The sequence below is a fragment of the Streptomyces canus genome, assembly GCF_030815415.1.
Lineage (GTDB): Bacteria > Actinomycetota > Actinomycetes > Streptomycetales > Streptomycetaceae > Streptomyces > Streptomyces canus_F.
Genome location: NZ_JAUSWW010000003.1, coordinates 1 through 91,428 on the forward strand (window position 1 = coordinate 1; position 91,428 = coordinate 91,428).

The following is a 91,428-nucleotide window of genomic DNA, read 5'->3' on the forward strand; positions in this document are numbered from 1 at the left end:
GCGCGCGGTCTGCTCCGCAGACACGACGCGCCGCCGCTACGCGGCGGGTCCCCGGGCTTCGCCCGGGAGGGGCGGAACTCCGTTCCGCCTGCCGGATCACTCCGTGATCCGGGCATCTGGCCTCCGGTCAGATGCGTCTCGTACCGGCCTGCTCCGCAGTCCTAGTACGAGACCTCGGCAGTGCCCTCCGGGCCTGCCAGAAAGAGCGGCTGGCTACAAGAGGGGGCGCCTCCTGGGGAGTTGGGGAGAGGGGCACAGTCCTCGCGGCATCGGACTGTGCGTCAAAGTTGGGACTAGATGAGTTCTGGGACTAAGCGGTACCCCCCTCTCCCTCCTGCTTCAGGGTCTGGTATTTGACGTTGACTCAGCCTCCTTGTGCGGTGCGTCATTTCACGTATCGGCTGCATTCTGGGTTTACTTCGGATGCCCTCCGAACCCGCTTGAGAGTCACGAACAGTAACTGTCCTAATTCCGCCCCTGCTTGTTCCGCTCGCTCTATTCCGATGGGCCTGGGGCCGTAATAGAATTACTGCGTTCGGTGAGGCGGCAACCTCACCGGGCGGGAATTCTCTCCAAGTAAGTGAAGGGGTAGTGCAATGGCGAAGCTGAAGCCGATTTCTCCGACCCGGATTGCGGAGGCCCGTGAGGAGGCCTACGCGGTGCTGGCCCGTCTGATGGGCCAGTTGGCGCCGGGCGAGCATGTGGTGCGGCTGGGCGTGACCATGGACGGCCAGGAGAAGCCGCTGTGCGCGGCGCTCCCGCTGAGCGTGGAGGGTGAGGGCGGCCCGGAGGATCTGGTGGGCGCCGAGGAGAAGTACCTGGAGAACATGGCGTTTCTGCTGATGGTCGGGCTGGCGCAGCCGCTGTCGTACGGCACGCTGTTTCTGCGGTCGCCCGCGCAGGGCGCGGAGGGCGCGCCCGTCATCCGGGCCTGGCATCTGGCCTACTGCACGCTCAGCGAGTGCACCGCGTCCGAGGCGGCCGAGCTGATCGGCGACCGTGAACCGGCCGTGTTCGTGGACGCTTTCGGGCTGCACGGCAGCGACGAGGACGAGGGTGAGGGTGAGGCGGTCTACCCGCCCATCGCCTACACCGTTCTGTAGCTGCCCCTGGGGCGGGCTGGGATGGCGACCTGGCCCGCACCCTGCCCCGTGCACCCGCCGGGCGGGGCAGGGCGGGTGGGGTGCTGGCCAAGGGACCCCGGCACCCCCACCCGCGACGCGGAGCGTCGTAGACAGACGACGGAGGGGCGGCCCGCATCAGCGGGCCGCCCCTCCGTCGTGCATCGCGTAGCGATGCCACCGCTGCTCTCGTCCGGGCGCGGAGCGGCCCGGGGTGTCCGCCGCGTAGCGGCGGCGCGTCGCGTCTGCGGAGCAGACCGCGCGCAAAAGAATTCCGAAGAGCAGGGCAGAAATGGGCGGCGCTTTTAGAGTGACCGCATTTCGCTGCGCCCCATTATGTTGCTGCGATTTGCCTGCTGGCGGGGAACGGCAGATCCGGCGGGTCGGCAAAACCATACCGGAACTCCCCGCCAGCAGCGCTTCTCTCCAAGAAGCTCTTCTATCGTAGGTGATGTCTTCGCGGCGCAGGGTTGGTGCGTGCCTTTTGATCGCGCTGGGTGCCGGCCGCGCGCTGCGCCCCGCTCCCCGCACTCGTCTGCTGCGTCGGCTGTGTCCGGCACCCGAGCGCGGAGGCCCCGCCGACGCGCAAGCAGAGGAGGACGGCGCCCCGATCCTCCGATGTGCTCCCGTACCCGTCCCCGCCCTTCCCTTTCCCTTCTCCTTGTCTCGTCTGGGGTGCGTGGGGGTGTGCAGAGGGGGATGTCAGCAGGCGTACCAAGCCTGATTGTTGGGGTGACCAGGGGTGACGCGGAGATGTTCCAGGAGGCTGCGCAACCTCCAGCGCAACACCCTGGCGCAACCTCCAGCGCAACACCCTGGCGCAACCTCCAGCGCAACTCCCAGCGCAACAGGGGTTCCATCCGAACGGTACACACACTATTATTTGAAGTCCTGGGGGAGGCGACCCCCGGGAACCGCAAGGACCGACGAAGGGGAAAGACGTGGAACTGACGATCAGTGACGGGATCGTGCGCGGGGTGCGCGGCGCGGACGCTCCCATGACCGAGCGTGCGATTCGTGCCCGCACGATCGCGAACCTGTTGCCGCTGCTGTGCGCGCGGGCAGGGGTGAAGGTCGTGCACAACTCCGACCGGAATTACACCGGAATTCGGTTCGAGACCAAGGCCGCTGGTCCGGTCGTCCTGGAAATGCCGACGGGTGAGGAGCCTTACCGTCTGGTTCAGGAGTTCATCGACCCGGACAAGGCGGGGCGCATGGAAGTTGAGTTACGGCGATTCCCGCAGATCTACAAGCCCCATGGAGTTGCGTACATGGCGGCCGATTTCCTCCGGTCGAACGGGTTCCTGAAGTAGTCCGCACGGGGGCACCCCGGTTGAGGAGCCCCCTCCCCGGCATCACCGAAAAGGAGAAGGGACGCCATGGAGAACACGCGGATTCCAGAGCAGGCCCGGGAAATCGGAGCGCCGCTCACGGACGCCGAAAAGGAGCAGGCTCGTTACGCGCTGCGGGAGTTGGCGTGCAGCGAACGGGACCCGGACGCCATGCGGGTGTCACACGAGCAGCTGGATGTAGTCCGGTCGTTCTTCGAGTTGGGTTGGGCGATGGGTGTGCGCACCGGTCACACCGGCCCGGCCATGGCTGACGTGCCGGTCGACCGGGAGACGGTTGACCGCGCGTTCGTCGACCTGCTGTTGTCCGAGCGGCTGGCGAATCAGTGCGGGCCGGTGCTGTGGCAGAAGGTCAGGTATCACGGCAGCGTGACGCGGCGTCACGGCGTCTACTAAGTGCAGGCGATCACGGCGCAGGCCGGACCGGTCGGGGCGGCTCACAGCGTCCGCTACGACCTGTGCGAGGTGATCGGCGGCGTTCCGGTGTCCGCTGTCACGCGCGTACGGCGGCAGAGTCTGACGCCGCTTCCGGATTTCCGCGCGCCGCTGGTGTAAGTGTGCAGGTCAGGGGTGGGTTTACTCACCCCTGACAAACACTATTATTGACGTTGTTCGGGGGTGGTGGCTCCGTCCCCCGGCCCGCAGAGACCAACAGCGAAGGGGAAACCGCATGACTCAGCAGTTCGCCGAGCGCGCTACGAACGTAGCCCCCACCGGTGCCCGCAACGCCGACCTGTCCGATCTGGTCCGCATCCTGGAGGACGGGCAGCGCCGGAAGCTGGACGTCATCGCCCCCGCGTCCGCGCTACGGATGCACGAGGGAACGTGCACGTCGAAGGAGTCGAGTCCCAGATCACGACCAGCGGTGTGACGGTCGTCGACGGCATCTACCGCCCCACCGTCGTGGCCGACGAGGGAATCTCGGACAAGCTCCGCATCCGCTGGCCTACCTGCGCCGCATGCGCGCGGAAAACGTCCCGCTGCTGGACGAGAACGTCAACGCGTGGATGCGGCAGGAGCCGGAGCGCCGTTTCATGCTCCGTGCGTTCCGGGGCGAGAACGGCCCCGGCATGCCCGGCGAGGGCGTGGCCCGCGCGCTGCTGTCCGACAGCTACAAGCTGATGGACAACCTCGACATGCTGCTCGCCGCCCTCGACGGGGTGGAGCAGTCCGGGCACCCCACCCGGATCACGGGGTGCGACCTCACCGACCGGCGCATGTACGTGCGCGTCGAGTCCGAAGCGGTAGCGATCCAGGCCCGCAACCTGCTGCGCGGCTACCGCTCCCCGTTCGACGGCCGCAGCGGTGACGAACTCCCGATGATCTCGGCCGGGTTCGTCATCACCAACAGCGAGGTCGGCGCGGGGGCGTACACCATCACCCCGCGCGCGGTCATCCAGGTCTGCCGCAACGGTCTGACCGAGACGAAGGACGTCATGCGCGCCGTGCACCTCGGAGGCAGGCAGGACGAGGGCGTTGTGTCCTGGTCCGGCCAGACCCAGCGCAAGACGCTGGAGCTGATCACTTCCAAGACCACCGACGCCGTGCGCACCTTCCTGTCACGGGAGTACGTCGAGGCGAAGGTGCACGCGATGGAGGCTGCCGCCGGGAAGACGCTGGACGAGCCGACGAAGACCATCGAGCACGTCACCAAGTCGCTCAGCATCGGCAACGAGACGAAGGACCGCATCCTTTCCCACTTCATCCGGGGCGGTCAGATGACGGCCGGGGGCGTGATGCAGGCCGTCACGTCGACCGCGCAGACCCTCACCGACGCCGACGAGGCTGCCGCCCTGGAAGCGCTCGCGATTCCGGCCCTCACGGCCGCCGCCGCGCACGGCTGACAGACCCCCGTGCGGGCCGGGCAACTCCCCCAGCCGGGCCCGCACGGGCCCGACCAATCCGAGAGCGCGGAGCACGCGACCAAGCCCCGCAGGGAGCGCGGAGCGCTCCCGCCCCGCCCCCTGCCGCGGAGCAGCCCGCGCGACGCGTCGGCGGAGCCGACCGCGCGCCAGAACATCCGTTGCGCCCTGGGCGCAGCGCGGCCGCCGGCCTTTGAGGCCCACCACCCACCGCCCCGCCCCGTGAGGAGTTCTCATGTTTGCACGCCCGGAGCTCGCCCACCCCGGAGACAACGCCATCGCGGCCGCCATGAGCCGCACGCTCACCGCCCTGTCCGCCGTCTTCCAGGCACTCGGAGACGGTGAGCACACCCTGAACCTCGTGGCCCAGCGGACCGACCACACGTTCGTCACCGGCCGTACCGATCTCTCCATCGGCATGGAGCCGCTGCGCCTGGCCGTCCTGGACGAAGACGCGTTCTGCGCCCTGCGCATGCTGCTCGTCTTCGCGCTGGAGGGCAGCACCATGCGCAGCGCAGTCCTGATCGCCACCACGGCCGCCGAGCCCAACCCCCGCGCGTGCGGCTGGTCCGTGCGTGACGGATGGCTGCACCCCCTGGACACAGACGCCCTCCAGGCCGCCGTCATTCCGTGCCCCGACGTGGCCGCCGTAGAGCGCGCGGTCTACCCCGCCCCCGCTCTCCCCCAGCTCCCCGACTCCGACGAGGAGGCCCCGCATGCCTGAGCTCCCACAGCCCGACAACGCCGCCACGGCGTTGGCCATGGGCCGCGCCCTGCACGCGCTGACCGCGTTGTTCCCAGCCCTCGGCGAAGGAAGCCACGAATTGCACATCAACGCCGAGCGGACGGACGGCACCGAGATGAACGCCGACCTGTACGTGACCGTCGAGCCAGGTACCTCGCGCGTGGAGCACTCCGCCGACGAGTACGTGCAGTTCTTCGTACTCCTGACGTTCGCCCTGGAGAACAGCACCGTGCATGACGCCGTCCTGGTCGCCACGACCACCGACGCAGGCATACGCACGTGCGGGTGGGAGGTACGGGCCGGACGGCTGCACCCCATGGACACAGCCGAACTCCACCAGACCGTCACGTCCCTGCCCGCAGACGACGCCGCCCCCGTCGTGGTCTGTCACGCCCCCGTACTGCACCGCCCCCACGGAACCGCGAAGGACCACTCATGAGCGACAAGCCCGCCATCACGCCGGACGGCTACTGCACCAACACCAAGCCGGTACCCGGCACCTGGGAAGTTCGTCACGATGCACGGCCGCCGCTACGCGAACTGTCCCTGTGGCCGCCGTCCCAGCCTGACCGACCGGGGCAACCTCCGCCGACACAAGCCGCCCAAGGAGTAGCCCCGCAGACGCGTCCACGCCCCTCCCCCGGTGCGGGGCGTGGACGGCCCCGCCCCGGCCAGCGCACCACTGGCCGACTGCCGCCCCGCGCCCGCACCTCCCCCTTCGGCGAGCGCGGGGCGGCACACCCCCCAGCCCATCCAGTCGAGTCCCGAGGAGTCGCAGCCCATGACCAGCCCGAGCCTGACCATCGACACGCCCGCCGGCCCCGTGCACGCCACCGCCGGCCCCCGCCAGGACGACGCCGTCGTGTTCGAGCTTGGCGGGGCGATGCGCGGCAGCGTGCACGTCACCGGCAGCACCGACCCCCACCACTGGGACCAGTTCACCGCCGTACGCGCCTGCCTCGGACCCGTGAACGCCTACACGACCACCGCCCCCGACCAGGACCTCCCCAGGCTCGCCCGCAGCCGCACCGGCTACCGCGGCAGCCTCACCCTCTACCGCTACGCCGCCCGCCCCGCAGAGTCGCTGTCCCCGATGACGTCCGCCGCTGCCCACCCGCCATCGCAGAAGACGGCCGCGGTACTCACCGCCGTCCTGCGCGGCTGCGCGGAGCACGTCGCGCAGCGTGCCGACCTGCCCGCGATCCTCGAGGCCTCCCGCCTGGCTGTGCCGGCTTCTTCGGGAGTCGTTTGTTGGTGACGTCGGGAGTCACCCAGGGAGGTGCCGGCTTGATCAATGTCAGTGCCTCTTGATGTCACTCAGCACGCTCACGTATCGCAATGCGAGGTATTTGAGCCGTTGTGTCCTCTCGCAGTGCGTGCGCCGCGTGGACGGTCGAGCGGCATCGGGCCTCCTCCCTCGGCGGTACTGCGTAGTGTTGGGATCCGGACGGATCTTGGGGGGCTTGTGAGTCTGAGGAACGCTTACTTGGGGACCGCCGCGCAGGCCGTAGCGTTGCTGGACGCACCGGAAGTGGCGGCCTCGTGGGAGAAGCCCAGCGCGTTGGCGCAGTGGACTGTCGGTGGTCTGGCAGGCCACCTCGCGTATCAGATCTTCAGCGTGGATCCGGCGCTGGAGGAGCCTGCCTCTGAGCACGAACCCATCCCTGTGTCGGAACACTATGCGCGGGCAGTGTGGATCGACGCGCCGCTCGACGACGAGATCAGCTCCGGGATTCGAGCCAAGGGTGAAGACATCTCGTCCGAAGGCGTGCGGCGGCTGGTCGAGCGGGCCCATGCCGTGCTCGACCAGCAGCGAACCGGCCTTGAGAAGGTGCATGGCGACTGGGTGGTGTTCATGCCGCAGACAGGGTGGGCGCTGAGCCTGGACGATTTCCTCGTGACCCGGATGGTCGAGCTCGCTGTGCATATGGACGACCTGGCGGTCAGTGTGGGCCTCGGCGCTCCGGAACTTCCAGGCTCTGCCCTCGATCCCGTTGTTGCGCTGTTGACCGGGCTTGCCGTCCGGCGTCACGGCCAAGTGGCGGTGCTGCGCGCCTTGACTCGCGCGGAACGGGCACCGGCTGCGATCAACGTGTTCTGAACGTTGCGTCAGCTCGCTTCGACCCGTTCGGCCCGGGCTTTGGTGTGGGCAAGGCGGTAGGACTCGGTGCCGGTCTGGATGATGGCGCCGTTGAAGGTCAGGCGGTCGCCGATGACCGCGCAAACTCGGTCAGATGGTGACTCCCACAATCACATCGAAACGGCTCCCACAGCCACGCACATAACCACCCGCCAGCGCGACACCCCCGCTCTGCTGCACTTCCTGACCTGGTCCGTCTCCTACCACCAAGCCGAGGCCGTCCGCCTAGAGCGCGAAGCCCGTACCACCCTCACCGCGCGGAAGGCCGCCGAAGCCGCATGACAGACCGCCCTACAGTGGCTCACCCTCTGCCCGCATCCGGTCCTGCTGCTGGCCGACCGCCCCGACTCGCTGACCCAGACGATCAGGGGCTTGCAGTGGTGGGCCCCCTACTGCGTTAACGCGGCCGCCGAGAAGCGCGAGCGCGCCAACCACGCCCAGGCGCGTTCCGATGGACCAAGCCCCGTCTACGGCTCCGCTCGAACCCCGCTGGACCAAGAACTTGCACCCAGCACGCGGTACATGCCGATCGAGTCGTGCGTGGCCGTGTCGGCGAAGCCGAACTTCTCGTAGAGGAAGCGGGCTGGGCCGTCCGCGATCAGGGAGACGTAGGCGGTGGCGGGCGCCCGGCGTTCCAGTTCCTCGGTGAGCGCGGCCATGATGCGCTTGCCGAGGCCGCGGCCCTGATGTGCGGGGTGAACGCAGATGTCGACGATCTGGAACGCGGTACCGCCGTCGCCGATGATCCGGCCCATGCCTATAGGCTCGCCTGCGTGGTGGAGCACCACGCCGTGCCAGGTGTTGGGCAGGGCGAGCGCCACCGCTTCCGGGTCCTTGTCCGAGAGGCCGGCATCGGTGCGCAGGCGGCGGAAGTCCTCGACTGAGGGCACTCCCGCGCTCAACTCGTACGGGTCGCTCAAGCCGTCCACTTCCCATCATGCGCTCGGCTCACTGGTCAGTGACCGGATTCCGCGTGGTCGCCGTGGTCGCTGAGCTGTGCTTCGAACCAATCGTGCAGGGCGTCGACCAGGACGGGCTCTTCGGTGGTGTAGGTCAGCGTGGCGCCGTCGGCACGTTCCCGGTAGCGCACCTCGATGCGTTTGTAGCCGTCTTCCAGTTCCGCCAGACCCGGCATGCTGTCGCCGTGGATCTGGGCGGGGTCGCCGAAGTCTCCCTGGCTGAACGCTTTGGCCTCCTGCTGGAGGTGGGTGCGTATGAGGTTGACCTGCGTGGCGTCGTCGGGTTGGTCGGCGACAACGTCCTGGACGCCGCCCGTCTTAGTCGGGGTGAAGTGGTGGGTGGTCGCTTCGAGGTCGAAGGGCATCACGGTCCGGCCGCGTTCGGCGACCGTTTCCTGTCGGCTGGTTTGCCCGTTGCCGTCCTCTTGCTGCGTGCTGCTGATCAGGAGGGCTATGCCCAGTGCCGCGCCAACGCCTACCGCGGTGATACCGGCCGTGAGTAGCCGGCGCTTGCGGTGATTCATGCATTGCCTCCGTGGGTGCTTCGCAGGCGTGAGGGACGCCCGCGCTGTTGTGGGTGGGTTCGCGCTGTGATGCGTCGGCCGGCAGAGCGCATAGGCCGAGTGGTCGGCTGCGGCGGCGCACCTGGGCTCACTGGCGCGTGGCGGGAATCAGCCACAGGACGATGACGGCGGAGACCGCGGCCGTGCCGGTGGCGACGAGGAACGCGTCATCGAAGCCGGAGGCGCTCTGGACTCCGGTGTGGGCGGCGATGCTCGTGGCGGCGGCGCTGGAGACTGCCGCGGCGCCGACCGAGGCGCCAAACTCGTGGAAGGTGCTGACGATGCCTGAGGTCACTCCGGCCTCGTGGGCAGCGACGGTGGCGAGCGCGGTGGCGGAGGCGACGACGAACAAGGCGCCCAGTCCTGCCGCGGCAACGCTCACACCGGTGACCATCGCGGTGGTGCCGGACCAGAGCACCGGAACGAGGAACCCGGCGGCCGCGACAGCGAGCGAGACCACAGCCAGCAGCCGTGCTCCCAGTCGGCCGATCACCCGGCCTGCGGCCGCGGCGGCGGCCATGGTCAGCAGCGCCACCGGCAGGAACAGCGCTCCGGTCATCAAGGCCCCGTGGCCCTGCAGGTTCTGCAGGTAGAAGGAGCCGAGGAAGAAGGCCCCCACCATCAGCGCCGTCGTCACAGCGATCACGAAGGTACCCGCCACGACCGGCCGCCGACCCAGCAGACCCAGGTCCATCAGCGGTGCCGCCGCCCGGCGTTGCCAGAGAGCGAAAGCCGCGTAGCCGACTACCGAGCCGAGGACCAGAGCCACCGTGACGAAGTTCAGCCAGCCGTGGTCACCGACACGAATCAGGGCGTAAATGAGGGCACCGGTCGCAGCGGCGACCAGAGCGGCGCCGGGTATGTCGAGGGAGCCGGTGCCCGCTCGGGGCAGACTCGGCAGGATCCGGGCGAGCGAGACGAGGACGCCCAGGCCGACGGGAACGTTGACGAAGAAGACCCAGGCCCAGCCCGGACCTGCCGTTATCAGCCCGCCCAGCAGTACGCCGAGTGCGGCGCCCCCGCCGCCGAGCGCCGACCAGACGCCCAGCGCACGGTTCCGCTCGTCGCCGTCGAACAGCCGCACCACCACCGACAAGGCGGCGGGCGAGAGCAGCGCGGCACCCGCCCCCTGAGCAATGCGTGCCGCGAGCAGCAGCGGGGCGCCGGTAGCGAGTCCGGCGGCCAAAGAGGCAGCGGTGAACACGGCGAGCCCGGTCAGGACGACCCGCTTGGGACCGAACAGGTCCGCGGCCCGGCCACCGAGCAGCATGAGGCTTCCGAACGTGAGGGCGTATCCGCTGACCACCCACGTCAACGCCGCGCGACCCAGGTCCAGTTCGGCGCCCATCTCAGGCAGCGCGATCGCGACCACGGTGATGTCGAGGATCAGCATCAGCTGAGCCAGCCCCAGTAGTCCCAGGATCGGCCAGCGCAGCGGATGCGGTGCATCCAGTGCGCGGGTGGTGGTGGTTTCCGTGTCGCTCATGACGCTCACCCCTCATCACTAAGTCGTACAGCAGTGTTCAGGTTATACGTCCCGGGGGGTATAAGCCAAACAGCCCTGTACGACTTACTGCGGTAGTGTGGGCGCATGGGCAGCAAGAACTCCTCGGCCACCAAACGTGCCGACGCTCTGCGCAGCATCGAGGCGATCGTGCAGGCCGCGACCGAATGCCTCGGACAGAACCCGGAGGCGAGCCTGAGCGAGATCGCCCGGGCCGCGGGCGTGGGCAGAGTGACGATGTATGCGCACTTCACCTCCCGCGCGGAGGTCGTCGATGCCGCGATGAGCCGCGCCATCGACCGGGGCAACGAGGTGCTGGACACCGTCGATTTGACCGGTGATCCGCTGCTCGCCCTGTCCCGCTACATCGAGGCCGGCTGGCACCTCGTGGACCAGGCCCGGGCGTTGCTCACCGCCGCCCAACGGGAACTCTCCGCCGGACGCATCCGCGAACTGCACGCCGGCCCCGCCGCCCGCGTCGAGGCACTCGTCGCCCACGGCCGCGCCGAGGGAGCCTTCCGTACGGACCTGTCGAACGCCTGGATGGTCAGCGTCCTGCACGCGGTCATGCACAGCGCGGCGGAGGAGATCCGCGCCGGCCGCCTCACCTCCGACCGCGCCGCCGACCACATCACCGCCACCGTGATCGCCGCCTTCACACCCCCCGGCACACCGGTACCCGAGATGGGCGGCGGAGTCGGCCCGTAACCCGTGCCGAAGAAGCCACGGTCCGGAGTGGTGCTGGTGAAGCCAGTTCGGCCCGTACGGTGATCTGCCCCGTCTACGCCGCCACGACGACGGCAGCAGGTCGGCCGAGGAGGTCATCGATCGCCCCGCGTCCCTTGCCGCCGGCCTCGGGCATGAAGTGGGCGTAGTAGTCCAAGGCAATGGTCGGGCTCGAGTGGCCCAGCCAGCGAGCCAGGGTGACGACGGACTCCCCCGCTTCGAGGATGACCGAGGCGTATGTGTGCCGGAGCACGTGGAAGCCGTCCTTGCGAGACGCCTTCCACCGCTCGCCCTTCTTCCGCTCGGGGATGACGCCGGCGGCAGGGCGTTGCCGTACGTCGTGGTGATGACGAGCGGAAACTTCTTCGTCTCTCGGCCGGTCTCGGGGCCGCCCCACGGCAGCTCGACCTCCACCGCGGGGTAGTCCATGAAGTACACGGACAGTGCCGCCGCGACCGAGGGAGGCATGCCGACGACGCGAGTCTTGCCGCCCTTCGGCAGGGTGAAGTACAAGCGCCCGTTGAGAAGTTGTACCTGCCGGCGGATACGCAGGACCCTACGGGCGAAGTCGACGTCCTCCGGCGACAGTGCGAAGATCTCTCCCTGCCTCAGCCCGCAGCCCAGCGCGAGCACGACCACGATCTGGTACCGCGCGTTGAGCGCGTCCCGTACGCGTTGTGCGGTCTCCAGCGGCCGGCGCCGCCACCGCTGCACGGACGTTTCATCTCCGCGGGAGCTACGACGCGCAGGCCACAGGTCGCGGTGTTCGCGGAGGCTCCGCCGGGCTTCTCCGAGTAACAGTCACCAGCACCGATTTTGAGGCAGGACCGTTGAATCTGACGCACTCGATTCAGGGTCAAGGCCCGCTCGCGTGGCACGGCCCAGCAGCAGATGCAGCAGAAGTCGAGCGGTGGACAAGCGTGCCCCGTCCCTAATGTGTGAGGTTCTCGTCATCTTCCGAATCGGGTGGCAAGGCGGCATTCAGAGTTTCGGTGACAACAACGTGGATGAGGCGTTCGAGGTCGCTCGGGCTCAGGAAGTTAATTGTCCCGTCGGTGCGGTCCAACACGCCCACGACGTTGCGTTCCACGGCATCGGGCGGGGGCGCGGATTCACGAGTCTTCAGGTCGTTGTAGGCGGTCCAGGCCAGGGTCGCGACGGCAACGATGAGCGAGGCGATCGCAACAGGGTCGCTGTATTGTTCCGGCCTGTTAGTGGGGCGCTGGCGCAGTTCTATCTCCACCTCGTACGGCAGGCCGGGGTAGTGGTCCCTTAGCTGCCTCGCGGCGGCTCGGGCACCTCGTCGCACGGGATCGTTCATGGTCGGTCCTCTTCAGGCGGTAGCGGCTCAAGGAGACAGCGGAGCACATCGGGTGGCAGGCGGTGCCCGGTTATTGATCGCCAGGCCTCCTCCACGGCAGTGACGCCCAGAGCCTCGGTGAGACGCCGCAGGTGCACGGGGCCACCTCTGGTTACCAGGTGGGGATTTCCGTCGGACAGGCACAGGGCCACGCATGCGACCGTCCATTGCAGGGACTCCTGGATTCGCTTTTGTTCCCAGGTAATAAGTCCCAGCGTATGGTAAGCGGCACTCATGCCGGGCCGGTCGCGGAGTTTCTCGGCGATCTCGCGAGACCGTTCAATCCACTGTTCAGCGTCGTCCAGTCGTTTCTGCAGTCCGGTGACTATGCAGAGCTGGTGGTATGTCCTAGCCAGACGAGGCCCGTCCTCGAGGGCTTCGCTGATTTTCGCCGATAGCAGGTACCACGCCTCGGCGTCGGCCCACTGCTCACGCTTCTGCGAGACCAGCCCGAGCTGGTGGTAGACGGTGGCCTTGCCGGCCTGGTCGGCGAGGTCCTCAGCGGTCTGCAGTGCATCGTGGTACCACCGTTCCGCCTCGTCCAGCAGCCCCTGTTCCAGAGCGAGAGTGCCCCGCTGGACGGTGAGGCTGGCCCTTCTGCCCTTGTCACCAAACTTCTCTTCGATGTCGATGGCCTCATCCAAGAGGTCCTCGGCTTCTTTCCACAGACTGCGCCGTTGGGCGATCGTGCTCAGACGCGCCTGGACGCGAGCGATCCCCACCCAAACGCCGAGTTTCTCGTAGATCGAGTGGGCCAGCCGGTAGTGTTCTTCGGCGGCGTCGAGCCAATCTCGCTGCTGAGCGACGATGCCACGATCATGATGGATCTGGGCCGACGCCTGCTGGTCGCCGATCCTCTGCTGAATCTCGAGGGCCTTCTCGTAATGCTTGTCGGCTTCGTCCAGCTGCCCTTGCAGTAGGGCGACACCCCCCAACTCGCTGTGGCAGTCTGCGTGACGGGAGTCGGGCGGGGTGGGTAACTGCTCCAGAGCCTTTAGAATGTCGCCGAAACCGCTACGGGCCTCATCGAGGCGACGGGCCCTGATCTGGTCGTGGGCTACGGCCCCTGTCATGAACAGCCACAGAGCTCCCGCCGGAGTGTCCAGGTCGGGCGGACCGCCCTGGGGACCTGAGACAAGGCGGCGAACGCGGTCGGCCCATGCTCGCGTCTCCTCAGCCAGCCCGTTGCGCTGCCAGTACTCGTTCAGGGGCTGGGCCACCAGCTGAGCCTCCTGCCACTGACCGTGGTCAAGAGCATGGCCGAAGGCTGTGCTCATCGTCCGCACGTGGTGGCGGAGCAGACGCAGAGCGCGGGACGCGTCCGCGCTCTCCAGCTGCTGGCTCAGCCAGGCTCCGAACGTTACGCAGGCCGACAGGAACGCGGGGCCGGCAGAGCTGCCCCATCCGGGCGCGTTGGCGGGTGCCTGCGGGGATGTCTGGGCGGCGAGATGAGCGGGCAGAGCGGGGTGGATTCGGTACAGGTCATCGCCCGTCCTCGTCAGCAGTCCCACCTGGGTCGCCCGCCCGAGCAGTTCATCCCATGCCTGCGCGGTGCGCCCGCGGAACAGCTCCGGGCAGTGCGGCGCCTGTGAGAACGCCGCCAACAGGTCGCTGTCGGCGATCCCGCGGAACAGCGTGAGGACGGTGAGGGTTCGCTGATCGTCAGCCGAGAGGTGGGTGAAGGAGTACGCGATGCTGGCGGCCAGCGAGGTTGTCCTGCCGTCGTCCTCGGGTTCGGGCAGGGCAGCATTTCCTTGCAGAGCGGCGAGCAGTTCCGCCGGCTCGGTGGTATTCAGGTGGGGAAGAATCAGGCGCATGCTGAGCGGGTGGCCGTCGAGCCACTGCAGGAGCTCTCCGAAGGCCGGTGACTGCCGGCGTTGCCGGGCGTGGGCAAAAGGAGCGAGGAGCAGGTCGGCGTACTGGTGCGTCTCCTCTGTCTCCAGGCTGGACACGGCGATTCGGCACACGTCTCCGAGCCACGTTTCGTGAGTGCGGCTGGTGAGGATGACAGCGCTGCGGCCGCCCGCGGCCACACGGTGGAGGAACTCACGTAACTCGTCGCGTTCAGGTTGCGTGAGAGGCGGCGTGGCTTGGGCGGGATCGGGCATCGAGTGAACCGTCTCGACATTGTCCCAGATCAGCAGCATCCGCCGGGTGCGGAGCGCCTCCTCGACGTGCATGCGCCGTCCAGCGTCGTCCAGCTGCGTGAAGTAGTCGCCGCCGGGCAGCCGTTGCCCAACGGCGTTGATCACCCCGTCGAGGCCGAAGGTGGCAACACCGGGTTCGAAGGAGTGCCAGATCACCGAGGACGGGTCGTCGACGGCGCCGGTGTCGCGGCACCACCGTCCGAATGCTTTGACCAGTTCGCTTTTCCCGGTGCCGGCAGGCCCGTGCAGGACCGCGACGCGTTGCCGACGAATGACGGATTCGAGGGTATGGAAGAGGGTGTCACGTCCGACGAACTCTCCGTCGGCGGTCAGGCTGTCATCCGTGGGTTCCGCCGCCTGTGCGCCATGTTGCGAGGATCCGCCACCCCGGGGCCGAGCCCGGAGCTGCGGAAAGCAGACCTCGCCGCGCGCGTACAGGACGGGAACCATCCAGTCCGCCAGCGGCAGACTCCCCTTCGGGGAGGGCCGGCCGTTGTCGCTCGCCAGTCGCGCACGCCCCGCCGCTACGGCCTCCGCGACCCGCCCGCCGGTGAACAGGTGCTCGTAGAACGCCGTCATGAACTCTGCTGCTGCCCTCACATAGACCTGATAGGCCATGGCGACAACGGCGGTGGTTCCTTCCTGAAGCAACCGGGTGGCGACCGCGGCTTCCACATGGGAGCCGATCGCCGCGGAATGACAGGCATTCAGCACGACCACCGGCACCTTCGCATGCGTAAGCACGCGGGCAATGTGAGCTGCGGGCACCTGGTGTCTGCTCCCGGCGGCGTGCTCGAACGCGAGCGTGCCTTGAGGTTCCGGCCCGGCCGCGGGGCTGGTCCCGCCCGCGCCCGCTGCGTGCGGGACTGGGCCGAAGCTACCGTGTCCGTCGAAGTGCACGATCTGAAAGGGCTGCCCCTCTGCCTGGGCCTCCGCCAGGACCTCCTCGAGACGCTGCAGGGTGGGCGGACGCAACACGGCCAGGTCGACCTGGCCGTCGATGTTCTCCAGGCAGCGCAGCAGCGGCCGGGCAATCATCCGGTACGCCACGTCCTTGGTCCCCCTGGGCCGGGAGATCACCATCAGGACCCGTAAGCGGGAACCGGGCACCATGGACACGTGCCGCATCCGCGCCGTGGTCAGGGTGCGAGAGATCGCCACCTGGTCCAGCGCGATCGGAGCGGGCCGTGCTGGGTCCGCCATGAGTTCCCAAGGCAGAGCAAGCGGTTCGGCTGCCGGCGAGACAATAGCGATCTCAAGGAGGCCACCGCGGGACCGCGCCCGCAGATAGGCGTCACGGGGCGGACCAGAGCCGAACACGGACTCGAAGATAGCGGTCCCCCACGTCGGCAGCCGGTCCTGCACTCGGCTCCCGCGGTCGCTGTACACGCCGAAGGGCGTGGTCAGGTAATGCTCGAGGTACCAGCGCAGTTCTTCCAGGTCGTCCGCGTCCAAGGGCCAGATCAACGGTGTCGGCGGAGCGACTCTCGTTGGATGTTGCTCGCCCGACGGCCATTCCTGCACCGTCACGAGTCCGTCGGCCGCCACTTCGATCAGCAAACGCTCTGTCACAACCCCGCCCCGAAGGAAGATCGGGGCGCCCTCGCCGAGCCCCCACTGCCGCCTGAACTTAGGCACCCGCACACCCACCCGTCCGACGAAAGCCTCAGAACGGTCTGAAATGTCGGATCGCAGTACACCTCTAATAAGAGGGGTTTCACTTCATCAACGAGCATGTCCGAATATGTCGACAATCCCGGTGGTCGCGGGTTCCGTTCTTCTTTGGAGTATTTACGCGGCGTAGTGGGCTGCAGGCCTCGTCGCTCGTGGCAGCCGAACGGCCGCAAGGCGTAGGAAGGTTCCCATTTCACTGAGCGGGTGACGTCGCGGGCGGGTACAGCGTGTTTCCGCGCCGATGACGGCGTGGCCAGCGTTTCACAGCCTGTGGCCCAGGCTCAGCGGTTGCGCGTCTCCCGCACGTCGGCGGCGACTTCGTCGGTGTCGCGGTGCCCCACCTTGCCGCTGGAGACCGCAGTCTCTCTGAACTGTACGTACTGTCTTGCATCTTGCGCTTCTCGGTGTAGGTCATACATCTTCGATCTGCTGACCTTCATCACGGAGCGGGGCGACTGGCCCTGGCTGGGACGGGCCCGCACCTGCACCGGCCCGTGGAAGACCAAGATGGTGTACCAGGGGTTCACCCCGCAGGTCCGCGCGCTCAGGAAGGAGACGGACGGGCCGCTGATGTTCGCCAACGTGCTCGGGATACGGGCCGAGGAGAGCGCGGAGCGCCGTAACCGGGAGGTGTGGCGCCGTAGATCCGACGACTCGGCCCGGGTCGTCGACGAGTGGCTGCCCGCCCACCAGGTGAGCACCAAGGAGGCTGGGCACGCACGGTCAGTGCGGGGCTGCCCTATCACTGGTGCTACGACTCGTACCCCGGCGCCCAGGACCGGGCTGGTTCGAGTCGCTGTTCGTGCTCGGCCTGCACCCTGGCCAACCACCGTGCTCTGCTGCTGGCCGCCGGGCGCCGGCTGCGGCTGGCCGAGCTGTGCGCGCTGGTCGAGCGGGTCCGTCAGGTGCCGTTCAATCCGAACATCACCATGGCCGAGCTCATCGCGCTGTCCCGTCGGCGCGACGCCCCGGACCCTGGCCTCGAGGTGGAGGAGACCGAGGACTTCGAGCGGATGGAACGCGACGTCCACGCCGCTTTGCGCAAGCCGCCCACGTGGGACTCCAAAGCCCGTACCGGGCCGGGCGAGCTCCTGCACCGTGCCGCCGGATGCGATGGCTGCAGCTGACCACCACACCGCCGCGCACCGCTATCCGGGAGCGATACTCGATGACGACGACCCAGCGCATCCTCGACCTCGCTGCGGCGGCACCGGCCAGCCACGTCGAGGATCTGGTGCTGCTCCTGGGCGAGGCGAACGAGCTGTACCAGCAGGGCCTGCAGGATCTGCACCAGGAGACGGCAGAACGCCTCGGTCAACTGGCCACCGCAGACCTGCTGGCCGCTGCACAGACCGCCGGCATGCCCTGCGATGCCGCGCAGGACCGTGCCGAGGTGATCCTGCTCCTGGCCCTGGCCAAGTGGGAAAGGACACCGGCCGCCATGGCCTTCATAGAAATGGCCGAGGCCGCCGCCCGCCGCGGAGTCTGCCTGATCCCCGAAGAGTAGGCCTCGAGCCGTCAGCACGGCCGCCGTCGAGAAAACGCTGTGCCGCGGGCTGGACCTCCCATGGCCCTCAACCGGTCCCATGCAAAGGTCGGGGCGCTGGTCAAAGCATCACTGTGCTCAAGTCCTACAGCACGGCGCCTCAGACGCGAGTGCAGGCATGGAGTGCATCTACGGATCTGTGGGCGTGCTGGCCTGAGAAGCACACCACATCACACGCCGACGCACCCAGGTTTGAGGACGTGACCGCTGCCCGTGGCCTTGGGTGTCGGAGGCAGAATCTACGTCGTGTCCAACTCGTACGCACAACCGATTCTGAGAACAGCGGACCTCTCCGAGAGTTTGCGCATTGTCGAACGGTTGCTCGGAATCGCCGATCTCCAGGGCCTCGAAGTCGATTTCGAGGTACGGGTCTCCTCGGAGCAGGTCCTTTCGGCACTGCTGGAACTGATTCCGGACGCCGAATGGTGGGCCGAAGGGGACCCGGACGGCTCGTCGGAGGAAGGGGACGATCCTGCGGCGCATCTCCCCATCCGGCTGCGGGGCTGGGCCATGCCTCCCGAAGCGGTGGAGCCGTTCTTCAAAGCGATGGGAGACAGCCCTGCGTCAGCCCGATGGGATTTCAACGCCTGGCCCGAGGCTCCTGAAGTGGGTCTGGGTGTCGGCGGTACAAGGGGTGCGTTCGTGACACTGTGCGTGAATGTCCGCGATGTCAATCTGTGGGAGCCCTCGGCGGATCACACAGTCTTCGTCCACGTCAAGCAGGTCGAGGCAGAACGCGCGCCGTGGCTCGCAGCTCAGGTCGGTCTGACAGTGATCGGCGACCTGGTGATGGCCCCGTACTGAACAAAGAACCTGGTGCTGCTCCTGGGCGAGGCGAATGAGCTGTACCAGCAGGGCCTGCAGGATCTGCACCAGGAGGTGGCAGAACGCCTCGGTCAACTGGCCACCGCGGACCTGCTGGCCGCTGCACAGACGGCCGGCATGCCCTGCGATGCCGCGCAAGACCGCGCCGAGGTGATCCTGCTGCTGGCCCTGGCCTAATGGGGCAGGACGCCGGCCGCCATGGCCTTCATCGACATGGCCGAGGCCGCCGCGCGCCGCGGAGTCTGTTTGGTCCCCGAGGAGGCCGGGAGCTGTCAGCGCGGCCCGTCGAAAAAGCGATGTGCCGCGGGCTGGACCTCCCACCGGAACTTCTGCCATTATTTTCTTTACATGCCGGGTTGGCCGGCGCACTGCTGAACAGAAGGGGACAGTTCTGCCATGACCTCGCACCGTGAACCTCGTCTGGCCGACGCTGCCGAGATCGCGGCTGAACACGGTCTGACGCCAGCGCGGATCAGCCAGTTCTACACCGAGCGCACCGAAAACACCGCCGGCACGGCGTTTCCCGAGCCTGTCGACAAGCGCGGCCGGGCGCGTCTGTGGGACCACGCGGAGGTCACCGAGTGGTTTTCGCATCGCTCCTCGGCGCGGCTCACCCAGCACAGGCCGCCTTCCCTCGATCCGGAGACGTTGCTGAACGCCTCGGACGCCTCGAGGTACCTCGGCTACAAGAACGCCAACCAGGTCAACACCTTCGTGCGGGACCACCCCGGCTACTTCCCCGAACCGGACGTCGTCGAAGAGATGGGCACGGCCGAGAACCCCTACCGCCGCCAGCTGTGGAAGGTGGCGACCCTGCAGGAGTGGATGGCCAGCCGGCCCGGCCGTGGACGGCGAGCCGGAGCCAAGCCCGCGCCGCCGCTGCCCGAGGTCTCCGCCGACGGTGATCTTGAGGAGCTGCTGGGGGCGAGCCAGGCGGCCGCGCTGCTGGGATACAAGAGTGTCGGTTCCTTCTCCAGCGCCTTGTCCCAGGGCAACCTTCCGCTGCTGAAGTCCGTCGACGGTGTCGCCGACTCAGGGCGCCAGAAGGGGCGCCGGCGGTGGACACGCCGGCGCATCCTGGACCAGGCCGCCCAGCGGTCCAGGAAGTAGCACCTGGCGGTGAGCAGACCTGCGCGCACCGCCCCTATGAACGCGGCTCCCGGTATGGGGAGTTGGTCCCTTGCGGACCGGGAGTCGCACGATGGCCGGCACGGCGTGGATCGCCACCACGCCCCGCAGCAGCACCTGCTGCTGCGGATCGGCCATCGCTCATGTTCCGACGGCGCGCGCGGATGGCTCTACCGCGTCATCCGCCAGTGCCGTGGTCTGCCCAGACCACGGCACAGACCATGAGGTTGTTCTGGGATCGTGACCGTGGTCGGGGTCTCGTGGTCGGGGCCATGGTCTGGGCAGACCGGTTGTGTGTCTTTCATGACCCGTTCTTCTTCAGGTGTTCCGGCCGCCGAACTGGCCCCCAGCCCTTGTGAACCGTTGCGCTTGCAGGTCCTGACCGCGCTCGCCCTGCACCGGATGGCCACGACCGGCCAGCTGCTCCAGATGCTGCGGCCAACCGGCTCTCGCCAACTGGTTTCCCGGGCGCTGAACAAGTTGCGCTCCGCGGGCTTGGTCGACCTCACGCCGCTGCCGGACGTGGACCGGCCGCGGACGCATGCCTGGTACCTCACCCCGGACGGGGTGCTTCTGGCCCGCGATCATCCCCTCCTGCGGGGGCGCCCGCCGTACCCCATCACCTCGGCAACGGCAGCGTCGCTGAAGACGCCGCACACGCTGACCGTCGTACGGTCCCACCTGCCGTTCGCGGCCGACGCACGCCGGCTCGGGCATGAGCACGGCCCGTGGGACTGGACTCCTGAGGTGGCGCATTCCATCGGTGAGGGCGAGCGGCTCGTGGCTGACGCCGTCCTGCACTACACCGTCGTCGACGGCGAACACCGGCGAAAGCTGCGCGCGTTCGTGGAGGTCGATCGCACGACCATGAGCAGCGAGCGCCTGGCCGTGAAGTTGATCGAGTACGCCAGACTGTTCCACTACGAAGCCCAGCCCGTCGGACGCCGCCGACCCCTCTCCACCGGCCCGGCGTGGCTGCGCTGGTATCCGGTCTTCCCCCGCATTCTCTTTGTCCTCACCGGTGCCTCCCGGGCCCGGCTGGAGGACCGCATCAGCGACTTGCAGGCGATGGTCGCCCACCACCCGCTCGTCGCAGCCCTCGCCCGCGAGGTGCAGCTGGGAGCCGCCGTCCTCGAGGACATCGAGGAGCACACTCCCTCCGGGCCGGTGTGGGTGCCGCTGACCGGGGGCGAGCCCCGCCCGTGGACCGATCTGTGACCACGTCGACCGTGCGCGTGTACCAAGGGGATCGGAAGTCGGAACCCGGGCAGCAAGAGAATGAACTCGGCGCATTCCCTACGACTTGAGAACCCGTTGTTCACCGCATGAGGACGGTGACGTCGCGGTCGGCGAAGGTCTCAAGGAGAACCTGGAATTCGGCGGCGGTGCCACTGCCAGTCTCCGGATGACCGGTCAGGTCTGTAATCACCGTGTTCGAGTGCAGCCATTCCAGGGTGAACGGTGGCTTGGCGCCAAAGCCCCCGCGCAGGCAGTCGTCCACGGCAGCGAGGTTCCATCCGAAGTACCCGCCGGGGCCGTTGATAGCTTCTCCCAGCGCGCAGTAGAAGCTGTTGATATCGGCGACCTGCCGACCATCCAGGGGGAACACCTGCCCTGGTGCAGCATCTTCGGGGTGTCCGCGACGCTGGTCCATGCGGGACCACAGCGCGACGGACAACCACGCCTTGCGGCCTACCGCGTCGAGGTCCTCCCACATGCCCTTGCGGTCGAGGTTCCCTGTTCGGAGCAGGTCCCAGATTTCCGCGGCCCCAGGGAGTAGTTCATCGCACCATAGGCGTACTTCGACATCGAACAGGCCGTCGCCGTGCACGGACGGCCTCGAAGCCGTCGCGGTCACCCCGTTGACGAAGTAGGAACCCATTTCGATGCCTTCAACATCGAGGAACGCCAGATGGGCCCCGCCTGCCGTCGCTCTTCGGCTCCCCAGATGCTCGAGGCTGGTCAGGAACTTTCCCTGCGGCGAGCACCCCAGCAGTTCAACCTGGCGAAGACTGTCTTCTCGAGGGTCGAACAACCCGTTGGCGTCCTGCACGAACCCCCAGAACTCGTCATCGTCCTCGTCACTGGTCAAGGCGTATTTACGTCCCTTGCCAGCCCCACCCGCTGGGTCCATGACACCTCCTGCGCGGGGAGCCTACCGACGGCTCCACCCAGGGGCAGCTGGATTCAGGGCAGCCAGCCTACGAAGACGATCAAGTCAACGCTCCACCGCCACAGTAGGTCGGCGGGATGGAAGGCAGGTTCTGAGCCTGGCGAAACTCCATCAGGGGTGGGAGAGCGGAGGAAGCAGACCGTCGCCCGGCCAGAACTCCGGTTCGGCGACGAGGCTGGTGAGGAACATGTCGACCTCGGCCAGGACGGCGGCGCGCTCCTGCAGTCCGTGGGTGATGCACTGGTCGGCGGCGGCGTCGAAGGCCCGCACCTGGCTGTTGGGGCAGACGCAGACAAGGGCGCGCCCGATCTCGGTCTATCCGAGCCATCTGGCTGCCTGTCTCAGTCAACCTTGGCCATCTGCTGTTCTGTCTCGCTTTTTCTGAGCCGCTGCCGCGCTTGACTGCCTACGGTTGTGCGACTGATGACAAGCGACGGGGGCAACGATGCGCATCGCGGTGACGGGGGCGGCGGGCAGCCTGGGCCGGCGGGTGGTGCAGTTGCTCGCGGACCGGGCCGACGTGGACGTCGTAGCGATGACCAGGCGGAAGCTGCCTGCCGAGGCGGTACCGCCGCAGGTGGAGGTCGCCGTTGCCGACTACGCCGATCCGCCCGCTCTGCGTGCGGCGCTGAAGGGCGTGGATACTCTGGTCTTCGTCTCCAGCGACGGGCCCGATGCACGAGTGCTGCTGCACCACCGCAACGTTGTCGCCGCCGTGGCGGCCGAGCGCGTCGGCCATGTCGCGGCGCTGAGCAGCGTTGACGCCGACATGGCGTCCCCGTTCTGCTACGCCGTCGTCAACCGGCTCACCGAAGATCTACTTCTGGCCTCCGGCGTCCCGTGCTCGTTCGCCAGGGCTTCGCTGTACATCGAGTTCTTCCAAGCCTGGCTCACCGAGGCGCGAGCGACCGGGCAGCTGAGGCTCCCGGCAGCGGATGGCCGGATCTCCCTGGTGGCGCGCGAGGACGTGGCCCGCGCCCTCGCCGCACTCGCGGTGGGTGAGCCGACCGGCCGTCACCACGACATCACGGGAGCCGAATCGGTGGACCTGGCAGGCATCGCCTCGATCGCGGCGGAGGTGTGGGAGACGCCTGTCGCCTACGTGGACATCCCGGCTGACACGTACTGTGCCGAGACGGCGGCGACTGGTCTGGATCCCTGGTGGCTCTACGCCTTTTCGTCCATGTTCGCCTCGGTACGCGAGCAGCGCTGGGATCGAGTCAGAAACGACTACACTCAGCTAACCAGCCGCTCCCCCATCGCTCTCCGCGACGTCCTATCAGCATACGGGTGAGAGAGCCGGACACCGCGGAGCGGGCAACGACGACGCTCAGCGGGGGCAACTCCCGTGACATCCGGCATGCGCATCACGTGGATGCTGGGGGCACACGGGTGGGCCGACTGCACCCTTGAGGATCGGCACGCCAAGGCCGAGTTCACCGCGTCCTACATCACCAGTGCGCCCGAGGAGTTCCTGACCGCAGTGGCCCGGCTCGTCGCAGGGGAGACGGAAACCCGTGTCCAGTTCGAGGCCGAACCGACCGCCTACCGGTGGATCTTCTATCGCGAATCCGACGATAGCTGGATCCGCGTGCTGGAACTGCGTGACGGCAGCGATCACGACAACAGGGGAACCGAGATCTGGTCGAGTCAGCTCGACATCAACCAACTCGCCCGCGCCGTGATCCGCTGCTTCGACGAGGTCGCAAAGACCCATGGCGAGAGCGGCTACCGAGGCAAGTGGGGCGAGCACTTCCCCCGAACCGAACTCGAAGCCCTCAGACGCCTTTGGAACGACCATCGGCATCCGCACGGTGCCTAGCCGGATCCGCGCCAGACCTGCGAAGGAGACCGATGAGCCAGATCAGGGAAATGAGCGAGCGCGAGTACTTCGCCTGCGTCGGCCGGCGTCCCGGCATGTTCGTCGGCACCGCCTCGTCGTTCCACCAGCTGACCGCCTTCCTCACCGGCTACGACCAGCACGCGATACGCCATGGCGGACAGGGGCTCACGGGCTGGCACGAGTGGCTCGTCGCCCGCCGCGGCCGCAGTTGCAACCACGCGTGGCCCGGACAGGTCCTGCATATCGCGCTCCCAGAGGGCTGGAACAACATCGCCGACCTGCCCTCCAAGGACGAGAAGCACGCGATCAAGGTCCTGTTCCAGCTCCTCGACGAATTCGCCGCCGGACGCGAGGCAAGTCCTGGTCCTCAGAACTCAGATTGAGCAAGACGCCGACCGCACCTGCGTCTCGCTCAATCCGAACCACCGCTGGTCACAGCTCCGACGTGGTCCACCTTCAGCGAGACGGGTCAGTACGCCTCCGGCGCGATGAGCCTGCGGCAGCCCGGCTGACGCTGTTTCCCGTGCCCGTGGGGAAGTTCTCCCGGCGGGCGGCGCAGCACTGCCCTGGCTCGCCAACCGGCGGCGGGCATGGGCAGGGAAGCCTCGGCAGTCACGCGCGGGTTCGAAGGGGGTGTGCCTCGCGCTGGGCAACCAGTTCGTTCGCCAGGTCACCGGGACCGGTCGCGCTCAGGGCCCAGAGGCTGCTGACGCGGCGAGCCAGCAGCCAGAGCGGGCCATTCATAGGGCTGTGGAAGGGCTGTACAGGAATGCCGTAAGCATCGAAGGGATCGGCGTCGAGATAGCGCAGACCGCCGCTGCCGCACAGACAGTGGGTGCTGCCGGTGGCTTCCGCGAGATCCGCCAGGCGCTCGGAGCGGCCTGGGCGGGTCGGGATCTCACTGCCGGCTAACACGTTCCCTGGCCAGCCGAGGACGGCGAGCAGGGCAGTCGTCGACGTCCTGGCGATGTCGGCCACGCGGTGCGAGGTGTCGAGCGTGTCCAGGACCTGGTCGAGGACATCGGACACGGCTTGCCAATGGGGGCTTCGGCCGTAGTACTGCCGCACGAGCAACTGGACCGTCCTGCGCGAGCGGCGGGGGTCAACGAGCCGAGCCTGGCTGATCAACGTCGGACGCACCTGGGGAAGGTGCGTGGGGAGCGTGAGCCACTGCTGGCGTGCGGGCTCATCCCGATCGGCGAGACGGGCCCGGTGCTGGTAGTCGCGGCGCGTGAACTGGACGTCGTCCAGGATGATCCACCGGTCGGCTGCGAACAGCTTGGCCAGCGTGGACAACCTCGGGAAGAGGTTCGGCTGGTGGATCGCGCACACCCCGCCCCGTGGTGGGTCAGGTGCCGATGAGGCGGCTGTCGAAGCCGGCCCGAAGAAGGCGCTCGTAAGCGTCATGCACCTCCCCCGGTACATCCTGCTCGACGGCGAAGCCGAGCTTCGGGTACTCGATCACCCTCTGCAGGTCGCCCACGAGCATGTCGACGACGAACTTGTCGTCGCCGATCGACTTGATGTAGTCGTCCAAATCCAGTGGCTCGGAGGCGCACACGACCTCGGCCTCGGGCCACAGCTTGCGGCAGGTCGCATACGAGCGGCGCTCCATGTACGGCTTGGAGACCAGCAGCAGCGAGTCCACCTGGACGCCGGCCTCGGCCAGCAACTCCCAGGAGAACGTGATGTTCTGGCCGGTGTTCGCGGCCTTCGGCTCCACGAGGATCGCCTCGTCCGGCACACCTAGGCCGAGGGCATGCTCCCGGTAGTGCACGGCCTCGCCGCGCGGAAAACGGGCCCGGGTGGTGGGCTGTTGCCGCCGCTGAACACCACGACTGGAAAGAAGCCGACGCGGTAGAGGTCGGCGGCCGCACTCGCCACGCCGAGGTCGTGGCTGCCCAGGCCGATCGCCGCCGAGCAGGGGCGCAGTTCGTGTCCCATCTGGTGGTAGTTCCAGATCAGCGTCGCGTCGTGGAACTGCTCGTCGGTGATCTGGCGCTGCTGGTGCTGCGGCACTGGCACTCCCTGGCTCATCCTTGCCGACCGTTTCGGATGCCCTCGATGTTGCGCAGCTGGTGGGCTCAGCCCGAACTGCCGGGTGCCTCCTGTGCGCCTGGTCGAGGACGGACGCCCATCATTGCGGGCCGGTGCATCCGACAGGTGGAGAGTTTCGGCGAGCAGGTCTGTTCCCTGGGCGAGGAAGGGGTGTTTCCCTGGCTGGGCCCGCGGCGGCGGGGAGGGACTCAGGGGCGTCCGAGGGCGCGGAAGGTCCAGCCGGCTTCGTGCCAGGCGGCGGGGTCGAGGGTGCCGCGGCCGTCGATGACCTTCGGGGTGGCGGTGCGGGCGGCGAGGCGGTGTGGGTCGATGCGCGGAAACTGCGGCCACTCGGTCAGGTGCAGGAGCAGGTCGGCGTCTTGGACGGCGGCGGTGGGGTCGTCGACGTAGTCGAGTTCGGGGTGGAGCTTGCGGGCGTTGTCGAGGGCCTGGGGGTCGGTGACGGTGACGTGGGCGCCGAGCTCGTGGAGTTGGTGGGCGAGGGCGGGTGAGTCGCGGATGTCGTCGGTCTCGGGCTTGAAGGCGGCGCCCCAGACGGTGATCCGCTGGCCGGCGAGGGTGCCGCCGGCCTGTTCGCGGGCACAGTCGACCATGCGTTCACGGCGCCGGTTGTTGATCGCGTCGACCTCGCCAAGGATCGTCAGGGCCTGCTCGACGCCGAGTTCTGCGGCGCGTGCCATGAACCCGCGGATGTCCTTGGGCAGGCAGCCGCCGCCGAAGCCGAGGCCGGGCCGCATACCGCGGCGGCCGATGCGTACGTCGTGGCCGAGGATGTCGGCGAGCTGTTCGACGTCGGCGCCGGATGCCTCGCAGACCTCGGCCATCGCATTGATGAAGGAGATCTTCGTGGCGAGGAAGGCGTTCGCGGACGCCTTGGCGAGTTCGGCCGTGGCCCAGTCAGTGACGATCGTCGGCGTCCCCGCCGTGATGATGTTCTCAAAGCACCGCCGCAGTACCGCCTCGGCCCAGGAGTGCTCAGTGTCGAAGCCGAGGACGAGGCGGTCGGGACGCAGGGTGTCCTCAATGGCGAAGGACTCGCGCAGGAACTCCGGGTTCCAGGCGACCTCGACCGCATCGCCGGCCGGCGCGAACTCATGGAGCAGGTCGCGGACCCGGGGGGCGGTGCCGACCGGGACGGTCGACTTCACCGCGATGACGGCAGCGCGCGTGAGCCGGGGTGCGAGCTGGCGGACAGCGGAGAACAGGTGGCTGAGGTCGTAGGCGTGCTCGCCGGGCAGCTGAGGGGTGCCGACCCCGATGAAGTGCAGGTCGGCGAAGGCGGCGGCCTCGGCGTAGGAGGCGGTGAAGGTGAGCCGGCCGCTGCGGGTGTGCTGGGCGAGGAGGTCATCGAGGTCGCGTTCGAAGAACGGGGCCTTGTCCGAGTTCAGAACGGCGACCTTGTCCATGTCGCAGTCCATGCCGAGGACCTCGTGGCCGAGTTCGGCCATGCAGGCCGCGTGGGTGGCGCCGAGGTAGCCGCAGCCGACGACGGTGAGTTTCATGAACGGGTGTCCCTTCGGGGTGGGGCCGCCGCCCGGCGGCCCCACCAGGACAAGGTCAGGCGGGCCGGGCGGCCAGATGGCGGTGGATCCCGTCCCGGATGAACGGCGGGATCGTGAGGGTGGCGAGGTGTTCGGGGGCGAAGAACTGGAGCTTGACGCCCTCCGCGAGGGGCAGCGTGGTCTCGTCGCCGTCCCAGGAGGCGGCGAAGAACGTGATCAGCTGCCCGGAGCCGTGCTCGTCACGGATCTCGAAGAGCTCGGTCAGGCCGTCGACGCTCAGGCCGGCTTCCTCGTCGAGCTCGCGGACGATCGTCTCGCACGGTTTTTCCCCGGGGTCGCAGCCGCCGCCCAGCACGCTCCAGTGATCTGGCCAGGCGATGCCGGGCAGGTCGTCACGCAGGTGGAGGAGGAGTTCGCCGCGGCGGTTGGCGATGATCGCGACTGCTCCGCGGGCGGTGGCCGGGCTGTCGGCGGTGGTGTTCTGGTGCATCGGGACACCGTAGTAAGGCCGTTGGGGCTCATGCGGCAGCCCTCACCGTCTGGTCATGAAACCAGGCGGCCGCCATGAGGGCCTGCATCCTCGTGCGGTCGAACCGCCCGCCCGGCTTGAGCCCGCCCTCCAGCAGCGGCCTCAAAGACCCGGGGGCCTCGGTCAGGGCGGTGTGGATCTGGGCGTTGGCCCAGCCTGCCAGGGGCCCGTTCAGCCACGACGGGACCGGGCTGGCGAAGCCGAGCTTGTCCCGGCCCGCGCAGGGTTCGGGAGCAAGACGTGTCCCTTCTGTATTCCCGACGGGAGTGAGCAGCAGAGTTCGCCAGCCCGTTTATATCAATCTCCAGTTGCAATTAAGGGACAGTGGAGTGCACACTCTCCTCATGAGCGACACTCCACGCGTCCGCGCCCGGCAGGCCGAGCTCACCCCGGCCCAGCGCCTGGAGCTCGATGAGCTGCAAGCAGCCATCGCTCAGGCGAAGGAAGCGTTCGCGCACGCCGCGGGGCGTATCGCCGTGGAGCTGGGCAGAGGAGGTAACTCCGCCGTCGCCCGGCACCTGGATGTCACCCCTCAGCACATTTCCACCCTTGCCCTCGCCTACAAGGCCCAGCAGGCAGACACAGCCAGCGAGGAGGAGGTGGCGGCATGACGAGTGCACCCAAGCCATCGGGCGTCCCGCCGATGCCCGAGCGAAACACCAAAGCGCTGCGCGCCGCGATCGCTCAACACACTCCGCAGCTGCTCGCCGACTACGACCGGCACTGGGACGCCGCAATCGGACAGCCCCGCTACACCGCTCCGGTACCGGCCTTTCTCGCCCGCTGGTGGACCGAGTTCGCCCTTGCCCGCGACCCTGACCTCGACCGCCACGTTCGTGAGCTGGAAGAGCGCGCCGCTGACGCCGCCACCAACGACCAGGCCCTGCAGTTGCTGACCCAGGCCGCCCATCTGCGCCGTGAAGCCGCAAAGGTGGAGCCCGGTCAGTGAACTTCGCCTTCATGGGCCCGCCGTGGCAGATGGACTGGGTCCGCTCGGCGCGCGCCGATCACGATGCGCTGCCCCCGCCTGTGCGCGCCCTGGTAGAAGACGTCCGTGCCGAACTCGTCACGGTCAAAGACCCCTACTTCCGCGGCATCGACAACCTGCCCGATCTACCCGAGGGCTGTTGGGTGGAACCCGGACGCTCAACCGTGCCCGACGGCCCGCACATCGCCTACTTCGACCACGGCCGCGGATGGCTGCGCTACGTCTTCATCCGCCGCACGACCGACCCGCAGATCATCGTCGAAGAAGTCTTCTGGCAGTAACCACTCCTGGTGGGGGCGGATGCCGGGGCCCTCAAGCTGTGGGACGTAGGCGACGGTCGCAGCGGGGCAGCCTACGCAGAGACGGACAAAGCACTGGCGTCCTTTGATGTCTGCAGTCGCCCATCGGGGGGGTGTGATGTTGGTACGGGTTCAAAGGATGGGTGCGCACTGCCAGTCGCGTGAACAACCCGGCCGAGAACCCGAAAGCGCCAAGACGCCAGGTCAGCAGCACGGCTGCAGGCGGATCACGTGAATCGACCCCGCCAGAGCCGCGACGCTTGCCCTCAGGGACGCCATCGCGCCGATCAGGAAGCCCCGCGTCCCTGTGCGCGTGTCCGTTCGAAGCGGGGCCCGGGGCGAGCGGAATCTGTCAGGCCGCTCTGACATCGGCAGCAGAATCTGCCGGGACAGCGGTGGTTGCGGTCTGTGGGCTTGGTAGGCAGCCAGCGGAGCTCCGCCCAGACTTCGTACGCTTCGTAGCCGAACATCAGCTGACATCCCCGGAGATGCTCGGGGAAAGCAGGCCTTCGCCCGGCCAGAACGGCCGCTCGGTGATGAGGCTGGTGAGGAACCTGTCGACCTCGGCCAGGACAGCGGCGCGCTCCTGCGGCCCATAGGTGATGACCTGGCCGGCGGCGTCGAAGACCCGCACCTGGCTGGTGGGGCCGACGCAGACAAGGGCGCGCCCGATCTCGGGTAGCCCGAGGCTGAGGGCGTCACACTCTCCCGTACGGACGAGCTGGACGAGGTCGGTGGTGACCGTCTCCCAGTCGCCGACCGCAGGCCAGCCTGTACCGCCGTTCAGCTCATGGGTGAGCGTGGACAGCGGAATGATCTCGCCCGGCTGGCGTCCCCGGGTGAGGCGGTCATGTATCCGGGCGCCGTCGGGCTGGCGCACCTGGGGGTGGAGCAGGGAGTCGGCGGCGACCACGGTGGTGTTGATCTCCTGGGTGCCAGAGTCGGGGTAGTACGCCTCGTGCGCGAAGAGCAGATAGGTGTCCGTGGCGCAGGCTGAGTCGTCGGCCTGGCTATGCATGGGCTGGGGTCCCTTCACCAGTAGTGACGTGCCGGGCGCGGATGCTGGGGTTGGCCGGGCTGCTCGCTCGAAGCCGGGCGGGAGCGGGCCCAACGGGCCTTCACCGCCAGGGGGCTGGTCCGCTGGTCCGGACGTTGATGCGGCGCGGGTGCGCTCGAGGGTCTGGGTGACGTGGTCGGCGAGCTGGACCATCAGCCGCTCCCGGTCGATGAGGTGCGCCGAGGCCGCCAGGGTGTCCTGGCCCTGGAGCAAACCGGCGGCATCCCACAGCAGGTGGTGGCCGAGTGCGGCCGAGCGGCGCAGTTCGGGGCGGTCGCTGTGGGCGGCCGCGTGAACGAGGACGGTGTGCAGGGTGGCGAGGCGCTGCAGGTAGCGGCATGAAGGGTCGCCCTCGACGAGGTGGACGTGTGCGCGGGCCCACGCGTCCAGCCGGCCGGGCAGGTGCTGGGCGAGCAGCGGGGCGAGCAGCATCGCCGGCACCGTGGCATTCGTGGGGGCACCGCGGCTGAGGGCGAACAGGCCGACCAGCGCGCCGATGAGGGCGACGACGGCAGCGGAGAACCGAAGGGATCCGGGGACGGTGTCCAGGACGAGGTGCCTGGCGGGGCGTCGGGTCAGCCAGCGCCGGGCGATGCGCTGCCTGCGGCTGGCCCGCGGGGCGAGCACCCCGATCTGATGGGGGATCTCGGGCTGGCTGCCGTCGCCGGGGACGGTCCAGGCCAGCCACCCCCAGGGGGTGCGTTCGTGGACGAGGACGAGTTCGCACGCGGGCGAGCAAGTGTGGTCGCGGATGTGGCCGGTGAACAGGGCGCGGGACCGTTCCCTGTCCCACCGCCCCGGGTCGCGGGCGAAGGGCCGCTGGTGATGCGCGGCCGCGGTCGGCGGCGGAGTGTGGACGGTGTCCGTCACAGGATGCTGCCTTCCATCGGGTCGGCCGCAACGGAGCCGCACGTCGTGCAGCGGCCGTCGCTGTCGGGGTGGGCGCGCCGAGGCGTGGGCCCCGGGCAGGTGCGGCACGGCGGCCAGCCGAGGCAGGTGGGGCAGAGGTCCTCGCCGGGGGCGGTGGCGGGCACGCCGCAGCCGGTGCATTCGACGAGGGCGCGATAGGTGAGGGCCTCGCCCACCGTGCGCGCGGCCGCGGAGCTGGCCGCAGGCGGCTGCGGGTCGTCCCAGACGGGCTCGTCGTGGTGGTCGGCCGCGAGGGCAGGCGGGGGGTAGGCCTGGGCGGCTCGCAGGCGGGCGGCGATGATCGCGCCGACCGTGGTGCGAACCGGGTGGGGCAGGGGCCGGGCGGCGATGACGTGGAGGAGCTGCTCGCGGCTCCAGCCGGATTCCAGCATCACCGTGACGACGCGGCCTTGGTCGGTCAGCGCCTGCCCGGTCAGCAGCAGTTCGGGCCGTGCCGCTGCGAGTTCGAGCAGCAGGTGGATCCCGGGGTGCATCTCATCCGCGGCAGGGACGGCCGGCGGGGAGGTCGGCGTGCGGGGCTGGTCCGTCCGTTCACGTGCCGGCGGCGCTTGGTCGCACGGACGGAAGGGGCTGGTGTTCTGCTGGTTGGTCTTCTTAACGATGGTGTTCTTAGTGCCGGGGTCAGCCAACGTAGGCTCAGCCAGTCCTGGAAAACCCGACTCTGGTGGTGAGCTGGGGTTTTCCAGGTCGGGCAGGTCGGTGATGACGTAGAGCGCCGGGCCGAGCGTGCCGTCGGGGTTGCGCTCGCGGGTGCGGTAGAGGAATCCGTACCGTTCCAGCTGGTGGAGCCCTGTGGTGATGGCGTCGACGCCTTCGCGGCCGCGGCGCACCAGTTCGGCGCCGGTGACCTGCCAGCCGTCGCGGTGCGTGCTGACGTACCCGAAGATCCCCTTCGCCTTGAACGACAACCGGGAGTCCCGGAACAAGCCGTTGGCGATCTGCGTGAACTGATCGCCCGCCATCACCCCGCGACGGATGCCCGCCGCAGAGCCAGCGTCGTGTTCGCCTTGGACTGCGAGGGTGGCGGTGGCGTCCAGGAGCGGGACGTCGAGTGGGGCGGCAGGGCGGTCGGTGATCGAGTAGGTGACCTCGCCGAGCGTTCCGTCCGCTCGCCGCAGGCGTTCGCGGATGAGGTAGCCGTGCTGTTGGAGTTCCTTCAGGCCGGCGCGGATCGCCTCGCGTCCGTCGGGGCCGACGGCGACGAGGTGGGCGAGGGTGACCTGCCAGCCGTCCCGGTGGGTGCTGACGTACCCGAAGATCCCCTTCGCCTTGAACGACAACCGGGAGTCCCGGAACAAGCCGTTGGCGATCTGCGTGAACTGATCGCCCGCCATCACGCCCCGGCGGACCCCCGCCCCGAAGCGGCTCACCGGACTGTCTCCATGGCGGGCCGTACGCGGTGTCCAGGGCAGCGCGTACGGCCCGCCGCGTGGGGGCGGGCTGCGGGCCTGGATGCGCGATCGTGGGTGACTTCCATACCGTCAGCTCACCCGGCACCCCAGACCAGAAGGCCGACCACCAGCCCCGACCAACGGTCACGATCCGACAACTTGCGCTCTGCACAAGCCTGGTACGGCCCATGGTCGGGCCGTACCACGCATCCCGGCACTGCTGCGCAATCGGTGCGCAAGACCGACTGCGCAGCCCTTCCGGCGTCCTGCGCAATCGACTTGTGCAGGCGACTGCGCAGCCCTTGTCGGCGTCCTGCGCACCGGTGCGCGGATCCTGCGCAATCGACTTGTGCGGGTGACTGCGCAGCCCGGCCGACATGGGGACGCGCCACTGCTTGCCCGACCGCTTCAGATGGCTGCGCAGCGCGCATCTGACGTCCCGGCAACCGCTGGGAGTTCCCCCTGGAGACAGGGCGTCGCGGAGTGTCGAAATGTCGTGGTGCGGTTCGTGGTCTGGCCGTACCACAGGCCGTACCAGGGGTTTGTGTCCCTTTCGTAATCGTGGTCGGGCCTTCGTGGTCTGCCGTGTGGTCTGGGGCGGCGGGTTGTCTCGGGTCAGAAGCAACGACTGGTTCTGACCTGGGAGTTCGGAATGTCTCGTGCCAAGCAGATGGCGGAGGAGCAGGCTGTTCCTGCGACCGCTGCGGGGGCCCGGCTGCAGCAGATGCGGCGCCGGGTCCGCCTGACCCGGCTGAGCGTGTGGGCGGTGATGGCGGCCGGGCCCGTCGCGCTGGCCGTCGCCGTGGCCAGCCCGGCGACCGTGGTCCGTGCGGCCCCCGCGACGAAGCCGGCCACCGTGAAGACGGCCGTGCCGGGCAACCCGTCCGGCTACGCCTCGGTGTTCCTCACCGCGTGGCTGCGCAGCCGCGCAGGCGACGAGCGCAGTGCGCAGGCCCGGCTTGCGCAGTCGATGGCCCCGGGCGTTGATCTTCCCGAGGTGTCGGCTGCGCAGCCCGGGCCCGAGGCGGTCGTGGCGGTGCGCAGTGCGCAGCAGGCCGGCCAGGCGTGGTCCGTGACGCTGGCTGCGCAGTACGGCGACGGAGCGGTGTGCTACTTCGCGGTGCCGGTCCTCGCCGATCGCGCAGGGGCCTCGTTCACGGTGTCCGCTGCCCCTGCGGTGGTGGCGTCCCCGTCGCGCATTGAGGGGCCGCCGTCGCCGTACACAGTGACGGTGCCGGCCAACGGTGATCTACCGTCCGACGTCGGGGAGTTCCTGGCCGCCTATCTGACCGGCGCCGGGGAGGTCGACCGCTACCTCGCTCCCGGGGTGCGCCTGGCACCGGTCTCCCCCGCCCCCTACAAGACCGTCACGGTCGATCAACTGCTGGCCGCCGATGAGGCGGCGGCCGCCGCATCCGTCCCCACGGACGGGACACGGGTTGGGGTGATGGTCCAGGCAGAGGCCCGGGACGCGGACGGGCGGTGGCCACTGGCGTACGAGCTCACGCTCACTGCCCGCTCCGGCCGGTGGGAAGTGTCCGCGCTTCAGTCGGGCACCGCTCAGGGCGGGGGCACCCGATGACAACCACCGTGCCCGGCCAGATGCTCGCGGGGAAGCTGGACGATCTCGGCGACGCGTGGATCACCATGTTCCAGGACTGGGCGACCAAAGGTCTGCAGGCCGGTCTGCTCGTCCTGGTCGTCGTCATCATGATCCAGAAATTCAGTCTGAAGGCCGGGATCGGCGCCCTGCTGCTGATGATCGTCGCGCTGGGGCTGTACAACTCACGCGACTCGCTCGCGGACATGTTCGAGGACGAGGTCAACAACCCCTCCCAGGGCGCACCCCCCGTCCCCGGCACGGCCCGCTCCGAGCTCCCGGTCTCCCGCGTGCACGCGCCCGGCGCCGGAGGCTGGCTGTGACCGCCGCCAGCGGCGGTCGGGTGGGCCGCTTCTACACTGCCGCGCGGCGCCACCCGTGGGTGCTGGGCAAGGTCGCCGACTGGAAGATCCCGCTGGGTCCGTACACGCCCGCGCAGATCGCGGTCGCCGTCGTCGGCGGCTTCCTGCTCATCAAGACCATCGGCTGGTGGTCGTGGATGGGGCCCCTCCCGCTGGTGGCCTGGCTGCTGACGATCTGGGTGGTCCGCCGCCCGAGGATCCGGGGGCGTGCCCCGATGCAGGCGGCGCTGGGCTGGGTGCTGTTGGGGTGGCAGCCACAGGGCGGCCGCATCGGTGGGCGGGCCGCCCGCGATCGTGCTGCCCGCCCCTTGGTCGGGGGTTTCACGATCGAGGACGTGCCCCGCCCTGTTCTGTCCACCCCGCCGCTTCGTCTGGCAGCGGGGGTAGGGCCGGTGTCGGGGGTCCAGCAACTGCTCAGCCGTGCCGGGCAGGGCGGGGGTGTGCGGTGAGGGTGCCGTTCCGTCACATCGCTGGGCACCTGGTCTGGTCGACGCACGGCAGCGTGTGGGCGATCTACCGCCTGCACCCGGGCCCGGATGCCCAAGGCCAGGTCGAGGAGAGCGTCCAGGGCACCTATGTGCCTGCCGCGGTCCGCGACGAACAACTCGCCAAGATCACACACATGGTGCGTTCCCTGTCCGGGGCACCACGGTTGTTCGGGCTAGCCGCCCAGGTCGATCCCGGCGAGATCGCCCTGAAGATGATCGACGGCATCGAGCCCGCCGACACCGCGCCGGGCACGGATCACCCGTGGGTGGAGAACGTCGAGGCCACCCTGGATCTGCTGGACGACCAGGAGATGCACCGCCGCACCCTGTGGCTGGCCGTGCCGCTGGAGACCGAGACCTCCGGGCTCCAGATGGCGGCGTCGCTCGGCTCGGCCTGGGCAGAGCTGGCTCCCCTGCTCGGCATGCGCCCCGACCCCATCGCTCGCCGTGAGGTGAGTGCCTATCGCGAGCAGGCCGCCCGGGTCGAGGCCGCGCTCGCCGGCGGGATCGCGTTCCGTCCGGCCCGCCCGGCGGAGGTCGTATGGATGATCCAGCACACCCTGCACCGCGGCGTTGCCGAACCCCTGCTGGCCGAGGCAGAGAACAGCGACCTGTACGGCGGGCAGCTGCGGGACGGGGTGCTGCGCTCCCCCAGCTACGCCGACCTCGGACAGGTACGTCTACATGAGGGCGGCATCGACCCCGACCTGGACGACGTCGGTGACCTCAAGAGCGCGGGCCCGATCACCCGCTCTGGCCGCACGGCCTGGTGGCGGATCAACGGTGGTTCGCCGCTGGGGCGGCGGTGGCTGCAGGTCGAATCCGACGCCGGGACCGGCTACCAGGCCCACCTGGCGCTGGCCGAGTGCCCGCCCGCGGTCAGCCAGGACGCCGCGGATCTGTTGGCCCAGCTGGAATCCCTGGACTTTCCCGTCGACTACACCATCGACCTCACCCTGGTGCCTGCGGAGAAGGCGCGGGCGCAGGTGCAGCGCAAGAAGAACGAACTCATCGACCAGGCCGACCAGTACGACGCCCGCCCCACCGGCATGCCCGCATCCCTCAGCGAAGCCGCCCGCGACCTGGGCGAGTTGGATGCGCGGCTGTCGCGTACCTCGGTGGAGGTCGAGGTGCAGTCGGTGACCGTGCTGACGGTGTGGGGGCCGACCGCCGCCATCTGCGACTCCCGCGCCCGCGCCCTGGCCGCCCTCCTCAGCGGGGCCGATTACCGAGCCGTGCGCCCGGCCGGCCTGCAGGAAGCCCTGTTCACGCTGGGGCTGCCCGGGACGGTGCGGCCGGGTGTGGTGCGGGAGTTCACTCAGCATCAGGTCAGTGAGGACTGGGCGCTGTCCGGGGCCTTCACGCTCGCGGAGGTCGGCGACCCGAACGGGATGTTCCTCGGGATCGACTTGGACTGCGGCACCACCCGCCCCGTCATGATCAACGTGGCGGATGCGCCAAAGCAGGATGCCTCCGCCTCGATGGGCATCGTCGGCGACCTGGGGGCGGGCAAGAGTGTCCTGCAGAAGCTGATCGCGGAGGCGGTGTGGGCGCGCGGAGGCTGCGCGATCTGCATCGACCGCACCCCGGTCAGGGAGTGGGCGACCTTCGCCCGCACCGCCGCCCGGGGCCGGGTGCAGATCATCGACGCCGCGCAGGCCGAGGTGTCCATCGACCCGCTACGTATGTTTCCCGGCCCGGAGGGCCGCCACTACGCCCTGTCCTACCTCACCCTGCAGCTCGGCATCGGCCCGATGAGCACCAACGGCGAAGTCCTGCACCACGCCGTCGAACACGCCGCCGCGAGCGAGAACCCGTCCATGCATCGGGTGCTTCAGGTCCTGGAGGAGATGGCCACGGGTGAAGCGGGCAGGCGGCAGGACGCGGCCGCCACCCTGGCCGGTCTCATCCGCGTGGTTGCCACCAACTCGCTTGCGGCGATGGTGTTCGACCCGGCGCTGCCGCCGGTACGGCTGGACGCTTCCACGGCGCACGACATGATCGTCATCACGACGGCCGGGCTGAAGCTGCCGCCGAAGGCTGCGTTCGTCAATCCGGAGGTGCTGCACCAGCAGCCTTTGGAAGCGCTGATCGGCCGGGCGGTCCTCTACCTGATCGCAGCCCTCGCCCGGCAGACCGCGTTCGAAGACCCCGCACGCTTCACGTCTGTGGTCCTGGACGAGCTGTACTGGCTCACCTCCTCCGCGGAGGGCACCGCGCTGGTCCACGAGATCCTCCACGACGGCCGCAAGCACGGTGCCGGACTGCTGGCCGGCTCACACGACGCAGCCGAACTGGGCCCGGACCGCGGGCTGATGGCCTACCGGGCCCTGGCCCGCACCGCGGACCGTGAACGCGCCCGCCGCGGCCTGGACTTCATCGGCCTCGACCCCGACGACCCAGAACTACTCCGTCTGGTGACCACCGGCCTGTCCCCGATCGGCCAAAAGGGCCGCGAGGGCGAGTTCCTGCTGACCTGCCCCCGCCAGAACACCGGCCGGATCAAGGCTGTCATCCCCCGCATCGCGCGCATCGCCACGTCCATCACGACCACCCCGGGACGCCGCATAACCACGCCTGCTCCTGCTGCGGTCGAAAAGCCCTGCGGCGAGAGCGTCGGTGCATACCCGAAGGGATACGCCTGATGCCCACCACTGCGTCGTCGTCCTTCCCCTCCGCCCGCTCCAGACGGCTGGCCGCCGTGGCGAGCGTGCTGACCGTGATCACCGTCGCGGCCGCCGTCGTCGCCCTGGTGGTGGGGGCGAGCCTGCGGGAGTCGTGGTGGCCGCGCACCGGAGCCGCGTTCGCCGCCGAGACCTCTTCACCTCGCCAGGATCCCTGCGAGGTGATCGTGGGACCGGCCAAGGAGTACTGCGAGCGCGGGGTGTCCGCCTCGATCTCGTCTCCTGCCGCTGCTCGGCAGGATCTTGGTGATGCGGTGTGGCGGCTGGTGCCCGCCGGAGCAGGCCTGGCGGCCCTGGTGATCTGGCGGCGCCGCAGCGCCACGGCGCGAGGGCGGGCCTGAATGTTGCGCCCCGACCGCGCCACGCTCCGCTCGGCCGGCCTTCTGGCGGTCCTCACCGGTGTGTTCGTCATGGTCAACAGCCAGGTCGTGTACGCGGCGAGCAGCGCCAGCGAGACCGGTGACCTGCTGTCCCCGCTGAACGTCACCAGCAGCGAGGGCGTGCCGATCAACGGCTACGAGCTCAATGCCCAGGGCGGTTCTATCTTCAGTTTCCAGGCGCAGTCGCTCTCGTTCGCCTTGTCTGGGCTGTTCACCGTGATCCGGTTGCTGGTCGGGTTGGCCGGGTGGGCGATCGAGCTCGCGTTCCGGTTCCCGCTGCTGAAGATCCTCATCAAGCCGGCGCAGCGGGTCGCTGACGCGTACGAGACGGTCGTGGTCGACACCCTGGGGCTGAAGGGGCTGTTGCTGGCCTGGGCGTTCGTGTTCGCCGCCTTCATGATCGTGCGGGGGCGGGTCGGCCGCGGTCTGGGCGAGATCTTCCTGACGCTGACGATCGCGGCGTTCGCCGCGTCGACGTTTGTGCGCCCCGATTACCTGCTCGCCCAGGACGGTCCGCTCGGGCAGACCCAGCAGGTAGCCGCTGAGGTCGCGCAGGAGAGCGTGAGTTCGTACGACTGGGGCGGCAAGCTCGCGAGTCTGGGTCCGTGCGACCGGATGGCCGGGGTGCAGGAGGCCAAGTGCCTTGAGCAGGAGGCTCAAGCGCCGGTTGCCGCCACTGACGTGGCCCGTCCGCTGCAGGACTCGATCAGCAACGCGCTGATCGTCAAGCCCTACATGCTGCTGCAGTACGGCCGCATCCTGGACCCGGCCAAGACGTCCGACCGCAAGGCCTATGCCGTCCATCTGAAATGGATCACCGGCGGCTACAAGGCAGGAGCCCAGGACCAGCAGGGCGAAAAGGAGGGGGACAAGGACACCTGTGACCTGATCAAGGGGCCGGCCAAGGAGTACTGCGAACGATCCATCAACCCCGGTGCTGCCGTCGATGACCCGACAGAGGATCTGCCCGCTGTGGGGTGGGTGCCGGGGCAGTCGCTGGGGGACATCGACAGTGCCGCCTTCAGTGAGGAAGGCCAGCAGTTCGCCGCGTTCCTCGAGGACCTCGAAGACGCCGGGCCCGTCGGCAAGGCCTGTGCCGCTTATGCGCAGAAGCCCACCTGGTGGCGGGTCGGCGGCGCCGCACTGCTGCTCGTCGCGGCGTTCTTCATCTGCGGCATGCTGCTGTCCAGCGCGATCGTGCTGCTGGGCACCCAGGGCATCGGCGCGGCTGCCGCGGCCGCCGGAGGGCTGGCCTTCATCGCCGGGATGCTTCCCGGCCCGGCGCGGCAGTCGGTGTGGAAGTGGCTGTCGATCTGGGGCATCGCGATCCTGGCCATGGTCGGGATCTGCGCGTTCGTGCCGTTCTTCGGGATCGCTGTGGATGCCACCATCACCAACGGCCCCGACCTGATGGTCGAACGCATCCTCCTGATCGACGTGCTGGCGATCGCCGGCGCGGCCGGGCACCGCCGCCTGCTGACCGGCATCACCTCCTTCGGGCGGCGCATGGCCATGCGGATGCGGTACGCCAAGGTCGGCGGCACCCACCTGCCCGGCGACAGCTCCGAACTCGGCGCCGCCCTGGCCATGAACTCCCCCGCCGCGCTCGGCGGATACGGCGGCGGTCTGCGCGCCTTCTCCGGCGGCGGGGGCCGGTTCGCCATCCTCGGCACCCGGCAGCGGCTGATGGGTGCGCTCACCTCGGTGTTCGACGGGGCGGGCATGCCGGTGGACACCGGAAGGGTGTTCGCCGACGCGAGGGCCGAAGCCGGGCGGGGTCTGGCCCCGGTCACTGCGGCGGCGGCCGCGGGCGGGCTGGGCGCACGGCTCGGCCTGACCGGCGCCCGCCTGGGCGCCAAGGGTGCGCACTGGCTGCTGATCGGCCGCCGCCCGGATGCGGAGAAGTTGGACCGCTGGCGCAAGCCCACCGCCGACGGAGACCCACACGCCGGTGGCTCGCCGGGCAGCGCAGGCGGCGGCTCGGGCGGCACCGGGCCGCGCCGGCCCGGCGGGCCGCCGGACCGCTACCGCAACGAGGACGGCCAGGTCGTCGACCACGCGACCGGCCGGGTGCTGCACGACCAGCACTCGGATCGCACCCTGCTGTCGACGCGGGCTCACAACCGGCTGGTCCGCTACCGCGGTTACCGCATCCTCAACCGCGGCGGCCGGCTCGTCTACGGGGCAACACACGGTCTGCCCGACAACGTCCGCCGAGCCCGGACAGGAGGCTCGCGCTACTCCCAGGATGCCCGTCAGCAGGCACGGGTGTGGGGCAACACGGTTCGCGAGGACGGCCGCGCCTGGGCGGACACGGGCCGTCACGTCGCCCAGGTGTTGCGCGATCACACTGATGACAGGGGCGGAACCGGTCCCTTCACCGGCCGCCGCCTCTCCACCACCGCGCCGGCCACCACCTCCGCTCGCCCCGCATCCACCAGCCCAGCCTCCAACAGCCGGGCCTCCAGCGGCGCGGCGCATGCGCCCCCGGGGGCGGCGCCGACGGCCGGTGGGCCTCAGTCGGCGTCGGCCCCGGTTCCCCGCAGGCTGCCCGGCGCCACCGGCGGTGGTCGGCGGGCAGCGCCCAACTGGCCTCCCCTTGGCGGCTCTTCGTCCGGACCGCCCGCTCCCTCCGAGCCACCTCCGCCCAGACGGGCACGGCCAGGTGGACCGTCCCTACAGCCGGACCGCACCAGCGGCCGGTCGCGCCAGGAGGCGCGGGACATGATCCAGCGGCTCATGCGGCGCAACGAAGAGCGGGCACGCCGCCCCCAGCCCGGTCCGGACGAGGGCGGTGAGCAGGAGTGAGGCCGGCCCGACGGCGCGTCAGGCGCTGGGTGTGTGGGGTGGCGCTGCTGATGTTCACCGCCGTGTGCTGCGCCGCCCCGGTGGGAAACGCGATCAGCGCGTACGTCGCCCTGCAGAGTGCGCAGGACGACAGCGGAATCGCCGAGGGCGGCAGTTCAGCGGATATCCCGGCCCGGATGCTGATGGCGTACAAGAAGGCCGTGCAGCTGGTCGGCACGCATGTCCCGAAGTGCCGGGGTATGCGCTGGCCGGTCCTGGCCGGGATCGCCAAGGTCGAGTCCAACCACGCGACCGGCCATGGCATCGCCGCCAGCGGCGACATCCGCCCCCGGATTTACGGGTTGCTCCTCAACGGTTCCGGGGCGGGCGGCAACACCACGGCTTTCCCCGACACCGACGGCGGCCGGTGGGACGGTACCGCCAGCGGGGAGCGTGCTGTTGGCCCGTTCCAGTTCCTGCCCTCCACCTGGCACGGCGTCGGCAAGGACGCCAACGGCGACCAGGTCGCCGATCCGCACAATGCCGACGATGCCGCGCTCGGCGCCGCGATCTACCTGTGCGGGAACGGACGCGACCTGACCAAGCGGGCCCAGCTCAAGGCCGCGATCTTCCAGTACAACCACTCCAGCGCGTACGTAGCGAACGTGCTCGGGTGGATCGACCAGTACACGGCAGCAGCCACCGGCCCGGACCTGGGGGGCGTCTCGGGGACGGTCCGTACCGTCATCAACGCGGCGCTCGCCCAGCGGGGCGTGCCGTATTCGTGGGGCGGCGGCAACGCCCAGGGCCCGTCGTACGGGATCTGCTGCTCGCCCAGCGGGAAGAGCGGCACACGTATCAAGGGCTTCGACTGCTCAGGGTTGACGACCTACGCCTACGCCAAGGTGGGCATTCGGCTGCCGCGTACCGCGGCTGCACAAGCCGGCGTCGGCCGGCGCATCCCGGCGAGCCTCGGCGCTGGCGCGCTCAAGCCCGGCGATCTCGTCTTCTACGCGTACGCCCCCGGCCGCGATTCGACGATCTATCACGTCGGGATCTATCTGGGCGGCGGTCAGATGGTCAACGCCGCCCGCCCCGGCACGATGGTCCGCCTCGACGCGGTCGACGCCATGTCCGGCTATGCGGGAGGAGCACGGCTGCTGTGACCACTCCCCCGCGCTCACCGCGCCTGCTGGTGCTGAGCACCGTCGTCCTCGTTGTTTGTGGCGTCGCTCTGCTGGCCGTGCCACACGGTCAGGAGCAGCCGGCCCCGGGCTCGTCGCCGGTCTCCGTGACCAGGGTTCCGTCATCGGCGGCCGCCGCGCCTTCGGTCATCGCGGCGCCGTCCATGCCGCGCGCTGCCTCGCCATCGCCGGTCGTTCCGCCGGCTCCGCCGCCCCATGGCGAGGGGGCGGCTGGCGACCGGGCCATCCAGCAGACGCTGGAGGCGGCCTGGCCCGCGGACCTTCCCACCGCCGACGAACGAGAGCTGCTCGCCACCGGTCGAGCGCTGCTGCGCGCGGACGCCACCGGCGTTGGCCGCGAGAAATGGCCAGAGATCTTCCCTCACTCCCCTGCCGTGGCCCCGGCATTCGCCACCGCCCGTTTCCGTATCCAGGCCGCGATCGCCCGCCAAGACGGCCGCCCGGACAAGGCGGTGGTGCATCTGGTGTGGGCCAGCGCGGACCGCGGCGGCACCTTCACCGACCTGCGCATCACCGACTGGTACTTCACCCGCACCACAACGAAGGGAGCACCGGCATGGACGCCGCAGCCCCGTACCTGACCCACCGGGCCGATACGGCGGCCTCCGGGCAAGCACTCGGCCTGCTCACCGGCCTGATCGACACCGCCGGCTGGCTCTATGCCCACTGGTATGTGCTCGCCGGGGCCATCGCCGTGTGCTGGGGCGCGGGCGAGTGGGCGGTCCGTGCGATTGCGGCGCACGCCTCGGCCGAACGGATGGCTCTGGAGCTTGTCCCCAACCGGCACTTCGACCCGGGCCTTGAGGTGATCTTCAGGCGCGGTGTCCAGCTCGCCCGCGCGTCCACGGCGATGCCCTGGTGGGCGCCGCGCCGGGCGAAGAGCGTGCAGATCCGGCTGCGTGCGGACGGCAGTACGCCGTTGCGCTACCGCATCGAAGGACCGGCCGGCGGGGAACGGCTGCTGTCCATCACCCCGTTCGGACCGGACATCACCGTCAACCAGGCCCGGCCGATCGTGGATGAGCCCCGCAAGCACACCGTGCGCGCCGAGTTCCTCCTGCGCGGCAAACTCACGGCCCCGCTGCGCGACGTGCCGCTCGACCCCGATCCTCTGCAGCCGCTCGTCGACGCCGTGTCCGACCTGCGGGCCGAGCTCGGCGACCTCGCCGAGATACGCCTCGACATCCAGCGCGCCCCCAAATGGGCCCTGCGGGCGGGCCGCCTGCAGCTGATGAGTGCCGCGCGCCGCTCCGAACGCCGGGAGGCACAGCGATCCGCGCGCTGGCTGCGGCAGGACGCCAGCGGTATCGAGGACTCCTGGAGCGGGCAGCTGCAACACCTCCTCAGCGACCACTCCGGCTCCGGTGCCGGGCGGCGGCTGGTGATGCCGCCGGTGCCCCGCCGCATCGAGCCGGCCGAGGCGCTGGGCAAGCTCGCCGAGGACGACCACCTGGTGCGCGTGCAGCTGCTCGTGCTGTGCGCCTCCAACACCGAAGGCCGCGCCCAGGCCAGGCTCGCCCAACTCCAGGCCGCGTTCGACGTGTTCGGCGGCCGCTCGCGGTGGGCGATGCGCGGCTGGCGGCTGGGGCCGTGGCGGATCGGCGCCGACCACTGGCCCACCCGGCGTGCGTTCGAGCGCCGCTGGACGCGGGGGCACTGCCAGCCGCCGCGCGCGAACTGGGTGCGGCTGGAGGAGCTCACCGGGCTGCTCAAGCCGCCGACCGTGAACTGCCGGCTGCCGGTGCTCGCCGGGGACCTGCCGACCTTCACCTTCGGCGATCCCGCGTTGCTGCTGCAGGGCACCTACCGTGGTCCGGACGGCAAGCCACGGCTGGTCGCCACGTACGCCGAGGAGACCTTGTTCGAGGTCGGGACGGGCAAGGCGGGCGGCGGCAAGACCGAGCGCGCGCTGGCGCAGGCGATCGGCTGGGCGCACGCGGGCGGAGGGCTGGTCTTCGTCGACCCGCACCGCGACTCCTGGCCGCGGGCCACCCCGTTCCTGGCACACGACCACCTGATGCACCGGATCGCACTCATCGACCTCAACGCTCTGGGCGCCAACCCGCGGGTGAGTTCGTGGAATCCGCTCGGCATGCACCACGGCCAGACAGCCCACGAGGTCGTCGAAGCGATCACCGACGCTTATGGGGCCGCACTGGCCTGGGACGACGCGAGCGCCCCGCGCGCGCTCACCATCCTCACCGCCGCGCTCACCGTCCTGGTCACGGTCAACGAGAGAGCCTGCCAGGCCGGCCGGCCCGCGGACCAGGCCACGATCTTCCACGTCCGGGCTCTGCTCACCGACGCCCGCTTCCGCACGGCCGCACTCGCCACGGTCGCCGACCAGCTGGACGAGGAGAGCCGCTCATGGTGGAAAGTGGTGTTCCCGACGCTGCCGCCGGACGCGTTCGCCGTGGTCCTCAACCCGATCGCCCGCCTGGCCGCCAACCCCGTCACCCGCGCCTTCCTCGGCCAGCCCATCGGCGCCTACAACATCCGCACGGCAATGGACACCCGGATGATCGTGTGGGTGTGCCCGGGCGGCAACGGGCCCACCGACCGCCTGCTGACCGCGCTCCTCGCCCGCGACCTGCTGCGCGCCGCACGCTCCCGGCGAGACACACCCGAGAAGCAGCGGGTGCCGTTCCGCCCCTACTTCGACGAACTGATCACCCTGACCGGCGCGGCCCCGGAAACCATCGCCGCAATGTTCGAGGACCTGCGCAAGTACCGCTGCCACGTCCACGGCATGACCCAGCTGCTGTCCCGGCTGCCCACCCCGGTCCGGCTGTCCCTGCTGCAGAACGCTTCCACCCTGGCCACCACCGCCGGATCGAAGTCCGCGATCGCCCCGGTCACCGCCGAGTGGGGCGACAACCCCAGCCCGGACCGGGTCGCCACCATGGAGCGCTTCGAGCACTACATCTCCCTGACCGTGCACGGCCACCGTGTCGGACCCGTCCAGCTGCGCGGCCCCCACCTCGACGACGTCTTCGCCGCCCAGGCCCGCCCCGGTCAGGTTCCCGAACTGGAGCGGGCCGCCCACGACAACGCCGGGGCGCTCCCGCTGGACCGGCTCACCGCACGCGCCGCGCAGCAGCTGGGCCGGGTCGCGGCCTTCCTCGCCGCGCACGCTCCTGCCGGCGCCGCTGCCCACCTGTCGAAAGTGGAAAACGAATGGACCTGACCACCGCCCAGCCCAAGGACCGGACGCAGGCGGGATTCATTCCCAGTCCCGCCGAAACTCTCAAGCATCAGCTGCTGGCCACGCTCGCACTGCACCGCATGGCCGCCACCCACCAGCTGCACGTCCTGCTGCGGCCCGACCGCTCCCGCCAGTCGGTCTCGGAGCAGCTGAACGACCTGTTCGGCGAGCACCTGGTCGGCTTCGTCGTGCTGCCCAAGTCCCACCGCACCCGGGTCTGGTACCTCACGCCCAAGGGCGTCCGCCTCACCCGGGACTGGCCCGCGCTGCGGGGCCGTCCGCCGTACCCGATCACCTCGGCCACCGCGGCGTCCTTGAGAACACCGCACACCCTCACGGTCCTGCGCACCCACCTGGCGTTCGTCGCGGACGCCCGCCGCCGCGGCGACGAGCACGGCCACCTGGACTGGACCCCGGAGGCGTTCCACGCGATCGGCGACGGCGAGAGGATCGTGGCCGACGCCGTCATGCACTACACGCTCATCGAGGGCCAACAGCGGCGCAAGCTGCGGGCGTTCGTCGAAGTCGACCGCGCCACCATGAGCAGCGAGCGCCTGGCGGCGAAGCTGATCGAGTACGCGAGATTGTGGACGTACGAACCGCAGCCGATCGGCCGACGCCAGCGGGCGGGCGGGCCCGGCTGGCTGCGCTGGTACCCGGTGTTCCCCCGCATCCTGTTCGTCCTGACCGGCGCCGGACGCCAGGCGATGAACAACCGGATCAGCGACCTCAAAGCCATGGCCGCCCACCACCCCCTCGTAGCGGACCTGGCCCGCGAAGTACCGCTGGGCGCCGCTGTCCTGGACGACCTCGAAGAACACGGCCCCACCGCCCACGTGTGGGTACCGCTGGCCGGCGGCGACTGCCGCCCCTGGACACAGCTGTGACGCGGCACGTGGGGCCCCCGGGGCGAATGTCGCAGCCTTGCAACTACCCCGAAAACCCCTTGAAGTTTGCGCACGCGAACCATAAATTGAGTGCCGCGAAGATAGGTGCGTGACAGCGAAAGCCTTACATGTAGCCGAACTTGGGAGTTCCCGATGACGCAAGCACCGGAGTCGATTCGCAACGACGAAGCATATGGAGCAGGTGAGTGGCCGCCCCTGACACGGGCCGTCTCCTACGTCGGGAGCGCCTGCGTCATCCAGGGCACCGGCGACTTCGACCCGCAGGACCTCACGGCTGTCCGCCGCCGCTTCCCCGGCCGGTACGTGTCCCTGGACGGCGACGTGATCACCGTATGGCCGCCCTGCGGGCCGGCCCGGTGACCGGCCGTTCGGGGCTGCCGCTGCTCCTTGGGCCTGGCCGGCCCTCGCAACCGGAGGTACAGGCGCCTGCCGATCGTTCATCCGACCCGAAAGGACACAGATCCATGAGGAGACGTGGCACCACAGGGTTCAGAAGGCACCTGCCCACCGTGGGGATCACGGTGGGGCTGGCGCTGGCAGTGGCCGGCTGCTCGGACTCCGGCAGCAGCACGCTGCCGGACCGTGCTGCGGCGGCCGCCCCGCAAGGGGGCAGTGCCCTACCGCGCAGCCCGCAGGAACGAACGGCGGCACCACAGGCGGAGCTGCTCGGCCGCAATGGGCTGGTCCTGACGATCACGGTGGCCGAGCGGGACCGGGCGGCCGGCTATCTCACGGTCCGCGGCGACCTCACGAACAACGGACCCGAGACGACCGCGGTCCCGGCCGCATTACGCGGCAACGAGGTGGACGTCCTCAGGACCGGGTCGTCGCTGGCCGGTGCGACGGTCGTCGACTTCTCAGCCCGCAAGCGCTACTACGTCCTGCGCGACACCGACGACCGCCCACTCACCACGACCGGACTGTCCACCCTCAAGCCCGGAGAGAGCACACGGGTCTTCATGCAGTTCCCCGCGCCACCGCCGAGCACCACCACCGTCGGCTTCCACCTGCCCCTGTTCGACACCGCCAACATCGCGATCTCCGGGTGAGGTGACGGTCTTCATGCGATCGATCCGCTTCTTCCTCACCGGCCTGCTCGCCGCCGGGGCGGCCGGGACCGTCGCCCTGAGCGCAGCGGTCGGCATCCCAACGGCGGACACGAGTCCCGCTCCCGGCGCGGTGAGGTCTGCCGATCCCTCAATAGCCGACAGCGGCACGGGCAGTTCCGGCCTCGCGCTCCGCCCAGGAGCCACGCTCGCGCCGCCCAAGATCCTCGACATCGGCTCGGATCCGGTCGACATCACTCAGCTGATCTCGGACCAGGACAGCGCCGAACGCCGACAGGCCCCGGACAAGGAGAAGCAGTGACGTTCACGCAACTGCTACTTCCCGGTACTGCGGGTCCCGGGGATCGTGTGCGGCCGAAACAAGCGAATACACACCCCCATAGGTCGCCTTCTGGCCCCGCATGTGACCAGAGACGCCCCGAGTGGTTTCGGTCAACTCGCCGCTCGCAGAGCGTAGTTGGCTGGCATATGCGTTACCTTGCGCTCACTCACAAGCATCACAGCAGCTGGAAGCGGCCGTGCGCCCAAAGCGCCGATGAGCGGCGGGCGGAAACAGCGGTCCTGTCGCACGCGTCGTACGGGGAGACAACATGACACGAGCACACCGACACGTATCCCGGCCTGTCGCCGTTCGCATCCGAAAGCACGCCGCTCTGCTGGCCGTGACCGGCCTGGCCCTGCTCACCGCGTGCAGTGACACCGACGGGGACTCCGACAGCACCGCATCGGCTTCTCCATCAGTGGCCAGGAGCGAGCCAGCCTCTGCTACGCCTTCCGTGAGTGCAGACCCTCAGGCGGCAGAAGAGACGGCCGTCCTCAAGGCCTATTCCGCTTTCTGGGCGGAGCAAGTCAAGGCGTACTCCAAGGGAAATACGCAGGGGACCGACTTCGCCCAGTACGCCGCCGCCGAAGCCAAGTCGAGCACCGAGGCCGACCTCAAGGATCTGCGGTCCAAGGGCATCGTGACGACGGGTGCCCCCACGCACGAGGCCGAAGTCGACCGTCTGTCATCGGCGAAGCAGGTGCCCTCGGCTCAGCTGACGGACTGCCTGGACAGCGCCGACTGGAAGTTCATCTACAGCAAGACCCGCAAGCCAGTGCAGATGCCGGAGAACCGGCTCGTTCGCTACGTCACGAAGGTAGACGCTGAGAAGTGGGGGAAGCAGTGGAAGATCGTCAACGTCACGCCCCAGCAAGACGCCTGCTGACGCGCACCACTCTCGCACTGGCCCCCGTGACCGCCCTGTCGCTGCTGTGGCCCTCACAGGCATTAGCCGGGCCGCCCGAGGGCGGCGATTGCAGTGGGGCCGGCAAGTGGGTGGTGTGCGAGGCCGACAACGACACTTCAGCCCCGGGATCAGGCTCTCAACCAGCCGGCTCCGACAGCGGCAAGCACAGTGCGAAGCCCGCGTGCACGGTCAGGAAGCTCGACCCGCAGCCGCCCAAGGGCAGCATGTACTGGAAGGGCGAGTCTCCCGGGGACGGCAAGGCGGTGTACGAGCGGGCCTGCGCCACCGGAGATGGTGGCACCCCGGTCTACACGTACTTCGTTGCCGACGATGCTGCAGACGTCCCGGCGGTCGACCCCGTTGTCGTGGCTCAGCAGGCCGTCAGCAAGATGCAGCTCACCGGTCCGGACATCGCAAATCCCCGCCCCGCCGGCAAGTACGTCGTGGGCATTCCCATGTGGATGTGGGTGAACAAGAGCCCCACAACGTTCGGACCGAACACCACCAGTGCCACCGCAGGCGGGGTGACCGTCACGGCAACCGCGAAGGTAACCAAGATCGTCTGGGGCATGGGCGACGGGACGACCGTCTCCTGCAATGGGGCTGGCACCACGTATGCGGCGTCGTATGGAAAACAGGAGTCGCCGACCTGCGGCCACACCTACACGCGCAGCTCCGTCGCCAAAGCCGACGGCAAGTACACCGTCACCGCCACATCCACATGGACGGTGGACTGGCAGGTCAACGGAGGCGGCGAAGCTGGCCAGTTCACCGAGATCAGACAGTCCCAGGCACAAGTAGCGATCGGCGAACTGCAGGTCGTCAGATGAAGCCCGCCGGAAGGAGAAAGCGTTGAGCACGACACAAGAACGCCCCGCGCCCTCGGCCGGCGTACCCCCACAGGGACAGGTCGCCAACCCGGTGCGGCCGCCGCGGGTATCAGCGCGCCGACGCCGCCCGGGCGTGATTGCTTTGTCGCTGGCGCTGATTGCCGCCGGTGGCGCCGGGGTCGCGGTCCTGCTTCTGCAGGTCGCCCAGCGCACCGAGGTGGTGACCGTGGTCCGCGACGTCCAGGTCGGCCAGGTGCTCACCGCGCAGGATCTGGGCCAGGCGTCCGTCGCGCTGGACCCGGCCGTCAAGGCGGTCGAGGCCGACGAGCTGGAGTCGGTGGTGGGCAAGCGGGCCGCCGTTGAGCTCAAGCCGGGCTCGCTGCTGGCTCCGTCGCAGGTGACGAAGGATTCTCTGGTCAAGGCGGGCGAGCAGTTGGTGCCGATCGGCTTGAAGCCGGAGCAGGTCCCGGCCACCGCCCTGGTGCCGGGCCAGAAGGTCCGCCTGGTGCACGTCCCCGCCCAGGGCGCGGCAGCGTCGGGGCCGGAGAGCGACACGGCGCCCAAGACGCTCGCGGGCCGGGTGGTCAAGGCCTCCGCGGCCGCTCCCGGCAGCGGTGTGGTGGTGGTCGATGTCGCCACCGCCGCCGCGGACGGTCCGACCGTCGCGGCGTGGGTGGCGGCCGGCACCCTGCGCCTGGTCCTCGATGCTCCGGACGGCAGCTGATGAGTGTGATCGCCCTGGCCGGCTGCAGCGGCGCACCCGGCGTGACCACCAGCGCGCTGGCCCTGCTACTGAACTGGCCGCTGGAGCGGGGCCGGAAGATGATCCTCGCCGAGTGCGACCCCGACGGCGGCGCGGTGCTGCACGGGCTGCTGCAGGGCACGCTCGGCGACCGCTACGGGCTACGCAATCTGTCCGTGGCCGTCCGCAAGGGCGAGTTCGGGGAGGCGTTCTGGCGCCAGCTGATCGACCTGAGCAGCGAGGACGGCCATAGGGAGTCGCCGCGGGACCGGATGCTGCTGCCCGGCATCACCGATCCGGCGCAGGCGGCAAGCCTGGCCCCGGTGTGGAAAGCCCTCGCCGTCATGTTCCGCGGCATCGACGCCGAACACGGGCACGACGTACTGATCGACCTCGGGCGCAGTGGGGCGTTCGGCCCCTCCGGTGTGCTCGCCGAACAGGCCGACACGACGCTGGTGGTGGTACGCAACACGCTGCGCTGCCTGCAGGCCGCACAGGCGCGAGTGAGCGCACTGGAGGAGCGCGTCGGCGGCGTCGGCCTGATCCTGATCGACGACGGCCCCTACCCCGCCGGTGAGGTGCAGCGGGTGCTGCAGGCGCCAGTGGTGGCGACCCTGCCGTATGCGCTGCAGGACGCGAAGGTGCTGTCCGACGGCGCCGAACAGCCACGCCGGTTCGCCAAATCCGGGCTGATGAAGGCCGCCCGCACCGGCGCCACCCTGCTGGTCCAGCGAGCCGCCTGGCAACAGGCCCACCTCGCCCCCGGCACAGGCGCGGGTACGGGTGCGACCGGCGGGGAGGTGACCCATGCGCGGTAGGCCGCTGCACGACAACCCCACCGTGACCCCTCCCCCCGGCCGCGCGCCAGGGTGGCCACGCCAGACGAACGGCGTCCCCCTCGGGTCCGCGGCGAGCGGGGAGCATCTGGGGGCTGCGGTTGATCAGGTCGCGGTCGACTACCGGGTGGCCCGGCACATCGCCGGCCAGGTGGCCCGCCAGCGCGAGGAGCTGCTGAAGAAGAACCCGGAGGCGGACCGGGCCACCGAGGAACAGCAGTGCCTGAACTGGATCAATGAGGCCGTCGCGCTGTGGGCGGATGCCCAGGGCCTCGAGCGCGGGCTCAGCACGACTGCGGAGGAGGACGACGCGCTGCGGCGTGCCGTCTACGACCTGCTCTACCGGGCCGGGCGGCTGCAGCCGTACCTGGATGACGAGCGGGTCGAGGACATCATCATCCAGGGCCCGCATGAGGTGTGGCTGGACTACGGCGACGGCGAGCGCCGCAGAGTCGGCCCGATCGCGGACTCCGAAGAAGAACTCCTGGAGCTGCTGCGCGAGTTGGCGCGGGAGTCCGGACACAGCGAACGCACCATCTCCACCGCGAATCCCACTCTCGCGTTGTCGCTGCAGGACGGCTCCCGGCTGCAGGCCATCACGGGGCTCGGGCCGATGACCTATGCGGTCATCCGCCGCCACCGCGTCTCCCACGCGAATCTCGACGACCTCGTACGGCTCGGGACCATCGACCCGATCCTGCGCGAGTTCCTCGGCGCGTGTGTCCGCGCGGAGAAGAACATCATGATCGCGGGGAAGCAGAAGGCCGGGAAGACCACCTTGTTGCGGGCGATGCTCAAAGAGTTCGACCCCGAGACCCGCTTTGCCACCATCCAGACCGAGGACGAACTCTTCGCCCACAACAACGGCTACCACCGCCAAGTCGTCTCCCTGATCGGGCGCGAGTCCAACGGGGAGAAGGACGCCACCGGCCGCGGCGCCGGCGAGGTCACGCTGCTGGACCTGATGCACCCCGCCTTGCGGATGTCGCTGGAGCGGATAGTGGTCGGCGAGGTCCGCGGTCCCGAGATCGTCGCGATGATGCAGGCCCTGACCAATGGAGCAGGTGGCAACCTGTGCACGATCCACGCGCGTCGCCCCGACGTCATCGTCGACCGGATCGCCGAACTGTATGCGCTCGCGCAGGGGAACCTGTCCGAGCAGCTGGCTTACCGGCAGATGGCGAACGGGCTGGACTTCGTGGTGTTCGTCGACATGACCGACGAGACCCGGATCGGCGGCCGCCGCCACCGCTACGTATCCCACGTCCTGGAGCTGACCGGGATCGGCGAGTCCGGCCGCCCGGCGATGAACGAAGTCTTTTCCCCCGGCGCGGAGTTCGGCGATGTGCGGGCGGTGCCGCGGATGGACCCCGGCTGCGTCGACGATCTGCGCCGGGTCGGCTTCGACTCCACGCTCCTGCAGCACCCCTACGGGGCCTGGGCGGCGCCGCTTCCGCTGAAGGTCGGGGCCGGCCGATGACCCTGTTGCTGGCATTGCTGTCGGGGATGGCCGTGGTCGGCGGGCTGATCGGCACCGTCGCCGGGATCGTCGGCACCACCGCACCCCGCCGGGCCCCGCTGCGCCGGCGCTGGCAAGCCCTGCGCGCGGGCCAGGACCAGGGTGAGGAGGTGCGGCTGCGCCGGCGGACACTTGCCGTCTGCGCGCTCGTGGTCTTCGGCACGGTATGGCTGTTCTCCGGGAACTTTGTGGCCGGCGGCCTGTTGGGCGCGGCGGTGGTGGGGGTGCCGTGGCTGATCACGCCGTCCAAGATCGCGGCCGAACGCATCGGCCAGCTGGAAGCCCTGAGCGAGTGGACCCAACGCCTGGCCGGGCTGCTCAGGTTGGGGATGGGCCTGGAACAGGCGATGATCACCAGCCGGAAGGGGGCACCGGACGCCCTCGCCCCCCAGATCGCGAGCCTGTCGGAGCGGCTGCGCCGCGGCTGGCGCCCCGAAGAAGCTCTGCGGGCCTTCGCCGGCGAACTCGACGACGTCACCGCGGACAAGGTGACCGCAGCGCTGATCCTCTCGGTCAATGACCGGGGACCGGGCCTGGCCCAGGCACTGGAGGACCTGGCGGGCACGGTCCGCGAGGAGGTCGGCCGCAAACGCTCCATCGAGGCGGACCGCGCCAAACCCCGCACCACCGTGCGGTGGATGACCTTCATCACCCTGGGCGTGATCATCGCGGGGTTCTTCGTGCCCTCGTACACCAGGCCCTACTCCACCCTGCTGGGCCAGCTGGTGCTCGGCTTCCTGACCGCCGGGTTCGTCGCCGTTTTGGCGATGATGCGGCAGCTGGGCACCTTCCGCCGCATCCCCCGCTTCCTGATCACCGACCCGCGCAGCACTGTCCGTCTGCCCGCCCCGCACCTCGAGGCGGCGGTCGAGCGTGAGCCGGAAGGGACCCGGTCGTGAACCTGTTTCCCGTCGTTGTCACGGGCGGCCTGGTGGGCGGGGGTGTCGCCTTGTTTGTGCGGGAACTGCTGGCGCCGCAGCCCGCCCTGGCCGCCGCCCTGGCCCGCAGCGCGCCCGGGACGTTGAGCATGCCCCAGGAGGAGGTGCTCGACCGGGACGAGGTGTGGGGGCGCTGGCTGCTGGCCCGTCTTCAGCGGCTGCCGGGCGTGAAGGTGCCGGCCAAGAATCTTGCCCTGCTCGGGCAGGGGCCGGGCGCCTTCATGCTGAAGAAGACGGCGCTCGCCGCCCTCGGGCTGCTGTGCCCGGTGCTGGTCACCATCCCGTGGATCATCGCGGGCGTCTCGCTGCCGTTCTACGTCCCGGCCGTGGTCGGACTCGCCATTGCGGGGCTGCTGTTCATCACTCCCGACCTCGCGGTGCGCGACCAGGCCAAACGGGCGCGGGAAGAATTCGCGCACGCCCTGTCCGCCTACCTCGACCTGGTCGCACTGAAGCGGGCCGCGGACGCCGGCCCCACCGAGGCCCTGGAGAAAGCGGCCGCGGTGGGCCATGGCTGGCCGTTTCTGTATCTGCAGGGCGCACTGCGCCGGGCCCGCCTGGAGAAAATCCCGCCCTACCAGGCGCTGACCGAACTCGCCGACACCTACGACCTGCCGGGCCTGAGCGACGTCGCCGACATCATGCGCGGCTCGGCCACCGACGGCGCCGCCGTCTACAAAGCCCTGCGCGCACGGACGGCCGCGCTCAATACCGAGCTGCTCACCGCGCAGGCCGCCGAGGCGAACGCCGCCAGCGAGAAGATGACCGCCCCCGGCGCCTTGCTCGCCGTGCTGGTCATGCTCCTGATGGCATTCCCCGCAGTGATCCGCATGCTCACCGTGTGACCAACCCGATTCAACACTTTCGACTTGGTGGAGGAGCACTCCCGATGAAGCACTTGGCAGCCCACAGTTACCGTGCCGTCCGCTTACTGACCGAGCGCCTGGAAGAGAGCCTGGCCGAGGCGGGCCGGCGTCCCGACCGGGGCGACATCAGCATCACCACCGTCATCATCTGGGTGGCCGCCGTCACCGGCGCCCTGCTCATCGCCGGAACCATCGCCGTCGTGATCAACAAGTACAACACCAGCCTGAACGGCATCTGATGCCCCGCCACGACCGGCTCAGGGACTGGTGGCGCGGGCGACGATGGCACGAGGACCGCGGCGATGCCTCCCTCCAGATGGCGATCGTCTACCCGTTCATCCTGCTCGCCACCATCGCCGTCATCCAGGCATCCCTGTGGTACTACGCCCGCTCCATCGCGCTGACCGCCGCCCGGGAAGGCCTGACCGCGGCCCGCGCGTATGAGGCTTCGCCCGCCGACGGCACCACCAAAGCCCGCGAGGTCCTGGGCAGGGCGGCGGGTGACAGCCTGCTCGGCTACACCGTCACCACCACCGGCAGCACCGCAGAACGCGTGCGCATCGAGGTATCGGGGACGGCCCAGTCGATGATCCCGGGCGTGGCAGGACTGCGGGTCAGCCAGTCGGCATCCGGCGCCGTAGAACGCTGGACGGTGCCGGGCCGTGGGTTCGCGAATTCTGAAGGTCCTACGGGCGGGAACCCCGGTCGCGGTGGCCCGTGATGAGGGCGCCAGGGACCTCGTGCCGTGTGAGACCTCACGCCAGTTCAGACACCGGGGCGGTGAACGCGCCCCGACGCAGGGCCTGTTGGACGCACGCGGGCCGGGCGGGCAGCGGCAGGGCGGACGACGGCAGCGTGGCGATCGAGGCCGCCATCATCGTCCCGCTACTGGTGATGTTCCTGTGCCTGGCGATCGCGGGCGGCCGGATCGTCACCTCCGGGGCGAAGATCGACGCAGCGGCGGAGGACGCCGCACGGGAGGCGTCCATCCACCGCACCGTGGCCGCCGCCCAACAGGCCGCGCATACCGCGGCCGCCGAAACCCTCACCGATCAGGGCATCACGTGCGTCTCCACCAGAGTGGCCGTGGACGCCGGAGGTCTGGCCGTGCCGGTCGGTCAGGTCGGAACCGTCACCGTGACGGTGACCTGCACGGTCACCCTCTCCGACCTGCTGCTGCCGGTCCCGGGAAGCCGCACCCTCACCTCCACCGCCACCTCGGTAGTGGATCAATACCGGCAGCGGGAGGGCTGATGAGGATGCGCTTCCAGCAGCGGGCCCGGCACGCTGCGTTCGATGACCGGGGTGGGGTGACGGTGTTCGTCGCGGTGTGCGTCATCGCGCTGATCGGCATCATCGGTGTCGCGGTCGACGGGGGCAGCAGGATGCGCGCCCTGGAGCGCGCCGACTTCGTTGCCGGTGAGGCCGCCCGGGCCGGCGGACAGGCCATCGACCCCGCCCAGGCCATCCCCGGTGAGGCGGTCGTGGTGGATCCGCAGGACGCGGTGGCCGCAGCCCGCGCCTACCTCGCCTCCGCCGACGCCACCGGCACCGTCGCCGTGTCGGGGGACGGCAAAACCCTCACGGTCGACGTCAGCGACGCCTACGACACGACGTTCCTGTCGGTTGCCGGGATCGGCTCGCTGCCAGTATCCGGCCACGGCGAGGCCACCCTCCTGTACGGGCTCAACGCACCCGAAGGAAACACCTGATGGGCCCCACCCCCACCCCCGCCACCACAGGCCGCCGCGTGGCCCGTACGGTCACGGCCGCGGCGAGCCTGCTCGTCCTGGCGAGCACGCTGGTGGGGCTGCCGCTGCTGCTGGCCTGGGCCACCCCGGTGCTGTGGGAGGCCGGCCACGACGACCTCGCACACCTCCTCGACCGCCAGGACACCGGCTCAGCAGCCCTGCTGCTCATCACCTGCGTGGGCTGGATCGGCTGGGCGCAGTTCACGTACTGCACAGTGCGCGAGCTGGTCGCGCAGCTGCGCGGCCGGACCTGGCACGCCCCACGCGGGCTCGGCTCCTCCCAGCGCGCCGCGGCACTGCTGATCGGCAGCATCCTCGTGCTCCTGCCCACCAGTTCAGCGCTGGCCTCCGACGCCCAGGCCGCCCCCGCCGCAACCGCAGCCCGCCTGCCCGCCCAAGCCCACGCTGCGCACGACACCGGGACCGCCACGGCGAGTACATCGACGTCGGGCACATCGTCCCCGACCTACACGGTGCGCCAGCTGCGGCCCGCGGAGAGCCTGTGGAGCATCGCCGAGCAGGAACTGGGCGACGGCGAAAAGTGGCGCCAGATCGCCGCCCTGAATGAGGGCGCGGCCATGGCCGACGGTCAGGTGTTCCGCTCCAACGGGTTCCTGCAGCCCGGCTGGCAGCTGACGATGCCCAGCTCCTACAGCCCAGCGGGAGGCGCCCATACGCAGCTCGGCCAGGTTGCTCCGGCAGCAGCCGACGAGCCTGCGCAAGTGGAAGTCGTGGAGCCGGGTGACTCCCTGTCCAGCATCGCCGCGCAGGAACTCGAGGACGGCAACCGGTGGCCGGAACTCTTCACGGCGAGCAAGGATCAGCCGCAGCCGGACGGCCTGCCGGCCATCACCGACCCCGACGTGATCTACCCAGGCCAGCACGTCACCGTACCCGCCACCCCCAACGAGTCAGACGAGGCAGACGCCCCGCCACCAGCGAGGGATCACACCGGCGACGAGGAACAGGACTCCCCACAGCCCGCTCCCCCGGAGACTGGGGCCCCCGACGAGGAACGGCAGCCCGGACACGACGACCAGGAGGCGCAGCCACCGGCGCCCAGCCCATCCACCACCACTGCACCCAAGCCTTCTGCCTCCAGCACACCCTCCAGCCCACCGACCCAGCGACCCGGACAGGAACAACAGCAGGAACAGGACCAGGACCAGGACCAGGACCAGGACCAGGACCAGGAGCAGGGTGCTCCGCCCGCAGCCGGCTCTACGGATCCTGGGCCCAGCAGCAGCGGTGCGCCCTCGACCGCCACTCCCCCGGCGTCACCCGAAGTATCCGCCTCCGACGCGTCCTCCCCAACCGCGGCACCCACGGCCGAGTCGACTCCGGCCAGCAGCTCGCTGAACCTGCGCATCGTGCTCGGCGCCGGCGCACTGCTGGCAGCCGCCGTCACCGGGGCACTCGCCCTGCGCAGAACGCTGCAACGCCGCCGCCGCAAACCCGGCGAGACAATCGCCATCGCGTCGGAACCCTCCACGGCCGAGGCCCAGTTGGCGGCCGCCGCCGAAGCCGGCGGCCCCGAGGCGAGCGGCGCCCGCCGCCTGGACCACGCCCTGCGCACCCTGGCCCACCAACTACCCGACACCGACCACGCGCCGGGGCTGCCGCAGCTGCGGGCCGCGCGAATCGGCACGCACACCGTCGACGTCCTGCCCGAGGACCTCGCACAAGAGCCGGTAGCGCCGTTTTCGTCCGGGACAGCGGGGTGGTGGGCCCTGCCCGACGACGCCGACCTCCTGGACGAGGAGAGCGCCCGTGACGTGCCCGCCCCCTACCCGGGGCTGGTCACCCTCGGCAGCACAGACACGGGTGACCTGCTGCTCCTCAACCTCGCCGCCCTGCCCGCCCTGCTGCTCGACGGCAGCGCGGTACACATCACCGAGGTCTGCACCTCCCTCGCCCTCGAGCTGGGGATGAGCCCGTGGGCCAGCGACGTCGAAATCGTCACCATCGGGTTCGGCGAGGACCTGCCGCAGCTGCTGCCCACCACACGGATCGCCCACATGCGCCAAGCCGCGCACGCACTGCGCGACCTGAGCGAACGCCTGCTGGAAGCGCGCCAGCTGCCCGACACCCAGGACCAGCCCTATCTGCTGCTGTGCGCATCGGTACTGGACACAGACACGTCGTGGCGGTTCGCCGAACTCATCGACAAGGCCGGCCCGGTCCCCGTCACCCTGATCGCCCCGGCAACCTCGGCCGCCGCACACTTCCCCGACGCCGAGATCCTCAACGCCTCGCTCAACATCCCGCAGCACCTCGCCCACGCCGGCACCGACATCACTGTGCAGCGCCTGGAACACGCGGCTTACCTGCAGATCACCACGGCGCTCGCGGTGTCCGGGGAGTCGGCCCAGCCGGCCGAGGGCCCCTGGCGGGATGTCCCGGACGAACCCGACCAGCTGCCCCAGCCCGCGCCAGCCGAGTCCCCTGCACCGGCGACCGCCTCTGGCGAGGTCCCGGTTCCGCAGACCGCGGCGGATGCCGGCTCGACAGGTGGGGTCTTTGCGGCCCTGGTCGCGGCCAGTGCCGACCCGGCTGGGCTGCGTCTGCTGCCCGGGGCGTCACCTTCACCTGGCGGCGAGTCTGCGCCGGACACCGAGGGAACTCCGCTGGCAGCTACCGAGCCGGCTTCCGGCGCAGAGGCAGGAGGGAACGAGGATCCCAAGGACAGTGCCGGGAACGGTGAGGAGCCGGTGGGAGCGGAGGGCACGGCGCATGACCTGCGCGCGCCGGAGATCCGTGTCCTGGGGCCGGTCGAGGTGAACGGCGTCGCTGCCTCCGGGCATGGTCCGCGCAGCAGCCAGCTCGCCGCCTTGTTGTATTTCCGGCCGGGTCGCTCCGCCGACGTGCTGTGCACCGACATGGACCCCCTCAATCCGTGGAGTGTGAACACCCTCAACTCCCGGCTACGCGGCCTGCGTGGCGCCCTGGGCAGCGACACCTCCGGCAATCCCTACGTTCCGCGGCGTCACACCGGCGAGGACCCCTACCGCCTCTCCCCCGAAGTGCGCTGTGACTGGACGAGATTCCTCCAGCTCGCCGAACGCGCGCTGCCCCAGGGACCAGCCGGTGTGCCGGACCTGGAACGAGCCCTCAGCCTGGTACGGGGCACACCGTTCGGCGGTAACCCCCTGCCCTGGGCCGAGCCTTTCCAGCAGGAGATGATCACGAGGATCATCGACGTCGCGCACTCAGTGGCCACCCACCGCACCCCTCCTGGCCCGCTGCACGACCTCAGCGCGGCCCGGCGAGCCGTCGCGATCGGCATCGGCGCCGACGACAGCGCCGAGCTGCTCTACCGGGACCTGATGCGCATCGAGCACACGGCCGGGAACCGCTCCGGCCTGCACACCGCCATCACCCGCATCCAGCAGATCAACCAGACACTGGACTGCGATCTTGAGACGGCCACGGAGCAGTTGATCAACGATCTTCTGCACGGCAATGGAAGGAATCAACGCAAAGCCCCCTAGGGAGCGTATGTGGTTGCGATCACCAGGTGGTCCGGGTGAGTTCTCTGAGCCAGATCATCGAGGCGCGCAGGTGGAGGCCGGCGAGGTGGGCTGCGACGGCGCCGTCCCCAAGTCCCTGTCCTGCACGGGGCCCCCGTCGCCCGTGCCTTCCTAGATCGTGCCGCTCCACGCCCGGCGGTTCTCCCGTCGGCGCACATGGCCGCGCCAGCCCGCGAGCAGCGTCATGCCCGTCCATGCGGCGACTCCCGCGACGAGGCCGCCGAGCCTGCCTTCGGGGTCGACGTCCACGGCGTCCTCCAGGGGGACGGCGCCTTCCGGGTCGCGGAGGATCTCGATGCGGTCGCCCACCCGGTAACCGGGGTTGCTCCCCCGGTACTCGAGGGTCTCGTCGAGTTCACCGCCCGGCCCGACCAGTGTGAACCGGTGGTTCTTGCTCGCCGTTCCCGCCGCGCTGTCCGCGGTGATCGTGACGGTCTCGCGGACGCCACGTCGGTCGAGCGCCGCCTCGGGGGCGTACTGGACGGACCCGACGAGAATGAAGAGCGCGGGGACCACGGACAGGACGGCGAGCCACCACGCCCTGTGGAGCAGCCGCAGCACGATCACGAAGACCAGGCAGCCGAGCACGCCCGCCGCGATCGGGATGAAGTCCATGCCCAGCGTGACGTAGGCGAGTGCGGTGTTGCCGGCGGCGATCCCCCAGGCGACCAGCAGCACCCAGAGCGTGGCGAGTACCGACGCCCCGGCGCTCCTTCCCGTGCGCTGCCCACCTGGAGCGGGCACTCCAGCCCCGGCCGCGTCCCCGACACCGCCCGCCACGGGCGCGTTCATCCTCTGATCACTCATCCGCGCAGCATACGAGGCGGCCCGAACGCCGTACCCACGTGGCCCGCTGCACCACCTCAGCGCGGCCAGACGAGCCGTCATGATCGGCATCGGCGCCGACGACAGCGCCGAGTTGCTCCACCGGGACCTGATGCGAATCGAGCACGCCGCCGGGAACCGCTCCGGCCTGCACACCACCATCACCCGGATCCAGCAGATCAACCAGACACTGGACTGCTCACTGGAAACGGAGACCGAGGACCTCATCCGCGAACTCCTCAACACCCCCGGGACAGCGACGGCACTGTAGGATCCGCGACTCAATGCACACTGACTGACGCGACCTACTGCGTACCGTAGGCCGCCCACCGCCCGAGGGTGAACTCGCCGCCCTCTTGCCGGACTTCCACGGCACCCGCCCCGCCGAAGTGTGCAGGGACGACCAACTCACGTTCGATAGCAGCTCGTTCGAGGATCCGACGGCGGCTGGCCGCTGCTTGTTCCGCATCCAGACAGAAGCAACTGCTGCAGGAGGGAGTGAGGATCTGCACCGGGCTGTGCAGAAGATCGCCGACGAAGACCGCCCGGTCACTCCCGGATGCGAGCCGCAGTACGGACGAGCCGGGCGTGTGGCCTGGCGCAGACTCCAGAGTGAGGTACTCATCGATGCGGTGGGTGCCGTCCCACAGGACGGTCTGCCCGGCCCGGTGGACGGGCGCGATGCTGTCCTCGTAGATCAGCCGGTCATCCTCCCGGCGGCCGCTCCCGTAGGCGTTGTCCGGTCCGAAGTGGAAGTCGTCCGCGGCGGGGATGAGGTACTGGGCGTTGGGGAACGTGGGCTCCCACCCTTCATCCACACCGACGGTGTTCCAACCGACGTGATCACCGTGGACGTGGGTGTTGACGACGACGTCGACGTCCTGCGGCCGGATTCCGACCCGCGCCAGCCCACTCAGGAAATCGCCCTGCCAGTGGTGGAATTGCGCCGAGCCTGGCCGCTCGCGCCCGTTCCCTACCCCGGTGTCGACCAGGATGGTCCGACCGCAGCTGCGCAGCACCCAGGTCTGCAGAGCCACCACCGCCCTGTCGCTGTCCGGTTCCCAGTGATCCGGCGCCAGCCAGTCCTCGTTGCCCTTCCACACCTCGGCGCCGGACTCCGGAACCAGGCTGCGTGCGGGCGCGAACGCCCCTTGCCACTCGACGACTCGGATGACCTCGACATCGCCGAGCACGATGCTCTGCATGCTCTCGCTCTTCATGCCATCGACTCTAGGAAGGACAGATGAGCCTCTCAATGCCTGCACGGCTCGTTCAGATACGCATCCGTCTCACCACTGACGCTATGGGTATCCTCGCCCGATGGATGTGGTGAGCGACGCAGTCTCGGCAGTGCGCATCGGGCGTCCCTCTTCAAACCGTGTGCGGGTGAGCGGGAGCTGGTGCACGCGGCTCGCCCCGTACGACGGTGCCGGCTTCCATGTGGTGCTGGAGGGCAGCTGCTGGCTGCTGCCCGACAGTGGCTCTCCCCTCTCGCTCGGCGCGGGTGACGTGGTGCTGCTGCCGCACGGCACGGGACACGTGATCGCCGACAGTCCAGCCGATGCGATGACCGTGGAGCAGGCGGTGCCGTTCGAGCGGTGGCTCGAGGAGAGGGGGCCGCGCCGGCCCCGAGCCAGCTCGGGCGAGGTGCAGATGCTGTGCGGCAAGTACCGGCTCGACCGCAGTCGCATGCACCCGCTCATGGAGGAACTGCCGACAGTGGTCCACCTGCCGAACCGAGTGGGTGCCCATCTCGAACTGCGCGCCGCCGTCGACCTGCTGGGCCACGAGCTGGGCGCATCAGGGCCCGGCGCGTGCATTGCGGTGCCCAGCCTGCTCGACCTCCTCCTCGTCTACATGATCCGCTCCTGGGCGGCCCAGGGCACCAGCGGTGCCTGGCCGGCCGTACTGGGCGACCCAGTGGCGGCCGCCGCCCTACGGGCGCTGCACTCGGACCTGGCCGCCCCGTGGACCAACGACCGTCTGGCCGCCGAGGCAGGCGTGTCCCGCGCCACCCTGGCCCGCCGCTTCACCACCCTCGTCGGCCGCTCACCGATGGCATACCTCACCTGGTGGCGCCTGACGTTCGCCGCCACCCTGCTCCGCGACACCCCCGACCCCCTGGCCACCATCGCCCGCCGCGTCGGCTACGGCACCCCCTACGCCCTCTCACATGCCTTCAGTCGGCAATTCGGTACCACCCCGGGGCAATACCGGACACAGACAGCAGGGCGATCTGCGTCCACGTGAAAGCCCTTGATGAACCCTCACCCTTGCTGCTCGCAGAAACCCACGCCAGACTGCACGCCGGTCCGGCGACCGGCCCGTAGGCCGACAGGCACGATGGCGCATGACGGACCGACATGGCCAGTGCCCATCTCCCGCTCATTCCGGCGTCCCCACAGAAACCAACGCGCACGAGATCATGGAACCTACAACCCAGCCTGTAGCAGTGCTTCGTGAGGTGCCGCTCAACCGGTCGTGCCGTACGCCACCCGATGGGTAATGTGCGGCCATGGGGACAAAACTGGGCGAGGGTGATGGTTGCGAACTGCCCGCTACCGCCGTCTGCTGGCTCACCGACGAACCACAACCGGGCCTGATCCTGGTGGAGTTCGCCGCCCTCACCAACTCGTCGGCAAAACCGCCTACTTCGACGGAAACCTGCAGCCAACCTCGCCCTACCCCTGCCCCACCAGCATCCAGTGCACGATCGAAGAGATCGCCGACGACGTCGCCACGGTGAGCACCTGGTGGCTGGAGGGCGGCCCCAACGACACACGCTTCGTCTTCGACGTCCCCCTGGAAACCCTCACGCCAATTACCGACACCTGACCTGCCGGCACCGCTCCGAGCTCCATCCCACAGCGGTCCACCAGAACCAGCAGAGGCATGTCCCCGGTACGGGCGCGAGGCCGCGAGCGCGGAGGCCTCCTCGGCGCACGGGTCGTAGGCAGCGGTAGTGCCGTACCCGGCCGAGTCCCAGTTGGCGCCCGCCTGGTGCTCTGAGTGGACGTTAAGTCCGTTTCTGGTACTGGCCTCGTCCGGGTTGGGTGAGGAAGCCTTGCCGGAGGAGGCGTGCGAGGCGGCTTCGGGTGATGTTGACGGCCGCTTCCTCGGTGGGCATATCGCGGAGTTCGTGCAGTTCTCGGGCCGGGAATGCCTGGCGGGGGTGCTGGTTGAAGGTTTTCGCGATGGCCTGGCATGGGCGGAGGCCGGCGGGACGACCACGCCGATGACCAGGCCCAGAACGTCCACAGCCAGACCGCGCTTGATGCGCGACACCTTCTTGTTGCCGTCCAGTCCGGTCGTGGTCTTTGGGGACACCGGGCGGCCGCACGCACGGACTGGGTGTCGATGATCACGAGGGACAGATCCTCTAATCGGCGGGCATTCTCCCGCACCTGGCAGCGCAGGAGTTCCAGGATCCGCTGGTCCGGGCCGTCCTGGCGCCAGAGCGTGAAGTAGTAAAAACCGCCGACCAGGACGGCAGGTCATGCGGCAGATGGCGCCACTGACAGCCCGTCCGGTTCTGGTAGAAGATCGCGTTCACGACCTCCCGGAGATCACAGGACCCCCGGTCGCCGGTCGCTGGTCGCCGAGCGCGCCGCCCGGTCCTGCTTCCAGCCCGCGGTCATCGGCTCCAGCAAGGCCCACTGCTCGTCCGACAAGTCGCTCGGATACGGCTCTCTGTCCATGACCCGAATCCCAGGATGTCCATGCCGACCATCGGGCCCCCGTAGCGAGCAGTCACACGATCGAGCGGTCACGAACCGATGAATATCGGACTTGCCGTCCACTGAGTCTCGGCACTGCGTGCGGGCCCGAGCCGGGGGCTGCGTCAGAGCCGCCCCGCCGCCCGGCTGCGGAACCCGGCACCGACCCGGCAGGGAACGCAGAACGGTCCGCCGGTTCCGTCGGCAGACCGTTCGGCAAGATCGAGGCCGGCTTCGCGCGCAGCCGATGGGGTGTGGGTTACTTCGCGAAGGCCGAACAGGAGTCCAGGCCGACCCACAGGTGAGCGCTGATGTCGTTGTTGACGCTCCCGTGGTGGGAACTGTCTTCCATCCAGTAGTCGTCGCTGAGGTTCGAAGCGAAGCCCTCGGAGCGAGTCAGACAGATGTGAGGGTTGAAGCCGTCGAAGGAGCGAGGGAACTGCATGAACTTCACCACTGAATATTCACCCTTGTTCAGGATGGAGCCGGCCCTGTTGTCGTCGCTTCCCTGGAAGCTGCTGGCACTGTCGCCCCAGTCCCTGTCGTCCCCAACGGCGCGGCCGAGAAGCCCTTCGCAGTAGGCATCATTGTAGGCGTACATATAGCCGGCCTCAGCATTGCGGTAGTTGTCGTGGCACGAGGGGGCAGCCGAAGCGCCGGGGGCGGGAGCGATAACCGCGACGCCGGCCAGCGTCGCGATGGCTGCGAGTGAGGGCAGTTTGCGCATGATAAATCTCCTTTGATTTTGGATTTTTAATCCACAGATTCGAGTCTGTGGAAGTTCTGTTCAGGAAAGGGTCTTCCTGGCCTGCACCAAGGCGTTCAGGCGCATCTTTCGATATTCAGCATTTTCCTTGCCGTACCGCTCCAGCACCTTTTCCAGGTAGGTGATTTCGAGCGAGCGTGCGATCTCGCCCAGGGATGACTCCTTGGCGCAGGTCGCATCGATGACGGCCAGTTCCGTGTCGAATTTGTTAGCCTCTGTGAACGGCATCCCCTCGGTAAGAACATCGCGCTTCGCGCGGAGCTTGTCCGGGTTATCAAAGGGCCGGCCAGCTTTCTCCATGCAGCGCGACCATTTCTCGAGGGACTCCGTGAAGCGCTTGTCCTTCATGACGTCGGGCACGTAGAGCGGCATCAGGCCGGTGATGGTCCTACGGACGGTGAACCAGGTCTCGGGGTCACCGTAGAGTTGCTTTCGTGCTTCGTTGGAGCACCCCCCGCGAGGGGTCTCAATGGTGCCCGTGCCACCGGGAAGTTCGACTGTCATCGCGTCACGCCAGTCGCCGTCCAGCGCCTTCGAGTAGGCGGCCCGTTCCTCCTTGGCCAGTTTTTTCTGGTAGGTGACGGTCGGGTGCGTCAAACGAACTTCCTCCGCCTTCTCACCGAAGAGGCGGCCGTACCCGTACTTCTTGGCCCACCGGACGTCGTCCGTCACATAGCGGCCCGCTCTGCGCTCATCGACGCCGGGCACCGGGAACTCCCAGTAGGGGAAACCCTGTTCTGCCATGCACGCCTTGACAAGCCTCTGCTCGGCGCGCTCCACCTCGATCTCGTCCTCAACGGTGAGATCCCGGAGTTTTGCATCGGCAACAGTTGCTGCCTTCCCCTGCCCCGGATCGGCGGAATACGACCGGTCAGGCGATGTGACGTCGCAGCCAGTTATAAAGCAGGCGGCCACCACGGCGGCGACAGCAATGGGGATCTTTTGCCTCATCCGAGGTCCGCCCTTCCCGTTTTCGGCGCGAGTGCCGTACTCAAGAGACTTCCGCTGTGGTCGGTGGTTCCGTCGTACCTGACTGATCAAATGGCCCTGCCGATGTCTGCCGTCCAGGGCATGAACGGGAATGCAAAAGTGAGGTGGCGCCCGCCCGTCATGGTCGGTGTCAGCCCCGTACGACGGGCACAGTAGTCCGGCCCGGTCGCTGAGTGTGCCGGTCATTCGCCCCACAAGGAGCGGCCACCGCACACCGGAATTCGACGTGAGGCGGCGGGCACAGGTGATGCCAGGGCCCCGGCGTTTGCCCGGCTCGTCCGATTTGATCATGTGATGCCGTAGAGAGTGAGGGCTCGGGGGCGGTCGGTATGGGCTCGGCGTCCGGCGGCGGTGTTGATGTATCCGGCGAGCTTGAGTGCGCTGCGGATCAGGTCACGGACGGCAGCGAGCACGGCTGGCGCGTTGCGGGTTCTGAGCTTCGATTTGTCCTCTTCGAAGACAGCATCTCGGACCCGGTGGACGGTGTTTTCCACCGTCCGGTGCCCGCGAGCTCATGACGCGATCGCGGCTGCGTTCGCCTCTTCGGCGGCCAGGTCGGTGATGGCGTGGACGGTCTCGCTGGACCACTTCTTCGCGCCGTAGAGACGGCGACGGCGCTTGATCCGCAGGACCTGGGCCGCGTACGGAAAGAGCAGGCCCGCGACGGTGACGACCTGGACGATCCGTTGCTCGTGGCGGCCGTGCCCTCGCACGTCGTCGCGGTGGACCACGGGGATGTCCTTCCAGGGCCAGGGCGTGGACGTGCAGATAGGTGGTGTGGTCGCGTTGGACGTGGAGGGCATCGGCGGTGACGGCGGTCCCCGCGAGATCCGTGTCGTCGATCTGATCGAGCAGGGTGCGAACTCGGGGATCTCGTTGGTCTTCGCGCCGATCTCGCGCGAGGCGAGCGTGACGCCGTCGCCGTGGCGGACCGCGGACAGCACGAAGACCCGGCTGCCGTCCGGTCGCTTCGCGCCGCGCAGGCACTTGCCGTCCACCGCGATCGCCCGGCGCCTGGACCGCACTGGCTCGGCACAGGTAGCCGCCCGATGCGCTCGGCGCTGTTCCCGCTCGATTCCACCGTCGGGCATCACCTGATCAAGGAATCGGCCCGCCGTGAAAGGCCCGCAAGTCGACGGGATCTCCTCTTTCACCTCAGCGAATGCGAGGTCGTGACGATTGAGCACTCCCGCCCCGCCCCGGTGCCGCCGCGACACCGACGCCACCGGTCGACCGGGCGGCGGTGAGCCGCGCCTCGGTACGTCGGCGGGCCCGGGGGATGACCGATGGTGAGGCTGCGGCCGCGCTCGAGGAGGCCCGCTTCGAGGAACGGCGTAGCGAGCAGTCACACGATCGAGCGATCACGAACCGGCAAAGATCGGACTTAACGTCCACTGACCGGGACGATTCACCGGGTTGTGTGCACGCCGCTGCTGTGAAGCATCGGCCCCAGCGCGTGCCCCGGTGGGCAAACGCTGCCTCCAAGTGGGATGAATCGTGGCGGTACGGGAGTTGGGGTGTGGCGACAGGGCTGTCGTGTGATCGCCCTGTCACCGCCACCAGACCGCCAACAGACCGCCACCGAAAGGTCACCCCATGCCCCTGCTGCGCCTCGGCGTCTCCCTCCAGCCGCGCTGGCCGCTCGACGACGGAGGCAGTGTGCTCCGTGCTGCGCGCCGTGCCGAGGACTTAGGCTTCGACCACGTCGCCGTCGGCAACCGACTCCTGGACAGCGGGTTCGGCCTCGACACCGACCCGCTCGTCCTGCTGTCGGCCGTCGCCGGCGCCACGACGCGCCTACGGTTGCTGACGTCCGTGCTCGTCGCGCCGTACTATCCGGCGCTGGTGCTCGCCAACCAAGCGGCCACCCTGGACGTCGTGTCCGGCGGCCGCCTGATCCTGGGCGTCGGCACCGGCTGGAATCCCGACGAGTTCAATGCTGTCGGCGTACCCGCGCGCGAACGCGGCGCACGCACCGACGACCACCTCGCAGCCGCCAAGGCCCTGTGGACCCGGCGCCCCGCAGACTTCGACGGGCCGTTCACCACACTGCGCGCCGCGCATCTGGGAACTCCTCCGCTCACCCCCGGCGGCCCGCCCGTGTGGGTCGGTGGACACAGCAACGCCGCCCTACGCCGCGCGCTGCGGTTCGGTGACGGCTGGTACGGCACCGGCGCCGACCCTGCGGAGGTCACCGACGTGCGACGCCGGCTGCACGAACTCTCAACTGACACAGGACAGGCCGACCGCCTCAGCCTCGCCTCGGCTGCCTCCCTCACCCCGCCCGGCGTCCCCGCGGCCGTACCACCACCGGGACGGCCACTCGGCGGCGCCACACCCACGCCAGCGAGCGTCACCGACGACCTCGGGCAACTCACCGAGGCTGGACTGACTGCCTGCACCCTGTGGCTGCCCGTCGCGGCCGAGCATGTCGAAGACGCGATGGAATGGATCGCAGCCGAGGTCGCACCACAACTCACCTGAGGCGTGGCGCGGCCAGCGCGGAGGCCTCCTCAGCGCATGCGCCGTAGGAAGCGGTAGTGCCGTACCCGGCCGACTCCCAGAGCCGGACCACACCGGTACAACGAGAACCCGAGCCGGCCCCCGCCCCCGCGGACCCGTACGATCACCACCCCGGAACCCGATGACGCAGCTGGAGAAGACATGAACAAGGTCGGCCTGTACGTCAAGTTCCGCACCCAGCCCGGGCAGCGCGACGCCCTCGTCAAGGTCCTCCTGCAGGCCGCACAACAGGCGCAGAACGCTTCCGGATGCGAGCTGTACGTCGTCAACACCACGCCCGGTGAGGAAGACGTCGTATGGGTCACCGAAATCTGGCGCAGCGCAGCCGACCACGAGGGCGCACTGTCCGCGCCCGGAGCCAAGGAACTGATCGGGCAAGCCATACCGCTCCTGGCGGGAGTGCCCGAGCGGATCGACCTGCACCCCGCCGGTGGAGCCGGGCTGCGCGGATGAAAACCCCCGGCAGCAATCACCACGGCAACGGGCAACCCTCCCCCACACCCTGATCAACCCCACTCAGAACAGCCCGGTGACCCGGTACCCGCCCCGGAACTCCATCCGCGCCCTACTCCACCGTGGGCGAGCTCAACGGAACAAGCCTGGCCTTCGAGGCCAGCCACTCTGGGTTCGAAAACACCTACAAAGCGTGCCCTTGTTCAGAGAAGTTCCGGTTACCGGTCCCGACCACTAGGCCAAGAGGCCGCGACCACGGTCCTCCGCGGTGCGCATCGCCTGGACGGGCTGGGCGCAGAGGGCGTCAGGGCATAGCCTGCCGGGGAGCAGCTCGTGATACGTCGGCCTCAGAGGGTGTTGTATGCCTGAGCTTGTGTCGTGCCGAGAACTGGATGTGGTCGTGGACCACCGGCTGTTCGGCCTGATCGATGAGGAGGGCCAGGCGGGGGAACGGCCTGCCTCCCCGCGCTCCGTCGGCAGTTTCGTCAGCGCCAACGCCACCATGCTCTATATCGGGTCGGCCGAGGACATTTTGAACGCTCGGCTGCGGCTGGAGGCCTGGGACGGTCCGGCGCCGGTGGCGGCGGACGACTGGCCGTCGACCAAGGAGTTGTTGCTGGACCTCCCCTCGGGCCGGTTTCTCGTGGATGAGATCGCGGCCGGGGGCAAGTCGGACGTGTTTCGGCTCCCGCAGGCCGGAAAGTGGCGCGCCCGCGTGGGGTGGCGGGAGAACACCCCTGTCCCGGACAACGGGTTCGCGCGGCCGGGCGGCTGGGCGCTGGTTCAGTTCTGGCCGGACATAGGCTGAGCGCGGCAAGTGGGGGCCCCGCTGACGAGCGGGGCCCCACAGCGTTCCTGGTCAGTGGTCGGCGGTCAGCGGATGGGAATGTAGAACGCGTCCTGGTCGAGCAGCCGGTCTACGTCGTACCAGCGGCCGAGTCGTCGTCCGGCTTCCTGGTTGACCTCGCTGTTGACCCACCGTGCCGAGTAGTGGCGTTCGTACTGGGTGCCACCGTAGGGCTCGTCGGGGAACAGGTGCCGGCCCGCGCCTTCGTACGTCGAGGCCATCGGGTACTCGTCGCAGTCGTACGGGCCCTGGTCGGCTGGCAGGCTTGCCTTGAGGTCCTGCATCGCCTTGGTCGCGCAGAAGTTGCGGACTATGCGCCGGTTTTCGTCGTACCGGAAACTCTGCTTGTCCCCCTTGGCCTGGGCGAGACGGTGGATCGGGTCGCCTGGTGAGCCGCCGGCCAGGTGCTTGTCTGCCTGGGTCGGCATGGTGGCCGCCGGGTTGGCGCGGGCCTCCTCGAGGTGCGTGGCGACGCCGCCGACTGCCGCATCCGACTTCGTGTAGGACATGCCCGGCACCGCCCGGTCGAACACAGACCCGAGTTTGTGTGACTGCAGATACCAGGCCGAGTCGAACCGCATGCCGCCTTCGGGGCTCTCGGTGTCGATGAACTGGAAGTACCAGGGCAGGTCGAAGTCGTACTCGATGTGGAAGACGCCTGTGCCGATCTGCTCGCCCATGGCTGCATCCGGGCTGGATGCCTGCGAGAGCAGGTCCAGGTGCGCGGAACCGTCCCGGCGCCATTCACCGATCGGCTTCTCGACCTCGTCGTTCAGTCCGGCGAAACAGGCGTTCTCGTCGGTCTGCGGATAGTCGTCGTCCAGGTAGTTGCCCTCGCACTCGATCTCCGCGGTGAGGTCCGCACCGGACTCTGCGAAGGGTCCTGTGGCCTGGATGACGCCTACTTGCAGGCGGAAGTCCGCCCACCGCGAGGTGCTGGCGTGTTCCGCGCCGCCGACCTTGCCGAAGCCCATCAACCGGTTGCGGGACACGAAGACACCGGTGGTGGTGCATCGGGGCGGGAAGATGCCGCACCGGACGGCCGGCATCACCAGCAGATGGATCTGGCAGTAGGAGTACCGGTTCTTGATCCACCCCTGGTCGCGCGAGGCCAGGTCGTACTGGTCCTCGCACTGGTCGGAGGTCGGGTAGTCGTAGATGTCGTCCGGGATCCGGCCCGCGGGGAACCGTGAGGAATCCACCACGTACGACTCTGGCTCCGCTTGAGCGTCGACGCCCTGTGCGGCCTTGGACTTCGTGATCTTCGACGGCCCGTCCTTGGTGGCCGGAGCAACACCCAGGGCATCGAGCGATCCACCACTGCGGTTGAGCTCCTTGATCACCCTCTCCGGGTGGGCCACCAGATCAGGATCCGAGATCACATACGGGATGACCTTGTACGTCACGTCGTCCCCACCGGCCGCGTTCGTTGCGCCGGAGGCGGCCTGCGCAGGAAGCACTCCCACCAACAGCAAAGCTGCGGACAACGCCCCTAAGACCGTCGTCCGTAACGCGCGTGCTCTCAACTGACTCTCCCCCTTTGAGGTCACGGCCCGCGCGGGCGACGTCGTGTGCCTCGGGCAACCCTCAGCGCGTGCCCTCGCCCCCGTAAGCCACTGTCAAACCACGTAACAGCAAAGGGAACTGATAGATCATCAGCAAGTCGCGTATCAGCCAGCACACAGAAATCATCAGTCCTGCACATATCGGCCAGGGCGCTTCCGGATTGTCCTCGTGACACCGGCAGCCCTCGCGAAGCAGCACGTTGAGGCAAAGCAGGAGGTGATGCGCGGCCTCCGGAGTACGGTCAGTTCCAGGCCCACACCGGCGTATGGTGCCGGTCGGCGAACCCCTGCGCGAAGCCCTTCACCACGGCGGCCCGGGTGGGGGCGAGGGCCGCGTGCTCGCGCAGCGGCGAGACTGCCCCCCTGGGCAGGCCCCAAACGGCTTCCCAGTCCACGCCCGGCATGTCCCGCACGGCCCGCACGTCGCCGAGGCGGGACAGCGCGACGGCCACGGAGCAGTTGATCAACCATCTTCTGCACGGCAGTGGAAGGGACCAACGCAAAGCCCTCTAGACCGGGAAGGTTCGCCGGTTTGAGCCCCTGCGGGAAGAGAAGATCGCGTCATGACTGAGATCGTGTTGATGTCGGACCCGAAGGTTGCTGCCCTACCTGTTGTCGAGTGCGGTGAACGCCTTGTGGACGTCCGCCTCGGCGGCTCGTTGCTCGTCGATACACGCAAGCAGGACCCGGCAGATACCTTCGCGTACCTGCGGGAAGGCGTGGTGGAACGGCTACTCAAGGCTCAGACGATGCTTCCGCATGGTTTGCGGCTGCTGTTCGTTGAGGGGTACCGGCCCCCTCCCCTCCAGCGGGAGTACTTCGAGGAGTACGCCGATCAGCTCCGGGCTGCCCACCTCGACTGGTCCGCCAAGCAGATCCACTCGGCGGCGAGTCGGTATGTGTCACCACCCGAGATCGCTCCGCACAGTGCCGGCGCGGCTGTCGACCTCACCCTGGCCAGCGCCGACGGGCACGAGCTGGACCTGGGCACGCGCATGAACGCAGACCCGGAGGAGAGCGCCGGCGCCTGCTACACCCATGCCGCCAACATCAGCGAGGAGGCCCGCGCCAACCGGAAGCTGCTGGGCACGGTGCTCACAGCTGCGGGGCTGGTGAACTACCCCACGGAATGGTGGCACTGGTCTTTCGGGGACCGCTACTGGGCTTTGATCACGGGAGAGGCCGCAGCCCTCTACGGCCCGAAAGAAATCGGCTCGTGCAGCTGACCGGCCCGGCCCTTCCGGACTGACCGGTCACACGACGGCGGAGCGCCCGCCCCATCGGATGCCTCTCTCGCTGCGGACGCGGGCGCGCTCGCGCCGCTGGGCGGCCAGGACATCGGGGTGGCGGGCGTTCTGGTTGCGCCAGCACAGATAAGGCCGCGGTTTCACTGCTGGTTCTGCGCGTGGTGGCGGGTGAGGGCCTGCCAGCGCCTTTCGAAGTCCTCGACCTGGTCGGCGAGGTAGGCGGTGGTGACGGACCTGTTGTGCTGCGCAGTGATCCCCTGGGCTGCGCACTCCTGGGCAATGGCCTGAAGAGAGGGCATCTCGCTGTGCACCCGCTGCTCGACCCAGAGGTGGTAGACCCGGAACGGCAGGCGGACCGGGGGCAGCACCGTGGACGTTTCTGGGGCGACTGTCAGTGCCGTCGGCGAAACTGCCCGACGTGAAGGTGCTTCTGGCGTTACAGGTACTGGTTGTTCTTCTGGCTGTTCTCTTCTTGTGGAGCTACGTGCCGTTCCGGGACTGGGCGCGTGCACGATTGCGGGCCGTGAAGGGGTCGATCGCCCGCAGAGTCAGGCGGCGTCGACGCAAGTTGGCACTGCGGCACGCGGAGCCGCTTCTGAAGGAAGCGGAGGAGGTATTTCCGCGCGTCGCAGGTGGCAGAGTTCCGCCCGGGAATGGCCTCACACCCGAGTGGATCGTGAGGTGGTGGCATGCGGCGCAGATCCAAATCCCTGCATCTGTGCTCGTGTTTGGCCTCGTGGCGGCCATCGTCTGGAACGCGGAGAGACTCTTCATGGGGGATCCCCAGCCGATCAACTCGCAACAAGAGATGTCCAACCCTTGGCGATCTTTGGCGGAGGGGGTGGTCGGCATCCCTCGTGCCGTAGAAGCGTGGAATGGGTCGGCAGATGCCCTCGAAGGGTTGCGGGGCGTTCTGGTGCTACTGGTGGCCGGAATCCTGATTCCACTGGCCTTCAGGATCATGGCGGTGGTCTCCCAGCGGCCCGAGCAGCGGGAGCGAAAGGCGCAGCAGCGCAAGCTCCGAGCGAGGCATGCGAACGACTACTGGCGCTGTTGGCCGGTGGTGGTCCTGGTGTTGACAGCTGTCGAGTGCGCCCGAGAGTACAAGCAACTGGAGACCGCGGCCCCAGGGGACGATGTACCCAGAGTTTCGCTGCGCGCCGTTGAGCGCATCCTTTGGCAGGCGCCTCGTACGAGGCGGGGCAGAGCGCGTGTCCATCAGGAGCGCGCCACCAAGGTCCACATTGCTCGGGTGGTCGGAGCCTTGCGAGCCGCCGAGGCACAGCAAGACTCAAATCCCAAGAAGGCGTTGCAGGATCTCACCGTCTTGTTGCTCACCATTGCGGAGCGGTACGCGGAAGGGAGAGTCAGCAAGCTGCTTGATGAGGATCAGATCGGGGATGTTGAACCGGCGGCTCACAGGGAGCACCTTCGGGTGATAGCGGTTGGCGGGGTTGTCGTGGTGACCATGACAGGCGCTGCTCTGGCAGGTTTACCTGAAGCCGCACTCAGTGCCCTGCTCCCGATAGTGGTCATTGTCGCGATCGTCCTCCTCTACCGGGAGAAGGGACCCACCCCCTCGCAACTGAGGGATCTGGTGATCCCGCGATAACTGGCTCAGTGCCGAGCGGAAGGTACCCAGCTCATAGTCCCGTGACGGGCTGCCCGGTGAGCGCCTGGGCGATCTGCCACAGCTGGCCGCCGCGGGACGCCTTGACGAGTACGACGTCGTCGGGGCGGAGGATGGAGTCGAGGTAGGCGGTGGCGGTGATGTTGTCGCCGACCAGCGCGATGTCCGGCACCCCTGCCGCTCCTGCCGCGAGGGCGAGTTGCTTGGCCATGTCCCCGCCGACGGCCACGACGAGGTCCACGCCGTTCTCGGCTGCCATGCGGCCGACTTCGCGATGGGCTTCGACGGCTTCGTCGCCCAGTTCGAGCATTTCTCCGAGTACGGCGATTCGCCGGCCGCCTGTGGTCGCGGTCGTGTCGCCGACTGCCTCGGTCATCAAGACCCTCCGTTGGAATTGAGGGGCGCGAAGGTGATCGCGCGGCCGGTGTAGGAAGCGGATACGCGGCTGAGGGGGACTCGATCGTGGGTCTGTCCCCAGGCCGACGGGTCCCGGAAGTGGATCGTCGGGTCGAGGCCATCGTCGTAGCCGCGAAGGATGACGAGGTGGCCGCCGACGCGGCCGTCATCGGGGAACTGCTCGGTCACGGACACGATGAGCGGGGCGTGGTCGAGGCGTGCCGTCAGGTCTTCGACGGGGACGGGCTCGGCGGTCGAGGGAACTCCGAGGTCGGTCGCCAGGCTCGCGATCCCGGCGTGGAGTGCTCCACGTGGGGTCAGGACCTCGTGCTTGACGGCGAGTTTCAGGAGTTCCGTGACGGTGGGTGCTTCGCGGCCGTAGGCGAGAAGGGTCATTCTCAGCGAGGCCAGGCCGCACGCCCGGTTGGACCATTGGATCCTGTCCCCGAGTGCCCACCCGCCGTGCAGGTCCCATTCGGCGGGGTCGATGAGCTGACGGCACAGGGGGACATCGTGGACGCGCACAGTGGCGAGCTCCTACGGAGAGACGACAGCTTCCCGAGCCCGTGTGGTGCCGGTGAACGCGGGAGTGGGCAGGGAGACATCGTAGGGCGGGTCGGCCAGGGCCTCGTGCAGCATCGCCAACACGACGTCCGTGTGTGTGAGTCCGACCATCGCGGCACCCACCGCGAAGTTGCTGTCGCGGGACATGCCCGGCGTGCTGTTGACCTCCAGCACGTATGGGTCGCCGTCGTCGGTGAGGATGAAGTCGATGCGTGCTGAACCGCGCAGCCCGAGGCCGTCCCACAGCGTCTGGGCATGTCCAGTGACCTGGTCCAGCACTTCGGGCTCCAGCTCGGCGGCGCGCACCGTGACGGCGCCCCTGGCGTCCACGTCGAGCTTGGTGTCGGCGTCATAGAAGTCGGCTCCGGCGGCCTCGGTGGCCAGGGGCGGGAAGATGACGACCGAGCCGCCCGGCAGTTCCAGGAGCCCCACCGTCATGGGCGTGCCCGTCACGTACTCCTCGATGAGCACCTGCGCACCCTCTTCGCTGGCCGCATACGCGAGAGCGGCGGGCAAGTCCGCCGGATCGCGTACGAGGCTCATGCCCACGCTGGACCCGCCGAAGGGCGGCTTGACCATCACAGCACGCCCGTTCCAGGCCACCGGGCCGTCGCCGGACCAGACGTGCCAGCCGGGCGTGGGGACGCCGAGGGTCAGCATCACCCGCTTGCAGAGGATCTTGTCGGCAGCCACCGCGGACGCCGCGACTCCGCTGCCGCAGTAGGGCATGCGCAGGTAGTCGAGCAGTCCCTGTAGCCGGCCGTCCTCGCCGTAGGGGCCGTGCAGGTTGGAGAGGGCTACGTCGTACCCGACCAGGTCGATGATGAAGCCGGACTCGCACGGGTCCAGCACGTTCCACTGGGTCCCGATCTCTTCCAGTGCCGTACTCAGGGTGGTGACGGATCGCTGCTCGACGGGGCACTTCGAGTGGTAGAGCCTGTCCTCGGCGGACAGGGGCCCGTAGATGAGGGCGACCCGCAGGCCCTGGCGGCTCCGTCCCCACTCGCGAAGCTCCGTGGCGGTCTGTTGCAGTTCGACGTCCGAGTTGGGGTTGAGGAAGCGAGTCATGCGAGTACCCCTTCGAAGGTGTGGGTGATCGGGCCGCCGACCCAGTGAGTTCGGGTCGGCCGGGTGTCATGTGGCCGGACGGTGAGTGGTTGGCCGGCGCGATTGTGGATGGTGACGGTGCGTCCGGCCACGAGCCCACGCAGGGTGGCGACGACCACGGCTGCCACGGCTCCGCTTCCGCACGAGAGGGTTTCGGCCTCGACTCCGCGTTCGTAGGTGCGGATCTTCAGTGCCTGATGGCCTGCGGATTGGATGAAGTTGACGTTTGTCCCGAGCGGGGCAATGTCGGCGTGGTGGCGTATGAGGCGTCCGACCATCACGGCGTCGATGTTGTCCACGTCGTCGACGACGGCTACGACGTGTTCCGTGCCGGTGTGTGCACTGTCGAACCAGGTCGGTCTGCCGTTGATGACGGCCTGTAGGCGGCGGGGCTGGACCGCGCCGACCTCGGCCGTGACCCACACAGAGTCGCCGGAGACGACGGCCTCGTGTTCCACGCCGGCCATGTGGAGGCACATCTGCTGGAGGCCGTGATCGCGATGAGCGGCCCAGGCGGCGCACCGTAGAGCGTTGCCGCACATGGTCGCGGTCGAGCCGTCCGCGTTGAAGCAGGTGACGTCGAGGACGGCGGGGCGGTGGCTGACCAGTCTGCTGATGATCAGGCCGTCCGCGCCTACGCCGGTACGCCGGGCGCACAGGCGTTCTGCTTCCTTGTGCCATTTTTTGTCGTCGTCCGGTCCGAGGTCGCAGAGCAGGACGAAGTCGTTTCCCGCCCCGTGGATCTTGCGGAAGCGCATGGCGAAGCTCCTGGCGTGATGAGGTGAGAGGGAGAGTGCGGCGCCCGAGAAGGGCGGGGGTCAGCGGCGGTCGATGGGCCGGTACGTGGTCCGGGCTTCTCGCATGACCCACGGCTCCCGTCCGGCGAAGATCAGTACGCGGTGGGCTGCAGTACCGGCGGACCTCATGTCCCGGACACGCTGATACTCGCCGTCGAGGTAGACGAAGTCACCGATGCGGACATCGCCCGGCGGCCGGGTGTGCCCCATCGTTCCGATCGGCGCAGAGGGCAAGGGAGGCGGCCCCCTTGGTCTTGCGCTCGTACATCAGCCTCTCCAGATGCCGAGCAGGAGGGAGCCGCCGAGTGCCATGAGGCTTGCCATGTAGGCGAGTTGTTGGTTACGGGGGCTCATGGGGTTCCGATCAGGTGGTGCTCCACACGGGCGCGGACCGATGGGATGCCTATGTCGGGGATGGGCACCCAGGCTGCTGCGCCGCTCTCGATCATCGACGGGAACACGGCGCCCGAGTCGGCCCGGAAGAGGTAGCGGATGCCGACCCGGAGGCGGGGCCCGTAGCGGTGCTGGCCCGGCCTGGTCACGTCGACCAGGAAGGGGCCCTCGGCGCCGGGCTGCGTCCACACGTCGCGGATGCCGACTTCCTCGGTCAGTAGGCGCAGGGCCGCCTCGCTGAGGGAGTCGTCCCGCTCCTCCGGTTCCGCCTCGGCGAGGGCATAGCCTCCGTCGTGCCGTAGGCACAGGACGCGATCGTGCTCGTCGACGACGACCGCGCCGGTGGTCACGAGGGGGCAGCGCTGGTCGTGGGCGCAGGCTCGGCGCTGTGAGTGGTCGCGGGCCGCATCGTAGACCGGCATCAGCGCCATCCTGTCGGCGGGGTGCTCGTAGATGTAGTGGGAGAGCTCCCGCAGGATGTGGTCGTCCCGGACGCTCACGGGGCATCCAGCCTGTTGCGCTGGGAGTAGATCCACAGCAGGCGCCGCGTCAGCAGGGCCGCATTGCGGAGGTAGAGGTAGGTCCCGAAGGTGGGCGTCTGAGGGGTCGGTCGGCCGGTGAGGTCGACCAACGTGGTGCCCTCGCACAGGAGCTTGCGCACCTCGCCCTCGTTGCTGGCGCCCAGGTCCTCATGGAGCAGGCGGTTCAGGTGTCCAGCGATCGCCGGCACCTGCTGGTCCATCGCCGCGCGGGTCGTCGTGTCCATCCGCAAGCCGAGGACAGTGTTCGTCTGCGAGTAGATCGCCTCTACGTCGATGGGGGCGACGTCGCCCTCGATGTCCTCGGCCGTCTTGCCCGTACTTGCCACTGTCATCACTCGCCCCTCCGGAGCACGTTGTCAGCCGTGGCTATAACGCTAGGAAGAAAAGTGGATGAGGCTCCAGGAGTGTGCCGGAACTTGCCGGGCATTCACCCTAGGGATTCGATGGCCCCAGTGATGATTTCCCGCGCTGCGGCGCCGTAGACGGCAAGTTCTGCCAGTCCGCCGAACATTTTGGCATACATGGCAAGTTCGTGTTTCTGGACGACGGTCAGATGAGCCGAGACCAGTTCGACATTCACCAACTCGTCGTCGTACAAGAAGAATCCCTCGACCGGCCACAGACCCGATCGGTCGGCGTCCTGGGGGATGATGCCGATGCTCACCGACGGCAGCGCCATGACGCTGAGCAGATAGCCGAGTTGGCCTGCCATCACGTCCGTGGCGCCGATGCGATACCGCAGCACGCTCTCCTCCAGCAGGATCGCGAACCTGTGGTTCCCGTAAACGACCTGCTGTTTCTCCACGCGCACCTTGACAGCCGCCGGAACATCGTCGATGAGCCCTCGGCGGTCGCGAATGGACGTCAGAAGCGCGGTGATGTACGAGGCCGTCTGCACAGGGCCGGGGATGAGCCAGGGCGAGTAGATCCGGAAGCGCTCGGTGCGCTCCCACAGAGGAATCACGGATTCCTGCGCCCACTTGAGGCCGTGGCGCTCCATCTTGCGCCACTCGACATACATGCCCTCAATTCCGCGGGCAGTCGAGATGAGGTCCTCGGCTTGGCCTTCCGCGCCGCACGCAAAACACCAAGCCAGAAGGTCGCGCTCCGAGGGCGCGCGTGTGCCGCTCTCGAAGCGCGAAGCCTTCGACTCGTGCCAGCCCAGGCTCTGGGCCAACGCCCGCTTGGTGAGTCCGGCGGTCTTTCGGATCTCGGCCAGACGCTGGCCGAGCGCCTTGCGGGCTTCCTGGACACTCGAAGAAGGCGATGTCATGTCGGTGCGGCCGTACTGTTCACGCCGTCAGGCCGGCTCGAACGCGGCGTGGGGCGTCGCGCGCTGCCACACGGACTCAAAGGCCGACTCGCACAGCTTCGCCACCTCCGGGTCTTCCGTGAGCTCGACCTCCATGTTCTCGCCCTCGCCGTCGAAGTGGTTGACGAGCACGAGGTGGGAGTCGAACAGCCAAAAGTCGTTGCCCGGAAGCGCGATGTCACTCGCGAAGCGCCGCGAGAGCCACCGCACGCTTTCACCGGCCGCGATGTTCAGCCCGTCCGTCACGTCGTACTCGAAGCGGATGTACTCGCTGACCGGGGTCGAGACGATGCGGGCGCGGCGCACCTCGACGCCGCGCGAAGTGGCTTCCGTGACGATGGCGTGCCAGTCCGCCCAGCGCTCGGCGGGGTCGAGGACCACACCGGCCTTCCAGTCGATGAAGGCCGGGTCCGACTTCATGTAGGCGTCACGCATCTCCAGATGGACAGCCGTCCTCTGGCAGTCACGGAACAGCTCCTCAAACGTCGGGGTCCTCGTCATCCTTCTTCACCTCCAAGAAGAACTGCACCATGCGCCGGGGGATCTCCACCACCGACTCGTGGCCGGGGATGTCCATCTGCCCGAGACGCCCGGCGTCCTCCACCTTCCACCCCTGCACGAGGTAACTGTCCTTCTCCTCGTCGAGGTAGACGGTGGGCGAGCCGCCACTGGGACTCTCCGGGTCCTTGCCGAGCTTGCGCAGGGCCATCATGTCCTCCTCGGATACCGGTAAGGAACTCTGTGCCAGAGCTTGCCCGGGAGCGGGCCGCCGAGCGAGGAACTTGCCGAAACTTGCCAGGTCTTCGGCCGGCAACTGCTCCCGGACGGACGTTGACAAGCAGACCGGCTGGCCCGCCGCCGACTTCACCGTCATCGAACAGGAAGAAGTGGCCTGCCCCTACGGACGCATCACCCGCCGCCACGGCACCGAATCCATCGCCGCCTACACCACCGCGAACTGCCCGCTACCGCTGTCTGCTGGCTCACCGACGATCCGTTCCCGGGCATCATCCTCGTGGAGTTCGCCGACGTCTACGACCGCCCTCACCAACTCGTCGGCAAAACCGCCTACTTCGGCGGAGACCTGCAGCCGACCTCGCTCTACCCATGCCCCACCAGCATCCAGTGCACGATCGAAGAGATCGCTGACGACGTCGCCACGGTGAGCACCTGGTGGTTGCAGGGCGGCCCCAACGACACACGCTTCGTCTTCGACGTCTGGCTGGACACCCTCACGCCAATTGCCGACGCCTGATCTGCCGACATCGCTCCGAGTTCCATCCCACGGTGGGCTGTGGACGCGAGAGCAGGAGTCGGTGGTCTGCGAGTTCGGGAGTCACTGCAGCCGCTGTCGGGCCTGCACGGAACACGGCCCGCCATTCGGGGTGATCGTATGGAGATACGCCGAACTCCTCCATCACGCCTGGCTCGGGGCTGCACGCACCGTGAGACTGGTAGCCAGCCGGGACGGCCTTTCCGCACAGCGCGCCAGCCGTCCCGTCGTCGATCAAGGAGTCCAGATGCGTCTGCGCAAGCGGGCAGTTGCCGCCGTGTTCGTGGCCACCGCAGCCTTCACCTCCCTTGCCCCCCAGGCCATGGCCGCGCCCATGCCCTGGGAGACCAGTACGACCCCCACGACCACCGCCCACATCACCACCGCCACGGCGGCCAGCGACACAGTCACCGTGCTGTGCGCACCCCCTTGCTACCAGTAGGCGGCCGTGGCGGTGATCTCAAGGCGAAGGGCCGGGGCACTTGGCGTTCCCCGGTCCCGTCTCTTGGCGAACGACGAGACAGGCAGGCGATCGCGGCAGGTGACTCCCGAAGATCACTGACAGAGCACGGCCTCGTCTCTACGAACTGTTGCGAGCGTGTCTGCTTGGCGAGCTGAAGGATGTACTCAAATCCCGCTCGCCGGTCGTCTCGCGAACCTGCGAGGGTGTCCGTCATGGATTCTGAGCCGCGTGCTGATGTCGCTCGCCACCGTGACCACGGGGCTTCGTTGGCCCGGTTCGCGGGCCGGATTCTTGTGGTCTGTCCACGCTGCGGAGGCCGCGCTCTGGTGAATCCCCGGCCGGGCCTCGCTGATCCCCGACACTTCACCGAGCTCTTGTTCCAGCCACGTCGCCTGGCATGCCAAGGGTGCGGTGCTGTCGACGACTGGAAGCCCGAGGTGCGGGGAGCCGGGCTGGTCGGCGCGGTGCTGGGTGGCAGTCAGGACCCCTTCTTTCAGCAGCCACTATGGCTGCAGACCCGTTGCGTCGGCCAGACCTTGTGGGCCTACAACGAGGAGCAGATCGACGAACTTTCCGCCTACGTCGGCGCCCACCTGCGAGAGCGTGGCGGGATGCGGCCGACAAGGGCGATGTTCGCTCGGCTGCCGGCATAGATGAAGAGGTCGCACAATCGCCCGGCGGTACTGGCCGGCCTGGAGACGCTGCGGGCGCTGGCCCAACGGACAGCACCTGCCGACCGCTCCGACGCCGCGCACGAGCGCGGTGACCGCCCACAAGCGCACCGAAGCATGTACTTCCGCGGCGGCCCCTACGGGCCCTGAAGGCCCCGGTCACATCTATTCGTTGGTGGCTGCGCTGAGGACGGCCGCCTCGCAACGGACCGCGATCCTTATCCGATCGCCTGGCGACGGCTCGGTGTCTCCCGAGACCGGTCACTGATCACTTCGGAATGTTGTCGGGTAATGAACGGCACTCACCAGGTCGTCGAGCCACGCCAATCCACGACTCCACCAGGAGCGATCTGCTGGGCAGAGGTCACAGCAGATCGCGCTCCATCATGTCCTCTGCCTCTTCCCAGGTGATGAAGGAGCACGCTCCCGTGCTCAGGTCGACAGCTACGGGCAGGTTCCCGCCGAGTTGCATGTCCTCACGTCCGTGATCGAGGTACTCGACATGGTCGTAGGGAGCGATGAACCGGTCCCCATCCGTGAAGCAGTACTCGGGGATGATCCTCACGTTGCAGGACATGCCCCATGGTCTGCTCTCCTCCACGAGGAACGCCCGGGCCCTGCGTTCGGCTTCTTCCGGGGCGAGCATGTCAGTTGGTCCTCATTACGTAGCAGTAGCGGTACTTCTTGGCGGCCGGATTGGCCTTACCCGACTGGAAGTCGAGGAAGACTACTTATCCATCGATGTTGACGACGTTGAAGTAGTGGCCCGCACTCTTCTTCGGCCATGCTCCTACGGTTGCCTGCGCGCCGGGCCCGGCGAAGCATGTCGCTTACGATGACGTTCAGGCCGCCAGCCTTTCGAAAAGGAAGGCCGGTCATCGCGGACACCTCGGCACGCGTCAGCGGGCGGTCTGCCCCGCACATCCCGTTCGGATTCCCGCCAGCCATCAGGTCGTCGCCTGCGGCCGCGCACAGTCCGCAGGTCCTTCTGCCGCCCTCCGGGTTGATGCGGCTCATCGACGACGGGGTCTCGGGTGTGTAGTAGGTAAGCCCGAACCGCGTCGAACTCGGCTTGGCGAACTCGGTGTCGAATCGCTCCCTGCCGACCTCATCCCGGGTGGATGAGGCGGCTTTCGTAGGTGAAGATCACGGCCTGTATCCGGTCGCGGAGTTCGAGCTTTTGCAGTATTCGTCCCAGATGGGACTTCACGGTCGCCTCCGCGAGGTACAGGGTGGCCGCGATCTCCGTGTTGGACAGGCCGCAGCCCACCTGGATGAGTACCTCGCGCTCACGGGCGCTGAGCCGGCTCAGTCGCTCGTCGCGGTCGGCGCTGCTGCCGTCGGGGATGTGCGGGCGGAGGTTCTCCAGCAGGCGGCGGGTGATCCGCGGGGAGACCACCGCGTCGCCCGCGGCCACACTGCGTATCGCGGTGAGCAGTTCCTCGGGCCTGGTGTTCTTCAGCAAAGAGCCCGAGGCTCCGGCGTTGAGTCCGGCGAAGGCGTATTCATCGAGGTCGAAGGTGGTGAGGATCAGTACTCTGCTCTGCGGGGAGATCCGGATGACCTCTCGGGTTGCCTCGATCCCGTCGGTCCCGGGCATCCGGACGTCCATGAGGACGACGTCGGGGCGCAACTCCTGGGCGAGGCGTATGGCTTGGATGCCGTCCGCGGCTTCGCCGACCGCTGCCATGTCGGGCTGGGCCTCCAGGACTGTGCTGAAGGCCATGCGGAGCAGCGCTTCGTCGTCGGCGATCAGGATGCGGATCGTCATGCGGACGCCGCTCCGCTGCTGCCGAGGAAGAGGCGGGTGTGGACTCCCCAGCCGCCGTCCGGAAGCGGTCCGGCCTGGAGCTTCCCCCCGTAGGCGGCCGCGCGTTCGCGCATGCCGGGGATGCCGTGGCCGGATGGTGTGGCGCTGGGAAGTGGCGGGCGGGTGCCGCTGTCGGTGACGTCCACTGTGACGGTCTCGGTTGAGCACCGTATCCGGACCTTCGCGTGGGTGCCGGTGGATGTGTGTTTGAGGGTGTTGGTCAAGGCTTCCTGTACCAGGCGGTAGACGGTCAGTTGTGCGGTGGCGGGTATGTGGGTGTGGCCGCCCTGGATCTCGGCGCGGGTCGGCAGCCCGGCGGCGCACATCTGGTCGGCGAGGGCTGCCAGTTGTGCGATGCCGGGCAGCGGGTGGCGCTCCGCGTCCGGTTCGTCGGTCCGCAGGACGCCCAGGGAGCGCCGCATATCGGTCAAGGCCTGCCGGCCCGTCTCGGAGATCTGGAGCATCGCGGTGGTGGCCTTGTCGGGCGTCCGGTGCTGCGCGTAGACGGCGGCGTCGGTGAGAGCGACCATGACGGACAGGTTGTGGGTGACGATGTCGTGCATCTCCCGGGTGATGCGTGTCCTTTCCTCGGCGACGGCCAGCCGCGCCTGCTGGTCCTGTTGTTGCTCCAGGCGTGCGGCCCGTTCCTCCAGGGCCGCGAGGTAGGCGCGCGTGGTCCGCGCATTCACCCCCAGGACGGCGGCGGCGACGACCATCGCGGTCACCGCGACGAAGGGGGTCAGGAACGCGCCTTCCGTCGCCCAGCGCAGGCAGGCCAGCAAGGCCCCGCCTTCCACGATGGCACCGGCGACAAGCGTGCCGCGCCGACCCGAGTTCGCGGCCGCCGTGTAGAGAGCCACCAGCAAGGCGATGTCCGCCGGCAGTTGGACGTCCATCAGCCACTGGACGAAGGCCGCGGCTGCCACGGCGCCGAACACCATGAGCGGGGCCCGGCGCCGCCACACCAGGGGCAGCGCAAGGGCCGCGGTGAGGGCCACGGCCACCGGGAACTCTTGCGGGGCGCGCGTGGTCATGATGTTGAGCAGGAGCAGCGCCGGCAACAGCGAGTCCCACACCGCGGGCGGCAGCCGGGGGCCCCGGCGCCGGAAGGTTCTCCCCAGTCGTGCCGCTCGCACGGAGGCCAGGTCGGCGTACCTCGTCAACCGTACGGCTGTCCTCGCCCGCCGCACGCGGTCCCGGTAGCGAACCGGGTGGGCATTGCCCGGCTCTGCGGCCGCCTCGGTCATCACACGTCCCTGTCGATATCCGCATCATGGTGGCCCCGGCCGGGGCCACCACCGCATACAGTCGGAGCCAGGTCGGATACAAGGAACGCACATCCCGCACTCCCCGGCATGTACCGCGGCCCTGTCACGGTAGACCGCGGGCCCGCGAAGCACATGAGTCCACCGTCTGATGCCACCACGCCGACGTACGACCGCAGGAGGAGTCCCGCTACCTTCCGCGGTCGCAAAGCAGCCGTTCAACTGGCGTGCTCGATTGCGACTCCGGTTGCACACGATGGCGCCCCTGGACCGATGTGGCAGCGCGTACCCCGCGCCGAGGATGGCCGAGTGACCGAGATCATCACGGGACTGCAAATGTCCCCCTTGGAAATCCTTGCCTTGCTGGGTGCCGCCGCGCTGGTAGTAGCGCGCTGGCTTCCTTCCGCTGCCCGCCCACGCGTCACGATCGCGGCGGGGGCGGTTCTCGTGCCGTCCGCGATCGTGCTCTGTGTGGTGGGGATCCGCTGGCAGATGCTGCCAGTACTGGCAGGCGCCGCCCTCGCGTTGCCGTTCGCTGTCTCTCCTGTGATTCGACGGCGTACCGGCCGGCCGGCCTGGCGGGCCCGATGGTGGCTGGCGTTGCCGGGATCGGCGGCCTGCATCGGCCTGATCGCCACGGGCCCATCGGCCGCCTGGGCCTTTCCCATACCCGTGTTCCCCGAACCGTCCGGCCACTTCGCGGTCGGCACCCGCGTGATGCAGTGGACCGACCCGAACCGCCCCGAGACCGCCACTGCCGACCCGCACGACCGGCGCACAGTCGTGGTCCAGCTCTGGTACCCCGCACACAAGAGCCCCGCAGGCTCGCAGCGGGCCCAGTACCTCGGCCGCACAGAGCAAGAGGCGCACACCGTCTCCGACGCCCTCGCACGCTATGCCGGCCTCCCCGCCTTCCTGGTCGACGGCGTCCCGCGTGCCCACACCCATGCGGTCTTCAACGCCCCGGTGGCCGACAAGGGCGGACGGTTCCCCATCGTGCTGTTCTCTCCCGGGCTGGGCGGAGTACGCACCCAGAACACCGCCTGGGCGGAGGAACTGGCCAGCAACGGCTATGTGGTCGCCGCCCTCGACCACCCATACGACTCCGCCGCCGTTGTCCTCGCCGACAGCCGAACGATCAACACCAAGATCGTCTCCACCGGCAACGACGACAAAGACAACAAACGAGCCGCCGAAACAACGGCAATTCGGGCCGCGGACCTCAGCTTCACCCTCACTCAGCTGGGCCGTCTGGACCGAGGTCAGATCGACAACCCGCTGACCGGACGCCTGAACACCGGCCGGGCCGCGGTGACCGGCCACTCCCTAGGTGGCAGCGCCGCCCTGCAAGCAGCCCGCCAGGACCGCCGGTTCGACGCCATCATCAATCTGGACGGCTACCCCCGCGACTCCAATCTGCGCCCCTACCACCAGCCGGCGCTCGCGCTCACCCAAACCATCACCCCCAAAACCGACCCGCGATACATCCCCCGCCTCACCAAGGTCCTCAAGCTCAGCACCGCGACGAGCTACCGGCTCACCATCCCCGGCGCCGCACACCTCACTTTCACGGACGCCCCCCTGTACCTGCCGCCTGTGCCCTCGATGGTCGGATCCCTGGGCCGCACCGAGAGCCCACACATCGTCGCCGCAACCACTCTCGCCTTCCTGGACACCACCCTGCGACACAAACCCGGCAATCTGGCCGCCGCTCTGTCGGCCTACGGCAACCTCAGCCTCTACCACCCGGACAACAGCCACTGATCCGCTGCGCCGCGGCACGCCTGTTCCCCTTCCCAGCCAAAGGGCAGCCCGCGGCGCCGCCCCAGTCGCGGACCAGCGAGGCCGATCTATACCGTGCGCGAAGTACCAGTCGATCTGCCGGGAGGCTGATATGACACCGTGCCGTCGAACTCGCAGACCTTGATTACTAGTTTGATCAACCCGTCGAGTGTCGTCGGTGCCAGGATGGCCGCGTCCCTCGCCCACTGGTACTCGGACGGCGCGGTCGTAGACCTCGAGTCGACGAACGGACTCCACGTAGATGTCGATGTCCGAGAGGCTCGCGCGGCGCACCAAGAGGAACCGCTCTTTACCGACCGGCGAGCTCACCGGGACGCGCTCAACCTGGGGCGACGGGTCGCGGTCGGGTCAGGGATGGCCTGCTTCCTTCACGGATGTCGGGCCGCAGGTAGGCACCCTGAGCCTCGCGGCCGCCCAGCGTCACGGCGTCACGGCGTGCCCGCACGGTGACGCCCCGGCTGCACACTGCGGACGAGCTACGTCATCAACTCGATGTGCGGATGCTCGGGCTGTGCCGGGCAGACGAACAGGTGCTGCCGGTAGCCGCTGCCTATCTGGACACCGGTCGCGTTGAAGCCGCGGTGGCCGGGGTACGGTCCAGCACCTGGGTGGGGGTGCGGAGACCAGCTGTTGCCGCCGTCGTCCCCTTTCTCGAACGTGGCGATGGTCATCAGGACCTCCATGCGTGTGCCGCACGCGGAGCAGGGCTGCGGGCTGGGGTCGGTGGAGTTCCAGGCGGGCCAGCCGCCGACCTTCCAGCCGGGTGCGTTGGACAGCACCCAGTCGTAGTACGTGTCCGGGTCCAGGTCTTCCTGTGCTGCCTGCGGCACATTCCACTGCTTGAGCTGCTCTCGGAGTTCTTCGCTCAGCTCCAGATGGTCGGGGTACTCGGTGATCTGCTCCGGTTCGAGCACGCACGGTTGCGGTAGATAGCCGTCGAACTGCACTGCGGGCGGCTCGGGGGGCGCATCGAGAATGTCGGTGACGGCGGCTGCCGAACGCCAGAAGAGCAGGGTCCTGGGCATGATCGGGTGATCGAAGGGGCACCACAGAACCTGCAGCAGGTCCTTGCCCTGCGGCGGGCTCAGATCGGGCACATCCCTTGCGTACAGCTGCGCGACGGGCAGCATCGCTATGGGGCCGTCGTACGCCTGGACCGCCAGCCTCACCGGATACGTCTGCGGGGGTCGGATCCGCTCGAGCGTCTGCCGTTCCTCCGCAGTCATCTCCCGGCCGTGCGAGGCGGCGAAGATCCGTCGTTCCAGCCGCAGATCCGCCGGGGACTGGGCTGGGTTGATGCCATCCACCTCATGCGGTTCCTCGCAGTGCGGCCACGGCTCCTCGGCGGGCCACAGCAGCGGCCCGCCGATCGAGCTGTCGTGCCACGTCGGCGCCCCAGGGCGGGGGTGCAGACGGGTCGCCGTGCGGGCCAGCGGAGCCAGTTGGGGAAAGACCGCGGCAACATCGATCGGCCGTGGCGGAGTGACAGGAGTGACATTCATGGCCGCAATCTTGCCAACCGCCTCTGACAACGGCCCTCGTGACCGACACACGAGCGCCCCGTGGGGGACGCCGATGCAGGAAAGGGCCCGGGTGCTGCCGAACGTCGAAGGCCGATCTGTACGCGGCGATCCGCCGTGACGCGAAGGCTTGTCTGTCCAGCCGTGCTCTTCAGCGCACGTACGGCGTCGGGTTCCTGACCGTGCACACGGCGTTTACGTCGGCCTGGCCAGAGCCGCAGAGCTCAAAGCGCGATCGGTCGGTACGCCAGAGCCTCATCGACGATCTGCTGCGCAGACGCACCCTGAAGGTCGTCCGAGGGGTGGAAGACCAGGTCACTCACCCGGGGATGCGACACGTTCGCCTCCAGGAGCCGCCGGTAGTAGTTGCTCTCCGGGGCGGCCGTCAGGAGTCTGCGAACGATCTCCACAAGCTCGTCCCGGGTGATGTCCGCAACCCTTGGACGAGCCGGCCTGGCCGCCTCCCGCGCGAACTCCTCCAGGCTCCTGCTTGCGTCGTATTCAGCGAAGTCGAGTGCCACATAGTCGTGCCCCGTCATCGCATTGAAGGCCGCGATCGCCTCCCCCGCCACCTCCGGGCGGGTTTCCAGCAGGCCAGCGATCCGCTCCACCTCGGCACACAGCTCGTCCAGCCGCTGCCGACTCACGGGCGGGGGCAACAACTCCGGTCTCAGGTCCACAGCCAAATTATGTCCGTCGGCTCCCACACATCCGAGCCGAGCCCGCTGATTGCTGCCAGTTCTCGGTTCTGACACAGATCTTGGTGAGCGGTAGCGGAGAATCATCGCGGTGTTCGAGGATGGGAGCGTCCTGGCTCGTCCAGTCGAGAGGTGTACTCAGCGAAGCCAGTTGCTTTGGCTGGCGCGGCCCGTCTTTCAGCCGTTCGAATGTTCCCGGTGCAGGTGCTCAGAGCGGGACTGGAGGATGTCCAGGGCCTCGTGGATCGAGCAGCCGAGGTGGTCTCGGAACAGCTTGATGGCCTTGATGGTCATGCCGCTGAGGATCTCTTTGTCCGCGAAGGAGAGCGGGCCGGCCGTCCAGGGGGCGGACGCGGGATCTCCAGCGGGCCAGTCGATGTCGGTCAGGGTGACGAGCAGGCGGCCGTCCGAGAGCGCCACCGCCACGTCCATGCCGCGGGCCGTCTTCTCCGTGAAGGCGACGGGCGCAGTATGGTCCAGGAGGAAGACGAAGTGCTGGGCTATGCGCTGCCGCCACTCATCGAGCTCGCCGTCGCCGTCCAGGCGCAGGTTGGAGTTCCAGGCTGCCTGGGCGAGAACCGATACGAACAGCCCGAGGAAGTCCAATTTCAGCAGGTCGTCCGCGTGCTCGATCAGGATCGCGAGGTCCTGGTTCCCGTGGCCGGGACCGTGCCAGTCGTGAAGGCAGTCCACGAGTGCGTCCCAGTTGTGGCCGAAGGAGCCGAGGAACGACAGCTCCTGGGCGAAGGTGCGGAAGACGGACGCCGGATCCCGCATTTCCCGGCCGTCCAGCCGCAGGACCAGACCGTTTCGCTGCCTGAGCGCGGCCGTTTCCGACGCCAGCCATGGGTCGGCCGGGGAGGTGAACACGACCCATGGGGAGCGGTGTTCCGTCAGAGTGGGCTTGGTCATCATGGGTGAGATCCTTGCACGGCATTTGCTCGGATCCCGAGCGATTGAAGGAGGGAAGATCGTGCTCAACGAGCACCCTCCGCCCAGGTCAGGAAGTTGACGATGACCATCTTCGATGCGAACGGGCAGCGGGCGCGTTGAGCTTCGGCCCGTCCCTGTGCGCAGGTTCCTCCGTGCGACTGCGCAGGCCGCCCGGAGGGGACGGGTTCGGCCCTTGCGCAGCTGCTGTGCAAGGCCGGTTTCACTACTGGTTCTGCGCGTGGTGGCGAGTGAGGGCCTGCCAGCGCCGTTCGAAGTCGTCGACCTGGTCGGCGATGTGCGCGGTGGTGATGGGCCGGTTGTGCTGCGCGGTGATTCCCTGCGCAGCGCACTCCTGCGCAACGGCGTCCAGCGAGGGTGTCTGGCTGCGTACCCGTTGCTCGGCCCACAGGTGGTAGATCCGGAACGGCAGGAGGTAGCGGCGCAGGTTGCCGGCGCTGACCGGCTTGCCGCCGCGGCCGCGCAGGCCCTTCTCGTCGGCGAGGTAGCGGGACAGCTCCGCAGCCTCCGCCGTCGAAGACGAAGGTTCCTCACTGCGCTGCGCCTGCTGCTCCGCCCACGCCAGGTAGTAGCGGTCCACGGTGGAGAGGCCGGCGGCTTCTTCGGTCGACGGGTACTCGTTCGGCGGCGGGGCATTGATGGCGGCGCTGACCCGAGGGCCTCGCTGGTCCGTGGCTGCCTGTGCGCCTGCGCCGGCGGGCGCGGACTCGGTCGTCTCCTCGTCGCCCGGCGCCAGCGCGTCGGCGTGCGGCTCACGGGAGGCGTCGGCTGGGCCTTCTGCTTGCCGGGCCGTCGCGGTGACCTCGAGCTGCTGGAAGTCCTCGACGAAGGCCTGAAGGTCGGCGCCCGTGAGGGCGCGGCCACCGGGGCCGGCGATCTGGTCCCGCTCGTAGACGTACGCGGCCAGGGCGCCGGCATCCGGGTAGGCGCCGTGTTCCTGCGCATACGCAAACCACGAGTTATAGAAGTAGTCGTACCAGGACAGTTCGTCGTCCGCCTTCTGCTGCGCGGCGATGGGCTCGGGTGTCGGGCCGTAGCGCTGGCTGAGGACCTGGAGCAGGGGCTGCAGTTGGGCGTCGGTGAGGAGTCCGCCGGCGGCGGTGGTGATGCCGTGGTCCTGGAGCCAGTACGCGAACTGGGCTGCGGACGGCGCGGTCTGGAAGTTCGCGATCCACGCCTGGTAGGCCGCGGCGAAGCCCTCGGCCTCGTCCGTCCGCTCTACCTCGGGTGCCTCTCCCGTCCCCCTGAGCGGGGCTTGATCCGTGGTCCGTGGTGCCTCACTGCTCAACTCGACCGGTTCGCCCTCGGTGTCTGCCGTGGGCTCGAGGGCGGGATCCTCAGCGGGTGTCGGAGCGGGTGCCCGTTCAACAGCGAAGGTGAACTCGATCGGCGGCTCCACGATGCCGGCAGCAGCGAGACCGGCAGGAGCCGTCTCGGCGAGCGGGACCCCGTAGCGGGCCAGCCGCAGCGGCATCAGGGCCTCGACGGGTGCCTTGCGGCGCCAGGCGCGGCCGAACCGGGAGCGGAGACTGGCCTGGTAGACCAGGCGCTCCTGCTCCAGCTTGATCACCTGCTCGTAGGAGCGCAGCTCCCACAGCTTCATGCGCCGCCACAGCAGGAACGTCGGCCCCGGGGACAGCAGCCAGCGGATCAGGCGGACACCCTCCATGTGTTGGTCCGCGGTGATGTCGGCGATCCGGCCGATCGCGTGCCGGGCTGCCTCCACCGAGACCACGAACAGGATCGGGATCACCGCGTGCATGCCGACGCCGAGCGGGTCCGGCCACGCGGCCGCGCCGTTGAAGGCGATCGTCGCCGCCGTCAAAAGCCACGCCGTCTGGCGCAGCAGCGGGAACGGGATCCGGATCCACGTCAACAACAGGTCCAGGGCCAGCAGGACGCAGATACCCGCATCGATGCCGACCGGGAAGACGTAGGAGAAGGTCCCGAAGCCC

General features: G+C 68.8%; 96 protein-coding genes and 5 pseudogenes. 58 read left to right on the forward strand and 43 right to left on the reverse strand.

Going from position 1 to position 91,428, the window contains the following annotated elements:
- Positions 1 to 596 precede the first annotated feature (596 nt).
- The 9 genes from QF037_RS50285 (at position 597) to QF037_RS50325 (ending at position 7,178) form a co-directional block, all read left to right on the forward strand.
- On the forward strand, positions 597 to 1,103 hold the full coding sequence (locus tag QF037_RS50285; protein WP_307038349.1) for a hypothetical protein: 507 nt from the start codon (positions 597 to 599) through the stop codon (positions 1,101 to 1,103).
- A gap of 959 nt (positions 1,104 to 2,062) precedes the next feature.
- Positions 2,063 to 2,434, forward strand: a complete 372-nt coding sequence (locus QF037_RS50290; RefSeq protein WP_307038350.1) for a hypothetical protein — start codon at positions 2,063 to 2,065, stop codon at positions 2,432 to 2,434.
- 66 nt (positions 2,435 to 2,500) lie between these two features.
- The gene (locus QF037_RS50295; protein ID WP_307038351.1) at positions 2,501 to 2,866 is read left to right on the forward strand and encodes a hypothetical protein; all 366 of its coding nucleotides are present in this window, start codon (positions 2,501 to 2,503) and stop codon (positions 2,864 to 2,866) included.
- 274 nt (positions 2,867 to 3,140) lie between these two features.
- Entirely contained in the window at positions 3,141 to 3,341 is a 201-nt protein-coding gene (locus tag QF037_RS50300) for a hypothetical protein (protein WP_307038352.1), read from the forward strand.
- Between the two features lie 88 nt (positions 3,342 to 3,429).
- The gene (locus QF037_RS50305; protein WP_307038353.1) at positions 3,430 to 4,314 is read left to right on the forward strand and encodes a DUF932 domain-containing protein; all 885 of its coding nucleotides are present in this window, start codon (positions 3,430 to 3,432) and stop codon (positions 4,312 to 4,314) included.
- 253 nt (positions 4,315 to 4,567) lie between these two features.
- The gene (locus tag QF037_RS50310) at positions 4,568 to 5,056 is read left to right on the forward strand and encodes a hypothetical protein (RefSeq protein ID WP_307038354.1); all 489 of its coding nucleotides are present in this window, start codon (positions 4,568 to 4,570) and stop codon (positions 5,054 to 5,056) included.
- Positions 5,049 to 5,516 (forward strand): hypothetical protein, encoded by a 468-nt coding sequence (locus tag QF037_RS50315; protein ID WP_307038355.1) that lies wholly within the window; start codon positions 5,049 to 5,051, stop codon positions 5,514 to 5,516. The genes QF037_RS50310 and QF037_RS50315 overlap by 8 nt, the downstream gene beginning before the upstream one ends.
- A 342-nt stretch (positions 5,517 to 5,858) precedes the next feature.
- The gene (locus tag QF037_RS50320; RefSeq protein WP_307038356.1) at positions 5,859 to 6,335 is read left to right on the forward strand and encodes a hypothetical protein; all 477 of its coding nucleotides are present in this window, start codon (positions 5,859 to 5,861) and stop codon (positions 6,333 to 6,335) included.
- Between the two features lie 228 nt (positions 6,336 to 6,563).
- The gene (locus tag QF037_RS50325; RefSeq protein ID WP_307038357.1) at positions 6,564 to 7,178 is read left to right on the forward strand and encodes a maleylpyruvate isomerase N-terminal domain-containing protein; all 615 of its coding nucleotides are present in this window, start codon (positions 6,564 to 6,566) and stop codon (positions 7,176 to 7,178) included.
- 8 nt (positions 7,179 to 7,186) lie between these two features.
- Here QF037_RS50325 and QF037_RS50330 read toward each other — a convergent pair.
- From QF037_RS50330 to QF037_RS50345, 4 genes and pseudogenes are all read right to left on the reverse strand, one after another.
- Positions 7,187 to 7,306: pseudogene (locus tag QF037_RS50330) on the reverse strand (IS21-like element helper ATPase IstB); the annotation flags it as partial.
- A 378-nt stretch (positions 7,307 to 7,684) separates the two neighbouring features.
- Complete coding sequence (locus QF037_RS50335) at positions 7,685 to 8,146, reverse strand: GNAT family N-acetyltransferase (protein ID WP_307038358.1); 462 nt, start codon at positions 8,144 to 8,146, stop codon at positions 7,685 to 7,687.
- 26 nt (positions 8,147 to 8,172) lie between these two features.
- Positions 8,173 to 8,700 carry an aspartate carbamoyltransferase gene (locus QF037_RS50340; RefSeq protein ID WP_307038359.1) on the reverse strand — a complete coding sequence of 176 codons (528 nt, stop codon included), beginning with the start codon at positions 8,698 to 8,700 and terminating at the stop codon, positions 8,173 to 8,175.
- Between the two features lie 127 nt (positions 8,701 to 8,827).
- Positions 8,828 to 10,225: an MFS transporter gene (locus QF037_RS50345; protein WP_307038360.1), complete on the reverse strand. Its 1,398-nt coding sequence runs from the start codon at positions 10,223 to 10,225 to the stop codon at positions 8,828 to 8,830.
- 105 nt (positions 10,226 to 10,330) lie between these two features.
- Here QF037_RS50345 and QF037_RS50350 point away from each other — a divergent pair, with 105 nt between their 5' ends.
- Positions 10,331 to 10,951, forward strand: coding sequence for a TetR/AcrR family transcriptional regulator (locus tag QF037_RS50350; RefSeq protein ID WP_307038361.1), 621 nt, complete (start codon positions 10,331 to 10,333; stop codon positions 10,949 to 10,951).
- Positions 10,952 to 11,024: 73 nt separating this feature from the next.
- Here the strand turns inward: QF037_RS50350 and QF037_RS50355 are convergent, their stop codons facing one another.
- From QF037_RS50355 to QF037_RS50370, 4 genes are all read right to left on the reverse strand, one after another.
- A complete protein-coding gene (locus tag QF037_RS50355; protein WP_307038362.1) occupies positions 11,025 to 11,222 on the reverse strand; it encodes an integrase in 198 nt (65 codons plus the stop codon).
- Positions 11,223 to 11,900: 678 nt separating this feature from the next.
- On the reverse strand, positions 11,901 to 12,290 hold the full coding sequence (locus QF037_RS50360) for a hypothetical protein (RefSeq protein ID WP_307038363.1): 390 nt from the start codon (positions 12,288 to 12,290) through the stop codon (positions 11,901 to 11,903).
- A complete protein-coding gene (locus tag QF037_RS50365) occupies positions 12,287 to 16,036 on the reverse strand; it encodes a tetratricopeptide repeat protein (RefSeq protein WP_307038364.1) in 3,750 nt (1,249 codons plus the stop codon). Before QF037_RS50365 ends, QF037_RS50360 begins: the two co-directional genes overlap by 4 nt.
- Positions 16,037 to 16,431: 395 nt before the next feature.
- Complete coding sequence (locus QF037_RS50370; RefSeq protein WP_307038365.1) at positions 16,432 to 16,731, reverse strand: hypothetical protein; 300 nt, start codon at positions 16,729 to 16,731, stop codon at positions 16,432 to 16,434.
- A 93-nt stretch (positions 16,732 to 16,824) separates the two neighbouring features.
- Here QF037_RS50370 and QF037_RS50375 point away from each other — a divergent pair, with 93 nt between their 5' ends.
- The 6 genes from QF037_RS50375 to QF037_RS50400 all read left to right on the forward strand — a co-directional run bounded on the left by QF037_RS50375 (position 16,825) and on the right by QF037_RS50400 (position 20,867).
- Positions 16,825 to 17,277: a hypothetical protein gene (locus QF037_RS50375; RefSeq protein WP_307038366.1), complete on the forward strand. Its 453-nt coding sequence runs from the start codon at positions 16,825 to 16,827 to the stop codon at positions 17,275 to 17,277.
- 41 nt (positions 17,278 to 17,318) lie between these two features.
- Positions 17,319 to 17,657, forward strand: a complete 339-nt coding sequence (locus QF037_RS50380; protein WP_307038367.1) for a hypothetical protein — start codon at positions 17,319 to 17,321, stop codon at positions 17,655 to 17,657.
- A gap of 285 nt (positions 17,658 to 17,942) precedes the next feature.
- A complete protein-coding gene (locus tag QF037_RS50385) occupies positions 17,943 to 18,500 on the forward strand; it encodes a hypothetical protein (RefSeq protein WP_307038368.1) in 558 nt (185 codons plus the stop codon).
- A 12-nt stretch (positions 18,501 to 18,512) separates the two neighbouring features.
- Positions 18,513 to 18,698, forward strand: a complete 186-nt coding sequence (locus tag QF037_RS50390; RefSeq protein ID WP_307038369.1) for a hypothetical protein — start codon at positions 18,513 to 18,515, stop codon at positions 18,696 to 18,698.
- 219 nt (positions 18,699 to 18,917) lie between these two features.
- Positions 18,918 to 19,631, forward strand: coding sequence for a hypothetical protein (locus QF037_RS50395; RefSeq protein ID WP_307038370.1), 714 nt, complete (start codon positions 18,918 to 18,920; stop codon positions 19,629 to 19,631).
- A gap of 321 nt (positions 19,632 to 19,952) precedes the next feature.
- Positions 19,953 to 20,867, forward strand: coding sequence for a replication-relaxation family protein (locus QF037_RS50400; protein WP_307038371.1), 915 nt, complete (start codon positions 19,953 to 19,955; stop codon positions 20,865 to 20,867).
- Positions 20,868 to 20,967: 100 nt separating this feature from the next.
- Here the strand turns inward: QF037_RS50400 and QF037_RS50405 are convergent, their stop codons facing one another.
- Entirely contained in the window at positions 20,968 to 21,741 is a 774-nt protein-coding gene (locus QF037_RS50405) for a barstar family protein (RefSeq protein WP_307038372.1), read from the reverse strand.
- Between the two features lie 192 nt (positions 21,742 to 21,933).
- Positions 21,934 to 22,092 (reverse strand): hypothetical protein, encoded by a 159-nt coding sequence (locus QF037_RS50410; RefSeq protein WP_307038373.1) that lies wholly within the window; start codon positions 22,090 to 22,092, stop codon positions 21,934 to 21,936.
- A gap of 175 nt (positions 22,093 to 22,267) precedes the next feature.
- Here QF037_RS50410 and QF037_RS50415 point away from each other — a divergent pair, with 175 nt between their 5' ends.
- From QF037_RS50415 to QF037_RS50425, 3 genes are all read left to right on the forward strand, one after another.
- Complete coding sequence (locus QF037_RS50415) at positions 22,268 to 23,116, forward strand: NAD(P)H-binding protein (RefSeq protein ID WP_307038374.1); 849 nt, start codon at positions 22,268 to 22,270, stop codon at positions 23,114 to 23,116.
- 66 nt (positions 23,117 to 23,182) lie between these two features.
- Entirely contained in the window at positions 23,183 to 23,644 is a 462-nt protein-coding gene (locus QF037_RS50420; RefSeq protein WP_307038375.1) for a hypothetical protein, read from the forward strand.
- Between the two features lie 32 nt (positions 23,645 to 23,676).
- Positions 23,677 to 24,048: a hypothetical protein gene (locus tag QF037_RS50425; protein WP_307038376.1), complete on the forward strand. Its 372-nt coding sequence runs from the start codon at positions 23,677 to 23,679 to the stop codon at positions 24,046 to 24,048.
- Positions 24,049 to 24,277: 229 nt separating this feature from the next.
- On the opposite strand, the gene QF037_RS50430 is transcribed toward QF037_RS50425, so the two are convergent.
- From QF037_RS50430 to QF037_RS50445, 4 genes and pseudogenes are all read right to left on the reverse strand, one after another.
- Positions 24,278 to 24,961, reverse strand: coding sequence for a WbqC family protein (locus QF037_RS50430; protein ID WP_373464019.1), 684 nt, complete (start codon positions 24,959 to 24,961; stop codon positions 24,278 to 24,280).
- Between the two features lie 52 nt (positions 24,962 to 25,013).
- Positions 25,014 to 25,702, reverse strand: a pseudogene (locus QF037_RS50435) (YdcF family protein).
- A gap of 209 nt (positions 25,703 to 25,911) precedes the next feature.
- Positions 25,912 to 27,225 (reverse strand): UDP-glucose dehydrogenase family protein, encoded by a 1,314-nt coding sequence (locus QF037_RS50440; protein ID WP_307038378.1) that lies wholly within the window; start codon positions 27,223 to 27,225, stop codon positions 25,912 to 25,914.
- A 55-nt stretch (positions 27,226 to 27,280) separates the two neighbouring features.
- Positions 27,281 to 27,715: an NUDIX domain-containing protein gene (locus QF037_RS50445; RefSeq protein WP_307038379.1), complete on the reverse strand. Its 435-nt coding sequence runs from the start codon at positions 27,713 to 27,715 to the stop codon at positions 27,281 to 27,283.
- 383 nt (positions 27,716 to 28,098) lie between these two features.
- On the opposite strand from QF037_RS50445, the gene QF037_RS50450 reads away from it, so the two are divergent.
- From QF037_RS50450 to QF037_RS50460, 3 genes are read left to right on the forward strand one after another with little or no spacing between them, the layout of a single operon-like run.
- The gene (locus QF037_RS50450) at positions 28,099 to 28,365 is read left to right on the forward strand and encodes a hypothetical protein (protein ID WP_307038380.1); all 267 of its coding nucleotides are present in this window, start codon (positions 28,099 to 28,101) and stop codon (positions 28,363 to 28,365) included.
- Positions 28,362 to 28,703 (forward strand): hypothetical protein, encoded by a 342-nt coding sequence (locus QF037_RS50455; RefSeq protein WP_307038381.1) that lies wholly within the window; start codon positions 28,362 to 28,364, stop codon positions 28,701 to 28,703. The genes QF037_RS50450 and QF037_RS50455 overlap by 4 nt, the downstream gene beginning before the upstream one ends.
- A complete protein-coding gene (locus QF037_RS50460) occupies positions 28,700 to 29,023 on the forward strand; it encodes a hypothetical protein (protein ID WP_266881645.1) in 324 nt (107 codons plus the stop codon). Before QF037_RS50455 ends, QF037_RS50460 begins: the two co-directional genes overlap by 4 nt.
- 487 nt (positions 29,024 to 29,510) lie before the next feature.
- On the opposite strand, the gene QF037_RS50465 is transcribed toward QF037_RS50460, so the two are convergent.
- Together QF037_RS50465 and QF037_RS50470 are read right to left on the reverse strand one after the other, a co-directional pair.
- Entirely contained in the window at positions 29,511 to 30,968 is a 1,458-nt protein-coding gene (locus QF037_RS50465; protein ID WP_307038382.1) for a hypothetical protein, read from the reverse strand.
- On the reverse strand, positions 30,965 to 32,398 hold the full coding sequence (locus tag QF037_RS50470; RefSeq protein WP_307038383.1) for a hypothetical protein: 1,434 nt from the start codon (positions 32,396 to 32,398) through the stop codon (positions 30,965 to 30,967). The genes QF037_RS50465 and QF037_RS50470 overlap by 4 nt, the downstream gene beginning before the upstream one ends.
- Positions 32,399 to 33,071: 673 nt before the next feature.
- Here QF037_RS50470 and QF037_RS50475 point away from each other — a divergent pair.
- From QF037_RS50475 to QF037_RS50595, 25 genes are all read left to right on the forward strand, one after another.
- Positions 33,072 to 34,001, forward strand: coding sequence for a conjugal transfer protein (locus QF037_RS50475; protein ID WP_307038384.1), 930 nt, complete (start codon positions 33,072 to 33,074; stop codon positions 33,999 to 34,001).
- The gene (locus tag QF037_RS50480; RefSeq protein ID WP_307038385.1) at positions 33,998 to 34,342 is read left to right on the forward strand and encodes a hypothetical protein; all 345 of its coding nucleotides are present in this window, start codon (positions 33,998 to 34,000) and stop codon (positions 34,340 to 34,342) included. Before QF037_RS50475 ends, QF037_RS50480 begins: the two co-directional genes overlap by 4 nt.
- Positions 34,339 to 34,830 (forward strand): hypothetical protein, encoded by a 492-nt coding sequence (locus QF037_RS50485; protein WP_307038386.1) that lies wholly within the window; start codon positions 34,339 to 34,341, stop codon positions 34,828 to 34,830. The genes QF037_RS50480 and QF037_RS50485 overlap by 4 nt, the downstream gene beginning before the upstream one ends.
- Complete coding sequence (locus tag QF037_RS50490) at positions 34,827 to 37,514, forward strand: ATP-binding protein (protein ID WP_307038387.1); 2,688 nt, start codon at positions 34,827 to 34,829, stop codon at positions 37,512 to 37,514. Before QF037_RS50485 ends, QF037_RS50490 begins: the two co-directional genes overlap by 4 nt.
- Complete coding sequence (locus QF037_RS50495) at positions 37,514 to 37,894, forward strand: hypothetical protein (protein WP_307038388.1); 381 nt, start codon at positions 37,514 to 37,516, stop codon at positions 37,892 to 37,894. Before QF037_RS50490 ends, QF037_RS50495 begins: the two co-directional genes overlap by 1 nt.
- Positions 37,895 to 40,741, forward strand: coding sequence for a hypothetical protein (locus QF037_RS50500; protein WP_307038389.1), 2,847 nt, complete (start codon positions 37,895 to 37,897; stop codon positions 40,739 to 40,741).
- Positions 40,742 to 40,779: 38 nt separating this feature from the next.
- Positions 40,780 to 41,886, forward strand: coding sequence for a C40 family peptidase (locus QF037_RS50505; RefSeq protein ID WP_307038390.1), 1,107 nt, complete (start codon positions 40,780 to 40,782; stop codon positions 41,884 to 41,886).
- A complete protein-coding gene (locus QF037_RS50510) occupies positions 41,883 to 42,506 on the forward strand; it encodes a hypothetical protein (RefSeq protein ID WP_307038391.1) in 624 nt (207 codons plus the stop codon). The genes QF037_RS50505 and QF037_RS50510 overlap by 4 nt, the downstream gene beginning before the upstream one ends.
- On the forward strand, positions 42,482 to 45,112 hold the full coding sequence (locus QF037_RS50515) for an ATP/GTP-binding protein (protein ID WP_307038392.1): 2,631 nt from the start codon (positions 42,482 to 42,484) through the stop codon (positions 45,110 to 45,112). The genes QF037_RS50510 and QF037_RS50515 overlap by 25 nt, the downstream gene beginning before the upstream one ends.
- Positions 45,103 to 46,017, forward strand: coding sequence for a replication-relaxation family protein (locus tag QF037_RS50520; RefSeq protein WP_307038393.1), 915 nt, complete (start codon positions 45,103 to 45,105; stop codon positions 46,015 to 46,017). The genes QF037_RS50515 and QF037_RS50520 overlap by 10 nt, the downstream gene beginning before the upstream one ends.
- A gap of 153 nt (positions 46,018 to 46,170) precedes the next feature.
- Positions 46,171 to 46,398: a hypothetical protein gene (locus QF037_RS50525; RefSeq protein WP_307038394.1), complete on the forward strand. Its 228-nt coding sequence runs from the start codon at positions 46,171 to 46,173 to the stop codon at positions 46,396 to 46,398.
- A gap of 104 nt (positions 46,399 to 46,502) precedes the next feature.
- A complete protein-coding gene (locus tag QF037_RS50530) occupies positions 46,503 to 47,087 on the forward strand; it encodes a hypothetical protein (RefSeq protein WP_307038395.1) in 585 nt (194 codons plus the stop codon).
- Between the two features lie 13 nt (positions 47,088 to 47,100).
- Complete coding sequence (locus tag QF037_RS50535; RefSeq protein ID WP_307038396.1) at positions 47,101 to 47,406, forward strand: hypothetical protein; 306 nt, start codon at positions 47,101 to 47,103, stop codon at positions 47,404 to 47,406.
- A 475-nt stretch (positions 47,407 to 47,881) separates the two neighbouring features.
- Entirely contained in the window at positions 47,882 to 48,313 is a 432-nt protein-coding gene (locus tag QF037_RS50540) for a hypothetical protein (RefSeq protein WP_307038397.1), read from the forward strand.
- A gap of 26 nt (positions 48,314 to 48,339) precedes the next feature.
- The gene (locus QF037_RS50545; RefSeq protein ID WP_307038398.1) at positions 48,340 to 49,164 is read left to right on the forward strand and encodes an ATP/GTP-binding protein; all 825 of its coding nucleotides are present in this window, start codon (positions 48,340 to 48,342) and stop codon (positions 49,162 to 49,164) included.
- 22 nt (positions 49,165 to 49,186) lie between these two features.
- Complete coding sequence (locus QF037_RS50550) at positions 49,187 to 49,888, forward strand: SAF domain-containing protein (protein ID WP_307038399.1); 702 nt, start codon at positions 49,187 to 49,189, stop codon at positions 49,886 to 49,888.
- On the forward strand, positions 49,888 to 50,724 hold the full coding sequence (locus QF037_RS50555) for a hypothetical protein (protein ID WP_307038400.1): 837 nt from the start codon (positions 49,888 to 49,890) through the stop codon (positions 50,722 to 50,724). Before QF037_RS50550 ends, QF037_RS50555 begins: the two co-directional genes overlap by 1 nt.
- Complete coding sequence (locus QF037_RS50560; RefSeq protein ID WP_307038401.1) at positions 50,714 to 52,222, forward strand: CpaF family protein; 1,509 nt, start codon at positions 50,714 to 50,716, stop codon at positions 52,220 to 52,222. The genes QF037_RS50555 and QF037_RS50560 overlap by 11 nt, the downstream gene beginning before the upstream one ends.
- Entirely contained in the window at positions 52,219 to 53,160 is a 942-nt protein-coding gene (locus QF037_RS50565) for a type II secretion system F family protein (RefSeq protein ID WP_307038402.1), read from the forward strand. Before QF037_RS50560 ends, QF037_RS50565 begins: the two co-directional genes overlap by 4 nt.
- Positions 53,157 to 54,044: a type II secretion system F family protein gene (locus QF037_RS50570; RefSeq protein WP_307038403.1), complete on the forward strand. Its 888-nt coding sequence runs from the start codon at positions 53,157 to 53,159 to the stop codon at positions 54,042 to 54,044. The genes QF037_RS50565 and QF037_RS50570 overlap by 4 nt, the downstream gene beginning before the upstream one ends.
- Before the next feature lie 44 nt (positions 54,045 to 54,088).
- The gene (locus tag QF037_RS50575; RefSeq protein ID WP_307038404.1) at positions 54,089 to 54,304 is read left to right on the forward strand and encodes a hypothetical protein; all 216 of its coding nucleotides are present in this window, start codon (positions 54,089 to 54,091) and stop codon (positions 54,302 to 54,304) included.
- Complete coding sequence (locus QF037_RS50580) at positions 54,304 to 54,786, forward strand: TadE/TadG family type IV pilus assembly protein (RefSeq protein ID WP_307038405.1); 483 nt, start codon at positions 54,304 to 54,306, stop codon at positions 54,784 to 54,786. The genes QF037_RS50575 and QF037_RS50580 overlap by 1 nt, the downstream gene beginning before the upstream one ends.
- A 59-nt stretch (positions 54,787 to 54,845) precedes the next feature.
- On the forward strand, positions 54,846 to 55,319 hold the full coding sequence (locus tag QF037_RS50585) for a TadE family protein (RefSeq protein ID WP_373464020.1): 474 nt from the start codon (positions 54,846 to 54,848) through the stop codon (positions 55,317 to 55,319).
- A 5-nt stretch (positions 55,320 to 55,324) separates the two neighbouring features.
- On the forward strand, positions 55,325 to 55,777 hold the full coding sequence (locus tag QF037_RS50590; RefSeq protein ID WP_307038461.1) for a TadE/TadG family type IV pilus assembly protein: 453 nt from the start codon (positions 55,325 to 55,327) through the stop codon (positions 55,775 to 55,777).
- Positions 55,777 to 59,307 (forward strand): LysM peptidoglycan-binding domain-containing protein, encoded by a 3,531-nt coding sequence (locus QF037_RS50595; protein ID WP_307038406.1) that lies wholly within the window; start codon positions 55,777 to 55,779, stop codon positions 59,305 to 59,307. The genes QF037_RS50590 and QF037_RS50595 overlap by 1 nt, the downstream gene beginning before the upstream one ends.
- A gap of 150 nt (positions 59,308 to 59,457) precedes the next feature.
- On the opposite strand, the gene QF037_RS50600 is transcribed toward QF037_RS50595, so the two are convergent.
- On the reverse strand, positions 59,458 to 60,153 hold the full coding sequence (locus QF037_RS50600; RefSeq protein WP_307038407.1) for a hypothetical protein: 696 nt from the start codon (positions 60,151 to 60,153) through the stop codon (positions 59,458 to 59,460).
- A gap of 79 nt (positions 60,154 to 60,232) precedes the next feature.
- On the opposite strand from QF037_RS50600, the gene QF037_RS50605 reads away from it, so the two are divergent.
- Positions 60,233 to 60,442 carry a hypothetical protein gene (locus tag QF037_RS50605; RefSeq protein ID WP_307038408.1) on the forward strand — a complete coding sequence of 70 codons (210 nt, stop codon included), beginning with the start codon at positions 60,233 to 60,235 and terminating at the stop codon, positions 60,440 to 60,442.
- Positions 60,443 to 60,476: 34 nt separating this feature from the next.
- Here QF037_RS50605 and QF037_RS50610 read toward each other — a convergent pair whose 3' ends face one another.
- A complete protein-coding gene (locus QF037_RS50610; RefSeq protein WP_307038409.1) occupies positions 60,477 to 61,391 on the reverse strand; it encodes an MBL fold metallo-hydrolase in 915 nt (304 codons plus the stop codon).
- Positions 61,392 to 61,491: 100 nt separating this feature from the next.
- On the opposite strand from QF037_RS50610, the gene QF037_RS50615 reads away from it, so the two are divergent.
- Entirely contained in the window at positions 61,492 to 62,421 is a 930-nt protein-coding gene (locus tag QF037_RS50615) for an AraC family transcriptional regulator (RefSeq protein ID WP_307038410.1), read from the forward strand.
- Between the two features lie 294 nt (positions 62,422 to 62,715).
- On the forward strand, positions 62,716 to 63,006 hold the full coding sequence (locus QF037_RS50620; protein WP_307038411.1) for a hypothetical protein: 291 nt from the start codon (positions 62,716 to 62,718) through the stop codon (positions 63,004 to 63,006).
- A gap of 369 nt (positions 63,007 to 63,375) precedes the next feature.
- Here QF037_RS50620 and QF037_RS51355 read toward each other — a convergent pair.
- From QF037_RS51355 to QF037_RS50645, 4 genes and pseudogenes are all read right to left on the reverse strand, one after another.
- Positions 63,376 to 63,869 (reverse strand): annotated as a pseudogene (locus tag QF037_RS51355) (transposase); the annotation flags it as partial.
- Positions 63,870 to 64,146: 277 nt separating this feature from the next.
- Positions 64,147 to 64,614 carry a hypothetical protein gene (locus tag QF037_RS50635; RefSeq protein WP_307038414.1) on the reverse strand — a complete coding sequence of 156 codons (468 nt, stop codon included), beginning with the start codon at positions 64,612 to 64,614 and terminating at the stop codon, positions 64,147 to 64,149.
- A gap of 60 nt (positions 64,615 to 64,674) precedes the next feature.
- Entirely contained in the window at positions 64,675 to 65,604 is a 930-nt protein-coding gene (locus QF037_RS50640) for a hypothetical protein (RefSeq protein WP_307038415.1), read from the reverse strand.
- 326 nt (positions 65,605 to 65,930) lie between these two features.
- Positions 65,931 to 66,743: pseudogene (locus QF037_RS50645) on the reverse strand (ISAs1 family transposase); the annotation flags it as partial.
- A gap of 496 nt (positions 66,744 to 67,239) precedes the next feature.
- Here QF037_RS50645 and QF037_RS50650 point away from each other — a divergent pair.
- The 3 genes from QF037_RS50650 to QF037_RS50660 all read left to right on the forward strand — a co-directional run bounded on the left by QF037_RS50650 (position 67,240) and on the right by QF037_RS50660 (position 69,427).
- Positions 67,240 to 68,127, forward strand: coding sequence for a TIGR03619 family F420-dependent LLM class oxidoreductase (locus tag QF037_RS50650; protein WP_307038416.1), 888 nt, complete (start codon positions 67,240 to 67,242; stop codon positions 68,125 to 68,127).
- 180 nt (positions 68,128 to 68,307) lie between these two features.
- The gene (locus QF037_RS50655) at positions 68,308 to 68,619 is read left to right on the forward strand and encodes a putative quinol monooxygenase (RefSeq protein ID WP_307038417.1); all 312 of its coding nucleotides are present in this window, start codon (positions 68,308 to 68,310) and stop codon (positions 68,617 to 68,619) included.
- 361 nt (positions 68,620 to 68,980) lie between these two features.
- The gene (locus QF037_RS50660) at positions 68,981 to 69,427 is read left to right on the forward strand and encodes a hypothetical protein (protein ID WP_307038418.1); all 447 of its coding nucleotides are present in this window, start codon (positions 68,981 to 68,983) and stop codon (positions 69,425 to 69,427) included.
- 65 nt (positions 69,428 to 69,492) lie between these two features.
- Here the strand turns inward: QF037_RS50660 and QF037_RS50665 are convergent, their stop codons facing one another.
- A complete protein-coding gene (locus tag QF037_RS50665) occupies positions 69,493 to 70,932 on the reverse strand; it encodes a NucA/NucB deoxyribonuclease domain-containing protein (RefSeq protein ID WP_307038419.1) in 1,440 nt (479 codons plus the stop codon).
- 341 nt (positions 70,933 to 71,273) lie between these two features.
- Positions 71,274 to 71,483, reverse strand: a complete 210-nt coding sequence (locus QF037_RS50670; RefSeq protein ID WP_307038420.1) for a hypothetical protein — start codon at positions 71,481 to 71,483, stop codon at positions 71,274 to 71,276.
- A 111-nt stretch (positions 71,484 to 71,594) separates the two neighbouring features.
- Between QF037_RS50670 and QF037_RS50675 the strand changes: the two genes are divergently transcribed.
- Positions 71,595 to 72,257, forward strand: coding sequence for a M15 family metallopeptidase (locus QF037_RS50675; RefSeq protein ID WP_307038421.1), 663 nt, complete (start codon positions 71,595 to 71,597; stop codon positions 72,255 to 72,257).
- A gap of 27 nt (positions 72,258 to 72,284) precedes the next feature.
- Here QF037_RS50675 and QF037_RS50680 read toward each other — a convergent pair.
- Together QF037_RS50680 and QF037_RS50685 are read right to left on the reverse strand one after the other, a co-directional pair.
- A pseudogene (locus tag QF037_RS50680) lies at positions 72,285 to 72,407 on the reverse strand (IS630 family transposase); the annotation flags it as partial.
- An 11-nt stretch (positions 72,408 to 72,418) separates the two neighbouring features.
- Positions 72,419 to 72,646, reverse strand: coding sequence for a hypothetical protein (locus QF037_RS50685; protein ID WP_307038422.1), 228 nt, complete (start codon positions 72,644 to 72,646; stop codon positions 72,419 to 72,421).
- A gap of 50 nt (positions 72,647 to 72,696) precedes the next feature.
- Here QF037_RS50685 and QF037_RS50690 point away from each other — a divergent pair, with 50 nt between their 5' ends.
- On the forward strand, positions 72,697 to 73,890 hold the full coding sequence (locus QF037_RS50690) for a hypothetical protein (RefSeq protein WP_307038423.1): 1,194 nt from the start codon (positions 72,697 to 72,699) through the stop codon (positions 73,888 to 73,890).
- A 31-nt stretch (positions 73,891 to 73,921) separates the two neighbouring features.
- Here the strand turns inward: QF037_RS50690 and QF037_RS50695 are convergent, their stop codons facing one another.
- The 10 genes from QF037_RS50695 to QF037_RS50740 all read right to left on the reverse strand — a co-directional run bounded on the left by QF037_RS50695 (position 73,922) and on the right by QF037_RS50740 (position 79,728).
- Entirely contained in the window at positions 73,922 to 74,284 is a 363-nt protein-coding gene (locus QF037_RS50695) for a glutamate ligase domain-containing protein (RefSeq protein WP_307038424.1), read from the reverse strand.
- Entirely contained in the window at positions 74,284 to 74,829 is a 546-nt protein-coding gene (locus tag QF037_RS50700) for a C39 family peptidase (protein ID WP_307038425.1), read from the reverse strand. The genes QF037_RS50695 and QF037_RS50700 overlap by 1 nt, the downstream gene beginning before the upstream one ends.
- A 12-nt stretch (positions 74,830 to 74,841) precedes the next feature.
- Positions 74,842 to 75,936, reverse strand: a complete 1,095-nt coding sequence (locus QF037_RS50705; RefSeq protein WP_307038426.1) for a D-alanine--D-alanine ligase family protein — start codon at positions 75,934 to 75,936, stop codon at positions 74,842 to 74,844.
- A complete protein-coding gene (gene dapF, locus QF037_RS50710) occupies positions 75,933 to 76,733 on the reverse strand; it encodes a diaminopimelate epimerase (protein WP_307038427.1) in 801 nt (266 codons plus the stop codon). Before dapF ends, QF037_RS50705 begins: the two co-directional genes overlap by 4 nt.
- A gap of 60 nt (positions 76,734 to 76,793) precedes the next feature.
- A complete protein-coding gene (locus QF037_RS50715) occupies positions 76,794 to 76,982 on the reverse strand; it encodes a hypothetical protein (protein ID WP_307038428.1) in 189 nt (62 codons plus the stop codon).
- Positions 76,983 to 77,122: 140 nt separating this feature from the next.
- Entirely contained in the window at positions 77,123 to 77,665 is a 543-nt protein-coding gene (locus QF037_RS50720; protein WP_307038430.1) for an NUDIX domain-containing protein, read from the reverse strand.
- Positions 77,662 to 78,039 (reverse strand): hypothetical protein, encoded by a 378-nt coding sequence (locus QF037_RS50725; protein ID WP_307038432.1) that lies wholly within the window; start codon positions 78,037 to 78,039, stop codon positions 77,662 to 77,664. Before QF037_RS50725 ends, QF037_RS50720 begins: the two co-directional genes overlap by 4 nt.
- Positions 78,040 to 78,134: 95 nt before the next feature.
- Positions 78,135 to 78,980, reverse strand: a complete 846-nt coding sequence (locus tag QF037_RS50730) for a helix-turn-helix domain-containing protein (RefSeq protein WP_307038434.1) — start codon at positions 78,978 to 78,980, stop codon at positions 78,135 to 78,137.
- 27 nt (positions 78,981 to 79,007) lie between these two features.
- A complete protein-coding gene (locus tag QF037_RS50735; protein WP_307038436.1) occupies positions 79,008 to 79,520 on the reverse strand; it encodes a DUF6879 family protein in 513 nt (170 codons plus the stop codon).
- Complete coding sequence (locus tag QF037_RS50740) at positions 79,498 to 79,728, reverse strand: hypothetical protein (protein ID WP_307038438.1); 231 nt, start codon at positions 79,726 to 79,728, stop codon at positions 79,498 to 79,500. Before QF037_RS50740 ends, QF037_RS50735 begins: the two co-directional genes overlap by 23 nt.
- Positions 79,729 to 80,034: 306 nt before the next feature.
- On the opposite strand from QF037_RS50740, the gene QF037_RS50745 reads away from it, so the two are divergent.
- Complete coding sequence (locus QF037_RS50745) at positions 80,035 to 80,274, forward strand: hypothetical protein (RefSeq protein ID WP_307038439.1); 240 nt, start codon at positions 80,035 to 80,037, stop codon at positions 80,272 to 80,274.
- Between the two features lie 265 nt (positions 80,275 to 80,539).
- The gene (locus tag QF037_RS50750; protein WP_307038441.1) at positions 80,540 to 80,734 is read left to right on the forward strand and encodes a hypothetical protein; all 195 of its coding nucleotides are present in this window, start codon (positions 80,540 to 80,542) and stop codon (positions 80,732 to 80,734) included.
- A 1,056-nt stretch (positions 80,735 to 81,790) separates the two neighbouring features.
- Here the strand turns inward: QF037_RS50750 and QF037_RS50755 are convergent.
- From QF037_RS50755 to QF037_RS50765, 3 genes are all read right to left on the reverse strand, one after another.
- On the reverse strand, positions 81,791 to 82,072 hold the full coding sequence (locus QF037_RS50755; RefSeq protein ID WP_307038443.1) for a hypothetical protein: 282 nt from the start codon (positions 82,070 to 82,072) through the stop codon (positions 81,791 to 81,793).
- A gap of 462 nt (positions 82,073 to 82,534) precedes the next feature.
- Complete coding sequence (locus QF037_RS50760; RefSeq protein WP_307038445.1) at positions 82,535 to 83,197, reverse strand: response regulator; 663 nt, start codon at positions 83,195 to 83,197, stop codon at positions 82,535 to 82,537.
- Positions 83,194 to 84,483: a sensor histidine kinase gene (locus QF037_RS50765; RefSeq protein WP_307038447.1), complete on the reverse strand. Its 1,290-nt coding sequence runs from the start codon at positions 84,481 to 84,483 to the stop codon at positions 83,194 to 83,196. Before QF037_RS50765 ends, QF037_RS50760 begins: the two co-directional genes overlap by 4 nt.
- A 291-nt stretch (positions 84,484 to 84,774) precedes the next feature.
- Between QF037_RS50765 and QF037_RS50770 the strand changes: the two genes are divergently transcribed.
- Entirely contained in the window at positions 84,775 to 86,265 is a 1,491-nt protein-coding gene (locus QF037_RS50770; protein WP_307038449.1) for an alpha/beta hydrolase family protein, read from the forward strand.
- A 515-nt stretch (positions 86,266 to 86,780) separates the two neighbouring features.
- On the opposite strand, the gene QF037_RS50775 is transcribed toward QF037_RS50770, so the two are convergent.
- From QF037_RS50775 to QF037_RS50790, 4 genes are all read right to left on the reverse strand, one after another.
- A complete protein-coding gene (locus QF037_RS50775; RefSeq protein WP_307038451.1) occupies positions 86,781 to 87,806 on the reverse strand; it encodes a hypothetical protein in 1,026 nt (341 codons plus the stop codon).
- Positions 87,807 to 88,048: 242 nt separating this feature from the next.
- Complete coding sequence (locus QF037_RS50780) at positions 88,049 to 88,504, reverse strand: hypothetical protein (RefSeq protein ID WP_307038453.1); 456 nt, start codon at positions 88,502 to 88,504, stop codon at positions 88,049 to 88,051.
- Positions 88,505 to 88,699: 195 nt separating this feature from the next.
- Positions 88,700 to 89,434, reverse strand: a complete 735-nt coding sequence (locus QF037_RS50785) for a barstar family protein (protein WP_307038455.1) — start codon at positions 89,432 to 89,434, stop codon at positions 88,700 to 88,702.
- Between the two features lie 244 nt (positions 89,435 to 89,678).
- Positions 89,679 to 91,428, reverse strand: a 1,750-nt coding sequence (locus QF037_RS50790) for a DUF2637 domain-containing protein (RefSeq protein WP_307038457.1), incomplete at its 5' end; no start/stop codon positions are given.

Coding starts and splice junctions, on each gene's coding strand:
- QF037_RS50425 (WP_307038376.1), top strand. CDS start 23,677: ATGAGCCAGATCAGGGAAATGAGCGAGCGCGAGTACTTCGCCTGCGTC.
- QF037_RS50565 (WP_307038402.1), top strand. CDS start 52,219: ATGACCCTGTTGCTGGCATTGCTGTCGGGGATGGCCGTGGTCGGCGGG.
- QF037_RS50735 (WP_307038436.1), bottom strand. CDS start 79,520: ATGACGAGGACCCCGACGTTTGAGGAGCTGTTCCGTGACTGCCAGAGG.
- QF037_RS50605 (WP_307038408.1), top strand. CDS start 60,233: ATGATCGGCATCGGCGCCGACGACAGCGCCGAGTTGCTCCACCGGGAC.
- QF037_RS50765 (WP_307038447.1), bottom strand. CDS start 84,483: ATGACCGAGGCGGCCGCAGAGCCGGGCAATGCCCACCCGGTTCGCTAC.
- QF037_RS50340 (WP_307038359.1), bottom strand. CDS start 8,700: ATGAATCACCGCAAGCGCCGGCTACTCACGGCCGGTATCACCGCGGTA.
- QF037_RS50675 (WP_307038421.1), top strand. CDS start 71,595: ATGACTGAGATCGTGTTGATGTCGGACCCGAAGGTTGCTGCCCTACCT.
- QF037_RS50515 (WP_307038392.1), top strand. CDS start 42,482: ATGGACGCCGCAGCCCCGTACCTGACCCACCGGGCCGATACGGCGGCC.
- QF037_RS50310 (WP_307038354.1), top strand. CDS start 4,568: ATGTTTGCACGCCCGGAGCTCGCCCACCCCGGAGACAACGCCATCGCG.
- QF037_RS50600 (WP_307038407.1), bottom strand. CDS start 60,153: ATGAGTGATCAGAGGATGAACGCGCCCGTGGCGGGCGGTGTCGGGGAC.
- QF037_RS50500 (WP_307038389.1), top strand. CDS start 37,895: ATGTTGCGCCCCGACCGCGCCACGCTCCGCTCGGCCGGCCTTCTGGCG.
- dapF (WP_307038427.1), bottom strand. CDS start 76,733: ATGCGCTTCCGCAAGATCCACGGGGCGGGAAACGACTTCGTCCTGCTC.
- QF037_RS50610 (WP_307038409.1), bottom strand. CDS start 61,391: ATGAAGAGCGAGAGCATGCAGAGCATCGTGCTCGGCGATGTCGAGGTC.
- QF037_RS50395 (WP_307038370.1), top strand. CDS start 18,918: ATGACCTCGCACCGTGAACCTCGTCTGGCCGACGCTGCCGAGATCGCG.
- QF037_RS50770 (WP_307038449.1), top strand. CDS start 84,775: ATGTGGCAGCGCGTACCCCGCGCCGAGGATGGCCGAGTGACCGAGATC.
- QF037_RS50475 (WP_307038384.1), top strand. CDS start 33,072: ATGTCTCGTGCCAAGCAGATGGCGGAGGAGCAGGCTGTTCCTGCGACC.
- QF037_RS50415 (WP_307038374.1), top strand. CDS start 22,268: ATGCGCATCGCGGTGACGGGGGCGGCGGGCAGCCTGGGCCGGCGGGTG.
- QF037_RS50445 (WP_307038379.1), bottom strand. CDS start 27,715: ATGCACCAGAACACCACCGCCGACAGCCCGGCCACCGCCCGCGGAGCA.
- QF037_RS50525 (WP_307038394.1), top strand. CDS start 46,171: ATGACGCAAGCACCGGAGTCGATTCGCAACGACGAAGCATATGGAGCA.
- QF037_RS50455 (WP_307038381.1), top strand. CDS start 28,362: ATGACGAGTGCACCCAAGCCATCGGGCGTCCCGCCGATGCCCGAGCGA.
- QF037_RS50285 (WP_307038349.1), top strand. CDS start 597: ATGGCGAAGCTGAAGCCGATTTCTCCGACCCGGATTGCGGAGGCCCGT.
- QF037_RS50530 (WP_307038395.1), top strand. CDS start 46,503: ATGAGGAGACGTGGCACCACAGGGTTCAGAAGGCACCTGCCCACCGTG.
- QF037_RS50480 (WP_307038385.1), top strand. CDS start 33,998: ATGACAACCACCGTGCCCGGCCAGATGCTCGCGGGGAAGCTGGACGAT.
- QF037_RS50315 (WP_307038355.1), top strand. CDS start 5,049: ATGCCTGAGCTCCCACAGCCCGACAACGCCGCCACGGCGTTGGCCATG.
- QF037_RS50580 (WP_307038405.1), top strand. CDS start 54,304: ATGCCCCGCCACGACCGGCTCAGGGACTGGTGGCGCGGGCGACGATGG.
- QF037_RS50650 (WP_307038416.1), top strand. CDS start 67,240: ATGCCCCTGCTGCGCCTCGGCGTCTCCCTCCAGCCGCGCTGGCCGCTC.
- QF037_RS50495 (WP_307038388.1), top strand. CDS start 37,514: ATGCCCACCACTGCGTCGTCGTCCTTCCCCTCCGCCCGCTCCAGACGG.
- QF037_RS50740 (WP_307038438.1), bottom strand. CDS start 79,728: ATGGCCCTGCGCAAGCTCGGCAAGGACCCGGAGAGTCCCAGTGGCGGC.
- QF037_RS50295 (WP_307038351.1), top strand. CDS start 2,501: ATGGAGAACACGCGGATTCCAGAGCAGGCCCGGGAAATCGGAGCGCCG.
- QF037_RS50725 (WP_307038432.1), bottom strand. CDS start 78,039: ATGACAGTGGCAAGTACGGGCAAGACGGCCGAGGACATCGAGGGCGAC.
- QF037_RS50320 (WP_307038356.1), top strand. CDS start 5,859: ATGACCAGCCCGAGCCTGACCATCGACACGCCCGCCGGCCCCGTGCAC.
- QF037_RS50760 (WP_307038445.1), bottom strand. CDS start 83,197: ATGACGATCCGCATCCTGATCGCCGACGACGAAGCGCTGCTCCGCATG.
- QF037_RS50560 (WP_307038401.1), top strand. CDS start 50,714: ATGCGCGGTAGGCCGCTGCACGACAACCCCACCGTGACCCCTCCCCCC.
- QF037_RS50420 (WP_307038375.1), top strand. CDS start 23,183: ATGCGCATCACGTGGATGCTGGGGGCACACGGGTGGGCCGACTGCACC.
- QF037_RS50440 (WP_307038378.1), bottom strand. CDS start 27,225: ATGAAACTCACCGTCGTCGGCTGCGGCTACCTCGGCGCCACCCACGCG.
- QF037_RS50640 (WP_307038415.1), bottom strand. CDS start 65,604: ATGAGGCAAAAGATCCCCATTGCTGTCGCCGCCGTGGTGGCCGCCTGC.
- QF037_RS50360 (WP_307038363.1), bottom strand. CDS start 12,290: ATGAACGATCCCGTGCGACGAGGTGCCCGAGCCGCCGCGAGGCAGCTA.
- QF037_RS50705 (WP_307038426.1), bottom strand. CDS start 75,936: ATGACTCGCTTCCTCAACCCCAACTCGGACGTCGAACTGCAACAGACC.
- QF037_RS50655 (WP_307038417.1), top strand. CDS start 68,308: ATGAACAAGGTCGGCCTGTACGTCAAGTTCCGCACCCAGCCCGGGCAG.
- QF037_RS50590 (WP_307038461.1), top strand. CDS start 55,325: ATGCGCTTCCAGCAGCGGGCCCGGCACGCTGCGTTCGATGACCGGGGT.
- QF037_RS50300 (WP_307038352.1), top strand. CDS start 3,141: ATGACTCAGCAGTTCGCCGAGCGCGCTACGAACGTAGCCCCCACCGGT.
- QF037_RS50785 (WP_307038455.1), bottom strand. CDS start 89,434: ATGACCAAGCCCACTCTGACGGAACACCGCTCCCCATGGGTCGTGTTC.
- QF037_RS50400 (WP_307038371.1), top strand. CDS start 19,953: ATGACCCGTTCTTCTTCAGGTGTTCCGGCCGCCGAACTGGCCCCCAGC.
- QF037_RS50305 (WP_307038353.1), top strand. CDS start 3,430: ATGCGCGCGGAAAACGTCCCGCTGCTGGACGAGAACGTCAACGCGTGG.
- QF037_RS50775 (WP_307038451.1), bottom strand. CDS start 87,806: ATGAATGTCACTCCTGTCACTCCGCCACGGCCGATCGATGTTGCCGCG.
- QF037_RS50695 (WP_307038424.1), bottom strand. CDS start 74,284: ATGACCGAGGCAGTCGGCGACACGACCGCGACCACAGGCGGCCGGCGA.
- QF037_RS50730 (WP_307038434.1), bottom strand. CDS start 78,980: ATGACATCGCCTTCTTCGAGTGTCCAGGAAGCCCGCAAGGCGCTCGGC.
- QF037_RS50535 (WP_307038396.1), top strand. CDS start 47,101: ATGCGATCGATCCGCTTCTTCCTCACCGGCCTGCTCGCCGCCGGGGCG.
- QF037_RS50555 (WP_307038400.1), top strand. CDS start 49,888: ATGAGTGTGATCGCCCTGGCCGGCTGCAGCGGCGCACCCGGCGTGACC.
- QF037_RS50575 (WP_307038404.1), top strand. CDS start 54,089: ATGAAGCACTTGGCAGCCCACAGTTACCGTGCCGTCCGCTTACTGACC.
- QF037_RS50715 (WP_307038428.1), bottom strand. CDS start 76,982: ATGGGGCACACCCGGCCGCCGGGCGATGTCCGCATCGGTGACTTCGTC.
- QF037_RS50660 (WP_307038418.1), top strand. CDS start 68,981: ATGCCTGAGCTTGTGTCGTGCCGAGAACTGGATGTGGTCGTGGACCAC.
- QF037_RS50520 (WP_307038393.1), top strand. CDS start 45,103: ATGGACCTGACCACCGCCCAGCCCAAGGACCGGACGCAGGCGGGATTC.
- QF037_RS50380 (WP_307038367.1), top strand. CDS start 17,319: ATGACGACGACCCAGCGCATCCTCGACCTCGCTGCGGCGGCACCGGCC.
- QF037_RS50755 (WP_307038443.1), bottom strand. CDS start 82,072: ATGCTCGCCCCGGAAGAAGCCGAACGCAGGGCCCGGGCGTTCCTCGTG.
- QF037_RS50345 (WP_307038360.1), bottom strand. CDS start 10,225: ATGAGCGACACGGAAACCACCACCACCCGCGCACTGGATGCACCGCAT.
- QF037_RS50350 (WP_307038361.1), top strand. CDS start 10,331: ATGGGCAGCAAGAACTCCTCGGCCACCAAACGTGCCGACGCTCTGCGC.
- QF037_RS50595 (WP_307038406.1), top strand. CDS start 55,777: ATGGGCCCCACCCCCACCCCCGCCACCACAGGCCGCCGCGTGGCCCGT.
- QF037_RS50635 (WP_307038414.1), bottom strand. CDS start 64,614: ATGCGCAAACTGCCCTCACTCGCAGCCATCGCGACGCTGGCCGGCGTC.
- QF037_RS50615 (WP_307038410.1), top strand. CDS start 61,492: ATGGATGTGGTGAGCGACGCAGTCTCGGCAGTGCGCATCGGGCGTCCC.
- QF037_RS50450 (WP_307038380.1), top strand. CDS start 28,099: ATGAGCGACACTCCACGCGTCCGCGCCCGGCAGGCCGAGCTCACCCCG.
- QF037_RS50750 (WP_307038441.1), top strand. CDS start 80,540: ATGCGTCTGCGCAAGCGGGCAGTTGCCGCCGTGTTCGTGGCCACCGCA.